This window comes from Candidatus Aquiluna sp. IMCC13023, from assembly GCF_000257665.1.
Classification (GTDB): Bacteria; Actinomycetota; Actinomycetes; order Actinomycetales; family Microbacteriaceae; genus Aquiluna.
In genome coordinates this window covers 115344-230686 of the sequence record NZ_AJKR01000003.1, presented here as the reverse complement: position 1 = coordinate 230686, position 115343 = coordinate 115344, and the positions used below count along the sequence as shown (strand labels likewise).

112 protein-coding genes and 4 tRNA genes (2 of these 116 cut by a window edge) are annotated in these 115343 nt (G+C 51.7%); 91 read left to right on the top strand and 25 right to left on the bottom strand.

Annotated features, from left to right (window positions below; translation table 11 throughout):
- The 5 genes in view from lipA to IMCC13023_RS04870 are tightly spaced (at most 43 nt apart) and all read right to left on the bottom strand, a layout consistent with a single transcriptional unit that may run on beyond the window.
- Positions 1-535 carry the 5' portion of a lipoyl synthase gene (gene lipA, locus IMCC13023_RS04890; protein ID WP_007541883.1) on the bottom strand. The gene continues 458 nt to the left of window position 1, outside the view, so only the first 535 of its 993 coding nucleotides appear in the window; its start codon is at positions 533-535; its stop codon lies beyond the left edge, outside the window.
- Positions 522-1172 (bottom strand): lipoyl(octanoyl) transferase LipB, encoded by a 651-nt coding sequence (gene lipB, locus IMCC13023_RS04885; protein WP_249859719.1) that lies wholly within the window; start codon positions 1170-1172, stop codon positions 522-524. Before lipB ends, lipA begins: the two co-directional genes overlap by 14 nt.
- 11 nt (positions 1173-1183) lie before the next feature.
- A complete protein-coding gene (locus IMCC13023_RS04880; protein WP_007541879.1) occupies positions 1184-2620 on the bottom strand; it encodes a 2-oxo acid dehydrogenase subunit E2 in 1437 nt (478 codons plus the stop codon).
- A gap of 28 nt (positions 2621-2648) precedes the next feature.
- The gene (lpdA, locus tag IMCC13023_RS04875; RefSeq protein WP_007541877.1) at positions 2649-4022 is read right to left on the bottom strand and encodes a dihydrolipoyl dehydrogenase; all 1374 of its coding nucleotides are present in this window, start codon (positions 4020-4022) and stop codon (positions 2649-2651) included.
- Positions 4023-4065: 43 nt separating this feature from the next.
- Positions 4066-5469: a leucyl aminopeptidase gene (locus tag IMCC13023_RS04870; RefSeq protein WP_007541874.1), complete on the bottom strand. Its 1404-nt coding sequence runs from the start codon at positions 5467-5469 to the stop codon at positions 4066-4068.
- 32 nt (positions 5470-5501) lie between these two features.
- Between IMCC13023_RS04870 and IMCC13023_RS04865 the strand changes: the two genes are divergently transcribed.
- The 4 genes from IMCC13023_RS04865 to IMCC13023_RS04850 all read left to right on the top strand — a co-directional run bounded on the left by IMCC13023_RS04865 (position 5502) and on the right by IMCC13023_RS04850 (position 9546).
- Complete coding sequence (locus IMCC13023_RS04865) at positions 5502-6407, top strand: proteasome assembly chaperone family protein (protein ID WP_007541872.1); 906 nt, start codon at positions 5502-5504, stop codon at positions 6405-6407.
- 134 nt (positions 6408-6541) lie between these two features.
- Positions 6542-7780: an RNA polymerase sigma factor gene (locus IMCC13023_RS04860; protein WP_007541870.1), complete on the top strand. Its 1239-nt coding sequence runs from the start codon at positions 6542-6544 to the stop codon at positions 7778-7780.
- Positions 7781-8983, top strand: coding sequence for a MurT ligase domain-containing protein (locus IMCC13023_RS04855; protein ID WP_040325212.1), 1203 nt, complete (start codon positions 7781-7783; stop codon positions 8981-8983).
- Positions 8980-9546, top strand: coding sequence for a hypothetical protein (locus IMCC13023_RS04850; protein ID WP_007541866.1), 567 nt, complete (start codon positions 8980-8982; stop codon positions 9544-9546). Before IMCC13023_RS04855 ends, IMCC13023_RS04850 begins: the two co-directional genes overlap by 4 nt.
- Before the next feature lie 63 nt (positions 9547-9609).
- Here the strand turns inward: IMCC13023_RS04850 and IMCC13023_RS04845 are convergent, their stop codons facing one another.
- Positions 9610-9807 (bottom strand): DUF7455 domain-containing protein, encoded by a 198-nt coding sequence (locus IMCC13023_RS04845; protein ID WP_007541864.1) that lies wholly within the window; start codon positions 9805-9807, stop codon positions 9610-9612.
- Between the two features lie 109 nt (positions 9808-9916).
- Between IMCC13023_RS04845 and IMCC13023_RS04840 the strand changes: the two genes are divergently transcribed.
- Positions 9917-11971 (top strand): DNA gyrase/topoisomerase IV subunit B, encoded by a 2055-nt coding sequence (locus IMCC13023_RS04840; protein WP_007541862.1) that lies wholly within the window; start codon positions 9917-9919, stop codon positions 11969-11971.
- Here IMCC13023_RS04840 and IMCC13023_RS04835 read toward each other — a convergent pair.
- The gene (locus tag IMCC13023_RS04835) at positions 11968-14322 is read right to left on the bottom strand and encodes a DNA gyrase/topoisomerase IV subunit A (protein WP_007541860.1); all 2355 of its coding nucleotides are present in this window, start codon (positions 14320-14322) and stop codon (positions 11968-11970) included. The genes IMCC13023_RS04840 and IMCC13023_RS04835 overlap by 4 nt on opposite strands.
- 33 nt (positions 14323-14355) lie before the next feature.
- Here IMCC13023_RS04835 and IMCC13023_RS04830 point away from each other — a divergent pair, with 33 nt between their 5' ends.
- The gene (locus IMCC13023_RS04830; protein ID WP_157775973.1) at positions 14356-15474 is read left to right on the top strand and encodes an alkaline phosphatase family protein; all 1119 of its coding nucleotides are present in this window, start codon (positions 14356-14358) and stop codon (positions 15472-15474) included.
- Here the strand turns inward: IMCC13023_RS04830 and sepH are convergent.
- Positions 15454-16209: a septation protein SepH gene (gene sepH / locus IMCC13023_RS04825; protein WP_007541855.1), complete on the bottom strand. Its 756-nt coding sequence runs from the start codon at positions 16207-16209 to the stop codon at positions 15454-15456. The genes IMCC13023_RS04830 and sepH overlap by 21 nt on opposite strands.
- Before the next feature lie 161 nt (positions 16210-16370).
- Between sepH and IMCC13023_RS04820 the strand changes: the two genes are divergently transcribed.
- On the top strand, positions 16371-16652 hold the full coding sequence (locus tag IMCC13023_RS04820) for a DUF4193 family protein (RefSeq protein WP_007541851.1): 282 nt from the start codon (positions 16371-16373) through the stop codon (positions 16650-16652).
- Here IMCC13023_RS04820 and IMCC13023_RS04815 read toward each other — a convergent pair.
- Positions 16620-17024 (bottom strand): DUF3093 domain-containing protein, encoded by a 405-nt coding sequence (locus IMCC13023_RS04815; RefSeq protein ID WP_007541849.1) that lies wholly within the window; start codon positions 17022-17024, stop codon positions 16620-16622. The genes IMCC13023_RS04820 and IMCC13023_RS04815 overlap by 33 nt on opposite strands.
- Positions 17025-17085: 61 nt before the next feature.
- Here IMCC13023_RS04815 and dut point away from each other — a divergent pair, with 61 nt between their 5' ends.
- Genes dut through dxs form a run of 5 tightly spaced genes read left to right on the top strand, consistent with a single transcriptional unit; the run spans position 17086 to position 23413 of the window.
- Positions 17086-17517, top strand: coding sequence for a dUTP diphosphatase (gene dut, locus IMCC13023_RS04810; RefSeq protein ID WP_007541847.1), 432 nt, complete (start codon positions 17086-17088; stop codon positions 17515-17517).
- Positions 17517-18080 carry a DUF3710 domain-containing protein gene (locus IMCC13023_RS04805; RefSeq protein ID WP_007541844.1) on the top strand — a complete coding sequence of 188 codons (564 nt, stop codon included), beginning with the start codon at positions 17517-17519 and terminating at the stop codon, positions 18078-18080. Before dut ends, IMCC13023_RS04805 begins: the two co-directional genes overlap by 1 nt.
- Positions 18073-18747: a DUF3159 domain-containing protein gene (locus tag IMCC13023_RS04800; protein ID WP_007541841.1), complete on the top strand. Its 675-nt coding sequence runs from the start codon at positions 18073-18075 to the stop codon at positions 18745-18747. Before IMCC13023_RS04805 ends, IMCC13023_RS04800 begins: the two co-directional genes overlap by 8 nt.
- 19 nt (positions 18748-18766) lie before the next feature.
- Positions 18767-21436, top strand: a complete 2670-nt coding sequence (gene acnA / locus IMCC13023_RS04795) for an aconitate hydratase AcnA (RefSeq protein ID WP_007541838.1) — start codon at positions 18767-18769, stop codon at positions 21434-21436.
- Between the two features lie 33 nt (positions 21437-21469).
- Positions 21470-23413: a 1-deoxy-D-xylulose-5-phosphate synthase gene (dxs, locus tag IMCC13023_RS04790; protein ID WP_007541836.1), complete on the top strand. Its 1944-nt coding sequence runs from the start codon at positions 21470-21472 to the stop codon at positions 23411-23413.
- Here the strand turns inward: dxs and IMCC13023_RS04785 are convergent.
- From IMCC13023_RS04785 to IMCC13023_RS04765, 5 genes are read right to left on the bottom strand one after another with little or no spacing between them, the layout of a single operon-like run.
- Positions 23355-24560 (bottom strand): HRDC domain-containing protein, encoded by a 1206-nt coding sequence (locus IMCC13023_RS04785; protein ID WP_050816751.1) that lies wholly within the window; start codon positions 24558-24560, stop codon positions 23355-23357. The genes dxs and IMCC13023_RS04785 overlap by 59 nt on opposite strands.
- Complete coding sequence (locus IMCC13023_RS04780; RefSeq protein ID WP_007541834.1) at positions 24557-25117, bottom strand: DUF3000 family protein; 561 nt, start codon at positions 25115-25117, stop codon at positions 24557-24559. Before IMCC13023_RS04780 ends, IMCC13023_RS04785 begins: the two co-directional genes overlap by 4 nt.
- Positions 25118-25152: 35 nt before the next feature.
- A complete protein-coding gene (locus IMCC13023_RS04775; protein ID WP_007541831.1) occupies positions 25153-25695 on the bottom strand; it encodes a dihydrofolate reductase family protein in 543 nt (180 codons plus the stop codon).
- Complete coding sequence (locus IMCC13023_RS04770) at positions 25688-26116, bottom strand: SufE family protein (protein ID WP_007541829.1); 429 nt, start codon at positions 26114-26116, stop codon at positions 25688-25690. Before IMCC13023_RS04770 ends, IMCC13023_RS04775 begins: the two co-directional genes overlap by 8 nt.
- Entirely contained in the window at positions 26113-26988 is an 876-nt protein-coding gene (locus IMCC13023_RS04765) for a sulfurtransferase (protein ID WP_007541827.1), read from the bottom strand. The genes IMCC13023_RS04770 and IMCC13023_RS04765 overlap by 4 nt, the downstream gene beginning before the upstream one ends.
- 48 nt (positions 26989-27036) lie before the next feature.
- Between IMCC13023_RS04765 and zapE the strand changes: the two genes are divergently transcribed.
- Positions 27037-28038: a cell division protein ZapE gene (gene zapE, locus IMCC13023_RS04760; RefSeq protein WP_007541826.1), complete on the top strand. Its 1002-nt coding sequence runs from the start codon at positions 27037-27039 to the stop codon at positions 28036-28038.
- Here the strand turns inward: zapE and nhaA are convergent.
- Positions 28022-29173, bottom strand: a complete 1152-nt coding sequence (nhaA, locus tag IMCC13023_RS04755) for a Na+/H+ antiporter NhaA (protein WP_007541824.1) — start codon at positions 29171-29173, stop codon at positions 28022-28024. The genes zapE and nhaA overlap by 17 nt on opposite strands.
- A 189-nt stretch (positions 29174-29362) precedes the next feature.
- On the opposite strand from nhaA, the gene IMCC13023_RS04750 reads away from it, so the two are divergent.
- The 8 genes from IMCC13023_RS04750 (at position 29363) to IMCC13023_RS07320 (ending at position 33381) form a co-directional block, all read left to right on the top strand.
- On the top strand, positions 29363-30583 hold the full coding sequence (locus IMCC13023_RS04750) for an ammonium transporter (RefSeq protein WP_007541822.1): 1221 nt from the start codon (positions 29363-29365) through the stop codon (positions 30581-30583).
- A gap of 108 nt (positions 30584-30691) precedes the next feature.
- A tRNA-Gly gene (locus IMCC13023_RS04745) sits at positions 30692-30763 on the top strand.
- Positions 30764-30788: 25 nt separating this feature from the next.
- A tRNA-Cys gene (locus tag IMCC13023_RS04740) sits at positions 30789-30862 on the top strand.
- A gap of 11 nt (positions 30863-30873) precedes the next feature.
- Positions 30874-30948, top strand: a tRNA-Val gene (locus IMCC13023_RS04735).
- Between the two features lie 351 nt (positions 30949-31299).
- Complete coding sequence (locus IMCC13023_RS04730; RefSeq protein ID WP_007541818.1) at positions 31300-31563, top strand: PGPGW domain-containing protein; 264 nt, start codon at positions 31300-31302, stop codon at positions 31561-31563.
- Positions 31564-31635: 72 nt separating this feature from the next.
- Positions 31636-32571, top strand: a complete 936-nt coding sequence (locus IMCC13023_RS04725) for a VOC family protein (RefSeq protein ID WP_007541816.1) — start codon at positions 31636-31638, stop codon at positions 32569-32571.
- 4 nt (positions 32572-32575) lie between these two features.
- Positions 32576-33190 (top strand): alpha/beta hydrolase, encoded by a 615-nt coding sequence (locus IMCC13023_RS04720; RefSeq protein ID WP_040325206.1) that lies wholly within the window; start codon positions 32576-32578, stop codon positions 33188-33190.
- A gap of 53 nt (positions 33191-33243) precedes the next feature.
- A complete protein-coding gene (locus IMCC13023_RS07320; protein ID WP_007541812.1) occupies positions 33244-33381 on the top strand; it encodes a hypothetical protein in 138 nt (45 codons plus the stop codon).
- A gap of 67 nt (positions 33382-33448) precedes the next feature.
- Here IMCC13023_RS07320 and IMCC13023_RS04715 read toward each other — a convergent pair whose 3' ends face one another.
- The 3 genes from IMCC13023_RS04715 to IMCC13023_RS04705 are packed head-to-tail and all read right to left on the bottom strand — an operon-like array spanning position 33449 to position 35814.
- Positions 33449-33736, bottom strand: coding sequence for a putative quinol monooxygenase (locus IMCC13023_RS04715; RefSeq protein WP_050816750.1), 288 nt, complete (start codon positions 33734-33736; stop codon positions 33449-33451).
- A gap of 26 nt (positions 33737-33762) precedes the next feature.
- Positions 33763-35229, bottom strand: a complete 1467-nt coding sequence (mqo, locus tag IMCC13023_RS04710; RefSeq protein WP_007541808.1) for a malate dehydrogenase (quinone) — start codon at positions 35227-35229, stop codon at positions 33763-33765.
- Between the two features lie 18 nt (positions 35230-35247).
- Positions 35248-35814 carry a VIT1/CCC1 transporter family protein gene (locus tag IMCC13023_RS04705; protein WP_007541806.1) on the bottom strand — a complete coding sequence of 189 codons (567 nt, stop codon included), beginning with the start codon at positions 35812-35814 and terminating at the stop codon, positions 35248-35250.
- A gap of 57 nt (positions 35815-35871) precedes the next feature.
- Here IMCC13023_RS04705 and thrS point away from each other — a divergent pair, with 57 nt between their 5' ends.
- Genes thrS through IMCC13023_RS04645 form a run of 12 tightly spaced genes read left to right on the top strand, consistent with a single transcriptional unit; the run spans position 35872 to position 47925 of the window.
- Positions 35872-37857, top strand: a complete 1986-nt coding sequence (gene thrS / locus IMCC13023_RS04700; protein ID WP_007541804.1) for a threonine--tRNA ligase — start codon at positions 35872-35874, stop codon at positions 37855-37857.
- The gene (locus tag IMCC13023_RS04695; protein WP_040325202.1) at positions 37857-38390 is read left to right on the top strand and encodes an HIT family protein; all 534 of its coding nucleotides are present in this window, start codon (positions 37857-37859) and stop codon (positions 38388-38390) included. Before thrS ends, IMCC13023_RS04695 begins: the two co-directional genes overlap by 1 nt.
- A 9-nt stretch (positions 38391-38399) precedes the next feature.
- Entirely contained in the window at positions 38400-39293 is an 894-nt protein-coding gene (gene pdxS, locus IMCC13023_RS04690; protein ID WP_040325200.1) for a pyridoxal 5'-phosphate synthase lyase subunit PdxS, read from the top strand.
- Positions 39294-39866: a pyridoxal 5'-phosphate synthase glutaminase subunit PdxT gene (gene pdxT / locus IMCC13023_RS04685; protein ID WP_007541797.1), complete on the top strand. Its 573-nt coding sequence runs from the start codon at positions 39294-39296 to the stop codon at positions 39864-39866.
- A gap of 15 nt (positions 39867-39881) precedes the next feature.
- The gene (locus IMCC13023_RS04680) at positions 39882-40637 is read left to right on the top strand and encodes a YebC/PmpR family DNA-binding transcriptional regulator (protein ID WP_007541795.1); all 756 of its coding nucleotides are present in this window, start codon (positions 39882-39884) and stop codon (positions 40635-40637) included.
- Positions 40637-41164 (top strand): crossover junction endodeoxyribonuclease RuvC, encoded by a 528-nt coding sequence (gene ruvC / locus IMCC13023_RS04675; RefSeq protein WP_081478851.1) that lies wholly within the window; start codon positions 40637-40639, stop codon positions 41162-41164. The genes IMCC13023_RS04680 and ruvC overlap by 1 nt, the downstream gene beginning before the upstream one ends.
- 4 nt (positions 41165-41168) lie before the next feature.
- Positions 41169-41735: a Holliday junction branch migration protein RuvA gene (gene ruvA / locus IMCC13023_RS04670; RefSeq protein ID WP_007541792.1), complete on the top strand. Its 567-nt coding sequence runs from the start codon at positions 41169-41171 to the stop codon at positions 41733-41735.
- On the top strand, positions 41732-42703 hold the full coding sequence (ruvB, locus tag IMCC13023_RS04665; protein WP_007541789.1) for a Holliday junction branch migration DNA helicase RuvB: 972 nt from the start codon (positions 41732-41734) through the stop codon (positions 42701-42703). Before ruvA ends, ruvB begins: the two co-directional genes overlap by 4 nt.
- A 56-nt stretch (positions 42704-42759) precedes the next feature.
- Positions 42760-43014 carry a preprotein translocase subunit YajC gene (gene yajC / locus IMCC13023_RS04660; protein WP_040325198.1) on the top strand — a complete coding sequence of 85 codons (255 nt, stop codon included), beginning with the start codon at positions 42760-42762 and terminating at the stop codon, positions 43012-43014.
- A gap of 2 nt (positions 43015-43016) precedes the next feature.
- A complete protein-coding gene (gene secD, locus IMCC13023_RS04655) occupies positions 43017-44702 on the top strand; it encodes a protein translocase subunit SecD (protein WP_007541785.1) in 1686 nt (561 codons plus the stop codon).
- A complete protein-coding gene (secF, locus tag IMCC13023_RS04650; RefSeq protein WP_007541783.1) occupies positions 44695-45669 on the top strand; it encodes a protein translocase subunit SecF in 975 nt (324 codons plus the stop codon). Before secD ends, secF begins: the two co-directional genes overlap by 8 nt.
- A gap of 30 nt (positions 45670-45699) precedes the next feature.
- Positions 45700-47925 carry a RelA/SpoT family protein gene (locus tag IMCC13023_RS04645; protein WP_040325196.1) on the top strand — a complete coding sequence of 742 codons (2226 nt, stop codon included), beginning with the start codon at positions 45700-45702 and terminating at the stop codon, positions 47923-47925.
- Positions 47926-47927: 2 nt separating this feature from the next.
- Here the strand turns inward: IMCC13023_RS04645 and IMCC13023_RS04640 are convergent, their stop codons facing one another.
- Together IMCC13023_RS04640 and IMCC13023_RS04635 are read right to left on the bottom strand one after the other, a co-directional pair.
- Positions 47928-49142 (bottom strand): DUF349 domain-containing protein, encoded by a 1215-nt coding sequence (locus IMCC13023_RS04640; RefSeq protein WP_007541779.1) that lies wholly within the window; start codon positions 49140-49142, stop codon positions 47928-47930.
- Between the two features lie 23 nt (positions 49143-49165).
- Positions 49166-49930, bottom strand: coding sequence for a peptidylprolyl isomerase (locus tag IMCC13023_RS04635; RefSeq protein WP_007541778.1), 765 nt, complete (start codon positions 49928-49930; stop codon positions 49166-49168).
- A 52-nt stretch (positions 49931-49982) separates the two neighbouring features.
- On the opposite strand from IMCC13023_RS04635, the gene IMCC13023_RS04630 reads away from it, so the two are divergent.
- The 43 genes from IMCC13023_RS04630 (at position 49983) to pyk (ending at position 93632) form a co-directional block, all read left to right on the top strand.
- The gene (locus IMCC13023_RS04630; protein WP_007541775.1) at positions 49983-51218 is read left to right on the top strand and encodes a replication-associated recombination protein A; all 1236 of its coding nucleotides are present in this window, start codon (positions 49983-49985) and stop codon (positions 51216-51218) included.
- Between the two features lie 110 nt (positions 51219-51328).
- On the top strand, positions 51329-51958 hold the full coding sequence (gene rpsD / locus IMCC13023_RS04625; protein WP_040325194.1) for a 30S ribosomal protein S4: 630 nt from the start codon (positions 51329-51331) through the stop codon (positions 51956-51958).
- An 8-nt stretch (positions 51959-51966) separates the two neighbouring features.
- Positions 51967-52314, top strand: coding sequence for a DUF948 domain-containing protein (locus IMCC13023_RS04620; RefSeq protein ID WP_007541771.1), 348 nt, complete (start codon positions 51967-51969; stop codon positions 52312-52314).
- A gap of 2 nt (positions 52315-52316) precedes the next feature.
- On the top strand, positions 52317-52511 hold the full coding sequence (locus IMCC13023_RS04615; RefSeq protein ID WP_007541770.1) for a hypothetical protein: 195 nt from the start codon (positions 52317-52319) through the stop codon (positions 52509-52511).
- Between the two features lie 3 nt (positions 52512-52514).
- A complete protein-coding gene (alaS, locus tag IMCC13023_RS04610; protein ID WP_040325192.1) occupies positions 52515-55148 on the top strand; it encodes an alanine--tRNA ligase in 2634 nt (877 codons plus the stop codon).
- A complete protein-coding gene (gene ruvX / locus IMCC13023_RS04605; RefSeq protein ID WP_007541765.1) occupies positions 55148-55585 on the top strand; it encodes a Holliday junction resolvase RuvX in 438 nt (145 codons plus the stop codon). Before alaS ends, ruvX begins: the two co-directional genes overlap by 1 nt.
- Complete coding sequence (mltG, locus tag IMCC13023_RS04600) at positions 55578-56651, top strand: endolytic transglycosylase MltG (protein ID WP_007541763.1); 1074 nt, start codon at positions 55578-55580, stop codon at positions 56649-56651. Before ruvX ends, mltG begins: the two co-directional genes overlap by 8 nt.
- Positions 56644-57411, top strand: coding sequence for a hypothetical protein (locus IMCC13023_RS04595; protein WP_007541761.1), 768 nt, complete (start codon positions 56644-56646; stop codon positions 57409-57411). Before mltG ends, IMCC13023_RS04595 begins: the two co-directional genes overlap by 8 nt.
- A gap of 4 nt (positions 57412-57415) precedes the next feature.
- A complete protein-coding gene (gene aroC / locus IMCC13023_RS04590) occupies positions 57416-58612 on the top strand; it encodes a chorismate synthase (RefSeq protein ID WP_007541759.1) in 1197 nt (398 codons plus the stop codon).
- Between the two features lie 2 nt (positions 58613-58614).
- The gene (locus IMCC13023_RS04585; RefSeq protein ID WP_007541757.1) at positions 58615-59109 is read left to right on the top strand and encodes a shikimate kinase; all 495 of its coding nucleotides are present in this window, start codon (positions 58615-58617) and stop codon (positions 59107-59109) included.
- On the top strand, positions 59102-60136 hold the full coding sequence (gene aroB / locus IMCC13023_RS04580) for a 3-dehydroquinate synthase (protein ID WP_040325189.1): 1035 nt from the start codon (positions 59102-59104) through the stop codon (positions 60134-60136). The genes IMCC13023_RS04585 and aroB overlap by 8 nt, the downstream gene beginning before the upstream one ends.
- A gap of 10 nt (positions 60137-60146) precedes the next feature.
- Positions 60147-60584, top strand: coding sequence for a type II 3-dehydroquinate dehydratase (gene aroQ, locus IMCC13023_RS04575; protein WP_007541753.1), 438 nt, complete (start codon positions 60147-60149; stop codon positions 60582-60584).
- Positions 60585-60611: 27 nt separating this feature from the next.
- Positions 60612-61175, top strand: a complete 564-nt coding sequence (efp, locus tag IMCC13023_RS04570; RefSeq protein ID WP_007541751.1) for an elongation factor P — start codon at positions 60612-60614, stop codon at positions 61173-61175.
- Complete coding sequence (gene nusB, locus IMCC13023_RS04565; RefSeq protein WP_007541750.1) at positions 61176-61595, top strand: transcription antitermination factor NusB; 420 nt, start codon at positions 61176-61178, stop codon at positions 61593-61595. It abuts the gene before it with no gap.
- Between the two features lie 66 nt (positions 61596-61661).
- Positions 61662-62192, top strand: a complete 531-nt coding sequence (pyrR, locus tag IMCC13023_RS04560) for a bifunctional pyr operon transcriptional regulator/uracil phosphoribosyltransferase PyrR (protein WP_007541748.1) — start codon at positions 61662-61664, stop codon at positions 62190-62192.
- Entirely contained in the window at positions 62189-63124 is a 936-nt protein-coding gene (locus IMCC13023_RS04555; RefSeq protein ID WP_040325186.1) for an aspartate carbamoyltransferase catalytic subunit, read from the top strand. The genes pyrR and IMCC13023_RS04555 overlap by 4 nt, the downstream gene beginning before the upstream one ends.
- On the top strand, positions 63121-64389 hold the full coding sequence (locus IMCC13023_RS04550) for a dihydroorotase (RefSeq protein WP_007541743.1): 1269 nt from the start codon (positions 63121-63123) through the stop codon (positions 64387-64389). The genes IMCC13023_RS04555 and IMCC13023_RS04550 overlap by 4 nt, the downstream gene beginning before the upstream one ends.
- The gene (locus IMCC13023_RS07060; RefSeq protein ID WP_050816748.1) at positions 64389-64877 is read left to right on the top strand and encodes a PH-like domain-containing protein; all 489 of its coding nucleotides are present in this window, start codon (positions 64389-64391) and stop codon (positions 64875-64877) included. Before IMCC13023_RS04550 ends, IMCC13023_RS07060 begins: the two co-directional genes overlap by 1 nt.
- Complete coding sequence (gene carA / locus IMCC13023_RS04540) at positions 64870-65985, top strand: glutamine-hydrolyzing carbamoyl-phosphate synthase small subunit (RefSeq protein ID WP_040325185.1); 1116 nt, start codon at positions 64870-64872, stop codon at positions 65983-65985. The genes IMCC13023_RS07060 and carA overlap by 8 nt, the downstream gene beginning before the upstream one ends.
- Complete coding sequence (gene carB, locus IMCC13023_RS04535) at positions 65985-69278, top strand: carbamoyl-phosphate synthase large subunit (protein WP_007541737.1); 3294 nt, start codon at positions 65985-65987, stop codon at positions 69276-69278. The genes carA and carB overlap by 1 nt, the downstream gene beginning before the upstream one ends.
- Complete coding sequence (pyrF, locus tag IMCC13023_RS04530) at positions 69271-70077, top strand: orotidine-5'-phosphate decarboxylase (RefSeq protein WP_007541734.1); 807 nt, start codon at positions 69271-69273, stop codon at positions 70075-70077. Before carB ends, pyrF begins: the two co-directional genes overlap by 8 nt.
- Positions 70074-70628: a guanylate kinase gene (gene gmk, locus IMCC13023_RS04525; RefSeq protein WP_007541732.1), complete on the top strand. Its 555-nt coding sequence runs from the start codon at positions 70074-70076 to the stop codon at positions 70626-70628. The genes pyrF and gmk overlap by 4 nt, the downstream gene beginning before the upstream one ends.
- Before the next feature lie 2 nt (positions 70629-70630).
- Positions 70631-70897 (top strand): DNA-directed RNA polymerase subunit omega, encoded by a 267-nt coding sequence (rpoZ, locus tag IMCC13023_RS04520; protein WP_007541730.1) that lies wholly within the window; start codon positions 70631-70633, stop codon positions 70895-70897.
- Positions 70898-70904: 7 nt separating this feature from the next.
- Positions 70905-72050 (top strand): bifunctional phosphopantothenoylcysteine decarboxylase/phosphopantothenate--cysteine ligase CoaBC, encoded by a 1146-nt coding sequence (gene coaBC / locus IMCC13023_RS04515; protein ID WP_007541728.1) that lies wholly within the window; start codon positions 70905-70907, stop codon positions 72048-72050.
- Positions 72051-72063: 13 nt separating this feature from the next.
- Positions 72064-73245 carry a methionine adenosyltransferase gene (metK, locus tag IMCC13023_RS04510; RefSeq protein ID WP_007541725.1) on the top strand — a complete coding sequence of 394 codons (1182 nt, stop codon included), beginning with the start codon at positions 72064-72066 and terminating at the stop codon, positions 73243-73245.
- On the top strand, positions 73246-75084 hold the full coding sequence (locus tag IMCC13023_RS04505) for a primosomal protein N' family DNA-binding protein (RefSeq protein WP_007541722.1): 1839 nt from the start codon (positions 73246-73248) through the stop codon (positions 75082-75084). It begins immediately after the preceding gene.
- Between the two features lie 11 nt (positions 75085-75095).
- Complete coding sequence (fmt, locus tag IMCC13023_RS04500; RefSeq protein WP_007541720.1) at positions 75096-76004, top strand: methionyl-tRNA formyltransferase; 909 nt, start codon at positions 75096-75098, stop codon at positions 76002-76004.
- The gene (locus tag IMCC13023_RS04495) at positions 75997-77319 is read left to right on the top strand and encodes a transcription antitermination factor NusB (RefSeq protein WP_007541717.1); all 1323 of its coding nucleotides are present in this window, start codon (positions 75997-75999) and stop codon (positions 77317-77319) included. The genes fmt and IMCC13023_RS04495 overlap by 8 nt, the downstream gene beginning before the upstream one ends.
- Before the next feature lie 2 nt (positions 77320-77321).
- A complete protein-coding gene (gene rpe / locus IMCC13023_RS04490) occupies positions 77322-77984 on the top strand; it encodes a ribulose-phosphate 3-epimerase (protein ID WP_007541714.1) in 663 nt (220 codons plus the stop codon).
- A gap of 19 nt (positions 77985-78003) precedes the next feature.
- The gene (gene hisE / locus IMCC13023_RS04485; RefSeq protein ID WP_007541713.1) at positions 78004-78267 is read left to right on the top strand and encodes a phosphoribosyl-ATP diphosphatase; all 264 of its coding nucleotides are present in this window, start codon (positions 78004-78006) and stop codon (positions 78265-78267) included.
- The gene (gene hisG, locus IMCC13023_RS04480; protein WP_007541710.1) at positions 78267-79109 is read left to right on the top strand and encodes an ATP phosphoribosyltransferase; all 843 of its coding nucleotides are present in this window, start codon (positions 78267-78269) and stop codon (positions 79107-79109) included. The genes hisE and hisG overlap by 1 nt, the downstream gene beginning before the upstream one ends.
- Positions 79106-79864 (top strand): imidazole glycerol phosphate synthase subunit HisF, encoded by a 759-nt coding sequence (hisF, locus tag IMCC13023_RS04475; RefSeq protein WP_040325183.1) that lies wholly within the window; start codon positions 79106-79108, stop codon positions 79862-79864. The genes hisG and hisF overlap by 4 nt, the downstream gene beginning before the upstream one ends.
- Entirely contained in the window at positions 79861-80181 is a 321-nt protein-coding gene (hisI, locus tag IMCC13023_RS04470; protein ID WP_007541706.1) for a phosphoribosyl-AMP cyclohydrolase, read from the top strand. Before hisF ends, hisI begins: the two co-directional genes overlap by 4 nt.
- Entirely contained in the window at positions 80182-81663 is a 1482-nt protein-coding gene (locus IMCC13023_RS04465; RefSeq protein WP_007541704.1) for an anthranilate synthase component I, read from the top strand.
- On the top strand, positions 81660-82169 hold the full coding sequence (locus IMCC13023_RS04460; RefSeq protein WP_007541702.1) for a Trp biosynthesis-associated membrane protein: 510 nt from the start codon (positions 81660-81662) through the stop codon (positions 82167-82169). The genes IMCC13023_RS04465 and IMCC13023_RS04460 overlap by 4 nt, the downstream gene beginning before the upstream one ends.
- Positions 82170-82209: 40 nt before the next feature.
- The gene (locus tag IMCC13023_RS04455) at positions 82210-82434 is read left to right on the top strand and encodes a DUF6704 family protein (RefSeq protein ID WP_040325181.1); all 225 of its coding nucleotides are present in this window, start codon (positions 82210-82212) and stop codon (positions 82432-82434) included.
- A complete protein-coding gene (locus tag IMCC13023_RS04450) occupies positions 82434-83207 on the top strand; it encodes an indole-3-glycerol phosphate synthase TrpC (protein ID WP_040325179.1) in 774 nt (257 codons plus the stop codon). Before IMCC13023_RS04455 ends, IMCC13023_RS04450 begins: the two co-directional genes overlap by 1 nt.
- A gap of 13 nt (positions 83208-83220) precedes the next feature.
- Complete coding sequence (gene trpB / locus IMCC13023_RS04445) at positions 83221-84420, top strand: tryptophan synthase subunit beta (protein ID WP_007541696.1); 1200 nt, start codon at positions 83221-83223, stop codon at positions 84418-84420.
- Positions 84417-85196, top strand: coding sequence for a tryptophan synthase subunit alpha (gene trpA, locus IMCC13023_RS04440; protein WP_040325177.1), 780 nt, complete (start codon positions 84417-84419; stop codon positions 85194-85196). Before trpB ends, trpA begins: the two co-directional genes overlap by 4 nt.
- 4 nt (positions 85197-85200) lie before the next feature.
- Entirely contained in the window at positions 85201-86085 is an 885-nt protein-coding gene (gene lgt / locus IMCC13023_RS04435; protein ID WP_081478849.1) for a prolipoprotein diacylglyceryl transferase, read from the top strand.
- Between the two features lie 71 nt (positions 86086-86156).
- The gene (gene gltB, locus IMCC13023_RS04430; RefSeq protein ID WP_007541690.1) at positions 86157-90710 is read left to right on the top strand and encodes a glutamate synthase large subunit; all 4554 of its coding nucleotides are present in this window, start codon (positions 86157-86159) and stop codon (positions 90708-90710) included.
- Complete coding sequence (locus IMCC13023_RS04425) at positions 90703-92160, top strand: glutamate synthase subunit beta (RefSeq protein ID WP_007541688.1); 1458 nt, start codon at positions 90703-90705, stop codon at positions 92158-92160. The genes gltB and IMCC13023_RS04425 overlap by 8 nt, the downstream gene beginning before the upstream one ends.
- 29 nt (positions 92161-92189) lie before the next feature.
- Complete coding sequence (gene pyk / locus IMCC13023_RS04420; RefSeq protein WP_007541687.1) at positions 92190-93632, top strand: pyruvate kinase; 1443 nt, start codon at positions 92190-92192, stop codon at positions 93630-93632.
- Between the two features lie 55 nt (positions 93633-93687).
- Here the strand turns inward: pyk and IMCC13023_RS04415 are convergent.
- Positions 93688-93769, bottom strand: a tRNA-Leu gene (locus IMCC13023_RS04415).
- A gap of 55 nt (positions 93770-93824) precedes the next feature.
- On the opposite strand from IMCC13023_RS04415, the gene IMCC13023_RS04410 reads away from it, so the two are divergent.
- The gene (locus tag IMCC13023_RS04410) at positions 93825-94403 is read left to right on the top strand and encodes an ANTAR domain-containing response regulator (protein WP_040325363.1); all 579 of its coding nucleotides are present in this window, start codon (positions 93825-93827) and stop codon (positions 94401-94403) included.
- Position 94404: 1 nt separating this feature from the next.
- Here the strand turns inward: IMCC13023_RS04410 and IMCC13023_RS04405 are convergent, their stop codons facing one another.
- On the bottom strand, positions 94405-94791 hold the full coding sequence (locus IMCC13023_RS04405; RefSeq protein WP_100207073.1) for a PaaI family thioesterase: 387 nt from the start codon (positions 94789-94791) through the stop codon (positions 94405-94407).
- Positions 94792-94871: 80 nt separating this feature from the next.
- Between IMCC13023_RS04405 and polA the strand changes: the two genes are divergently transcribed.
- The 14 genes from polA (at position 94872) to IMCC13023_RS04335 (ending at position 112859) form a co-directional block, all read left to right on the top strand.
- Positions 94872-97568: a DNA polymerase I gene (gene polA / locus IMCC13023_RS04400; RefSeq protein ID WP_007541681.1), complete on the top strand. Its 2697-nt coding sequence runs from the start codon at positions 94872-94874 to the stop codon at positions 97566-97568.
- 127 nt (positions 97569-97695) lie between these two features.
- Complete coding sequence (gene rpsA / locus IMCC13023_RS04395; protein ID WP_007541680.1) at positions 97696-99153, top strand: 30S ribosomal protein S1; 1458 nt, start codon at positions 97696-97698, stop codon at positions 99151-99153.
- 66 nt (positions 99154-99219) lie between these two features.
- The gene (gene coaE, locus IMCC13023_RS04390) at positions 99220-99798 is read left to right on the top strand and encodes a dephospho-CoA kinase (RefSeq protein ID WP_007541679.1); all 579 of its coding nucleotides are present in this window, start codon (positions 99220-99222) and stop codon (positions 99796-99798) included.
- 6 nt (positions 99799-99804) lie between these two features.
- Positions 99805-101871 (top strand): excinuclease ABC subunit UvrB, encoded by a 2067-nt coding sequence (gene uvrB / locus IMCC13023_RS04385; protein WP_007541678.1) that lies wholly within the window; start codon positions 99805-99807, stop codon positions 101869-101871.
- Positions 101872-101880: 9 nt separating this feature from the next.
- Positions 101881-104727, top strand: a complete 2847-nt coding sequence (gene uvrA, locus IMCC13023_RS04380) for an excinuclease ABC subunit UvrA (protein WP_007541677.1) — start codon at positions 101881-101883, stop codon at positions 104725-104727.
- A 2-nt stretch (positions 104728-104729) separates the two neighbouring features.
- The gene (gene uvrC / locus IMCC13023_RS04375) at positions 104730-106574 is read left to right on the top strand and encodes an excinuclease ABC subunit UvrC (protein WP_007541675.1); all 1845 of its coding nucleotides are present in this window, start codon (positions 104730-104732) and stop codon (positions 106572-106574) included.
- Between the two features lie 64 nt (positions 106575-106638).
- Positions 106639-107511 carry an RNase adapter RapZ gene (gene rapZ / locus IMCC13023_RS04370; RefSeq protein ID WP_007541672.1) on the top strand — a complete coding sequence of 291 codons (873 nt, stop codon included), beginning with the start codon at positions 106639-106641 and terminating at the stop codon, positions 107509-107511.
- A 2-nt stretch (positions 107512-107513) separates the two neighbouring features.
- Complete coding sequence (gene whiA / locus IMCC13023_RS04365; protein ID WP_040325173.1) at positions 107514-108485, top strand: DNA-binding protein WhiA; 972 nt, start codon at positions 107514-107516, stop codon at positions 108483-108485.
- 48 nt (positions 108486-108533) lie between these two features.
- Positions 108534-109154 carry a superoxide dismutase gene (locus tag IMCC13023_RS04360; RefSeq protein ID WP_100207065.1) on the top strand — a complete coding sequence of 207 codons (621 nt, stop codon included), beginning with the start codon at positions 108534-108536 and terminating at the stop codon, positions 109152-109154.
- A 64-nt stretch (positions 109155-109218) separates the two neighbouring features.
- On the top strand, positions 109219-110220 hold the full coding sequence (gap, locus tag IMCC13023_RS04355; RefSeq protein WP_007541666.1) for a type I glyceraldehyde-3-phosphate dehydrogenase: 1002 nt from the start codon (positions 109219-109221) through the stop codon (positions 110218-110220).
- Positions 110220-111425 (top strand): phosphoglycerate kinase, encoded by a 1206-nt coding sequence (locus tag IMCC13023_RS04350; RefSeq protein ID WP_007541664.1) that lies wholly within the window; start codon positions 110220-110222, stop codon positions 111423-111425. Before gap ends, IMCC13023_RS04350 begins: the two co-directional genes overlap by 1 nt.
- Positions 111418-112200, top strand: a complete 783-nt coding sequence (tpiA, locus tag IMCC13023_RS04345; protein WP_007541662.1) for a triose-phosphate isomerase — start codon at positions 111418-111420, stop codon at positions 112198-112200. Before IMCC13023_RS04350 ends, tpiA begins: the two co-directional genes overlap by 8 nt.
- A 33-nt stretch (positions 112201-112233) precedes the next feature.
- On the top strand, positions 112234-112482 hold the full coding sequence (gene secG / locus IMCC13023_RS04340) for a preprotein translocase subunit SecG (protein ID WP_007541661.1): 249 nt from the start codon (positions 112234-112236) through the stop codon (positions 112480-112482).
- On the top strand, positions 112482-112859 hold the full coding sequence (locus IMCC13023_RS04335; RefSeq protein WP_007541659.1) for an RNA polymerase-binding protein RbpA: 378 nt from the start codon (positions 112482-112484) through the stop codon (positions 112857-112859). The genes secG and IMCC13023_RS04335 overlap by 1 nt, the downstream gene beginning before the upstream one ends.
- On the opposite strand, the gene pgl is transcribed toward IMCC13023_RS04335, so the two are convergent.
- The 3 genes in view from pgl to zwf are tightly spaced (each overlapping or abutting the next) and all read right to left on the bottom strand, a layout consistent with a single transcriptional unit that may run on beyond the window.
- Entirely contained in the window at positions 112843-113547 is a 705-nt protein-coding gene (gene pgl / locus IMCC13023_RS04330) for a 6-phosphogluconolactonase (RefSeq protein ID WP_007541657.1), read from the bottom strand. The genes IMCC13023_RS04335 and pgl overlap by 17 nt on opposite strands.
- Complete coding sequence (locus IMCC13023_RS04325; protein WP_007541655.1) at positions 113544-114464, bottom strand: glucose-6-phosphate dehydrogenase assembly protein OpcA; 921 nt, start codon at positions 114462-114464, stop codon at positions 113544-113546. Before IMCC13023_RS04325 ends, pgl begins: the two co-directional genes overlap by 4 nt.
- A protein-coding gene (gene zwf, locus IMCC13023_RS04320) for a glucose-6-phosphate dehydrogenase (protein ID WP_007541654.1) crosses the window boundary here: on the bottom strand, positions 114461-115343 show its 3' portion. Its footprint extends 638 nt past the window's final position; the window shows 883 of its 1521 coding nt (coding positions 639-1521); its start codon lies off the right edge, out of view; its stop codon occupies positions 114461-114463. Before zwf ends, IMCC13023_RS04325 begins: the two co-directional genes overlap by 4 nt.

Genomic DNA, 115343 nt, shown 5'->3' with positions numbered 1-115343 from the left:
GAGCGAAGACCTGTGGGTTGGTATCGAATACTTTTTGCAGTAGCTCTGGCCTACCTGAGAAGTCCGGTATGAGTATTTCAACGCCCGTTCCAGGTGACTGCTTCTTAATCTGACGTATTGTTTCGGCGTAAAGCCAGGCACCTTCGTCGGGAAGGTCATCACGAGCAACCCCGGTAACGGTCGCGTAGCGGAGATTCATTTGCTTCACTGAAGAGCCGACTCTACGTGGCTCATCCGCATCGAAAGCCGCTGGCTTTCCGGTGTCTATTTGGCAGAAGTCACACCTTCTGGTGCACTGGCTTCCGCCAATGAGGAACGTTGCTTCTCGGTCTTCCCAGCATTCAAAAATGTTTGGGCAGCCGGCTTCCTGGCACACAGTGTGGAGCTCTTTTTCCTTAACAAGACTTTGCAGTTTTTGATACTCGGGCCCCATTTTGGCCGTGGTTCTGATCCACTCTGGTTTTCGCTCGATGGGCACCTCGCTGTTTCGAACTTCAAGTCGGAGCAGTTTTCGCTCTGGTTTAGCTTCTGACATTCGGTATTTCTCCCATCTGCTGCTCTACAAGCGTAGCTGCTTGAGCTGGAGAGATATCAATTCCAGCAAGTTTGGACAAAGTTGTGGCCTTCGCATCGTCAATACCGCATGCAATTATGTGTTCGAAGGGCTCAAGCGAGTTGTTGCAGTTGAGTGCGAAGCCGTGCATTGTTACTTTCTCGCTAACCCGAATCCCGATTGACGCAAGTTTTTGAAAACCGTCTTCGGTGTTTACCCAAACACCGGTTCGACCCTCGACGCGTTCGCCAATTACACCAAACTCGGCTGCGACTCCTATTAGAACCTCCTCCAACCATCGGACGTATCCGACGACATCAATTGGTTGAGGCAGGTGCATTATCGGGTAGCCAATTAGTTGCCCTGGCCCGTGCCAAGTTATTTTCCCACCACGGTTAGTTTCGATAAATTCGGAGCCATCATTCGGCAGCTCGTGTTCTTCGGTTCGCTTGCCAGCCGTGTAGACGGCCTTGTGCTCAAGAAGAAGCACTGTGTTTGGCCTTAGGTTAGCGGCCACATCGGCGTGAGTTTTTAGCTGTATCTCCATGCCTGCGCGGTAATCAACAAAGTTGGGGTCTAAACCAACTCTTTCAAATTGAGGCATTACTAAGGAGCTCACCCATCTTTATGCTACAGGCCGAGATTGGCTTCAAATTTGCCAGCCTCAAGCCGTATCTTTACCTGCATTAGGAAGCGGGAGGCGTCTGCGCCGTCAATAATCCTGTGGTCATAGCTAAGGGCTAAGTAGACCATTGAACGGATGCCAATAGCATCATTGCCATCGGCGTCCTTGACTACCGCTGCGCGCTTCGTGACGATGCCGGTTCCCAGAATTGCTGACTGAGGTAAGAAGACAACTGGTGTGTCAAATAGTGCTCCACGGCTACCGGTGTTTGTGAGGGTGAAGGTTCCTCCGGAAAGTTCATCTGGAGTGAGCTTGTTGCTTCTGGTGCGCTCAGCCATGTCGGCAATTGCCTGAGCCATTGTGGAGATTGACATGTGTGCCGCGTCCTTTAGAACCGGAGTCAGCAACCCTCTTTCAGTGTCAACAGCAAACGAGATGTTATCTGAGCCGTGATAAACAATGTTTGTGTCCTCCACGGTGGCGTTGATGATTGGATTAGCCGCTAGAGCCTCTGCAGCTGCGAGCGTAAAGAATGGCATAAACGAGAGCTTTGTTCCTGCCTTTTGAGTGAACTCAGCTTGTACACGCTGTCTCATTTCGGCGATCTTGGTAACGTCAACTTCAACGACCGATGTCAGCTGAGCGCTCTGTTGCATGGAAGCAACCGCTCGCTCAGAAAGTACTTTTCTGAGTCTTGACATTGGAACTGTGGTTCCACGAAGCGGGGATGCTTCGGCTGGCGCGTGAGCAGCAGCTGGAGCGGTCTTCGAGGTTGCTGCGGTTAGATCTTCTTTTCTAATGCGACCGCCAACCCCGGATCCGCGAATGGTTCCTAGGTCGATCCCCATTTCCGCTGCTAGCTTTCGGACGATGGGCGTGACATAGTTCGGGTCGCTTGAAGTTTCCTCGTTTGCAGCCACTGGAGCTGTTGCGACCGGCGCTGCAGGAGCTGCAGGAGCTGCAGGCGCAACAGGCGCTGGAGCGACAGGTGCCGCCTGTTCGGTGGCTACGGGTGCGGTTACCGGAGGAGTTGCTACTGGAGCAACTGGAGCTACAGGAGCCGCAGGTGCTGCGGCTACAGGGGCAGGGGGAGTAACAGGAGCGGCAGCTACTGGTGGAGTTGCTACTGGAGCAACAGGAGCGGCTTCAACCGGCGCGGCCGCGGCCTCAGGAGCAGCGGGGGCAGTTTCGGCAGGGGCAGCCGAGGCAGCCTCACCGACGATCGCGAGGACGGCGCCTACCGCAACGGTCTCGTCTTCTTGGACCATGATTTGAGTGAGGGTGCCAGCGAATGGTGATGGGATCTCGGTGTCTACTTTGTCAGTAGAAACCTCAACAAGCGGTTCATCAACGGCCACTGAGTCGCCGATGTTCTTCAGCCATCGTGTGACTGTGCCTTCGGTGACGGATTCTCCCAATGCCGGAAGGATTACTTCGCTCATCTTGGATACCTATCTCTACTGTTCTTAGTTATGCGTGGGCGTGAAGAGGTTTGCCGGCTAGAGCGAGGTGTGCCTCGCCGATAGCTTCGTTCATTGTTGGGTGAGCGTGGATAAGCGGTGCAACATCTTCTGGGTAAGCCTCCCAGTTGATAATTAGCTGTGCCTCGCCAATCTGCTCGCCTGCTCTTGAGCCGATCATGTGGAAGCCGATAACTGGACCGTCTACCTCGCGAATCAGTTTTATGACGCCTGCAGTCCCAAGGATGTTGCTCTTGCCGTTACCGGCCAGGTTGTATTCGTAAATCGAAATCTTATCCGCACCGAACTTCTCTTTTGCTTGCGCCTCGGTTAGTCCCACGGATGCAATTTCAGGTTCGCAGTAGGTCACACGGGGAATTCCCATTTCGTCGACTACCAATGGCTTTAGGCCAGCAATTTCCTCGGCCACGAAAATTCCCTGCATGAAACCTCGGTGAGCAAGCTGCAGTCCAGGTGTCATGTCACCGACTGCATAAACTCCCGGCAGGTTTGTCTGGAGTCGTTCGTTGGTCAGAACAAATCCACGATCCATGGTTACGCCCTGCTCTTCGAATCCGAAGCCTGTGGCATTTGGTCCGCGACCGACGGCCACCAGAAGAAGGTCAGCGGCTACGCTGTCTCCGTTTTCCAGAGTGACTACAACGCCGTTGTCATCCTGGGTCACTTGGCTGAACTTGTTTCCAAGTTTTAGCTCCATACCGCGCTTCTTATAAGCACGCTCTAGACCCTTGCTCATAGCGGGGTCTTCGTTGGGCACTAGTCGGTCAAAGCCTTCAATGATTGTCACTTCAGCTCCGAACGACCTCCAAATGGAAGCGAATTCGACACCAATCACGCCACCGCCGAGGATTGCAACCTTGTTCGGAACCCAATCCATTTGCAGGGCCTGGTCGCTTGTGATTACTCGACCCGTGATTTCGACGCCTAGGGTCTTAATCAGTGAACCTGTGGCAAGAAGAACATTGGTTCCGGTGTAAACCTCGGTACCAACGGTGATCGATTTAGGTCCGGTTAGGTGACCTTCTCCTTGTACTGAGGTTATGTTCTTTGAACCCACTAGCCCGGTCAAGCCCTTGTAGAGCTTGTCAACGATGGAATCCCGGTACTTATTTACCTGAACCATGTCGATGCTCTGGAAAGTGGCATTCACTCCGTAGTGTGCGGCCTCTTTAGTGGTGTCGGCTACTTCGGCTGAGTGCAACAGTGCTTTGGTTGGAATGCAACCGCGGTGAAGGCAGGTACCACCGAGTTTGTCTCGTTCGATGAGAGCTACTGATAGCCCAAGTTGAGCTGCACGAAGGGCGGCCGCATAGCCACCGCTTCCGCTACCAAGGATTACAAGGTCAAAATTATTCTCTGCCATAAAAAACTCCAAAAAACGCGGCTTGTGAAGACAAGTCTAGTACTTAGCGCAAGCTCAAGTTCTTGGCCATTTGCACGAGTGTGCGAATGGCAACCCCCGAGGCACCCTTGGGGGTAGATGCAAACGGACCACCGTCATTATTTGCTGGGCCGGCAATGTCCAAGTGCGCCCAAGATGCCTCTGGTTTTACAAACTCACTTAGGAACCAGCCGGCGATAAGCATCCCACCGGCCCGGTTTCCAATCTTCACGTTTGTCAGATCTGCAATGTCGGAATCTAGTAGGGGCCTCAGTTCAGCAGGCAATGGCATCTCCCACATCAGCTCGTCCGCTTCGACAGCCGCCGCTTGAATAAGATTTACCGCTTCACCGTGGCCCATTACACCCGCATATCTGTTCCCGAGGGCAATCGTTGCAGCTCCAGTCAAAGTGGCGACATCAACGATATGGTCAACGTTCATTTCGGTCAGAATTGATAGGCCATCCGCCATTACCAGCCTGCCCTCAGCGTCGGTGTTCAACACTTCTACAGTTTTGCCATTTCTCATGGTCAGCACATCGCCGGGCCTGGTTGCTTGGCCGGATGGCATGTTTTCAGCAACGCAGAGTATGGCCGTTACGTCCAGGGCCAACTTTTGCTCTGCAATTGCAAGTACGGCGGCCATCACTGTTGCAGCACCTGCCATGTCGTATTTCATCCCGACCATTGATTCCGGTGGCTTCAATGAAAGTCCGCCGGTATCAAAGGTGATTCCCTTACCAACCAATCCAAGGTGCTGCCCACCGCCGCGATACTTCATTTTTATAAGTCTGGGCGGCCGCTCCGAACCTTTTCCGACTCCCAAGATTCCACCGCAATTTTCCTTGGCCAGCCTTGCTTCATCCCAGACCTCTATCTCAATCGGAAGTCCGGTGCTTGCGGTAATGCAAATCTCCGCGAGTTTCTCGGGCCATAGGTCGTTGGCCGGTGTGTTGATTATCTGCCGTGCTTGAACAATTTTGCTAGCAAGGTTCAGGGATTGAGACAGGTCCAATCCAAGGTGCTGTTCGTTTACTACAAGCTCGATTGCTAGTAACTCAGACGTGGATTTTTTGTATTCTGAAGGAGTGTCCATACCTAGAAGGCAACCCTCGGCGGCCAGCAGGACCTCTTCCGTTGTTGCCTTTGTCAAATCAATGCTCAGGTAAGAAACCCCTTTTGAGGCTCTTACGGCAGCGGCAGCGAAGCTTCGGTAATTAACCGCATCTCCACAACCGATTACCGACAAGACAACATCGTCTCCGGGCAGTCGAGCAGAGTGGTCTAATTTCGCGGACCCTCCGTATCGAAGCACTGCATCCGGGAGCCCGGAGACTGCCCAGTCGGATTCGGAATTTCCGCTTGTTTTGGGGACCGCTAGGTGTGTGAATTTACTGGTTCTGATGGCACTCAATGTGATGTTTTGCATATTCTTAAGTCTAGGTCGGTTACGCTTAAAGGGTGAACCAGCTATACGAACAATTCAGTCATGCCGAGATTCCATCTGGACTGCCGATGGTCGCCCTGATTTCTGGATTTAGCGATTCAGGGAGCACCATTTCTCAGCTGTCTGATCACTTTTTCTCGGAGCTAAATCACGAATTGGTTCTGAGTTTTGACAACGATGAATTTTTGGATTATCGATCAAGGCGTCCAGCGCTATTTTTCGAGAAGGATCACATCGAGTCCTATGAGCCACCGTCGCTATCCGTGCACCTTGTGTTCGACGAAGCGCAACAGCCGTTTTTGCTTTTAGATGGCTACGAGCCGGATTTGAAGTGGGAGGCATTTGCCGCGAGCCTCCTTGAAATCATTCAGCGCTTTCAGGTCTCAAATTTCACTTGGGTTCATTCCATCCCCTTCCCGATTCCTCACACAAGACCGGTTGGCGTGACAGTGTCGGGAAATCGCAAGGAGATGATTGAAAGGTTTTCGGAGTGGAAACCCCAGACTCAGGTTCCAGGAAACGTGACACACCTACTGGAATTTCGTTTGAGTGCCCAGGGCGTGAACACTGCCGGGTTTGTGCTTTTGGTACCTCACTATTTGGCTGACAACGAGGTGCCAAATGCCGCGATAACCGGCCTCGAGCTAATCAGCGCGGCAACTGGGCTCGTGTTCCCATCGGATCAGCTGCGCCATGATGCCGGAAAGTTTGAAACCAAGGTCAAGAGCCAAATAGAGGACAACCCGGAATTGAGTAAATTGGTGCAGACCCTTGAAGCCGGTTACGCCAGCGGTGGCTCTGGCCCTTCAAAGGCGCCCATCAGCAAACCCTCAGGGGAGCCTCGAAGTGTCGACGAGCTGACCGAAGAGCTAGAAAATTATCTTTCGACGATGAGAAAAAATACTGATTCTCAGGAATAAAATCCTTGAAAATTTCCTTTTATTGGGCAAGACAGCAACAATTAGTGGCATACTAGCTGTTCGAAACCCTTTCAGGTCGCCAGACTTGACAAGGGTTTAAAGTCTGCCCAAGAGCGAGGTCTATCATCGCAACAGTGTCAAAGGCGAAAGCCAAAGAAGCCCCAACAGAGAAAGCCGTCAAGGCTGATACTAAGAAGGCGAGCGTCAAGCCGGTAAAGTCCGCGCCAAAGAAGGATTCCGCTGCACCCGTAAAGGCCGCTGCGAAGAAAACAACGACAAAGCCAAAGGTCAAAAAAGAGGCCTCGGTAGAGGACATCGTTTCGGAGGCAACCTCAGCGGTTGATCTGAGCCTGGATACCGACTTGGATCCGGTAACTGCAGCCATCGAGCTACCTAAGGGTGCCCTAGTCATCAACGATGACGAGGACGACATTCCGGTCCAAAATTTAGCAATCACTGGAGCAACTGCTGATCCCGTCAAGGACTACCTGAAGCAGATCGGCAAGGTTGCCCTTCTAAACGCTGAGTTGGAAGTTGAGCTTGCAAAGCGTATTGAGGCCGGTTTGTTTGCCGAAGACAAACTTGCTACCGAATCTAAGCTCGCACCGGCGGACCGCAGGGACTTGAACTGGGTTGTGAAGGACGGAAAGCGTTCAAAATCGCACCTTCTGGAAGCGAACCTTCGTTTGGTGGTCTCACTGGCCAAGCGTTACACCGGACGCGGCATGCAGTTCCTAGATTTGATTCAAGAGGGAAACCTCGGCTTGATTCGTGCGGTCGAGAAATTCGACTACACAAAGGGCTTTAAGTTCTCGACCTACGCCACTTGGTGGATCAGGCAGGCTATTACTCGCGCGATGGCAGACCAGGCGCGAACTATTCGCATCCCTGTTCACATGGTCGAGGTAATCAACAAGCTGGCCAGAGTTCAGCGTCAGCTACTTCAGGACCTTGGAAGAGAGCCAACTCCCGACGAGCTGGCAGCCGAATTGGACATGACCCCTGAAAAGGTCGTCGAGGTCCAAAAGTACGGAAGAGAGCCAATCTCACTTTCTACTCCTTTGGGAGAAGATGGCGACAGCGAATTCGGTGACCTGATCGAGGACACCGAGGCAGTTGTCCCAGCCGACGCCGTTGGCTTCACAATGCTTCAGCAAGAATTAGAGCGAGTATTAGATAGCCTTCACCCTCGTGAGGCTGGAGTGATTCGCTCCCGATTCGGCCTGGGTGATGGAGTTCAGATGACTCTTGACCAGATTGGCGAAAAATTTGGCGTGACTAGAGAGCGCATTAGGCAAATCGAGTCAAAGACCATGTCGAAGCTTCGACACCCTTCTAGATCACAACTTCTTCGCGACTACCTGGACGGCTAAATGCGTGCCATCCTGGCGGTTTCGATCGGGAAGCTATTACGGTTTCTCGTTCGTCTAGTCAGGCCAGGCGGAGGCTCCGCACTTCCGGGAGTAGTGGCAAATAAATTAGATCCAAAGCTGCTTTCCAATGCCCTTGCAGCTCTAGATCATGGGCTAGTGGTCGTCTCCGGTTCGGCAGGAAAGTCGTCGACAACCAGCTACCTAGTTACCCTGCTAGAAGCCCACGGGCTTCGCGTCTTTACAAATAGCAGCACGGCAAACATCCGGCAGGGCCTTGTTGCGGCCGTATTAAAACAGGGTAACTGGCGAGGCCGGCTGGACTCTGACATCGCGGTGTTGGAGTTCGACGAGGGTCACGGGGCCGTTCTTGCCGGGGAGCTTGAGGTGCGATTGGCGGTTCTCACTAATGTTTATTCGGATCAGCTAGATCGGTTCAATGACCCGGATGACGTAATTGCAATGCTGAAACAAATAGGGTCAGCCGCCAAGGTGGTTGTTCTAAACATTGACGACAAGAACTTAGCTCAACTGGAATTCACTGCACCCGTTATCGGGTTCGGGCTTTCTGCTGAGATGGCAAAGACTCGAAGGGCCAATTACGCTTTGAATTTTGGTCCCCACCCGGCTATCGATGCATTTACTCAGGCCGGCAAGGACAGCATTATGGTTCACTCCGAGGGTGAGACCAAGTACGTCACAACAAGCTTGCCAGAGCATCAAGCGCTGAATTTGTCAGCCGCTGTCGCTGCGGTGCATCAATTGATCAAGCCGTCCGAGAGCATTATTAGTGCGGTGCTCAAAGAACTGAAACCAGTTTTTGCGCGAAACGAAAAGGTCGAAGTCTCTGGCGTGGATGTGGTTATACGGTTGGTCCAGAATCCGACAAGCTTTCAGTTGAACTTAGATGAGCTAGTTCTGGACCAAACCCCACTTATGTTTATGGCCGGTCGTGACATTCACGATCCGAGTTGGCTCTGGACAGTTGATTTTTCGAAGATAAAGAAAGTAGATATTGTTGGCGGATTTAACGCCAATGAGCTTGCTCTGCGCTTGGCTTTTGACGGCGTAGAAGTTGGAGTTGTGATTGAGGATGCTGCCGCTGCCGCGGATAGTTTTCTTGCGCTACCAGGCACTGGTCACACTCTGCTGTTTAGTGCAGATGCAATGCGTCGCGTCAGAAGACACTGGGGGCTAGCCAAGTGACTCATTATTTTAGTTTCCACAGCGAATATTTTGATAACAACGGGGATCAAGGAAACCTGTCTGTTCTCAAGTATTTTCTGGCCGAGCAAGCTGTCTCATTTGACGAGGCGGGTGAGTTGTCATCCGCCGATTTCGTTCTGATTGGGGACGCTAGTCGCGCGGCGATTCGCGAGTATGGCAAGGAGCTTTTGGACTTGGCACCTGCCTTACAGGCCAGGCACGATGCTGGGCTGCCAACGCTACTTGTTGGGTCAAGCTATGAGTTTTTGGCTTCTCAAGTTACTTGGCTAGATACACCAAGACTCGGGTCCGTGGTGAGTGAGTTTAGGTCGGTTGTTACCGATGAGGCCGGGCCTGTTGTCGGTTATCGAAATAGTTCAATAGCAGACATAGACTTCGTCCGGAATGGTGACTTCATCGCGACCACGTTATTCGGGCCCCTTTTGGCAAAGAATCCAAACCTATTGGACCAGATGCTTGTTGCTTGCGGAGGATCTCCGGCCGACTGGCAGCCACAAATGAGAAATTGGGTCGAAGCTATTCGAGGATCGAATTCTTCTTAGTTGACGAGAATGTCAAAAAGTTCTGTGCTTGGATGAAGAAAGTCGTTCTGTAACAGCGCGGTTCTAGGCCTGGTTTAGGTCAGAACTTTGGTCGTGCCACTCCAGGGTTATTGGCTCAAGCTTTGCCTTATTGGCATTTCCGTGGTGTGCGCAAAACAGTAACTCTCCGCCTGCTAGTTGAACCCTCATGTATGCCTGAGCTCCGCAAACGTCACATCGGTCACTAACCAATAGCTTTGTAGTTTCTGTTGTGTTTTCCATAGCTACATTTAACCACGCTTGGGCCAAAGGCATGTGACATTTGGAGCCAGTTTCTCTTACGGCGAAGTGGCATAGTGCCAGTCTGCTCAACCGGGGTTATTGTTTCGGGGTGGATGATTACTCAGCTAGACACCTTTCGGTCCTTGAGGGGCTCGAGGCAGTTAGAAAAAGACCGGGCATGTATATCGGATCGACCGACGGTCGCGGTCTTATGCATTGCCTTTGGGAAATAATTGATAACTCGGTCGACGAGGCTCTCGCGGGGCACGGTAAACGCATAGGCGTAGTAATTCACACCGACGGCTCTATCACGGTTCAAGACGACGGCCGAGGAGTGCCGGTCGACATAGAACCTAGAACTGGTCTGTCTGGCGTTGAAGTTGTCTTCACAAAGCTGCATGCCGGTGGCAAATTTGGTGGCGGATCCTACGGAGCTTCCGGTGGCTTGCACGGAGTCGGTGCATCCGTAGTGAATGCGTTGAGTTCTCGTCTGGATGTTGAGGTGGATCGAGCCGGTCAAACTTGGGCTATGTCCTTCCACAGGGGCGAGCCGGGAGTTTTTGCGAGTGAGGGCCCAGCCGCGGACTTCACACCTTTTGTTGATAAAAGTGAGCTTAGGGTCGTTGGCAAAGTTACTAAGTCAAAAACAGGCACACGGGTTCGATATTGGCCAGACTCACAAATTTTTGAGCCTGGTGCAGATTTTCAGATGCAGGACTTGGAAAGCCGGCTACGACAGACTGCTTTCTTAGTTCCCGGGTTGGTCCTGAGTGTGCACGATGAGCTCTCCGATGTCAGTCAAGAGTTTGTCTTTGAGGGAGGTATTACTGAGTACGTCGAGTACCTGGCGGCCGACGGGCCAGTGTTGGCAACCCGACGAATCAATGAGACGACAAGCTTCCGGGAGACGGTTCCAGTATTAGACGAGGCGTCAGGCTCAATGAAGAGCAAAGAGGTCGAGCGACAATGTGTTGTGGATGTCGCCCTGAGGTGGGGCAGTGGTTTTGATACGAGGGTCAAGTCTTTTGTAAACATAATCTCAACCCCTAAGGGCGGCTCCCACTTGACTGGTTTCGAGCAGGCCCTTCTCAAGTCCTTCAGGACTGCGATTGAGGCTAATGCTCGGCGATTGAAGGCGACATCTCTAAAGATTGAGCGCGATGATGTTATGGCGGGACTCACGGCAGTGGTCTCAGTAAGTTTTCCGGAGCCGCAGTTCGAGGGCCAGACCAAAGAGACACTCGGCACTCCTGCAATAAAAGCGATAGTTGCTAACTCGGTTGCTAAATGGGCAGATGAGCTTCTTGCGGGCAAGATCCGTGGCACAAAAGCCGAGGTTGATGCTCTTCTGGATAAAGTTGTTAGCGAGGCCAAGACCCGCATTAGTGCCAGGAGCCTGAAGGACACGCAGCGCAGGAAAAACGCGCTTGAGTCATCATCGCTACCAAGCAAGCTTGTCGATTGCCGCGGCAGTGCCACCGTTGGTTCTGAGTTGTTCATTGTCGAGGGTGACAGCGCACTGGGGACGGCTAAACTCGCTCGCGATTCGGCGTTTCAGGCACTACTTCCTATTCGGGGCAAAATCCTAAACGTGCAGAAGGCGTCCTTATCGGACATGCTTTCCAATGCCGAATGTGCTGCGATCATTCAGGTTCTTGGTGCAGGTTCTGGTCGAACTTTTGATCTGGAGCAGGTTCGCTACGAGAAGATCATTCTCATGAGCGATGCGGACGTTGATGGTGCTCATATCAGGACCCTGCTGCTCACGCTATTTTTCCGCTACATGAGACCACTTGTTGAGGCTGGAAGGGTATACGCGGCCGTCCCCCCACTTCACCGTGTAGAGACTGCGGGTCGAAACAAAGAGGTCATTTACACATACTCACAGCAGGAGCTCAATGACCTTCTAAGAAGCCTTGAGAAGGCCGGTAAGTCATATAAACAGCCTATTCAGCGCTATAAGGGCCTCGGCGAGATGGATGCAGATCAGCTGGCTGAGACCACGATGCAACCCTCGAACCGGATGCTGCGACGCATCACGGCTGTTGACGCGGCCGCTGGAGAGCGAACCTTCGAGTTGTTGATGGGCAACGAAGTGGCTCCGAGGCGTGACTTTATTGTTGACTCAGCCGATGATTTTGACAGAGAAAAAATAGACGCTTAGAAGGCTGCCGCCAGATATTCATCAATGGCTAGTCCGCTGCCGTCTCTGCGCTGGTCAATCTCGACCGCTGCGAGTTCGGAGCCATCAAGGTTTAGAAGTACGGGGCTCGCAGAGGACAATCCTGCGAAATATAGCTGGTCCTGATTTTTCAAAAAGCGGTGGCATTTAACGCCTTGGGTTCCCCTACCTTTCCGAGGGTAATTGGCAACAGGGGTTATTTTTATAGCGCCTGGATCAGTTGAGCCAAGGGCCAAAGATGAGTTAGCGGCTGTTACCAAGTGAGTATCAGAATCGACCACGCCAAAACTGATGACTCTGGAATTACTGGCTGTAATTCCTGACATGCCGCCAGCGCTCAGCCCTTGAGGCCTCACCGATGCTGCGGGGAAGATAAGGACATTCGCGTTGCTTGTAACGAAGCAGAGCTCTGAGCCATCCTGGGCAATGGTGAATGCGACAATCTTGTCACCATCTTTTAGCCCCATCACTTCAACCTCTTCCTTGTCTGGGAAAGGCCCGGTCAATCTCTTCACAACGCCGTTACTGGTTCCGATTGCGTAGGTTGCATCGCTAAGCCATTCCGCTATACCGACAACTGATTCGCCAGATAGCCCAAGAAACTTGTCAGCACTGGAAGCAGTTGTGGAGACGCCAGCCGACATTGCTGGCAGGTCAGAAACGTGAACTCTTAGTATTCGACCCTTAGATGTAACTAGGCCGACGTCTTTCCTAAGAGAAGTGTTTATAAAACTGCCTGATCCCGATTGTGACTGTGATGAAGGCTCGCTGCGGAAAAGATTGCCCAATACATCCAGAGTTACCGTTGCGGGGGAGTCCTCAAGTTGAGCTACCTGTACTGGCTTTCGAGAGACTGTAACGCCCTCTGAATCTATTAATTGAGTTCGCCTCGCGTCCCCAAATTCTTCGGCGACTTCGTCAAGTTCTTTGGACACCAATCGCTTTACAAGCTCGTCACTTCCTAGCAATTGCTGAAGGTTTGCGATTTCTTTTCGCAAGGTGTCGGCCTCTGTCTCCAGCTCGATGAGGCTAAATCTAGTGAGCCTTCGAAGCCGTAGTTCCAGAATGTAATCGGATTGCAGCTCCGAGAGATCAAACACCGTTCTAAGTCGATCGCGAGCAGCGTCGGCCGTGTCTGAGGTTCTGATGACCTCAATTATTTCGTCAATGTTTAGTACTGCAATCGCCAGACCGTCAAGTAGGTGGAGCCTTCCCATTCTGCGATCTAATCGGTTTTTACTTCGTCGAGTGGTAACGCTAATGCGGTGTTTGAGGTAAACCTCCAGAAGAGCCTTTAGTGGCATTTGCTGCGGTCGGCCTTCGACTAGCGCGACATTGTTTATGCCGAAGCTTTCCTCGATTGGCGTCAAGCGGTAAAGCGCATCTATGACAGATGCAGGGTCGAATCCGGTTTTCAGTTCAATGATTAGACGCAGTCCGTTTTCGCGATCGGTTAGGTCGACAACGTTGTGGATTCCCTCGAGCTTCTTCGAGGTCACCGCGTCCCTTATTTTTTCGATGACCCTTTCGGGGCCGACAAGGTATGGAAGCTCAGTGACGACCAAGCCTGTGCGTCGCGGACCCACCATTTCAACCGAGATCTTTGCTCGGGTGCGAAATGTACCTCGACCAGTTTGGTAGGCCTCCCTAAGGCCTTCTCCGACTAGGGCCACGGCCCCAGCTGGCAAATCTGGTCCAGGTAGTACCTCCATAATCTGATCCAGAGAAGCATCAGGATTCTTGATCAGCAGGTGCAGGGCTGCAACGACCTCTCGCAAATTATGAGGTGGCATGTTGGTTGCCATTCCGACTGCGATACCGCTGGCGCCGTTGACAAGAAGATTGGGGAAGGCAGCTGGTAAAACCGAAGGTTCGGTTAACTGAGCATCGTAGTTTGGCGTGAAGTCGACTACGTCTTCATCGAGGCTCTGATTTAGGGCCTCTGCAGCCTTGGCAAGTCGGGCCTCGGTGTACCTAGCTGCAGCTGGGCCGTCATCGAGGCTTCCAAAGTTTCCGTGCCCGTCTATAAGCGGAAGGCGCAGTGAGAAAACCTGCGACATTCTCACGAGAGCGTCATAGATTGCCTGGTCACCGTGCGGGTGTAGCTTTCCCATGACTTCACCGGTGACTCTGGCCGACTTCACGTGACCGCGGTCGGACTTCAGGCCCATCTCGCCCATTTGGTAAATTATTCGTCGCTGAACAGGCTTTAGGCCATCTCTGGCATCTGGAAGAGCTCTTGAATAAATAACAGAGTAGGAGTACTCCAGGAAACTCTCTTGCATTTCTGCAGAGACATCAATGTCTACAATTCGTTCTGATGTATCGGTCATGAGTCCTAGCTGTGCGAAACTTGAGGGGTGCCTTTGACTTTACCCGCTGTCCCCAAAGCTTTAGGGAACATTCGCAACGTGTTCACATCTGGGCTTCTTTCGTTGCAGGGGCTTGGCAACCCCTTGGGTTTGAGTCAGAAGCAAAAGGTCATTGTCATACTCATCGACGGCCTTGGAGCCGAACAGATAATACAGCGAAGTGGCCATGCACCATGGCTCAACAGCCAGCTAGACAAGAAGAGCATTTCGGTTTGCGGTTTCCCTGCCACCACGAGTGCAAACATCGCGTCCTTCGCAACCGGTGATTCCCCGGGGCAGCACGGCCTAGTCGGGCACCGAGTTTGGGATAGAAGACAAGATGAGCAAATAAACCTTTTGGTCGGATGGAACGAGCGTACGGATCCGCAAGTTTGGCAACCGCGCGAAACTGTTTCTGAGCGAGCATTGTCGCTTGGATTGCAGTGCAATGTTGTCGCCGCATCCGAGTATCGTGACTCCGGCTACACCGAGGCCACTATGCGAGGTGCAAACTTCATTGCCGCTAACACGTGGCAAGAGAAGTTCGAGGCGGCAAAAGCGATCGCTAATTCAAAGCAACAGTCTCTTACTTACTTGTACATTCCCGAACTTGATAAATATGGGCATCAGAGTGGGTGGTCAAATTCCGGTTGGGCCGCCATGCTGGAAGAGCTCGACGCAATGCTCAGGTCCTTCTGCGATCAAATCCCGAAGGACACCGCCGTTGTGATCACAGCTGACCACGGAATGATAGAGACTTCCAAGCCGAGGCAGCTAATACTCGATGATTGCTACGAAAAAAGTGGTTCGGTCCAATTTGTGGGGGGGGACACGAGGGTAAATTATGTCTATCTTGATGATTCGGGCGCTATCGACCAAGTTGTTGCTGACCTAGAGCCATTTAGTTACGCGTTCGACGCAGTGAAAACCGAGGAAGCCATTGCGGCTAATTGGTTTGGTGAAGTTCTCCAGCCGGCGAAAGATCGATTACCTGAGCTGATGCTTCTTGCAAAATCAGACTTCACTTTGTATCACTCGAAGTACTTTAAGGCCAGGAGTTTTGACATGATTGCACATCACGGATCGCTGTCACCAGCTGAAATAAGAGTGCCGTTAATCCAAATCGGGTTCTGAGTTTGTTGTCCCTAGAACAATTTCATCCCAGCTTGGTAGCGAGGCTCTTCCCTTGGCGGTTGCCGGCTTCAAATCGGCCTGCTTCCTTCTGGTCCTGAGCTCTTCGACAAGGCTGTGAACAGAAGCGTTACGCCCGGAATCGGCAGGCTCTTCAGTAGTTTCTTGAGCAGGGGCCTCATTTATATTTAGGTTCTCGGATAAGACTGTCTCATGAATAACCGGTGAAGTCACATCTCTGCGCGATTGGTGTCTTGAAGCGTTTTGGGCCTCTGGATTCGTAGGCTCAATGCTTCTGGAACGAGGGTCAAACTTCCAGGTCATCAGAGACTGACCGCTTGCGTGAACGTTCCAAACTCCCTCGGTTTTTGCAAGACTGAAGCTTGCTGAAGAATCGATGCGCGTAACTAAGTCCTGAAAGCGCATCATGCTCACGCCGTCACTAACCTCGGTGTTTAGGGCCGCCTCTAATACATATCGAAGCTCGTCCAGTATTGGGGCTGCGAATGGTCTAATGGCGTCAACGTCCTGGCCTACCTGAGCGGCAACCTCGTCGAGGGTGAGTCCTGCACGAATTAGATCTTGCACTAATTTTGGGCTGAAGTCGGCTCCGGATACTCGCGGATTGTTTTTGAGGGCGTCCCTCATCGAATCATCGATCGGGACCTGGAAGCGTTCTCCTTGGTCCGACTCGAGAATGATCGCGTCACCGTCTCTGGCAACAAATCTTAGGTTCATGAATGCCTCCTAGCTAAGAAGTGTTGCACTTTGGGTCGGTTGTTGGCTTATTTGCCTCGGTGAGTTTGGTAAAAGGATTAGGTCTTGCGGCGAGCCTAGTTTGCATATTATTGATTCCTAGGGCATAGTTCACGCCGAGACGCTCAGAGAGGCTGGACAGCATGGCAACTGATTACGACGCAACTCGAAAGACGGACGACGACACCGAGTCCCTTGATGCACTCAAGGAAAGAGGCCCTTCCACGGGTTCTGGAGGCGAAGACGATGTCGACAACGTCGACGGGTTCACGATGCCAGATGTGGTCAACGAGGAGCTTGAAGTTGTTGTGTTGCCGCTTCAAGAAAACGAATTTACTTGCACTACCTGTTTTCTAGTTAAGCCGCACCAGCAGAGAGCTTCAAAGCCTCGATCAGCTGCCATTTGCATTGATTGCGCTGGCTAGAGCCGCTGGATTTCTGGTACTTATTAGCAGGTAGGCCGTGGGGTCGTTCGGGTCCTTGACGGAAACTTTTACCATGTATTTGAGGTCCCCTCTAATTATAAATTGTGCAGCAGGGCTAAGACCCGGTCCTCGTTCTTTCTTCATCTGATCTCCTTCCAAACCAAAGGCCTCACCTAGTGCGCTTAGCGGAACATTTATCCGGCCAACGCGAATATTTTCCGAGATCTTGATTGTTGGAGCGGAAAAAATTGAGAGAAAAATAAGTCCAACCGGAACCAGTCCGGCCATAAATACCGCAACGGTTTGAGATATCGGCAACAATGACAGCAAAACAAGTGGAGCGGACAGGCTAAGGGCTATAAAAAAGCCCACTGAAGGATACAAGCGTTCGAAATAAGAATTAGTGGGCACAGGAATACATTACGCTCTAGGCATGGATTTGGAAGTGCTAATAATTGCTCAGGACGGCTTTGAGCCGATCTACGCAAAGCCGGGGGATGCCGGCTGTGATCTTCGTTCGACGAATGAACTCGTGATTCCCGCAGGAGAGCGGATGCTTGTTCACACCGGATTAAAGCTTGCGATGCCTGATGGTTACGTGGGGCTTGTCCACCCCAGGAGCGGACTGGCAGCCAAGCACGGAATCACGGTTTTGAATTCTCCAGGAACGGTAGATGCTGGTTACCGGGGTGAAATTATGGTGACACTGCTAAACACCTCCGCGGAGGATTTTCACATTGAAGTTGGCGATCGCATAGCCCAGTTGCTGTTTCAGAAAGTCGAACGAGCCCGCTTCATTGCGGTCAATGAATTGCCTGAATCAAGTCGTGGTGAAAGCGGCTTCGGCTCGAGCGGGAGGTCATAGTGCCAAAATCGACCCCTGAGGACAGAGATACCGCTGGTCCGTTCGACGTTTCCGAAATCGGTGTGCTAACTCCGTATCTCGATTTTGGTTCAATTCGGTTAGCTCCTCGACAGGACATGCAAATTCGAGCCGACATCGACGATACAAGCAAAAAAGTAGTAGCCCTAACCGTTGAAATTGATGGGCACAGGTTGCAACTGCAGGCTTTTGCATCGACTAAGTCCGACGGGTTGTGGGAAGCGACAATGTCTGCGCTGATTCAAGGTATTTCTTCGCAAGGGGGATCGGTTGAACCTGTTGAGGGAATCATGGGGCAGGAGCTTCGGGGCAGCGTACCTGCAAAGAGTGGGGATCAAGTTATCTCAAGACCTACAAGGTTCATCGGTGTAGATGGCCCGAGATGGTTTCTTCGAGGTGTCATCTCAGCTTCCACAATCAGCGAAGATGTTTATGCGCGCTTAGTTTCGATTTTTCGATCGGCTGCGGTAAGTCGTGGAGATGTTGCGATGCCTCCGGGTGAGCTGTTGCCGTTGAGATTGCCAGTCAGTGACAAAGATGAGTGATCCCGATTCCGTTGCCAAGCGTCTCGGGATAGAAAAGGGCGAAAACGGCTTTGATCTAAATCGTCAGTCATTGCTCGCTGGAATCGGAGGGCCGCTCGGGATTGCCGAAGCGATACTCCCAGCAACGCTGTTTTCTATTGTTTTTGCCATAACCGGTGAGGCGATAGCCGCCGTTGGAGTAGCCGCCGTGAGTTCGGCACTGTTTATAGCCATTCGCCTTGGACAGCGAAAGTCTTTAGTGCAGGCAATCGTGGGTGCTGCAGCTATAGCATTCGCGGCGTTTTTAGCACTTCGTAATGGGGGGCAGGCGGCCGACTACTTTGTGCCGGGTTTTTTTACTAACGGGGCATATGCCTTAGCTTTTTTGGTTTCGGTTTTGATTCGAAGACCCGTCATGGGCTACTTAGCCCAGTTGCTCTTCGGCCTCGCAGACTGGCGGAGCAACAAGGCGGTTTTTTCAAGGCTTAGAACCGTGACATTAGTTTGGGTGGGGTTTTTCTTAGCCCGGCTGGCAGTTCAGTTACCGTTGTATTTCTCTGGACAGGTTGAACTTCTGGCCGCTTCTCGGGTCGTCATGGGCGCTCCGGCGTACGCTGGCCTGTTGGCTCTGACCTGGATTCTGCTGAGGCGCATTGCCAACCCAATTGACGGTAGATTAGAGGGGTAATCCTCTAGGAGTTGTTCTAATGTCACATTTTTCAAGCGCCAGCAATCTAACCGTCGGCAACAAGACTTATAAGTACTTCAGCATGGCCGACCTAGAAGTCCAAAAACTTCCTTACAGCCTCAAGATTCTCCTAGAGAACATGCTCCGCACCAAAGATGGTGCGAATGTAACCCAGGCGCACGTCGACGCCCTAGTGTCATGGGATCCCAATAAGGAACCTGACACCGAAATTCAATTCAGCCCCGCAAGAGTGATTATGCAGGACTTCACTGGAGTTCCCTGCATTGTTGATCTAGCAACCATGCGTGAGGCAGTGCAGGAGCTTGGCGGAGATCCTCAAAGCATCAACCCATTGACTCCAGCCGAGATGGTAATCGATCACAGCGTTGTGGCGGATGTGTCCGGATCTCCAGATGCCGCTGAGCGTAATGTCGAATTTGAATACCAGCGAAACAGTGAGCGGTACCAGTTTTTGCGTTGGGGCCAGACTGCGTTCGATAACTTTAAAGTCGTGCCGCCAGGAACAGGCATCGTTCATCAGGTGAACATCGAGTTCCTAGCTAGAACCGTGATGACCCGCGAGGTTGATGGCGAAGTTATTGCGTATCCCGATAGCTGCGTTGGAACAGATTCACACACGACCATGGTCAACGGACTTGGGGTCCTCGGTTGGGGTGTTGGCGGAATCGAAGCCGAGGCTGCGATGTTGGGTCAACCAGTATCCATGCTTATTCCAAAGGTCGTCGGTTTCAAGCTGACCGGGCAGATTCCTGTTGGTGCAACGGCTACCGACGTGGTGCTCACCATTACAGAGCAGCTCCGTAACCACGGTGTCGTGGGCAAGTTTGTTGAATTCTACGGCGAGGGTGTTGCCAGTGTTCCTTTGGCGAACCGAGCGACTATCGGGAACATGTCTCCTGAATTTGGCTCTACAGTAGCCATTTTTCCAATTGATGATGTAACCCTTGATTATCTGCGCATCACTGGCCGTGATTCAGACGAAATAGCCCTAGTCGAGGCTTACGCCAAAGCGCAGGGCATGTGGCACGACCCAAGTAAAGAGCCTGATTTTAGCGAATACCTAGAGCTAGATCTTTCAACGGTTGTGCCGTCGATCGCCGGGCCTAAGCGTCCACAGGACCGCGTTGAGCTCTCCACGAGCAAGGCTTCTTTTGAACGAGATCTGAAGAGTTACGCACCTTCATTCAGTGCGCCAGTGCCTGTGAAGGGCAAGGACTATCAGCTCGACCACGGCGCAGTTACAATCGCGTCGATCACTTCTTGCACGAACACCTCAAACCCTTCGGTGATGATAGCTGCCGGACTGCTTGCAAAGAAGGCCGTTGAAAAGGGCCTAACGGCTAAGCCTTGGGTAAAGACCTCTTTGGCGCCGGGTTCCAAGGTCGTTACCGAGTACTACAAAAAGGCGGGTCTAACAGAGTCTTTGGATCAGCTGGGTTTTCAGCTAGTCGGTTATGGCTGCACGACGTGCATCGGGAACTCCGGCCCGCTGGCTGACGAAATCTCAGCAGCGGTTAATGAGGGCGACCTTGCTGTAACAGCAGTCCTTAGCGGAAACCGTAACTTTGAGGGACGCATAAATCCCGACGTCAAGATGAACTACTTGGCGTCCCCTCCATTGGTGATCGCTTACTCTCTGGCTGGAACCATGGATTTTGATTTCGATACTGAATCACTTGGTTTGGATCAGGACGGGCACGATGTGTTCCTGAAGGACATTTGGCCAACACCGGGCGAGGTTCAAGAGACGATTGATAGCTCAATCAACTCAGACATGTTCACCACTCAATACGCCTCCGTATTCGATGGCGACAGCAGATGGCAATCACTACCAACGCCTGAGGGCGCATTATTTGACTGGGTCAGTGATTCTACTTATGTAAGAAAGCCGCCCTACTTTGAAGGCATGAGCCTTACCCCTTCGCCAGTGACCGATGTTCATTCTGCAAGGGCCCTGGTGTTGCTTGGTGATTCTGTTACTACCGACCACATCTCGCCTGCCGGCTCGATAAAGGCTGACTCTCCGGCAGGTATCTACCTGATGGAAAAGGGCGTCGGGAGGGTTGATTTCAATTCCTACGGATCTCGTCGTGGTAACCACGAAGTGATGATTCGCGGAACTTTTGCGAACATCAGGCTTCGCAATCAGCTTCTTGACAACGTTGAGGGAAGTTACACGCGAGATTTCACCAACGATGAAGGCTCGCAGAGCTTCATATTTGATGCGGCTGAAAACTACCGCGCAGCCGGTACACCACTGGTTGCAATTGCCGGCAAAGAGTATGGCTCCGGATCCTCCAGGGACTGGGCGGCTAAGGGAACAAGCCTCTTGGGCATCAAGGTGGTTATCGCAGAGAGCTTTGAGCGCATTCACCGAAGCAACCTAATCGGCATGGGCGTTCTGCCGCTGCAGTTCCCTTCAGGACAGCACGCAGTAAGTCTTGGGCTTGATGGCACTGAAGAGTTTGACTTCACGGGCATTGAAGAGCTGAACAACGGCAAGACACCCAAGACAGTTCACGTGGTGGCGAGACCGACAGCGCACTCCGCTGAAGGTAAGTCAGTTATCGAATTTGACGCGGTCGTTCGCATCGATACTCCAGGTGAAGCTGACTACTTCCGTAATGGCGGTATTTTGCAGTACGTCCTTCGCTCTTTGGTGGCCTAGGAATACTTCAAGTCGACAGATGTTGGGAATCTAATGAGTCTTTTAGCTGAAATCAAATCTCCTAGTGATCTCGAAGCGTTGTCCGCAGCACAGTTGGTGGAGTTGTGCCAGGAAGTAAGAGAACACCTAGTTGATTCAGTTTCTAAAACTGGTGGTCACTTGGGTCCCAACTTGGGCGTCGTTGAAATTACGGTTGCACTGCACAGGGTTTTTGACTCTCCCAAAGATTCGATAGTTTTCGACACCGGACATCAAAGCTACGTCCACAAACTACTCACCGGCCGTCAGGACCTATCGACTCTTCGTCAAAAGGATGGCATCGCAGGCTACCCGCAGCGTTCTGAGAGCGAACATGACATCGTAGAGTCATCGCATGCATCATCCTCTTTGAGCTGGGCAGATGGCATCTCAAGGGCCTATAAGGCAACCAACCAGCTCGACAGGCACGTCGTCGCGGTAATTGGCGATGGTGCTTTGACAGGTGGCATGTCCTGGGAGGCATTGAATAACATCACCGATGACAATGACCGCAACCTGGTGATTGTAGTAAATGACAACGGCCGTTCTTATGCCCCAACCATGGGTGGTTTGGCTCATCGTCTCGAGTCAATAAGAGCCAATACTCTTTACCACGCCAGTTACTCACTATCCAGGAAGATTTTCTACCGAGTAGGCCCTCTAGGCAGAGCCGTATTTGATTCAACCCGTGCCGGACTGCACTCTTTGTTTGGCCCCGGTAACTTCGGTGGGATATTTCCTAACTTGGACATAAAGTACTTCGGCCCAGTAGATGGTCATGATCTGGCAGCACTTGAAAAGGCGCTGGCAAGAGCTAAGGCACACCAAGGACCGGCGGTTGTCCACGCAATTACTCAAAAGGGCAAGGGCTACGATCCTGCTATCAGGGATGAGGCTGACCAATTCCATGCGGTTGGCAAGATAAATCCTGAGACCGGAATGCCGATGCCGAGCAATGGTTCGACACCGTGGACCGAAGTATTCGCGGATGAGATTCTGAACATTGCAAAGGCTGATTCAAGAGTTGTAGGGATCACCGGAGCCATGATGATTCCTGTTGGCTTGGATAAATTTGCTAGCGAATTTCCGGACCGAGTTTTTGACGTTGGTATAGCGGAACAGCACGGCGTGGCTGCAGCTGCGGGCATGGCCTTCGGCGGACTCCATCCAGTCGTTGCGATCTATTCGACTTTTATAAACCGTGCCTTTGATCAAGTCCTGATGGATGTCGCGCTTCACAAGGCCGGAGTGACCTTCGTGCTTGATAGGTCCGGCATAACAGGCCCTGACGGCGCCAGCCACCATGGTGTCTGGGACATTCCGCTTTTGCAAATGGTCCCCGGAATCCACATTTCGGCGCCGAGGGATAAAGAACGGCTTCAAGAAGGCCTCAGAGAGGCAATCGCAATCGATGATTCCCCGAGCGTTATCCGTTTTCCAAAGGGTGCGGTGCCAAATTCAATTGAGGCCATCATGCGCACTACCAACGGTGTTGATGTCCTGAAGCAGGCGGCAAGCAAAGATGTGTTGCTCGTTGGAGTCGGTAGTTTTGCGTCGGTTGCAATAGACGTTGCTGATCTTTTGGCAAGTCAGGGGATTGGTGCCACGGTCGTGGACCCAAGGTGGATCTTGCCAATAAACAAGGACCTTGTTGAGATGTCCAAGGATCACCGATTGGTCGTGACAATTGAGGATGGACTAAAGACCGGGGGATTCGGTTCAAGAGTTCGTCAGGAGCTAAGGGCTAATGAAGTTGATACTGCGCTTAGCGAGGTTGGTGTTCCGGCCGAGTTCTTAGAGCACGCCGAGCGGGCAGAAATACTTGAGCGACTAGGTCTCACCGCTAAATCAATCGCTAGAGACATTGTTGCGCAGGTTCTTGGGTCAAAAGTTCCGCACGCTAAGGCGTTTGAGGATGAGAGTTCTCAGCCTCAGCTAACGCAAGACCCTCTTCAATAAGCTCAGTGACGATTTGAACCTGCCAAGGTCTTGCGCCGAGCTTTTCCAGCTGCGCAGCTATTTCTTTTTCAGGCTCAAAGCAAACTCTTCGCAAAAACTCCGGCGTCAAAAGATTCTCTACGGGAACAACTAATTCCGTTGCTTTAGCCATTACTAGCTCTCGTACGAGTTTCAGTCGAACGTGTGCCTCGGGGAATCTTTTCTCCCAGCTCTTGTGATTTGGGATAGCTCCGGTGTGCTCAGGGGCTGGCAAAATCTCTAGGTTCTTTGATCCTTCGATTGCCTCCCACCAAACCGTCAACATCGACCTAGAGGCTCGGCCTTGAAACAATTTGTTCTGGGACAGCTCGTGCTTGGACCTAGGCACCTTATCGATTGCGGCCATTATCGAACGGTCTGGAATCAAACGTCCGGGAGCAATGTCTGATTCACTGGCGATCTCGTCTCGGGCTAGCCACAACGCAGCTGCGGCCTTGAGCTTCACTTGGTCTTTGACCCGGCTTAGACCCGGGAGGTTCCGCCATGGTTCCTGGGCGACTGGCTTGGGCTTGAAATTCTGCAAGGCTGCAAATTCTTCATTTGCCCATTGGCTTTTGGACTGAGATTCCAGGCTTTTTTCAATTTCTGCCCAAAGATCGTGCAGCACGTCCACGTCAAGCGCCGCGTAATTGAGCAGCGAAGGATGCAAAGGTCGTATTGACCAGTCTGATGCCGAGTGCTCTTTGGCAAGCTCAAGGTCAAGTAATTCCGTGACCATAGAGCCGAGACCAACCTTCTCGTAGCCTGCTAGCCGAGCGGCCAGTTCAGTGTCGATAATCGTTTCGCTTGTGAAGCCAAGTTCTGTCAGGCAAGGGATGTCTTGGGTGGCAGCATGTAGCAACCAGGTCCGGATGTTTATCTGTGCAGCCACGAGTTCGCTCCAGCCGGGGGAGCTCTCATCCAGTGCCACCGGGTCAACCAGGTAGATAGAACCTGCAGCAAGGCCAATCTGGACTAGGTAAGCACGCTGGGAGTAGCGGAAACCGCTTGCTCTTTCAGTGTCAACGGCAAGGGTGTCCGTGTTTTGTTTTAGAGCTTCCAGCATTTCTTCGAGCGATTCTTGTTCGACGACTTGGACTACTGGTCGTCTGGGGGTGTTTAAATTCAACTAATTCTCATAACTTTGCTGTCTTTCGGTGGCAGGCCGGAAATCAGGGCCAAAAGCTCTATCCAGCCTGATAAGTGTGACGCCAAATCAAACGATGTCGGAGCCCAGCTGGCTCGAATTTCAAGCTCAGCGTGCTGAGGCTGCGCGATAAGAGCTCCGTGCCCCGTGGAGATAACTGTAGTCGTGGTTCCAGCCTCGTGGGCAAAGCCGGCCTTTTCAGCCGCCAGGGAGTCCTTCAGCCACTCCCAGGGTAGGGCCGCGGTGTAGTCATCCTTTGCCATTTCAAGCTCAATGGGTGACTTGGCGTAGCCAATAATTCGAAACTCCGAGTTCCAACCCTCTGGGACCTCGGGATTACGGCAAAAAACCAGCCGTGAAACACCGTGGTCGGAGGCTGTCTGGTGGACTATCTCGGCCGAAATCGCGATTGCTTCTGGGGCAATCCCAGTTGGTGAAGGTATTTGAGTAAGTTCGATCTCATCCCGGACCGACAAGCTCGAAAGCTCACGAAGCATCGAGGCAAAAGGTTCTGAGATGTTGGCTAGGTCAAGTTCCACAACAACAAGTTACAGAGGTATTCACGGGGCTCCCTCTAGACTCGCCCACTAACCTCAGTTACGTATAGATTCTTGAATCTAAAGGCTCCCACTTGGAGCAAGTTCCACTTCGAAATAAAAGCGGTAGCTCCTGATTCATATTCACTGCTGATGAAAGCGCGAACATCAGTTCTTGATCGCAGAGTTTCTGTCAGCGCGGTTGGGCCAAACTCAATGTGAATCGGAGTTGGACTCGATGTCATTAGTTCCTGAATTGCTTCGTCCGGTGTGAGAATTATTTCGTTTCCGATTAGCCGCACTTGTTCAACCCGGAGTTGTTCGGGGAGTGTTTCGATGGCCAATCTTGTAAGAATGGCCAATGCTGAAGAGGATGGCAGTCGATAGTTCTCGGAACGAGCGGTCAGCCCGGTCGTTAGAACGGTTCCGGCTCTTTTTCTGAAAAGCATCAGAAGCTCGAGGTCTGATTCACCTCCAAGTGACTTGGAGGTGCCGTCAGGCCCAATGTGAGATCCCGCATCATCGACAACCATGGATGCCGTAATTAGTGGGTCGCCAATTAGGCTTAGAACCTCAGGCATCCTTGGCGACGAGCTCTGCAGTTTTACGCTTGATTCTGGCTAACATGCCACGCATACCGCGAACTCGAAGCGGAGTGATTATGTGGTCTAGTCCAAGTTCAGTCGGAAAGTCATCCGAGAGCTGGAGGATTTCGTCTGCTGAATGTGAGCTCAATGCGGTGAACAAAATGCTCGCAAAGCCCCTTGTGGTTGGGGATTCTCTCGGTGCCGAAAAATGAAGCACAATCTTGGCCGCTGTTCCATCGACGGCAATAAACACTGGAGACTGGCACTCTTCAACCCGTTCAAGCAGCTCCGGATGATTGCCGTAACGCTCATCCAATTCCGGAAGGGCTTCGCTGAATTCTAGGAGTAGCTGCAGACGGTCACTGCCCTCCAGGAACTGGAAGTCAGCGACAATATCTTCGGCGGCACGAGTCAAGCTGCAAGCCCAGGTTCAGAGCCGGTCGCGATCGGGGCGCCCACGAGGTTACCCCACTCAGTCCAGCTACCGTCGTAGTTACGGACGTTTTTCACACCGAGCAAATACTTCAGCACAAACCAGCTGTGTGAGGATCGTTCACCAATTCGGCAGTACGCGATAAAGTCCGAATTCCTGTCGTAGCCGGTGTTTTCGAAGTAAAGCTTCTCAAGCTCAGCAATCGGTCGGAAGGTTTCGTCTTCCTGGATTGACTTAGACCAAGGGATAGATGCCGCTGTCGGGATGTGACCGCCACGTGTAGCACCCTCATTTGGGAAATCTGGCATGTGTAGACGCTCGCCCGAGTATTCCTCAGGAGATCGAACGTCAACCATTGGCTGACCTATGTGCTGAAGAACTTCGTCTCTAAATGCTCGAATTTCTGAATCGTGTCTTTCGACTACTGGGTAATCCTTGCTAGAAGCCGTTGGCTTCTCCTTTGATATTTCTCCCCCATCAGCGATCCACTTGTTTCTACCGCCATCGAGCAGCAGCACGTTTTCGTGACCGAAGAGCTTGAATACCCAAAAGGCATAGGTGGCCCACCAGTTAGAACGATCACCGTAAAGAACGACTGTGTCCTGCCTACCGATGCCTTTGAGGTTCATCAGGTTGGCGAACTCTTCGCTTTCAAGGTAGTCGCGTCTTAGCGGGTGGTTGAGTTCGGTGTGCCAGTCAAGCTTTACGGCTCCCGGAATGTGGCCGGTCTCATACAAAAGGATGTCCTCGTCGGATTCAACAACGATCACGTTGTCCATGTTGTTCTTGAGCCACTCTGTTGTTACCAGAACATCTGGGTTCGCATACTGGGCTATTTTGCTCAACTGGTTCATAGTTCTCCTTTTGATTATCTACACTTATTCTGACGAAGGGCGCTTACATTGACCGAACAAGATTTGGAAAAACCAAATTCCTTGCTGACGCGGCATCCTGAGGTTTCTAAGGCAGAACTTATTAGACAGCTTAAGCCACCCCCCGAGTTCGATCACGCTCGGTTCGAAAGTTATCGCCCCGATAAGAACTACGAGAGTCAGTCAACTGCCTTGCAATTGTGCCAAGAATTTGTCCACGGACCCAAAAAGAAGCTCTTTTCAAAAGCCGAGAAGTTTCCTGGAATATACCTAGATGGCGGCTTTGGAGTCGGCAAAACGCACCTTCTCGCATCCATCTGGCATGCCTACGCTGGAGTGAAGGCGTACGGCAGCTTTCTTGAATACACGAGCCTGGTTGGGTACCTCGGGTTTGCGCAGACCGTGCTGGAGCTAAAAAAGTACGGCCTCATTTGCATCGACGAGTTTGAGCTTGATGACCCGGGGGACACAATGATCATGTCCAGGCTCCTCAAGGAGTTAGAGGCTAGTGGCACCAGGTTTGCAGCTACCAGCAACACTCCTCCTAACGCTCTTGGCGACGGAAGATTTGCAGCGAGTGATTTTCAGCGAGAGATCAAGGGTCTTGGAGACAGGTTCCGGATTGTGTCTGTAGACGGGGAGGATTATCGTCATCGCGACATAGACGCTGCGTCCGAAACGCTTGACGAAACTACTCTTGGAGCTTGGCTCAAGGAGCACAAAAATAATTTCAGAGACGACTTCAGCGAGCTTCTCGGGCACCTTGGAACATTGCATCCAACCAAATACCGAGCGCTAGTGTCCAACGTCGGTGCTCTTGGAATCACCGATGTGTCAAAACTCGATGACCAAGTGCACGCGCTAAGACTCGTTGCCTTTATAGACAGAATGTACGAGTTTCAGGTTCCGCTAAGGACCTCGGGCAGCACACCAATTACGGCGGTGTTCTCCAAAACTATGTTGTCTGGCGGCTATCGGAAAAAGTATTTGAGAACAATCTCTCGCATGGGAGCTCTTACGAGTCTTTCTTAGCCTTTGCGTTTTCTTCTCGGTGCTTGCGCATGTGGTAGCGACCTCTGACTTGGGACAACCAGCCACCAAAGGCCATCGCTACCACTGAACCGAGGATTACAGCCAGCGTCGCTTCCGCCACTATGTACTGAGTGTCTTTGAAGGCCAAGTTGGTCATTAGAAGCGAAACGGTAAAGCCGATTCCAGCCAGGCCGCTTATTGCCAGGAAGTCAAGGGGCTCTAAGTCCAAACGATCCGGCTTGGCAGCGATCTTGTTTGCCAAAATAGCCAGCGCCGTTATTCCGAGCACCTTGCCCACTGGCAACGCTATTGCGATACCGACAAAGACACTGGAGAACGCACCGTCAAACACGGGCAGCGCGATTGCCACTGCAAAGAATGCATAAATAGGAAGTGACACAGTGTTAGTCCAGGGCTGAATTTTTGCAACCAGGGAGTGTGTTTTCTTGCTGGGGATTATCAGGCCAAGAACAACACCGGCAACAGTCGCGTGAACTCCGGACTGGTACACGGTGTACCAAAGCAGGATAAATGTAAATACTCTTACGTAGTTGATCGGCAGCTTTCCGAACTTCTCCATCAACATGTGCAGTGCTGCAATTACTACTGCTGCAACGAGCCATAACACCTCGACATCGGAGGTGAAGAACACCGCGATAATCAGGATCGCCACAAGGTCATCGAAAATGGCTAGAGCCAATAAAAAGACCCGGGCCGACTTAGGAAGTCCTCGGCCGAAAATTGCAAGCACTCCAAGAGCAAATGCGATGTCGGTAGCGGTCGGAATTGGCCAACCATTCACGTAATCGGTTCCCCAGTTGAAGGCAACGTAAATCAGGGCAGGCACAACGACGCCGCCGATGCCGGCCAGCACTGGAACAAGAGCGCTGGCAGGTTTAGAAAGCACACCACTTGAAAGTTCATATTTCAGTTCTAGCCCCGCAACCAAGAAGAAGGTGGCCAAAAGTAGATCGCTGACCCAGTGCTCGACACTAAGGCTTAGACCAATTGATTCGAATCCTACGTAGGCGTGCTTGAAGTCAAGGAAGGCCGGGCCGAAGGGGCTATTGGCTATTACTATGCCGATAATTGCCGCTCCCATTAGTAGCAGGGCGGCAGAACGATCGCTTTTCATGGCTCTCCATTTCGATTTGCTGTCTTCAGAATACCCTGTGGTGTTTAGCTATTTTTCTTTACCCGGCAAACTGCGAGATGTAACCAGACCGAAACATTAGAAGTGACTGTTGGAAACCTTTTAGCGGAAAGCTATCAAACGTGCTCGGAGAATTCGATCGCTTGAAACCTATTTGGAGAGGTATAACAAATGTTAGATACAGGAGAACTTAGCTGGGCGGTAACCGCAACAGCACTGGTACTACTTATGACCCCGGGTCTCGCTTTTTTCTACGGAGGATTGGTTAAGGCCAAGTCCGTAGTCAGCATGATGATGATGAGCTTTGGTTCAATTGCCCTAGTGGGTGTCCTATGGGTCCTCTACGGCTACAGCATGTCAGCGGTCGAAAACCCAACGGACTTCGCTGGAAGCCCATTCACAACCTTTGGTCTTGATGGCCTAGATAACGATGGCCTAATTGGCGCAGGCTTCGGCGCAACCTTCGCAATCATCACCATTGCCCTAATCTCTGGTGCGATTGCGGATCGAGCAAAATTCGGCTCATGGTTGATTTTTGCGGGCCTCTTCGCAACCTTTGGATACTTCCCAGTTGCAGCTTGGGTTTGGGGTGGCGGATGGGTCATGGAGCTAGGTACCTGGCTCGACATGCCTGGAGTTATTGATTACGCAGGTGGTACAGCAGTACACATCAACGCTGGAGCTGCCGCTCTAGCACTTGCGATTGTTCTTGGTAAGCGCTTTGGCTTTGCCAAGGGAATCATGCAGCCACACAACGTGCCTCTTGTACTTCTTGGTGCAGGACTTCTATGGTTCGGCTGGTTCGGATTCAACGTTGGAGCAGAGTTCCTGAACGGCATGCAAAACGTTGGTCTAATCACCGTGAACACCCTTGGTGCAACCGCCGCAGCTATTCTTGGTTGGCTTGTTATTGAAAAGGTCAAAGAGGGCAAGGCAACGTCAATTGGTGCAGCGTCGGGTGCAGTGTCTGGTCTAGTTGCCATCACTCCAGCTTGTGCAAACGTGACTCCGGTCTTCGCACTACTACTTGGTGTTCTTGCTGGTGTTCTTTCTGCTCTAGCTGTGGATCTCAAGTACAAGTTCGGTTACGACGACTCACTTGACGTAGTCGGCATCCACTTGGTGTCCGGGTTGGTTGGAACTCTGTACCTAGGATTCTTCGCAATCGACACCGGCTTGTTCACAGGTGGCGACATCGGACAGCTAGTCGTGCAGGCAATTGCAGCCTTTGGTGTTCTTGCCTACAGCTTCGTGCTTGCCCTTGTTATCGGCTTCGCTATTGAGAAGACCGTTGGCTTCAGGGTCAAGAGCGAGGATGAAATCGCAGGCGTTGACTCCGTTGTCCACGGCGAGGCTGCCTACAGCTTCGGCCAGGATGCAGAGGTCAAGTAGCTCCAAAAGATTCAAGAAAACACAAAGGCGGGAGATCTTTCTCCCGCTTTTGTGTTTTCACAGCAATCGTTTTTGTGGCATAGTTATCTAGTTCTTGAAAAAGAGCGTGCGGATGTGGCGCAGTGGTAGCGCACAACCTTGCCAAGGTTGGGGTCGCGAGTTCGAATCTCGTCATCCGCTCTCAGAGGCTTTTAGCCCCTGTATTGGTGGAGTGGCCGAGAGGCGAGGCAGCGGCCTGCAAAGCCGCGTACACGGGTTCGAATCCCGTCTTCACCTCCAGCTTCAAAGCTGGGCGATTGGCGCAGTGGTAGCGCGCTTCCCTGACACGGAAGAGGTCGCTGGTTCGAACCCAGTATCGCCCACCAAGTTAGCCCATAGCAGTAGGGGCTTGGTTGCTATCTAAAAGATCAACTAATTCTTCCGATGGCGGCCCAGAGTTGAGTAGCGAGCAAAACGGTCAGACCGCCGGTAACCAAAATTCGAAAAAACCACCCTTGCCAATTGGACTCAAGTTTTTTGAATCGAGAGAGATATTCGCGTAAACGCTCATTGTTCATAAAATTTCTCCTTTTTGAGTTGCCACTGAGTAAGTCGAGTGACCAGGAACTCGACTCATCTGCCTTTCGTTGAGAGGGTTTTTTTCAAGGCTAGTGAAAAAGCAGTTATTTTTCTCTGTGACCTGAAATACTTACGCTGTGAAGACAGTTGAGCACTAAATGGAAAAGCTGAAAAAGCTACTAGCAAATCTGCCTCACCCGATTCGTTGGGCCTTGATCATGTTGATTGGTTTCGCGCTCTTGATTCTCGGTTTAGTAATGCTGGTCACGCCTGGACCCGGACTGCTGTTTATCTTCTTCGGGCTCTCAATTTTGGCACTAGAAATCAAGTGGGCAAGGGAGCTTAACCAGCAGGGTGTGCAGGGGCTGGAAAGAATAGTTGCCCGTATAAAAAGAATCTTTAGGCGCAAACCCAAGAACTAGAAGGCGCCTTTCTTGGGCTAAGGGAATGTTTTGGTAGTCAGGGCTCTTACCCCCTGTTGACTGGAGATTAAAATGAGCGTAACCCCGCACGGCATTCATCACGTAACGGCTATTGCCGGAGACCCACAGCGAAACGTCGATTTTTATACAAAAGTCTTTGGGCTTCGGCTCGTGAAACAAACAGTAAATTTCGATGCACCTCACATCTGGCATCTCTACTACGGGGACGAGCACGGCTCTCCAGCTTCGATTTTGACGTTCTTTCCATGGCCCGGCGTAACTCCAGGTCGTGAGGGCTCGGGTCTAACCACGGCAACATCATTCTCAGTTCCAGCCACATCGCTTGGCTTTTGGAGCAAGCACTTGGCCGGGCTCAACATCGATTGGTCATGGGGCAAGGATTCGTCCGGCCACGATCTAATCGAGGTCCGGGATTACGACGGTATGCGACTGCAGCTTGTTGGAACCGTAGGTGACATTAGAAGCGGTTGGGATGGAGTTTCAAATATTCCAGCCGACCATGCTGTCCGCGGTCTCCATTCCGTTGAGCTATCACAGATCCAGATCGATCCTACCGCAGGCATGCTTCAAAATCTTCTGGGCATGAGCCTGTCGTCAGAGTCTTCTGGGAAGGCAAACTTCCAGATGGCCGAAGGGGCCTCCGGGACCAAGGTTGAAGTTCTTGGAGGTGTGGGAGACCGCGGTCTCCAGGCAGGCGGCACAGTTCACCACGTGGCGTTTAGGGCACCTGATCTAACGACCATGGAGCTTTGGCAGCAGGAGCTCATGAACCGCGGGGTTGCCGTCACTGAAATCAAGGATAGGCAGTACTTCAAGAGCATTTACTTTAGAGAGCCCGGGGGAGTGCTGTTCGAGATTGCAACCGATGACCCCGGCTTTGAGACCGATGAGCCGCTTCTGGAACTTGGTAAGAAGCTAAAGCTTCCACCGTGGCTAGAGCCGTCAAGAGATCAAATCCAGCAGTCCCTGACCGAGATTAGCGTCTAGCAAGATGGCAAATAACGATCTAGCAAGACCACACGTATTTCAGATGGGAAGTTGCTCTCGGACGTTGCTATTGCTTCACGGCACAGGCGCTGACGAACATGATCTTCTTGGACTAGCTAGAGCCCTAGATCCTGAGGCTTCGGTCTTGTCACCTAGGGGCATGCATTTAGAGTCAGGAATGAATCGCTTCTTTGAGCGCTACCCGGATGGCAGCTTCAACGAAGCTTCCATAGACCAGGGAGTCGCAGAGCTGTCCGAGTTTATTGAGGCCGCGATTGTTGAGTATGAGCTTGATCGCTCCAACATCTTTGGTGCCGGTTTTAGTAACGGCGCAAACACCGCTGCGGCTCTAATGATCAAGCATCCAGCACTGCTATCCGGAGCAGCCCTATTTGGCTCTACCAAGCCCTATCGTGCGGTTGATGACATAAACTTAAAGGGAAGGCAAATTTGGCTGGCAAATGGAGATCAGGACCCTTACGCCCCGGTTCAAGTAAGCGAAGCTTGGGTTCAAGAACTTCAAAGTTTTGGTGCTGACATCAAGTGGTTACGCCATCCTGGCGGACACCAAATTTCCCAATCGCACGTGACTGAGATCGCGAGTGCGCTTTATCTCTGAGGTGCGGACGAAAAGAAACTAAACTCTAAGAACACGAAAAAAAGGATGATCTGATGGAAAGCCACGACTTGGTTCTAGTGCTCAACGAAGTAACTGTCCTGATGTCGCTTTCGGCGGTGGGCATCGTTTCACTGCTAGGGATGTTCGCGCACCTTTCGTTTTCCTCCATCTTTGGAAAAGACCTCAAGTAGTCGAACACTCTAGATAACGCAGTCGAAAGGCCGGAAGCCATAAGCCTTCCTAGTTTTTGGATCTCGGCTAATTTGCGGCGTACATTTCCTGGACCACTACTGGCTCTGAGAGCTTGCCGTCTATAAATTCTAGGATTCTTCCAACGGTCGGAGCGTTGTTGTGGATTTCCCAGAGTTCTCTGGATTCCCAAGCCTCGATGAACATCAGCTTTCCTGACACTTCTTCGTAGAGATCATAGAGGAGGCAACCAAGCTCAAGCCGGACATCTTTCGCTACGTCGAGCAGCAGCTCTTTGACTTCAATCAAGTTTTGAGGATTCGGCGTAAAGGTGGCTACAACAGTGCATGTTTTCATGTTTGAAGGCTACAGGAGCTATTCGATTAGGCGGTTAGTTTCAGGGACTTTGCTGTCTGCTTCATCGTTTTTTTGGCAAGCTCCGCGTTCTTATTTAGGTCTCTGCCAAAGCTTGGTATTAGCTCCTGGATGGCTTTTGCCCAGGTTGGGAAGTCGTCCGGCGCCATTCGCTCCAGAACGTCTAGCATGACGCTCACGCTGACCGAAGCTCCGGGGCTAGCACCTAGAAGACCCGCAATGGTCCCATCCTTGCTGGAGATAACTTCAGTTCCGAACTGAAGTGTTCCGCCACGACCATTTGGCTTGATGACCTGGGCTCGCTGACCGGCTTCGTAGTAGGACCAGTTTTTTGGAGACGCGTTTGGCACGAACACTCTCAAGGCTTCAAACTTACTTTTCTTTGACTTCGTTACTTCTGTCAGCAAGTACTTCATAAGGTCTAAGTTTCTTAGCGCAACCGAAAGGTAAGAAGTGATGTTTTTGATCCTTATTGACAGTGGAAGATCAAGCACTGAACCGTTTTTCAAAAACTTTGGGTTGACTCCGGCAAATGGCCCGAACAGCAAACTGGTTTTGCCGTCGACAACTCTTGTGTCTAGGTGTGGCACCGACATTGGGGGAGCCCCAACCTCAGCCTGCGAGTAGACCTTGGCTTGATGGCTGGCAACAATTTCAGGGTCGTTGGTCCGCAAGAAATGCCCGCTTACCGGGAAGGTTCCGTAACCATCTATCTCTGGAATTCCAGATTTCTGGAGAATTTTTAGAGCATATCCACCCGCACCTACGAACACCTTATTTGCGTGGACGATACGCCCTGGGGAGCCCCCGAACCAGAGCTGCCACTTTTTATCTTCAAATTGAAGGACAGATTTGACTTCGGTGTTCGTTTCCAGTCGCATGCCATTTTTGACAAGCCAGTTGATCATCTGCTTGGTCATAGATCCATAGTCGACATCTGTGCCCTGATTGGTAAATGTCGCAGCAACTTTTTCGTCGCCCCTGCCATCCATCATCAATGGAATCCACTCCGCGAGCTCTTTGACATCCTCGGAGAACTTCATGCCCGTAAATAGCGGCTGGGCATCAAGGGACTTTTGTCTTCTTCTTAGGTAGTCAACATCCGAATCGCCACGAACAAAAGTTATGTGAGGGACTGAACGGATAAACGTCTTTGGGTCTTCAAGAGCACCCAAGGTCACCAGGCTTGACCAGAATTGCCTGGAGACCTGAAATTGCTCGTTGATGGCCACCGCCTTGGCGGGATCTGGCAAGGAGCCGTCTGTGGAATCCGGCATGTAGTTCAGCTCACACAGCGCAGCATGTCCGGTACCGGCGTTATTCCAAGGGTTCGAGCTTTCCTCTGCAACTTCACCCAACCGCTCATACATAACAATCGAAATGCTCGGGTCAAGCTTTTTTAGAAGCACGCCTAGCGTTGCGGACATTATTCCGCCGCCAATTAGGGCAAAGTCGTATTTTTCTATCTCACTCACACTAAGAGGGTAATCGCTCTAGAGGACTGTTACGCCCAAAAGTGCTCCAATTGCGTAGGAAATTCCCATTGTCAGAGTACTAATCACGATGTTTCGTGCAATTGATTTCAGAACCGGTGTGCTGCCGGCCCATGCCGCCCACCATCCGGTAAGTCCTAGCGCTACAACAACGCTCACAAAGGTAGCTTGAATGCTAATTGCTTGCCAAGGACCGGTGATCGCTAGCAAGGGCAGCGCGGCGCCAGATACAAAGGCCAGAAGCGAGGACCAGGCAGCAGACCAAGGTCTTGCGTTTATGCTTCCCTTTTTTCTGCCGTGTGCGATTTCGGTGTCACGCTGAGCACTCACGCTAATGAACTCGCCTCCACCCATGGAGATTGCGCCTGCGACCACTGCCGCGATACCAGCGAGGAGAATTACCTCATAGCTTGCTCCCGCGGCGGCTACCCCCACAACGATCCCAGCGACCGAGACAATGCCATCATTTGCGCCAAGAACTGCTGCCCTCAGCCAATTTAGCTTTCGCTCAAGATCACGATCTTTATTTGCATTCATAGTCCAATTTTGCTGAGTTGTTTGAGCCATTACTAGCAAGGCATGCCTAACTCGGTCGATAGACTTTGAAGGATAGAAGGAGCACAAGTGAACATATTGTTAGCAGGGAAGACTCACCAGGTAAGTGAGGGAGCCACCGGTTTTGATCTTTTCGAACTGCGTGAGGTCATTGCAATGCACGTCAACGGTGAAGCCAGGGACTTGTCTCACGTTGTAAACGCAGAAGATCAGGTCGAGGGAATACTTATCGACTCTCCGGCGGGGCTTGAAATACTTCGTCACTCAACAGCTCACGTCATGGCCCAGGCCGTGCAGGAGATGTTCCCGCACGCCAAGCTCGGCATCGGCCCTTACATCACCGATGGTTTCTATTTCGATTTTGATGTTTTAGAGCCGTTTGTTCCAGAAGATCTAAAGCGCATAGAAAAGCGCATGAAGGAACTAGTCGGTAAATCTCAGCGTTTTACGCGCGTTGAAGTTTCGGATGAAGAAGCCAAGGGACTCATGGCCAATGAGCCTTACAAGCTAGAGCTCATCGGACTCAAGTCTGAGGATGTCCAAGAGGGATCGGTTGAAGTGTCTTCCGGAGGGCTCTCGGTTTATGAAAACACCAACCCGGACGGTATCTTCGCATGGCGCGATCTATGCAGGGGCCCTCACCTGCCAAATACCAGACAAATTGGCAAGAGTTTCTCATTGACTAGAAGCGCAGCTGCTTACTGGCGAGGCAATGAAAACAATAAACAACTTCAGCGCATCTATGGAACGGCGTGGCCGACCAAGGAGGCTCTTGAGGAGCACCTAGACAGAATTGAGCAAGCAGCCAAGCGCGACCACAGAAAGCTTGGCGCAGAGCTTGATCTATTCAGCTTTCCCGAGGAGATCGGATCGGGTCTTGCGGTGTTTCACCCAAAGGGTGGAATCATACGAAAAGTCATGGAGGACTACTCACGCGCTAAGCACGAAGAGGCCGGGTATGAGTTCGTCTACACGCCTCACATAACTAAGTCGAATCTTTTTGAGCAAAGCGGACATTTGAATTGGTATTCCGACGGGATGTTCCCACCAATGAAGCTGGATGCTGAAGTTGGCGAAGACGGAGAAGTTCGCAAGCAGGGCGTTGATTATTACCTGAAGCCCATGAACTGCCCATTTCATATTCTGATTTTTAAGTCTCGCTCTAGAAGCTATCGAGAACTACCGCTTCGCATGTTTGAGTTCGGGTCTGTTTATCGCTACGAGAAATCTGGCGTTTTGCATGGCCTAACAAGGGTTCGCGGTATGACTCAGGACGATGCTCACTTATTTGTCACTCAGGAACAGTTGCAGGAAGAGTTGACAAGCGTTTTGAAGTTTGTGCTTGATCTTCTTCGCGATTACGGATTGAACGATTTCTACCTTGAGCTATCCACCAGAGAAGAGGGCAATCCGAAGTTTGTCGGTGAGGATGCCATTTGGGAATCCGCCACAAAGACACTCGAGCAGGTGGCAATGGACTCCGGTTTAGAGTTGGTGGCGGATCCTGGCGGCGCGGCATTTTACGGTCCAAAAATATCTGTCCAGGCAAGAGATGCAATTGGTCGCACCTGGCAAATGAGCACAATTCAGCTTGACTTCAATCTCCCAGATCGCTTCAAGTTGGAATACGTAGGGTCGGATGGTGGAAGGCATCAGCCGATCATGATTCACCGCGCTTTATTTGGATCGATCGAACGATTCTTTGGAGTGCTAACTGAGCACTACGCCGGCCACTTCCCACCTTGGCTCGCTCCGGTCCAAGCTGTGTGCATTCCTGTTGCCGACGAATTTGCAGATTATCTAGATAGCTTTGCCGGTTCTTTGAAGAAAGAGGGAGTCCGCATAAATGTGGACCACTCAGACAGCCGGATGCAAAAGAAGATCCGAGACCACACTCTTGATCGGGTTCCATTCATAATTCTTGCGGGTGCAAGAGACGTTGAAGCCGGAACTCTGGCTTTTAGATTCCGGGACGGGAATCAGCGCAACGATATTCCACTTGAAGAAGCCAAACAAATCATTCGAGATGCGATCAGTAACAAGGAACAGGTCTAATGAGCGAATACCTAGACAATATGACTGGGATGCAGGACGGCTTCGAGAGGCTCTGGACTCCTCATCGGTTGGTCTACATAGAGGACCTACAGAAGCCTCCAACCGACGACTGCGTCTTTTGCGATGCACCTAATAAATCAGACGAAGACGGGCTAATTGTTAAGCGCGGAGTCACAGCGTATGTGCTTTTGAATCTGTTCCCCTACAACGCAGGGCACTTGCTTGTCTGCCCATACAGGCATGTCGCAACCTATGACAAGGCAACGCTTGCGGAGACCGCTGAGATTGCGCTCTTGACTCAACAGGCGATGGCAACGATAGAGGCAACCTCAAGGGCGCATGGCTTCAACATTGGTATGAATCAAGGTCAAGTTGCGGGCGCTGGTATCGCAGAGCATCTTCACCAACATATAGTTCCCCGTTGGAGGAATGATTCCAACTTTTTTCCGATTATTGCTCAGACCAAAGCGATTCCAAAACTTCTGGGTGAAGTTAGGGAAACAATTGCTACCAACTGGATAGACGGAGTTTAGGATTAGAGCATGACAAACAACACGACAGAATCAACGCCCTTAGTTAAGTCCGGATTAGCTGAAATGCTAAAGGGTGGCGTCATCATGGACGTTGTAAACGCGGAGCAGGCAATCATCGCTCAAGATGCCGGAGCCGTAGCCGTAATGGCTCTAGAGCGCGTTCCAGCAGACATCAGAGCTCAGGGTGGCGTAGCCAGGATGAGCGATCCAGACTTGCTTGATGGCATCAGGGCAGCCGTGTCAATTCCTGTGATGGCCAAGGTTCGCATCGGTCACTTCGTTGAGGCGCAGATTCTTCAGTCTCTCAAGGTTGACTACATCGATGAGTCAGAGGTTTTGAGCCCAGCCGATTACATTAATCACATTGATAAGTGGAAATTCGACATTCCTTTTGTTTGTGGAGCTACCAACTTGGGCGAGGCGCTTCGCCGCATCACCGAGGGTGCAGCGATGATCAGGTCAAAGGGCGAAGCCGGAACCGGAGACGTTTCGGAAGCCACCAAGCACATCAGGACTATCTTTGGCGAAATCCGAGCTCTTTCATCCAGAAGCGATGACGAGCTATTCGTTGCCGCCAAAGAGCTTCAAGCCCCATACGCTCTTGTGAAGCAGGTAGCTAGAGAAGGCAAGTTGCCAGTAGTGCTATTTGTCGCCGGAGGAGTTGCTACTCCTGCGGACGCGGCCATGATGATGCAGATGGGTGCCGACGGAGTATTTGTTGGGTCCGGAGTGTTCAAGTCTGGTAACCCGGTTGCTCGCGCAGCAGCGATCGTCAAAGCGACTACTTTTTACAACGATGCAGATGTGGTAGCAAACGCTTCCCGTGGTCTAGGTGAGGCGATGGTGGGCATTAATGTCAACGACCTGCCAGCACCACACAGGCTTTCGGAGCGTGGCTGGTAATTGCGAATAGGCGTTCTCGCTCTTCAGGGCGATAGCCGAGAGCACCTTCTACTCCTAAAACAATTAGGGGTAGAGGGTCTTGCCGTCAAGACAGAGGGCGATTTAGCAGCCGTCGATGCGTTGATAATCCCCGGGGGGGAGTCGACAACCATTTCGAAGCTTCTGGTGAACTTTGATCTTATGCCGCAGGTTAGAACATTTGCCAAATCGAAGCCGGTGCTTGGCACTTGCGCCGGGCTGATACTTATTTCGGATGAAGTAATCGGAGCGCTTCCAGATCAGGAGCTAATCACTGGGCTTCCAGTCAAGACGGAGCGCAATGCATATGGCGGTCAACTGAATTCATTTGAGGGCTCCGTTGTGTTTGCCGATGGTACCTCTGAAAACGTAGCTTTCATCCGAGCTCCGAAAATACTCGAGGCTGGAAACTGTGAAGTGTTGGCAACCCATAACCAAGAACCAGTGGCGGTGAAGTTTCGAAACCTCATGGGCGCAAGCTTCCACCCGGAGCTGACCGGAGCGACACATTTACATAAGTTATTCATTTCGCTCGTTGAAGAGCACCAAAGCTAGTAATTTAGAGGAACTATGTCAGGTCACTCCAAATGGGCAACAACCAAGCACAAAAAAGCAGCTAACGACTCCAAGAGAGCCAAGCTGTTTGCGAAACTTATCAAAAACATTGAGGTGGCGGCGCGCCTAGGCGGCTCCGACCTTGAAGGAAACCCAACCCTGTACGAGGCTATCTACAAAGCCAAAAAGCTTTCTTTGCCCGGAGATAACATCGATCGTGCGGTCAAGCGTGGCGCGGGCGAATTAGGCGATGGCGTTGAGTACCACAACATTATTTACGAAGGATATGGGCCTGCTGGGGTGGCGGTAATGATCGAATGCCTCACGGATAACAGGAATCGCGCTGCAGCAGAGGTAAGGCTTGCTGTTGGTAAGAATTCTGGAAACATGGCGGATCCCGGCTCGGTGAGTTATCAGTTTGCTCGCAAGGGAGTCATATCGGTTCCTGGCACCTTCAGCGAAGACGCGATTCTTGAAGCAACAATCGAGCACGGCGTTGAGGACCTTCAGCTAATTGGTGAAAACTTCGTGTTGACCTGTGACCCAAGCAAGATGACAGAAACCAGGACTGCTCTCCAGCAGTCAACGATTGATTACGAATCGGCGGACGTGGAATTTGTTTCATCTTTGAAGGTCGACGTTGATGCCGCCAACGCCAAGAAGGTAATTGACCTTATCGAAGCGCTGGAAGAACTTGATGATGTCCAGGAAGTCTATACAAACATGGAGATTTCAGAAGCGGTTATGGCCGAGCTAGAAGCCATTAGCTAGTGGAACTAATTCTCGGAGTTGACCCTGGGCTCACGCGATGTGGGTTCGGCCTAATCTCCGGCCTCACGGCAGTTGACTATGGTCACTTTACTTCGTCACCGACTCAGGATCCGCGGGATAGAGTCGGTTCTATAGCGGACTCTCTGGACAGAATTATTGAAACCCACAAGCCAGCTCTTATAGCGATCGAGCGTGTGTTTGCGCAGGCGAACCTTAGAAGCGTGATGGGGGTGGCTCAAATATCAGGCGCGCTGATGGCTCTGGCCTTCAGGCACGACATACCACTTGAATTTTTCACTCCGAGTGAGGTCAAGCTTGCCGTTGCGGGGAACGGCAGAGCCGACAAAGCACAGGTGTCAGAAATGGTTAGGCGAACGCTGAACTTAGAAGAAACTCCGAAACCAGCCGACGTCGCAGACGCCTTGGCTGTTGCGATTTGCGCATCGAAGAGAGCTAAGGGCCTAGGCACTAATGCCCAGCAAAAGTGGGTCGCAGCAGCTAAGAGTGCCAACCGCAGATTAGGTTAGTTACGTGATATCAAGCCTGCAGGGAACCATTAGCCACTTGGGCCAAGATCGTCTTACGCTGGTTGTATCAGGTGTTGGTTTTTCGATTCAGGTCACTAGTCGTCACGCAGCAAAACTCTCGGTCGGCCAAGAGCTCTTGATACAAACAAAACTTGTGGTTAGAGAAGACGATCTTTCCTTGTTTGGTTTTCAGACCAGCCAAGAGGCTGAACTATTTGACTTGCTCTGCGGTGTGAATGGAATTGGTCCCAGGCTTGCAATGACAACACTTTCTGGGCTGACCGGTGACCTCTTAGTCAATGCAATCAATTCCCAGGACGAGAGTGCGTTTCGCTCGATTCCAGGAATCGGACCGAAGACGGCGAAACTGGTATTGATCACCTTGAGCGGCAAGGTGGGGTTGTCCTCAAGCGTCAGGGTCAATGAAAACGTTCTGCAGGCGATGCTTCAACTGGGTGGCGATGAAATTGCGTCCAGGAAGCTTCTTTCAAGCCTTGATCAGTCACTTTCTGAGTCTGCGCTGCTAAAGCTGGCATTAGCCGAACTTGGTCGTTCGAAGTTGACCTCATGATTGAGTCCGCACCTGAGGAGAGGGCTCTCGAAGCAGCACTGAGACCAAAAGTTCTTGGAGACTTCGTAGGCCAAGAAAAAGTTGTTAAGCAGATTTCGCTAGTGATAAAGGCGGCCAAGCTGGGTGGAAGGACCGCGGATCACATCTTGCTAGCAGGGCCTCCTGGCCTTGGTAAAACCACCCTCGCAATGATTGTTGCCCATGAGGCGGAGCGGACCCTCAAGCTGACTAGCGGCCCAGCAATTCAATCTTCGGGTGACCTGGCATCGATACTCTCTGCCCTTGAGGCCGGTGACGTTTTGTTTATCGATGAAATCCACCGCATGTCAAGAAGTGCCGAGGAGATGCTGTATCTGGCGATGGAAGATTTTCGAGTTGACGTGATGGTTGGCAAAGGTCCAGGCGCAGCTTCTATTTCTCTTGATATCGAGCCGTTCACACTTATTGGTGCGACTACTAGAAGCGGAATGCTGCCTACTCCTCTCAGGGACCGTTTTGGTTTCACGGCTTTCCTCGAGTACTACGAAGCCGATGAGATTGCACGAGTGCTAGAAGCATCTTCGCTGAAACTCGGCATCGACCTGCAAGCCGAGGCGCTTGATTTATTGAGCACTCGATCGCGAGGTACGCCTCGAATCGCAAATCGCCTGCTTAGGCGAGTGCGTGATTTTGCAAGCGTCAATGAGCACAGCGTTATTGATTACGGAATAGCGTTAGACGCGATGACATTATTCGAGGTGGATAAATTGGGCCTGGATCGAGTAGACAGAACTCTCCTGACAATGCTGGCAACTAAATTTAGCGCCAAGCCGGTAGGGCTTTCGACCCTCGCCGTCGCCCTCGGCGAAGAGCCCGAGACCATTGAAGCCGTGATAGAACCTTTCTTGATTAGAGCCGGATTATTGCAGCGAACACCGCGCGGCAGAGAGATAACAAGTCACGGTTTAGTTCATTTAGGGATTCAGTAGAGCAAGTTTTTCATCTAAGCCCTATAATTTCGGGGTACCAATCGGTTAGGAAAACCTTGGATTTAATACTATTAGCGGTTCTTGCCGCCATGATTCTGTTGCTGGTAAACCAGAACAGGAAGCGAAAGCGCGACGCGGCGAATCTAGTTGAGACTCTTCAGGTTGGGTCAAACGTTATTCTCCACGCGGGTATCAAGGGAAAAGTCATTGCCATTGGCGAAGACGACCTAGAGATAGAGACCACGCCGGGTACGAAGCTCAAGGTGCTTAAGCAAGCAGTAAGAGCAATCCAGACTTCTGAGGAGAACTAGCTTTGGCTGAGAACACCACTACAACATCCGCTAGACGGAAGCTCTCATGGCTGACCGGTATTGCAGTCTTCTTCATTGGGCTAATGGTTTGGGGTGTAGCTACGGTTCAGCCCGGCGCATCATATGCACCTGAGTTGGGACTTGACCTTCAGGGCGGAACCCAGATTATTCTGACCCCCACCATTGCCGAAGGTGACCAAGCAAGTTCTGAGCAGCTAACTCAGGCCGTGACCATCATTCGACAGAGAATCGATGGATCCGGAGTTGGAGAAGCGCAGGTTTCGATTCAGGGTAATCAAAACATTGTTGTTGCAATTCCAGGGACTCCAGACGCAACTACTCTTCAACTTATAAAGGCAAGCGCATTGCTTGAGTTTCGGCCGGTAATTGTTCAGGGCATCTCTGCACCTGCTGCTGAGGGCGCACTTCCAGTAGACCTTGAAACTTTCAGCGATGTGACGGCTACCACGCCAGTGAACGCCAGCGATGCTGCCTGGATAACCGAGCGTCTTCAGGCTCAATTTGAAAACTTGGACTGTTCATTACCGTTTAGAGGACCAGGACAAGTGGATGATCCGACTGTAGGTCTTGTGACTTGCGACGAACTGTCACTCTATAAGTACATCCTTGGTCCGGTAGAAGTGCAGGGAGCTAACATCTCAGACGCCACTGCTGGAACAGTGACCACTCAAACAGGTGCAAGCACCAACACGTGGGCAGTCAACTTAGAATTCGATGGGACTGGCTCCGATGCGTTCGGTTTGGTTACCTCAAGACTCTTTGGACTTCAAAGTCCGGGGAATCAATTTGCCATCACTCTTGACGGCCTGGTGATTACAGCTCCATCGACGAACGCAGTTATCACGAATGGTCAGGCTCAAATAACAGGATCATTCACTCAAGAATCCGCAACGGTTTTGGCTGATCAGTTGAAGTACGGTGCGCTACCGATTGGGTTTGAAGTTCAGTCTCAGGAGAACATCTCTGCGACTCTTGGATCAGAATCTCTTCGTTCCGGACTGCTAGCCGGACTAATCGGTCTAATCTTCGTGATTATCTACATGGCCTTCCAGTACCGCGGTCTAGCTACCGTAGTTCTTGGGTCGCTAATTGTGGCCGCGCTCTTGGTGTATCTAGCAATTGCGTTCCTATCATGGCGACAGGGCTACAGGCTCTCACTTGCTGGAGTAGCCGGTTTGATCGTAGCTATTGGAATTACCGCTGACTCGTTCATTGTCTACTTCGAAAGAATTAGGGACGAGCTGCGAGACGGTAGAAATCTAGAAAGCGCAGTCGAGGCTGGTTGGAAGCGAGCAATACGCACAATCTTGATCTCAGACGCCGTTAGCTTTACAGCAGCGGTAGTCCTCTACTTGCTAACAAGCTCTTCGGTTCGCGGCTTCGCGTTCACCTTGGGTCTAACAACCTTGATTGACCTCTTGGTAGTGACCATGTTCACCCATCCACTAGTTCAGCTGCTGGCCAGAAACAAGTTCTTCGCCTCGGGTCACCGTTTCTCTGGATTTGATCTTTCAGCCAGAGAGGTTTCCTATAAAGGACGAGGCGAATTCAAGGTGTCCAAGTCACTAGCCGGCGGCAAGGCCGAAAAGTCTTCAAAGGAAGCACAAAAACGACAGACAATTGCCGAGCGAAAAGCTTTGGCGGGTCAGGGAGATCACGATGAGTAGGGCAAGAGATTTCGGAAACCAGCTTTACTCAGGTGAGCGCAGCTTTAATTTTGTAGCGCGCAGAAAGACCTGGTACATCATCGGTGCCGTGGCAGTCATCTTGGCATTGTTGCTGCCCGTAGCACGCGGTGGATTCAACTTTGGTATTGAGTTCCGCGGTGGTTCTGAATTCAGGCTCACAAACTCGCAAGAACTTCCACACCAGCTTGCGGTGGACGTAATTTCAGACATCGCACCGGGTTCACAGGTGAACGTGACTGACGTAGGACTCGCCGATATTCGGATTCAGACTGAGCAACTCGAAGACGTGCAGTCAGAGCGGGTTCGCTTGGCTCTCGCCGACGCCTACGGGCTAGACGATGCTGCTGTGGCGTCTAGCTTCATTGGACCAAACTGGGGGGCTGACGTAACCAATCAAGCCCTAATGGGACTCATTGTCTTTTTGATTCTTGTTTCCCTGTTGATTGCTGTCTACTTCAGAAGCTGGAAGATGTCGGTAGCGGCAGTTTTGGCCCTCGCCCACGACCTTATTCTTACCGCTGGTATCTATGCCGGTGTTGGATTTGAGGTCACACCGGCCGCGGTAATTGGATTCCTTACTATTTTGGCGTACTCGCTTTATGACACGGTTGTCGTGTTCGACAAGGTTCGAGAGAACACCCTTGAAGTTGAATACTCGGAGACTCGAACTTTTGGCGAGATGGTGAATCTTGCGGTGAACCAAACATTGATTCGTTCGATCAACACATCGGTTGTGGCTGTGCTACCGGTGGCTTCGATCTTGTTCGTAGGTTCATTGCTGCTTGGCGCCGGAACCCTGAGGGACATCGCCTTGGCGTTGTTTGTGGGAACTATCGTAGGAACTTACTCATCTATCTTCTTGGCAGCACCGATTTATGCGCACCTACGCGAATCTGAGCCGACTTTGAAGAAAGCCGCTGACAAAGTAGTAGCCAGCCGCGCGTAGAATTGAGTCCATTCGATAGAGGATGGAAACATGACGGATGCGAAGAGCAGTTCACTTCGCTCTCGTCTGCCTAAAATATTTACAAAATCCTCCACTTCGTATGGCACCGACTTGGCTTCACTGATTCGTGTAGTCAGAACAAACCACCCCAAAGCCGACCTGGCCGTAATTGACAAGGCCTTTCAGTACGCCGAGAAGTATCACACCGGTCAGCTGAGAAAAAGTGGGGAGCAGTACATAACCCACCCACTAGCAGTTGGCAGAATACTTGCCGACCTTGGCTCCGGGCCTGCAACAATTGCGGCCGCCCTACTGCACGACACAGTAGAGGACACTGAGTACTCGATAGAGGCCCTCGAGAAGGACTTTGGTCCCGAAGTCGCGCTACTGGTCGACGGGGTCACGAAACTAGACAAGGTCAAGTTCGGTGACAGCGCGCAGTCAGAAACCATGCGCAAGATGGTGGTTGCCATGAGCAAGGACGTTAGAGTCCTCGTCATCAAGCTTGCGGACAGACTTCACAATGCGAGAACCTGGGGATTTGTGAGCCCCGAGTCCGCGAGAAAAAAGGCGCAGGAAACACTGGAAATCTACGCGCCACTAGCGCACCGCTTGGGTATTTCAACGATGAAAGTTGAGCTTGAAGATATTAGTTTCAGCGTGCTCTATCCGAAGGTTTACGAAGAGATCGTCTCGCTGGTTGGTCAAAGAAACCCTTTGAGATCCGACTACACGCAAAACGTAATAGACGAGATTTCCTCCGAGCTTCGAAACGGCAAGGTCAAGTCAAAGATTGACGGACGACCTAAGCAGTACTACTCGATCTACCAAAAGATGGTTCTTCGAGGAAGAGAGTTTGACGACATCTACGACCTTGTGGGTGTGCGAGTGATAGTTGCAAGCGTAAAAGACTGCTATGCGGCTCTGGGTGCCATACACGCCCGCTGGTCGCCGCTACCGGGCAGATTCAAAGACTACGTAGCGATGCCGAAGTTTAATCTTTATCAGTCGCTGCATACGACAGTTGTCGGCCCAGACGGCAGAGCAGTTGAGATACAGATAAAAACCCTTGAGATGCATCAGCGAGCTGAGTTCGGCGTGGCGGCCCACTGGAAGTACAAGGCGCAATCTGGAAAGAGCGAGAAGGAAGTCGATTTCGCCTGGATGAAGCAACTTTCAGACTGGCAAGAGGAGACCGCAGACCCGGGGGAATTCCTGGATAATCTTCGATTCGAAATTGGCGCCAAGGAGCTTTATGTCTTCACGCCTAAGGGCAAAGTTGTGGGACTAGCCGCCGGATCGACACCGGTGGACTTCGCTTACGCGGTCCACACGGAAGTCGGTCATAAGACAATTGGCGCAAAGGTTAACAGCCGTCTGGTGCCTCTGGAAAGCAAACTACAAGCTGGTGATTCGGTAGAAGTCCTAACTTCGCGATCAGAATCCGCCGGGCCTAGCAAGGACTGGTTGAACTTTGTGGCTTCCCCTGGAGCGCGCGCAAAGATAAAGCACTGGTTTGCCCAAGAGCGCAAGGAAATCGCTACCGAGGACGGTAAAGAAGCTCTGGCTCGCGGGCTTCGACGAAAAGGTCTCCCTGTTCAATCGCTTATGTCATCGGATTCACTGACAAAGCTTGCCGAAGAGCATGGTTTGGTGGGGATTCAAGCGCTGTTCAATGCGATAGGCCAGGGCCAGCTAACCGTCGGTACGGTCATCGACAGGCTAAAGCAGCTTGAGGGACTGACTCCAGAAGCTATCACCGAGGAGTTACCGATACAGGTACCTAAGTCTCTTCGTCAACGGAGAAATGAATCTCAAGGGGTTTTAGTCAAGGGCGATCCAGATGTCATGTCAAAGATGGCTAGATGCTGCACCCCGGTTCCTGGTGACGAGATAACTGGTTTCATTACCCGTGGGGAGGGAGTTTCGGTACACCGAACGGACTGTAAAAATGTGCAATCTCTTGCAAAAGAGAGGATCGTTGAAGTTTCCTGGGCTGATGAAGCCAGGGGAGTGTTCATGGTTCAGATTCAGATTGAGGCTTTAGATCGATCTGGTCTGCTTAGCGATGTAACCCGAGTGCTAACCGAAAGCCACGTGAACATCCTGAACGCATCGGTCTCAACCGGCAAGGACAGGGTCGCTATTAGCAAGTTCGTCTTTGAGATGGCTGACCCATCACATCTGGATCACGTTCTAAACCAAGTCCGGAGAGTCGAAGCTGTCTACGACGTGTATCGAGTGAAAAGCAGCTAGGTCTAGTCGACCGCTTGAGATGCAGCTAACAACCAGGCCTTGCGAGCGGTTATTTGCTCTTCAATTTCTTTTTTCTTCTCGGGCTTAGCCAGCTCGAGGCTCTTTTCAAGACCCGCAATCGCTTCCTCAAGTTGCGAGACTAGAGAATTCGAGCGTGCTTTTGCAGCTGGATCAGATCGTCGCCATGCGTCGGCAGCAGCATCTGCAATCTTCTTCTCTGCTTTTCTAATTGGGTCTTCAATTTTTCTCACCTGGTCGCGAGGGATGTGTCCAATCTTTTCCCATCGCGCCTGGATGTTGGCCAGGGACTTCTTTGCTGACTCAATGTCATCGAAATTCAGCGCCTCAATCTCAAGGTTGAGGGCAACCTTCTGCTCAAGATTCGCCTTTTGGCTAGTTTCAATCTCGGCGTCCTCGGCCTTCTTGGCAGCGAAAATGGCGTCGCCAGCGGCGCGGAACTCTTTCCAGAGCGCCTCTTCTGCCTTACCGGCCTTGCCAGCCAGTTTCCATTGATTCTGAAGCTTCTTGTATTGATCAGTTGCGCCAGCACCCTTTGCGAGGAGGGCCTTAGCGCTTTCTACAAGCGAGGTTTTCTCGGCCTTGGCTTCCTTGAACGAACCATCCAAGTTAGCGAAAAACGCACGGCGGCCCTGCTCGAACTTCGCGCGGGCTTGGGAAAAGCGCTTCCAAATCGGGTCGGTCTTGGCCTTGGGAACCTTAGGGCCTTCCTTCTGAAGTTTTTGCCAACGCTCAAACAACTCAGTCATCTCAACGGCCGACTTTTTCCAGTTGATCCCGCCGAGATTGGCCACCATCGCTTCTGCCCTGGCAGCTATCTCTTCCTTGGCTGCCATTGCAAGCTCATTTGCTGCAGCGCGTTCTTCGTTGGCCTTGGCACTGGTTGCATCAATTAGTCCGGTAACCGCCTCAACCCGATCACGCAAGTTCTGAACGTTTCCGACTGCCTTTGGTTCAACTAGCTCGGCCTTTAGGTGTTCGCGCGTGGTTTTTAGGCTTTTGGCATCCGTGATACCAGCTGCTAGTCGCTGCTCCAGCGTTCGAACCTGGGCGGCTAGATCATCAAATTTTCGTGTGAAATAGCTCAGCGCATCTGCTGCTGGAACGTTTGGATATTGACCGACGATGCGCTCTTGCCCACCGTCTATCAAGTAGACGTTATTAGCCTCGTCTACGCGACCGAATTCACTGCTTGTCAAGGGTTGCTCCTACTGGTTTTGTCTTACTCTACCGAAACAGAACTTATCAATACTTCATCTAGCGGAGATGCGTCTGAAGAACCGTCAATTGTGCCGGCCTCTGCGATCGCCTCTACGGCATCCAACCCTCCTGTAATCGAACCGAAGATGGTGTATCCACCGACTGCGTCAGACGGGATAGTCGAATCTTGGTAAACAATGAAGAACTGAGAGCCCATGGAGCTATCGTCTCCACCTCGACGAGCCATTGCTAGGACGCCCTCGGTGTAAAGGTCCGCCTCGGGAGCGTTTTCAATCGGACCCCAGTTGTAACCGGGCCCGCCGGTGCCATCGCCGCTTGGGTCGCCGCACTGAAGAACGTAAATACCTGAAGTAACAAGTCGGTGGCAGCTGACGTCTTCGTAAAAGCCATTTTTGGTAAGGGAAACAAAGTTGGCTACTGCCTGAGGAGCTAGGTCTCCGGCAAGGTCAAACGTGAGCTCCTCGCCATTCAGGTTTAGAGAACCGTTCCACACTCTGCCCTCGGCAAGAGCTAAATCGGGAACACCTGTTGGATCCACATCTGTGGCATCAGCAGGCGTTTCAACCTGATCGGAAGTCTCGGCAAGATCAGCCTCCTGGCCCCCTGGACCAAATGAGAAATATGCGAGTTGCCCTGCGAAGGCCAGCGCAACCGCTCCGGCCGCCACCGCCAAGAACACGCGGTTGTCCTTTTTAGACCTCACGGCTCTACTGCTAATGAGGTCTTGCTTTGCCTGGTAATTTTCTAACTTGCTGTTTGATTTCATAACTCACCCTTTTATCGCCTTGGTAATTCTAGGTGTTGCTTAGAGTTAGCGTGTGGTTGAAATTCCCCTTGCTGCCAGACTGAGACCAAATTCACTTACCGAAGTGATAGGTCAGTCGAGGGCACTCATTGAAAACGGGCCGCTGGCCAGGCTCATATCCGGCGATCAAACAGGTTCCTGGCCCTCCGTAATTCTTTGGGGACCACCCGGAAGCGGAAAGACCACGATTGCTCGACTTATTGGCAACAATGAAAAAGCACACTTCCTAGAGCTCAGCGCGGTTAGCGCCTCGGTCGCGCAGGTCAGAGAGCTAATAGCCAAAGCCAAAGAGCTCAAAAATCTATACGATCGACCAACCGTGCTGTTCCTTGATGAAGTTCACCGATTCTCAAAGTCTCAGCAGGATTCATTATTGAATGCAGTGGAGTCCGGAATCATTACGCTGGTGGCTGCTACTACTGAAAACCCCTCCTTTAGCGTTATCACACCATTGATTTCAAGATCTGTGGTGGTGAAGCTTGAACCATTGAATGATGCTGATGTGCTATCGATCATGAACCGCGCTCTGGAGTCAGACAGTGGTTTGCCCAATGCAACCTTCGAAACAGATGCGCTGAAATATCTGGCAAAGATTTCCTCGGGTGATGCCAGAAGGGCTCTCACTCTTATGGAGGCAGCGGCCAATGGTTCAAGCAATTCAGTCAGCCTAGAATCCGCCAAGTTGGCGGCGCAGTCGACAATTGTCTACGACCAAGCAGGGGATCAGCACTACGACACGATTAGCGCATTTATCAAATCTGTTCGTGGCTCAGATGCCGACAGTGCACTGCACTACTTGGCAAGAATGATTGCAGGCGGCGAGGATCCGAGATTTATCGCGCGCAGGCTAATGATTCTTGCGAGCGAAGATGTTGGCTTGGCAGACCCACACGCACTCGTGCTGGCAGAGGCGACTGCTGGGACGGTAGAACGTATTGGAATGCCTGAGGGCAGAATTCCCTTGGCGCAACTAACCATCTATTTGGCACTTGCTCCAAAGTCAAACCGTGCCTACCAGGCTATAAACATGGCCATGGCAGCCGTCGAGGCAGCTAACACCAAGCCAGTTCCTGCAGCACTGAGGTCAACCGGCGCCGTGGGCTACAAGTACCCACATGATGACCCCAGGGGAGTCCTTCCGCAAACATATCGAGACGGCGATGAGCTCTTTTATCACCCTTCCGAGCATGGATTTGAGGCTGAATTAGCCAAGCGAGTCGAAATGATTAGAAAAATCCTTGCCAGATAGTGACACTTAACCATTCGCTCTGGTAGGATTTTCGGGTTATCTGGATTCAGCGGCTGTAATCCGGACACTACGAAATATCCAATCTAAAGTTTGATTTGAAAGGTACCTTTTTGTCGAAGGCAACAAGATCCCGCAGTAAGACCCGTCTATCGCGTGCCCTGGGCATCGCGCTGACGCCAAAAGCTGCAAAGTATATGGAAAAGCGACCTTATGGTCCAGGTCAGCACGGTCGCACCAAGCGCAAGACTGATTCTGATTACTCAGTTCGTCTCCGCGAGAAGCAGCGCTTACGTGCTCAGTACGGAATTCGCGAGGCTCAGCTTCGCAACACATTCAAGGAAGCCAAGCGCACTGCTGGCCTAACCGGTGAGAACCTGGTTGAGCTATTAGAGATGCGTCTTGATGCCCTAGTTCTTCGTTCGGGCATGGCCCGCACGATTGCTCAGTCACGCCAGATGGTTGTTCACCGCCACATCCTTGTGGATGGCGAGCGAGTTGACCGCCCATCCTTCCGCGTCAAGCCAGGACAGATGATTCACGTCCATGACAAGTCAGAGCGAACCGAGCCTTTCCAGGTTGCGGCAGCCGGAGGTAACTCCGATGTACTTGCAAAGACACCTGAGTATCTAGCAGTGGATCTTGACAAGCTTCAGGTGACGCTATTGCGTCGTCCGAAGCGCGAAGAGGTTCCTGTGACCTGTGAAGTACAGCTTGTAGTTGAGTTCTACGCAGCTAGGTAGTTAGGAACATGACAGGCGGCGAAATAGCAGTGGTCATTCTGGCCGCTAGCTCCGCACTGTTTGTTGTTCTTCTGGGATTTCCTCTGGTAAAACTGGGGAAACTTTTGGACCAGACCGCAGCCACTGTCACAACTTTCAATGCTGAATTCGAGCCCATCCTTGCGGAAGCAAAAACGACTCTTGCCGAGGCAAATAAGCAGCTCAAGCGCGTTGATAACATAACCAAAGACGTGGAGCAAGTCACAACTAACATCAGCTCACTAGTTGCGGTTTTCACCGCTTCGGTCGGTGGACCGTTGACAAAGATGTTCGGCGTCGTTCAGGGCGTAGCTAAAGTGTTCGGCAAACGGAGGTAGTCATGTCAAAACTAGGTTGGTTCATCGCAGGCATTGGTATGGGCGCTCTTGCGCTGCAGCAACTTCGGGATAACCCAAAGGCTCAGGGCGCCGTGGACGAAATACGCATAGCGGCAAAAGACTTCTCGGATTCAATCGCAGCGGGTTACCAAGAGCGCGAAGCTGAACTGAAAAAATCAGCTAAAACTAAGAAGTAGCAAATGAAGACTGCCGAAATTAGGCGTCGGTGGCTGTCCTACTTTGAGAGTAAAGGACACACGATTGTCCCTAGCGCTCCGCTCATAAGCCAAGACCCAACACTCATGTTCGTCGTAGCCGGAATGGTGCCTTTCATTCCCTATATGACGGGGGTTATGCCATCTCCCTACAAGCGGGCAACCTCGGTTCAAAAGTGCGTGAGAACGCTTGACATTGACGAGGTGGGCAAGACAACTCGCCACGGAACTTTTTTCCAGATGAACGGAAACTTTAGTTTTGGTGACTACTTCAAAAAAGATGCAATTACTTATGCCTGGGAATTACTGACTTCCTCTGTTGAGATCGGCGGGTACGGATTTCTTCCTGAAAAACTTTGGGTAACGGTCTACGAGGACGACGAAGAGTCGATTCAGCTGTGGTTGGAAAACACCAATGTCCCCATAGAGCGTATTCAAAAGCGCGGAATGGCGGATAACTATTGGTCAACTGGCCAAAGGGGACCGGCGGGGCCTTGTTCCGAGATTTACTTTGATCGAGGACCCGATTACGGGGTCGAGGGTGGCCCTGCTGCCGACGAAGATCGCTACATAGAAATCTGGAATCTCGTTTTCATGCAGTACGAACGCGCCGACGGCGGAACCAAGGATCACTTCGAGATCATTGGTGACCTACCGGAGAAAAACATTGACACCGGCATGGGGCTGGAGCGGGTCGCATTTCTGCTCCAGGAAGTCGAAAACATTTATGAAATTGACCAGATACGGCCACTAATAGATCTAGCAAGTCAATTGAGCGGCAAGAAATACGGAGACCTGGAAGTTGACGATGTCCGAATGCGGGTAATCGCCGACCACATTCGCTCCTCACTAATGCTGATGTCCGATGGAGTGACCGCATCTAACGAAGGACGTGGTTATGTTCTCCGTAGGCTTTTGCGCAGGTCCATAAGGGCTCTTAGGCTTCTGGGTGTAACCGAGAGTAGTTTTGAGAGGCTATTTACGGTTAGCAAGGATGCCATGGTTGAGGCATATCCCGAGCTAGAGGAAAACTTCCCTCGGATTCTTAGAAGCGCGCTTTCAGAGGAAACAGGATTTGCAAGAACCCTCGAGACTGGAACTTTGGTACTTGAGCAGGCAATTGCCGCGGCGAATGGAATTCTCTCCGGTGCCACTGCGTTTGAATTGCACGACACCTATGGGTTCCCAATCGATCTAACGGTCGAAATAGCAGCAGAGTCAGGCCTTGAAGTAAATCGAGAAGGCTTCGTTGAGCTGATGGATGAGCAGAAACAAAGAGCCAAGCAGGATGCCAAAGATAAGAAGATGGGTGGGGGATCCCTACAGGTTTACAGCGAGGTTCGCGCTAAGGGAGAAACGCTATTTACCGGCTATGACTCCCTACAAAGCGCGGCAACTGTCATTGGTCTTGTGAGAGACGGCGTCTCCGTGAACACCTTGAGCCAAGGGCAAATTGGGGAAGTGTTTCTAAACTCGACATCGCTTTACGGAGAATCGGGCGGCCAGGCAGCTGACGCCGGAATCATAACCGGAGAAGGGTTCACGCTAGACGTTTTGGATGTCCAAAAGCCGGTCAAGGGGCTATTCGCGCACAAGGTAAAGGTTTCTTTCGGTGAGGTTGCAATCAATTCTGCCGCGACCACCATTGTCGATGCAGATTGGCGACTCGGGGCTTGTCAGTCTCACAGTGCGACGCACGTTGTCCACGCGGCCATTAGGCAAGTGCTTGGACCCCAGGCTTTACAGTCGGGTTCGTTTAATAGACCCGGTTACATGAGATTGGACTTCGCATGGGGCGAGAGCCTGAGCGAGGCCACGAAGAGCGAAATAGAAGAGGTCTCAAACCTCGCAATCAGATCAGATTTGTCGGTCACAGCAGACTTTATGACCGTGGCAGAGGCCAAAGAGTTCGGCGCAATAGCCCTATTTGGAGAAACATATGACGAGCAAGTCAGAGTTGTTCAAGTTGGTGGCCCATGGTCAAGAGAACTCTGTGGTGGTACCCACGTTTCAAGAACCGCCCAAATTGGCTTGGTGAGCCTGGTATCAGAGGCATCTGTTGGCTCTGGCTCAAGACGCATAGAAGCACTGGTTGGCATGGAAGCGCTCACTTCTTTGCAGGCCGAACGCGATCTCGTGAGAAGGATTGCACTTCAACTGAAGGCTCCTGCCGGCGAGGTTGAGGCTCGCGTCACCGAGTCTCTGGCGGAACTAAAGGCTTCCAGCAAGATAGTTTGTGACATGGAAATGGCGAAGCTTCAAACTCAAATACCCACTCTTGCGAAGGCTGCGACATCGGTAAACGGAATTGACCTTCTGGCTCTTGAGGTTGACACCTCAGATTCTGATCAGCTTCGCGCCTTGGCCATGGGCCTAAAGGCTCACCTGGGAGCTGCGTCCATCGTGATTTTGGGCAGCAAGGCAAGCGGGTCAGGGGTTGTAATAGTTGTGGCAGGCGCTGCTGCGGTTGCCAAGGGCTACAAGGCCGGTGAGCTGGTTTCAGTTGCTTCGAAGGTACTAGGCGGTGGTGGCGGTGGAAAGCCAGAGCTTGCCCAGGGCGGCGGCACGAACATTGACAAGCTTTCCGAGGCAATCGCGGCGGCAGCTGCAATAGTGTGATGAAAAAACTTGCCGTTGATGTGGGCCTAGCTCGAATCGGAGTCGCCATCTCGGTTGACTCGCTCGCAATTCCACATTCCGTTATTAGTCAGAGCGACACAGCAATCGCAGAACTCGTCGCTATTTACCGCGAGAAAAACGCTGAATGTATCTATGTAGGGCTTCCGCTATCTCTTCGGGGCGGCCATACTGCCAGCACAAAAATGGCGATTGAATTCGCCGAACTTATTGCCGCACAAGGCCTTCCAGTGAGGCTTATTGACGAAAGGCTCACCTCAAAAACAGCCCAGCAATCCCTCAGACAAGCCGGCAAGAATGCAAAACAGCAAAAGGCAATAATAGATGCTTCGGCGGCTTGTCTTATATTGGAGTTTGCGCTTGCTTCAGAGAAGCCCGGTGAGTTAGCCGGAAGAGGATTGGATAATTTGGATGACTGATGGCTTGGAGCCGATGCCACCTAAGAGAAGCTCAAAGCGTTCTTGGCTTGCAGCGATTATTTCGATTGCCATTGTTGGCGCGTTAGTCGGTGGCGGGCTATTTGTTGCTAGCTCCAGTGTTCAGGACTTTCTCTCACGTTTCCAGGTAGAGGATTACGAAGGTCAAGCAGGCCCAAACACGGTGTTAATAATTTCTCCGGGGGACACAGGCGAAGTGGTAGCTAGAAAAATGGTTGAAGCCGACATCATCAAGAGCTTCGATGCGATCTATCGAGACATGCTGAACGTTGATTTGGTCATTTTCCCGGGTAGCTATGAGTTTCCGACCAAGCTTTCCGGCTCGGCTGCATTGAAACTTTTGATGTCAGGATCCAATCGAATGCTGGTTTCAACAACCATCCCAGAGGGTCTCAGCGTCGCGCAAATACTTCCAAGGCTGTCAGAGGATTTGGGCATTTCGATTTCAGATCTAGAAGAGGGAATTGCGCAACAGCTCTCCAGGATTCCGGCCGATGCACCCAGCATCGAGGGCTTTTTATTTCCAGCAACCTACAGCTTCGACCCAAACCCAGAGGCCAACGAAGTCATCAAAGCAATGGTTGATCGCATGGAACAGGAGTTATTCAAGTATGAAATTCCACTTGCCGACTCGCTACCTACACTGACTTTGGCCTCAATGGTTGCAAGCGAAGGCAGGTTCGAGGAGGACTTGTTCAAGATCTCCCGCGTCTTCCTGAATCGACTAGATGTTGGCATGGCGCTTCAGTCTGACCAAACCGTGAAGTATCGATACGAGGGCAGCCTTGAGTCTTTCCAGGAAGGGCTGAAGGACACCGAATCTCTTTTTAATACATTTAGTCACCCCGGATTGCCAATTGGACCAATAACAAATCCCGGAGGTTTAGCCATTGAGGCTGCGCTTCGCCCGGCGGACGGCGCCTGGCTGTACTTCGTAGCGATAAACCTTGACACCGGTGAAACCGTTTTCTCTGAAACATTGCGTGAGCATGAGATTGCCGCCGAAATCTATAGGCAATGGCTTCGGGACAGCCCAGATTATGACTAAGCACTACGCGGTCCTTGGGTCTCCGATTTCTCACTCGAAGTCTCCTCTGATCCACACCACCATCTTCAATCACCTAAATACCGATGCTGACTACCACTCTCATGAGGTAGTCGACTTAGCAAGCTTTTTGAATAGCAAGCATGGGCTTGCTGGCCTAAGCCTGACAATGCCCCTTAAAGATCAAGCCTTCGCGGTTGCCAATGAGCTTGATTTTTGGGCGCAGCGCTCCGAGTCAGTCAATACTTTGAAAAAAACAGAATCTGGATGGGCGGGCTACAACACAGACGTTTTTGGTCTTCGGCAAGCGGCAAATCTACTGACTTTCCAATCTGTTGCCGTTCTTGGAACTGGGGCAACGGCAAGGTCTGCTCTGGCGGCATTCCAAGATTCAAATTTGATGCTTTGGGGTCGTAATCAGGATTCAGCGAAGGATCTCTCAAAGAGATTCGATGCATCCAATCAGGACCTAATGGCCGCTCTTTCAGCAGATCTGGTTGTTAGCACTATTCCTGGTTCCGCGCTTTCTGGCCTCACCTCCAAAGACTCTAGACACCCAGGAACTCTAATCAGTGCCGATTACGGAACAGATGCTTACCAAGCCGGTACGTCGTTTGAAAATGCCACATCCGGTCTAGAAATGCTTATGTGGCAAGCGGTCGGCCAGCAAAGAATATTTACTGGTCTGGGCCTAAATGCTCCTTTGCCAGATGAAGAGATTTTGATAGAAGCCATCAGGCGAGCACTAGACATGACAAAATAGTTAGATGCTTAGATGGATAACAGCCGGTGAATCACATGGCCCGGAATTAATTGGCGTCATTGAAGGTCTCCCAGCCGGAGTTCCAATTTTGGACGAGGATCTTCAACAGGCTCTAGCCAGGAGAAGGCTCGGCTACGGCCGCGGAGCAAGAATGAAATTTGAGCAAGATCTCATTTCACTGTCCAGCGGAATCAGATTCGGCCAGTCTCAGGGTGGACCAATAGCAATACGAATTGCGAACACCGAGTGGCCAAAGTGGGAAACGGTGATGAGTGCCGCTCCAGTGGATGCTGATCTTCTAAGTGGAGGACGCGCAGCACCGTTGACTCGTCCGCGCCCTGGTCATGCCGATTTCACTGGAATGCAGAAGTATGGCTTCGATGAGGCCAGACCAGTTCTTGAAAGAGCGAGCGCTCGTGAGACTGCAACTCGCGTCGCACTTGGAGCCATAGCTCAGAAATTCTTATCCGAACTTGGCATTGAGCTAGTCACTCACACCGTTGCAATCGGCGCTGCGATTTCTAAATCCGAAAACCTTCCGTCGCCAAACGATCTGGCTTATCTAGATGCCGATCCCGTTAGGTGCTTCGACAAGGCCGACTCAGACGCGATGGTCGCTGAAATCGACGACTGCCACTCAACTGGTGACACCGTTGGCGGAGTTTGCGAAACCCTTGTTTACGGTTGCCCTCCGGGACTCGGAAGTTATGTCCACTCGGATCGCAGACTAGATTCCCAGCTAGCCGGAGCTGTCATGGGCATTCAGGCCATGAAATCCGTAGAAATTGGCGATGGTATTGAGACCACGAGACGCCGCGGCAGCGTCGCTCACGATGAAATTGTGAACAGTGACCAGGGTGTTCAGCGTCTAACGGATCGAGCCGGAGGCATCGAAGGCGGCATGACTAATGGGGAGATTGTTCGAATCAGAGCCGGCATGAAACCGATCAGCACTGTTCCACGCGCACTACAGACAATCGACACCGGCACGGGTGAATCAACCACCGCTCATCACCAACGCAGCGATGTTTGTGCTGTTCCGGCATCCGGAGTGGTCGTGGAGGCCATGGTCGCTTTGGTTATTGCCAATGCCGTTTTGGAGAAGTTCGGTGGCGATTCCGTCAAAGAGGTTCTTCGCAACATGAACTCCTACCTCGAAAGCATCCCTGCGGCGTTGCAATCGAGGATTGTCAGAAAATAGTGATGGGCTCGATCGTCTTGGTGGGCCCGATGGGCGCCGGTAAGACGACGCTCGGCAAAAGACTCGCAAAAGTTCTAGACCTACCGTTTGTAGACACTGACAAGATGGTGACTGCAGATCACGGGTCAATTAAGGACCTGTTCGCGGCAAAGGGAGAGGCCTATTTCCGAGATCTTGAGTCTGCCGCTCTTGTCAAAGCCCTTGATGGCCGCAACGTTGTTGCCACTGGAGGCGGAATAGTGTTGTCTGAAGTTAATAGAGCGCTCCTTACCCAAAATGCGACGATATTCTTGGACACCAACATGGAATTTGTTCTTCGATCGCTAAACGTCTCCAAGCGTCCACTGCTAAAAGACAACCCTGAAAGCTGGGGGCAGATTTATCAGGACCGACTTGAGTTCTACAAGGAAGTTTCAATCGCTACCGTAAACACCGCAAACAACTCCGTTGGTGCCATCATGAAAAACTTAGAGTCAGAGGTCAGTAAATATGTCTAATATCTTGATCGGACGAGCCTTGCTCAATGAGATCCCCACCACGCTCAGCGGAGTTAAAAAAGTGCTGATTGTCTACCCGCAGCCCTTGGCCACGACTGCCGAAGCGTTGTCTGAAAACCTCAAAGATTCCGGGTTCGAGGTGCTACTAGCAGAGGTCCCCGCAGCCGAGGACGCCAAACGAGTAGAGGTGGCAGCTTTTTGCTGGCAGATCATGGGGAAATCCGATTTCAACCGCAACGACGCCGTCATTGGCCTTGGAGGCGGCTCCACAACTGATCTTGCTGGTTTTGTTGCAGCTACTTGGTTAAGGGGAGTGCGATCAGTACTAATACCCACCACTTTGCTAGGCATGGTTGATGCGGCAATAGGCGGAAAGACTGGAATAAACACAACTGAGGGTAAGAATTTAGTGGGAGCTTTCCACTCACCTCAGAGCGTTGTCATAGATCTTGACACCCTGCACTCCTTGGCAAGAAACGAGCTCTTGGCCGGAATGGCGGAGGTTGTGAAATACGGCTTTATTGCAGACCCATGGATTCTCGACACTTTGGAGAATGACCCAGCTGCCACTGATCCGGCGTCGAGTGTCTTCGAAGAGCTGATTAGACGCTCGGTGGCAATAAAGGAAGACGTGACATCTCGAGATTTCAATGAGACAGGAGAGCGCGAGTTTCTCAACTATGGGCACACTTTAGGTCACGCAATCGAGCATGCCGAAAGATATAAGTGGCGACACGGCGCAGCAATTTCGATTGGCATGGTCTTCGCCGCAGAGCTATCAATGCTTTCGGGCAAGCTATCCGAGGCCGATGTCATTAGGCACCGCAGTGTCTTTGAGGCGCTTGGCCTTCCAACTTCTTATCGTGCAGACCGCTGGCCACAGCTTTTAGACACCATGCAAAAGGACAAGAAGGCGAGGGCTGGCTCTCTGAGGTTCGTAGTCTTAGACAAAATTGGCAAGCCGACCATGCTAAATGCCCCCACGCCCGAACTTGTCTTCACAGCTTTTCAAGCAATAGTTGAATAGGGTTTAGGACATGTCGGTAATTTACGTACTAAATGGACCAAATTTGAATTTGCTTGGTGCCCGGGAACCTGAAGTGTATGGAACCTTTACGCTCAGTGATCTTGGAGACTCATTGCAGGCCTGGGCAGAAGCCAAGAATCAGACGATCAAGGTGCTGCAAACCAATAGCGAGGATGAGCTCATTGGCTGGATCCACGCGGCTATCGAGGAAAAATCAGCGGTTGTTATAAACCCTGCAGCCTTTACCCACTACAGCTACGCGCTTCGGGATGCTTGTGCCGCTCTAACCGGATCGGGGCTCTCTCTTGTAGAGGTGCACATCACCAATCCACACACACGTGAGGCGTTCAGGCACAACAGTGTCATCTCTGGTGTCGCCACCGGTGTTATCGCCGGCTTTGGTGTGGATAGTTACCTACTGGCTTTGGAACAACTAACCCGCCGCTAGAATCTTCAAGGCGCTAAGGAGAAAACAATGGCCAGCTCAAACGACTTAAAAAACGGCATGGTTCTAATGATCGATGGCCAGCTATGGGCTGTTATCGAGTTCCAGCACGTGAAACCCGGCAAGGGCCCTGCATTTGTTCGGACGAAGCTAAGAAGCGTTATCTCTGGCAAAGTCGTGGATAAGACCTTCAACGCTGGAGCGAAGATTGAAACAGCGAACGTCGACAGACGCGACATGCAGTATCTCTACAACGATGGTTCCGGATATGTGTTCATGGACGCCACTGATTACGATCAGCTCTCGGTACCCGCAGAGGTTGTCGGAGACGTAGCGAATTTCATGCTAGAAAACCAGAACGCCACGGTCGCTCTTCATGAGGGATCCGCACTCTACGTCGAGCTACCGCCCTCGGTGGTCCTAGAGATCACTTACACGGAGCCTGGCCTACAGGGTGACCGCTCGACAGGCGGCTCCAAGCCTGCGACTTTGGAAACTGGATACCAAATTCAGGTTCCGCTATTTATTGAGAACAACACCAGAGTTAAAGTCGACACCAGAACCGGTGAATACCTAGGACGCGTGAACGACTAGTTGAGTTCTCGAAGCAAGTCTCGCAAGCGAGCACTTGATGCACTTTATGCCTCCGGAATTAGAAACACTGACCCCATGGAGCTATTACAGGACACGGCGGCAGGCGTAGCCGACAGGCAGAACCAGGCCGCAATTTTTGACTATGCCGAGGCAATTGTCGTTGGTGTGTCTGGAAATCTGGCTCAAATAGACAACGACCTAAGACAGATCTCGGACGGTTGGTCACTAGAAAGAATGCCGAACATCGATCGGTCAATCTTGCGCCTCGGTGCATGGGAAATTCTTTTTAACGAGGATGTTCCAAACGAAGTGGCCATCGCCGAGGCCGTAACGCTAGCCGGCGAATACTCGACCGACGATTCGCCGAAATTTGTAAATGGAGTCTTGGCACGACTGGCAAAGGGCACGCAGGCCCTTTGAGGCTGTTATGATTTAGAGAAAGTTGCCCTTTAAAATCGTCCTGCGAGGCGAAGAAGGAGTAGGAAATTGTCCAACCGCGCTGTCCTAGACGGACCAGACATTCTCAGGGCGCTCAGGCGCATATCTCACGAAATCCTAGAGGCCAATGAGGGCCCAGAAAATCTCGTCATTTTAGGTATTCCAACTCGGGGAGTCGAGTTGGCTAGGCGCGTTGTTGAAATCCTTCAGGCCATCGAGCCTAACCAAATCATAGAGTTTGGCATTCTGGACATAACTATGTATCGTGACGACTCGGCGAAGGCCGAGCGAGAAATCCATGAAAGCAGCCTTCCGGTCTCAGGCATTGACGGCAAAGTTGTTGTATTAGTTGATGACGTTCTATTTTCAGGCAGAACTGTCAGGGCGGCACTGGATGCTTTGACCAGCTACGGCAGGCCTAAGCAGGTGAAGCTCGCGGTTCTTGTTGATCGGGGTCACAGGGAGCTGCCAATCCGGCCAGATTTTGTTGGAAAAAACCTCCCGACATCTGTTACGGAACGCGTTTCGGTCCAATTGATGGGCAGCGACGGTATCGATCAGGTTGTGATCTCGGGATGAAGCACTTAATTTCAATCAGGGATCTCACTAGGGACTCAGCCGTTGCTCTTCTTGATAGCGCGCAGCAGCTGAGTCAGGTTAACCAACGGACTATCAAGAGCTTGCCCGCACTGCGAGGCAAGACTGTAGTGAATTTGTTTTATGAAAATTCAACCAGGACCAGAATTAGCTTTGAAATTGCAGCAAAGCGACTGAGTGCCGATGTAATTAATTTTGATGCTCAATCCTCGAGCACCTCGAAGGGTGAGTCGCTTAAGGACACTGCGCAGACATTGGAGGCCTTAGGTGCTGCCGCCATAATCGTAAGACATCCAATGTCCGGTGCTGCACATTCTCTTGCCAATAGGGGCTGGGTTTCTGCGAGCATCATCAATGCTGGTGACGGAAGACACGAACACCCCACACAGGCATTACTAGATGCAATGACAATCAGGCAGCAAAAGAACTCGGGCGATGATCTTGCCGGCATCAAGGTTTTAGTCGTTGGAGACATTGAACACTCCCGGGTTGCAAGAAGTAACATGCTTTTGCTCTCACTCTTGGGAGCAACGGTCAGTGTTGCTGGTCCAGGGACACTTGTGCCAGAGGGCATCGAGGCTATGGGGGCCAAGGTTTACAAAACCTTTGATGAAGCACTTGATGAAAAGCCAGATGTTGTGATGATGCTGAGGGTGCAACTGGAGCGCATGCAAAAGGACGACACCTTTAGCACCCGGGAATACATCGCCAATTGGTCACTCGACCAGACACGATTGGGGCTACTTGGCAAAGAGACCGTGATCATGCATCCGGGCCCAATGAATCGTGGTCTCGAGATTTCCAACCAGGCCGCCAATGACCCTCGATCGGCTGTCCTTAGGCAAGTTGAAAATGGCTTGGCCGTTCGGATGGCGGTCCTGCATCGTGTGTTGTCGGGAGAGGATTCCAATTGATAATTTTAAAAAATCTGACCCTGTCCGATGGGTCGATTAACGATATAAGAATCGATGGCGGACAAATAGTTGAGATGGGTCGGATTTCAGACTCTGGAACGGACTGCACAGATTTGATTGGTCTGTCCGGCTTCGTGGATCCCCACACGCACCTAAGAGAGCCAGGCTTCGAGGCTAGCGAGACTGTTTTATCGGGTACTAGAGCTGCTAGCGCTGGGGGCTATTCAGCAATTTGCGCCATGGCAAACACGGATCCGGTTGCGGATGATTCGAATCTAGTTGAGCGTGTTTATGACTTAGGCGTTGAGGCTGGACTCTGCTTCGTGCAGCCCATCGGAGCTGTTACTAAGGGCCTCAAGGGACTGGAGCTATCAAGCATTGCAGACATGTCGACTTCGAGAGCGAAGGTGACCATGTTTAGTGACGACGGCATGTGCGTCCACGATGAAAACCTCATGAGACAAGCCCTTCTCGAAGTAAAGAAGTTTGGCGGCGTTGTCGCTCAGCACGCCCAGGATCCCAAAATGACTGTCGGGGCACAAATGAACCAAGGGGCAGTCGCTACCGAACTCGGCTTAACTGGTTGGCCGGCAATCGCGGAGGAGCAGATAATCGCGAGGGATGCTCAGTTGGCTCAAGAGACAGGTTCGAGGCTGCACATTTGCCACCTGACTACCGCAGGGGGAGTCGAGGTTGTCAGATGGGCAAAATCAAAGGGCATTCAAATAACCGCGGAGGTAACTCCACATCATCTATTGCTAACCGAGGAACTTGTTAGGACCTACGATCCGGTCTACAAAGTAAACCCTCCTCTCAGAACTGCCGATGACAACACGGCACTGCTGGCCGGGTTAGTAGACGGGACAATAGACATGCTGGGCACCGACCATGCGCCGCATTCAGGCGAAAAGAAGGACTGCGAATGGGAGAACGCAGCATTTGGAATGCTCGGCCTAGAGTCGGCCGCGAGCATCCTGCACCAAGTTCTTATTCAATCTGGAGCAGGCGACTGGAAGCTTTTTGAGGAAATAATCAGTAAGCGGCCAGCAAAATTGGCCAGCCTGGATAATCACGGCTTCATCAAAGTAGGCGCCCAGGCGAACATAACGGTGTTCAATCCTCATGAAAGAATAGCGGTGACCGAAATGAACCAGTCCAAGTCAAACAACAGCCCATACTTGGGACTCGAATTCATTGGACGAGTGCAGCACACGATTTACCAAGGTCAATTTTCGATGATGAATCAATCAGTTAGGGAACATTAATGACGCGAGAACTTATCGGTGGACTTGCTCTTCTAATCGTCCCAACAATTGCCGTCCTCATTCTTTTTAGGATTCGATTCAGGCGACGATCCCAAGAGAAAATTCTCTATGATCTGCCGGCATTTTCTGCCGAAAACGACTTAGGTGAGGTGTTGTACGTGAGCACTGTGTTCTCATCTGATCTGCTTGCAAAGGTCTGGGCCCAGGGGCTCGGAAATAGAGGAAACGCAAGACTTTGGCTCGGCAAGAATGGCATTGGACTTGCCAGAAATGGTGAGAAGGATTTCAACATTCCCACCTCCGCGATCCAGTCACTGAGTGAAGCGAATGCGACCATAGACAGGGGAGTCGAGGCAAAGGGTCTAATTAGCATTTCCTGGAGCCACAACAATGTTGGTCTTGTTACAAACATTCGATTCCGTGACAAGCAACGACACAACGAGATAAAAAGGACTTTGATTGAGAAATTGGGAGTGAGTTTTGCATAAAGCACATCTAGTACTGGAAGACGGATCAATTTTCGAAGGCGAACGCTATGGGGTGGCCGGTGTCAGTGTCGGAGAGTTGGTCTTCGCAACTGGAATGACAGGGTACCAAGAGACTCTGACGGACCCTTCCTACGCCGGGCAGATTGTTATGCAGACATTTCCCCACATCGGGATCGTCGGAACCAATGAGACAGACGCGGAGTCCAGCAAAATTTGGGTCGCCGGTTACATCGTGCGAGAGCCATCCCGCATAGCCAGTAACTACCGCTCCGAAAAGACCCTGGATCAGAACCTGATCGAGAATAACATTGTCGGCATCTCAAACGTCGACACTCGGGCCATCACTCTTCATGTTCGCAGCCTTGGCGCGATGAGAGCCGGTATTTTCTCAAGTGACCAATCGATGTCGCCAGATGAAATGCTCGCACTGGTTCGTGCGGCACCCGAGATGAAGGGTCAGAGTCTCTCTGGTCAAGTTTCGACTTCGACGAGCTATACGATCCCGAGCCAGAGCAATCGCTTAGGCAAAATAGCCGTGCTTGATTTGGGCATCAAGAAGTCGACCCTGGAGCACCTAGCAATGCGTGGTCTAGAAATAGAAGTTTTTCCAGCCGACATTAGCGCGTCTGAAATCCTTGCTTCATCGCCGGATGGATTCTTTTTTTCCAATGGGCCCGGTGACCCGGAAGCAAGCGGCAATCAGGTCTCAATGTTGCGCGAACTTCTTGCTACAAAAAAGCCTTTTTTTGGAATATGTTTTGGAAATCAGTTACTTGGACGGGCACTGGGATTCGACACCTACAAGCTCAAGTTTGGTCACCGAGGCATCAATCAGCCGGTAATCAACAAGGAAACTGGACGAGTTGAAGTAACAGCACACAACCACGGCTTTGCGGTCAAACTGGACTCCGATAGCGCTGAATCGCCACTTGGTTTCGGGCAGGTGAAAGTTTCACATCGTGGCCTCAATGACCAGGTTGTAGAGGGCCTTGAGTGCGTTGACATTCCAGCGTTCTCCGTCCAGTATCACCCTGAGGCTGCAGCTGGACCTCACGACAGCCATTATTTGTTCGACAAGTTTCTAGACGCAATCAAGGAGTCCAAGTAATGCCAAAGCGACAAGACATCAAATCTGTCCTAGTAATTGGATCCGGCCCGATTGTGATCGGCCAGGCGTGCGAATTTGACTACTCGGGAACCCAAGCCTGCAGAGTTCTCCAGGAGGAGGGCATTCGGGTGATTTTGGTGAACTCGAATCCAGCAACCATCATGACTGATCCTGACTTCGCCGATGCAACATACATCGAGCCAATAACTCCAGAGGTTATTGAGGCAATTATCGAGAAAGAGCGTCCGGACGCCATCCTTCCAACACTCGGTGGCCAGACTGCCCTGAATGCAGCGATGGCTTTGTTTGAACGTGGTTCGCTTGAAAAGTACGGTGTTGAACTTATCGGCGCAAACGTAGCGGCGATCAAGGCCGGGGAAGATCGAGTCGAATTCAAGCAAGTAGTGCTAAACGCTGGCGCAGACGTAGCCATTTCCGCTGTCGCACACAATATGGATGAGGTACTGGCGATAGCAGGCGACATCGGTTATCCAATGGTTGTTCGGCCCTCCTTCACAATGGGTGGGTTGGGGTCAGGCTTTGCCTACGATGAAAAGGACTTAATCCGAATAGCCAGTGCCGGGCTGCAGGCCTCTCCTACCACTGAGGTTTTGATCGAAGAGTCGATAACTGGCTGGAAAGAATATGAGCTAGAGCTAATGCGCGATAAGAACGACAACAGCGTTGTGGTTTGTTCAATTGAAAACTTTGACCCGGTCGGAGTCCACACCGGTGACTCCATCACCGTTGCACCCGCGATGACATTGACCGACAGGGAGTACCAAAATCTTCGTGACATTGCGATTCGCATCATTCGAGACGTTGGAGTAGATACTGGCGGCTGCAACATCCAATTCGCCGTCGACCCCAAAGACGGGCGCGTAATTGTCATAGAAATGAACCCAAGAGTGAGTCGGTCCTCGGCACTTGCATCCAAGGCGACTGGATTCCCCATTGCGAAAATCGCGGCGAAACTCGCTATTGGATACACACTTGACGAGATTCCAAACGATATCACGATGGTCACACCCGCCTCCTTCGAGCCAAGCCTTGATTACATAGTTGTCAAAGTACCTCGTTTCGCATTTGAGAAATTCCCTGCTGCGGACCCGACACTAACCACAACCATGAAGAGTGTGGGCGAAGCGATGGCGATTGGGCGCACTTTCTCGCAAGCGCTGCAAAAAGCATTGCGGTCCTTAGAAAAGCGCGGCAGTTCATTTGTCTTTCCTGCCACAAACCAGGACCCCGCCGACTTATTGGTTGCAATGGTCACGCCAACAGAAAGTCGAATTGGACAAGTCCAGCAAGCGTTGTGGTTTGGTGCCAGTGCCGATGAGGTCTTTGAGGCGACAAAAATTGATCCCTGGTTTATTGACCAGATTGTCCTGATAAATGAAACAGCAAGATGGTTCCTAGAACTAGAGGCTATCGATGTGGACTCCCTCAAGAAAGCCAAACAACATGGCTTTTCTGACCTGCAATTGGCGAAGATGAGGAACATTTCGGAGCAGGATCTACGAAAACTAAGACACAGCTTCGGGCTGCGGCCAGTATTCAAGACCGTCGACACCTGCGCAGGAGAATTCCCAGCGCAAACCCCATACCACTACAGCTCTTACGAGCAGTTCACCGAGGTCGTGCCTTCAAACAAGAAAAAGGTAATTATTCTCGGAAGCGGACCAAACCGAATTGGCCAAGGTATTGAATTCGACTACAGCTGCGTTCACGCAACCTTCGCGCTTCGCGACATAGGTATCGAAACGGTAATGATTAACTGCAACCCCGAAACAGTTTCGACCGACTACGACACCGCAGACCGATTGTATTTTGAGCCCTTGACACTCGAAGACGTGCTTGAAGTAATTCACGCTGAGTCACAAACCGGAGAACTACTCGGGGTAATGGTTCAACTTGGCGGCCAAACCGCGTTGAGCCTCGCAAACGGACTCGCCGCTGAAGGAATACCAATCCTTGGCACCACACCGGAAAACATTGACCGAGCCGAAGAACGTGGGCAGTTCCAAAGCATTCTCGACGCGGCTGGGCTATTGGCGCCAGCCAATGGAATGGCGACAAATCTTGAGGATGCAACCGCCGTCGTTGAAAAGATTGGTTTTCCAGTATTGGTTAGACCAAGCTTTGTCCTTGGGGGCCGCGGCATGGAAATTGTTTACGATCAGAACTCACTCGACGGTTATTTTGATCGGATTGCTGAGCATGCGCTCGTTGATACAACGCACCCCCTATTAGTCGACAGATTTCTTGAAGACGCAATAGAGATAGACATCGATGCGATCTTCGATGGAGACGAATTGTTTATCGGTGGTGTGATGGAGCACATAGAGGAAGCGGGAATTCACTCGGGTGACTCAAGCTGCACGCTGCCTCCAATTACTCTGAGCAAAAACCAAATCGACCGAGTTGCTGCCGCCACGGAGCAGATAGCCAGGGGCCTGAATGTTATTGGCCTCTTGAACATCCAATTCGCGATGGCATCAGATGTGCTTTACGTTCTCGAGGCGAATCCGCGCGCGAGTCGAACGGTACCGTTTGTGTCCAAGGCCCTTGGAATAACACTTGCTAAGGCTGCGGCCAGGGTGATGGTGGGGGCAAAAATTTCTGAGTTAGTTGCAGAGGGGGGACTACCGAGCAGGGACGGGCGTCACCTGCCAGCCGGGACACCGATCTCCGTCAAGGAAGCAGTGTTGCCATTTAAGAGGTTCGCGACTCGTGATGGCAGATTCGTTGATTCACTCCTAGGCCCCGAAATGAGATCAACCGGTGAAGTCATGGGCATCGACAAGGACTTCCCAACCGCCTTTGCGAAGGCCCAAGCTGGATCAGGTTCGGCTTTACCAACAGAGGGGACCGTATTCATTTCAGTTGCCGACCGCGATAAGCCGCAGTCACTCCTTCCCGTAAGGCGTCTGGCACAGCTTGGTTTCCGGATACTAGCTACCCAAGGAACGCAAGCGATGCTAGAGCGTCACGGAATCAGGTCTGAGGTCGTCATAAAGCACTCTGAGGCTGGAGACGACGAAGAGTCAATTGTCGACATGATCACAGCCGGCAAGGTCGACGTAGTCGTAAATACGCCCTCCGGAGCAGATGCAAGAATTGATGGATACGAAATTCGAGCAGCGACGACTGCGGCCGATAAGCCTATATTTACAACTGTTGCTCAACTAAGCGCAGCAATCGGCTCTTTCGAGGTTGTGCGAGAGGGCAGGTTTAGTGTTAAGCCACTACAGGAATATGCACTCGAGCGAATAGAGCTGATCAGTGAATAATTTTGCAAACGCGCTTGAAAGCAAAATTGCCGAATTTGGCAGCCTTTGCGTAGGCATTGATCCAAGCGAGACGGAACTGAACAACTGGGGCCTTGAGGATACAGCTCACGGAGCAAAGGAGTACTCGCTCAGGTGCATAGACGCGGCCGATGGCCGCATCGGAATAATCAAGCCTCAGGTGGCTTTTTTTGAGCGGTTCGGATCGAGCGGCTTTATTGCCCTCGAGGAAGTACTTCAGGCCGCAAGAGATATTGACCTTCTGGTAATAGCGGACGCCAAAAGATCGGATATCGGCTCCACGATGCTTGGCTATTCACAAGCTTGGTTTGGAGATGATTCGCCACTTCGCGTTAACGCGCTCACAGTTAGCCCGTATTTGGGCCCTGATTCAACCGTTGAAATGCTAGACCACGCAAGGGATGTTGCCGGAGGAATTTTTCTTCTTGCGGCCACCTCCAACAAAGATGCGGGACACCTACAGCGGGCTGTTATTGACGGTCAGACCGTTGCCGCAAGAGTCGTCGCACAGGCACAGACTCAGGGTTTGGGGGATTGCGGAGTAGTAATCGGGGCCACTCAGGATCTTGATTTATTTGGCCTCGGCACTGTCGCCAAAACCGACGTCGGCGTGCCAATACTTGCACCCGGATTCGGAGCACAGGGAGCAAAGCTTTCCGAACTGAAGAAGCTATTCGGTGCAAGCGCTCATCGAGTAATACCTAATCTTTCTCGTGCGCTCACTGGTGCCGGACCAAATGCCATGGCGGGCCTAATAGACAAAGCAAGGCTAGAACTGTGAGCCTGATTGTTCTTGCCGGTCCTGCCGGTGTCGGAAAAGGGACGCTGGTTCGCTGGCTACTTGATAACGCAGAAGGCTATTCACTCTCAGTTTCAGCCACCACCAGATCACCCAGGCCCGGCGAAGAAGACGGAGTGCATTACCACTTTGTTGAGAGAGCCAGGTTCGAACAACTAATAGCCGATAGCCAACTGTTGGAATGGGCAACAGTACATGGGGATAACTACTACGGGACCCTGCTTGATGAACTAACGCGCGCTGATGCCGCGGGTCTCCATCTGCTTCTTGAAATCGACCTTCAGGGCGCCAGGCAAGTTATGGAAACAAGACCAACTGCCATCACTATATTTATTCACCCCCCGAGTTTCGAAGTTCTTGAATCGAGGCTTCGCGAAAGAGCGACCGAGACAGAATCACAAATACAAACTAGACTTATCAATGCAAGAGCTGAGATCGCATCAGCCGAAGAATTTGATTATGAACTAATCAATGATGACTTGGCCCAGACGGGTAAAGACATACTGAAAATCGTGAGTGAGTCAGAGGGATAAAAATGTTGAAAGAAAACCTAGAGAACCTGAGGGGTATTGTCTACCCACCAATAGATTCAGTATTGGCCAAAGCAGACTCAAACTACGAACTCGTAATCTTCGCATCAAAGCGTGCGCGTCAGATAAACGAGTACTACAGCGCGCTTCACGAGGGCAGCCTATTCAATTACGTTGGGCCGCTGGTTGACTCAAGCATTGATGACAAGCCACTGAGCATTGCCATGAAGGAAATCCACCTGGGCAAGCTCGAGAAGACTCCAAATAAGTAGGTAGTAATTGCGTATTCTGCTTGGCATCACCGGCGGAATCGCCGCGTATAAGGCAGCGAACCTTATTCGCGCGTTCAGTGAACAGGGCCACATCGTTCAGGCACTTCCGACCCAAAACGCATTGCGTTTTATCGGAAAAGCAACGCTTGAGGCACTCTCTGGAAGCTCAATAGACAACGACATGTACCAAGACGTCCATGAAGTCAGACACGTTGAGCTCGGTGCAAATGCGGATCTCATAGTGGTTGCGCCAGCGACAGCAAACTTCCTAGCAAAACTAGCTAACGGCATCGCAGATGACCTACTGATGAATGCGATTCTGGCCTCTACTTCAGAAATATATGTTTGCCCCGCAATGCACACTGAGATGTGGCAAAATCCTGCCACTCAGGCAAACGTTTCGACCCTTAGAGCCCGTGGCATAAATGTTATGGAGCCAGCATCCGGTCGCCTAACCGGCACTGACACTGGGCCTGGAAGACTCCCTGAAACCGAAGAAATTCTCAGTTTCGTGATGGGTAAAAAACCGCTTATCGGCTTGGCCGTAACCGTGACTGCCGGGGGAACTAGAGAGCCAATTGACCAAGTCCGCTATATCGGTAACTCATCTTCTGGACGAATGGGCATAGCAATAGCCACTGCCTACCGAGACGCTGGGGCCCTGGTTCGACTAGTCGCCTGCAACATTGAGCTTCCGATGCCTGCGGGCATAGAAGTAGTGCGGGCATCGAGTGTTGCCGATTTAGATCAGGCCATGAATAATCCCTGCGAGATCATGGTCATGGCAGCCGCCGTTTCAGATTTTCAAATTGACAAGCCATTCGAGGGCAAGTTACCGCGTGGTGAGGCAAGCACTATTACTCTTGTCCCCACCAAGGACCTGATTGCGGATTTCGCTGTCAAAAACCCGGACACATTCTGTTTGGCTTTTGCGCTTACCGAAGATGGCGCTGATGTCGAAGCCATTTCGCAAGGGAAACTATTATCAAAGAAAGTATCCGCGGTTGCAGGAAACAGCATCAGTTCATTGGGATCGGAAACAAGCGAAATCACGCTCGTCACGAAACTGGCGGTCCTAAGAGAGTCCGGCACCAAGATTGAGCTCGGCAGGTGGCTAGTGGGGGCTATTTCTAAGATCATGTCCAGGGCCTAAGTAGAATTACAGAATGACGCCACGCACATTTACTTCAGAGTCCGTTACCGAAGGACACCCAGACAAGATCTGTGATCAAATCTCTGACACTATTTTGGACGCACTACTCGAACAGGACCCGGACGCCAGGGTTGCCGTTGAGACACTGGTCACAACCGGCCTCGTTCAAGTAGCTGGCGAAGTCACAACCAGCGGCTATGTCGAAATACCTCATCTGGTCAGGCAAAAACTTCTGGACATTGGCTACAACTCATCTGCCATTGGATTTGACGGGGCGTCTTGCGGCGTCTCGGTATCAATTGGCGCTCAGTCGCCGGACATCGCACAGGGCGTGAACACATCCCTTGAATCCCGTTCCGGTAATAACTTCGACGAAATTGGCGCGGGGGACCAGGGAATGATGTTCGGGTATGCCTCGAACGAAACACCCAACTTCATGCCTGCCCCCATAAACATTGCCCACCGACTAACGGAGCGATTGTCACTCGTGCGCAGAGAGCTTGAAACTTCCATGCTTCGTCCAGACGGCAAGGCGCAGGTTTCGATTAGCTACGAGGGCAACAAGCCAGTCGCTGTGAAAACCGCAGTGCTATCGACCCAGCACCACCCAGATGTTCAGCAAGATGACCTAGCGAATCTTGTACTTGATCGAGTAATCCGCCCGGTTCTTTTAGACTCTGGCCTCGACACCAGCGACACAAACTTCATCATCAATCCAACCGGCAGATTTGTTATTGGTGGCCCGCAAGCAGACGCTGGCGTTACCGGTAGAAAAATAATCGTGGACACTTATGGCGGCAGCGCCAGGCATGGTGGTGGCGCCTTCAGCGGTAAGGACCCTTCAAAGGTTGATCGATCCGCCGCATATGCACTGAGGTGGGTTGCGAAGAATTTGGTAGCAGCGGGTCTCGCCGACCGTGCTGAAATCCAGGTAGCGTATGCGATTGGCGTTTCTAACCCCGTTGCTCTTCACGTTGAGACGTTTGGAACGGAAAAGGTTGAGGTAGAGGCAATAGAGAAGGCCATTCGTCAGGTGTTCGACCTAAGACCGGCCGCGATAATTTCAGAGTTGAATCTGAAGCGTCCCATCTATGCAAAGACAGCCAGCTATGGACACTTTGGCCGTGAACTTCCTGAATTTACATGGGAGAACCTAGACCGAGTCCAAGCTCTTAAAGACGCAGCAGGAAGCTAGATGTCGCGCTTTGCTTCAGTATTGGCAAAGTCCCCACTTATTCAGCTTGACCGGGCCTTCGATTACCTGATCCCAGAGGTCATGGAGACCCAGATTGCTATCGGGCAGGAAGTCATTTTTCCACTTGGAAGGTCGAAGAAGGCTCAGGTTGGCTACATATCGGCGCTGTCCGACACGAGCGAATTCGCTACAGCATCAATTACAAGTATTCAAGATGCTTCCGAGTTGCTCTCCACTCGACTCTTTGAGTTTCTCAGGGCTGTTGCCGATCGTCAATGCGTGGCACTAGGCGAACTTCTAGCCCTTGCCATTCCCGATTACATGTCTACAGTCCCAAGACTCCCAGCCATTGAACCAAGAGATCTAGAGGTAGATATTTTGGTTCCAAAGCTGGATTCTCCTCTTGGTTCACGTGCAGCTGTTCTGACTTCAGCAAGACAACTTGAGGTGGCTGGGACTCTCGTGCCGGACTGGAGCCTTTTGCTAATCGCTAACGCCCTTGGCGCCCATTCCAAGGGCAAGTCTTCGATTCTTGTTGTCCCAGAAAGGGCGGACATTGACATTATTTACGATCTTGCTCAACGGCTCGGAATTGATGACCAGTTCGTCTTTCTTAAGCCGAGTCAGAAAAAATCATCCCGCTATCAGCTCTTCCATCAGATCAAAGAATCTCAAATACTAATCGTCGTGGGTACCAGATCTGCGATTTTCGCGCCGGTTCCCAACTTGGGCCTAATCGCGGTTCACGATGATTCCGACGACAGCCTCAGAGACCAAGGATCTCCGTTTACGAACATAAGAGACCTAGCTCTGATTCGTGCGAAAGACGACGTGGAGCTTTTGTTCACCGCTCCATACCGATCCGTAGAACTTCAAAGACTAGTTTCAATCGGTTACCTATCGGATCATAAGGTTCTTGAGGCTCCGCTTCGAATCTCCTATTCCGAACCCGGGCTCAGGATGGATGAGTCAGGATTCAAAATCGTTCGTGAGAACTTGGATCGGGGGCCAGTGCTTGTCTTACTGCCCCGCAAGGGCGATTCGGCCTCGGTCTACTGCGCAGGTTGTGGCGACAAGCTAACTTGCTCATGTGGAGGTCATTTTTGGCAGCCTGATGCAACCAACACCCAGTGCAGACTCTGTAACAAACACTTCGTCTCATGTACTAGCTGTGGTTCGAGAAACCAAAAAAAGGGTCGGACCGGTAGCAACAGGACCGTGGCCGAGCTCGGTAAAACCTTTCCGAATACCGCCATTTCTGAGGCCACGGGTGAGAAGAAGCCCACCGGTCTAAAAAGCAAGAATCAAATAGTCGTCGCTACTCCGGGCTCGGCACCAAGAGTCCCTAAGGGATACTCTGCCGTCTTGATTCTTGACAGTGATGTCTGGCTTAGCAGGCAGACCCTGAACGCGCAGCAGATTGCCGTCAGAGATTGGATGGAAGCCCTAGAGCTTATGGCCCCGACCGGCCGAGCAGTCTTTGCTGGACTGCCCTCGGAACTTGGGAACGCTCTCTCGCTTGGTCAGTTGGTACCAATGGCAAAGGCAGCGCTTGTAGAGGCTCGAGAGCTTGGACTGCCTCCGGCGATGCGGATCTGCTCGCTGCAGGCGCTGCCTGAAACTCTTGAACTCGCGGTATCAGCGGCCAAATCAATGGGGGCGACGGCACTTTGGGTTGACGAAAGAGCGGGAAGCGCGCTTATAAAGTTTTCCTATAATCAAGGTCCCGCGATAGCTAAGGAGCTTCGGGTTGTGGCGATTGGGGCCACTGCAAGAACTCAGGGTGGCACTAAGAGAAGGGGCTTGCGGGTTGTGATGGATGACCCGCAGGCGCTGTAGGTTACCTAGTTATGAGACTCATTTTTGCCGGAACCCCTGAAGTGGCATCAGATGCTTTAGAGCGCATTGCCGACAAGCATGAAGTTACATTGGTCTTGACCCGTCCGGACGCCCCCATTGGTCGCAAGCGGATTATGACGCCGTCGCGGGTGGCTAGCATGGCTGAGAAGTTAGGCCTAAGAGTTCATAAAACAAGCAAAATTGACGAAGAGGCCCTCAAGTTGATCCGTGAAAGCGACGCCGAGAAAGCAGTCGTTGTCGCTTACGGGGCAATGATTCCCGAGGCGGCCCTGTCAATGATTCCATGGTGGAACTTACACTTCTCAGTTCTGCCCGAATGGCGAGGCGCAACTCCGCTTCAGCATTCAATGATTCATGACACCGGGATCGGAATAACTGTTTTCGAACTCAACTCAGGCCTGGACACCGGCCCGCTGATCACTCAGCAGCATCTTTCGTTCCTAGAAAACGAAACTGCTGGGGAAGCACTCAAAAGGTTTACCGAAGAAGGCAGCAAGCTTCTAATCCATGCACTGGAAGAAAACCCGGAGTCCACAATCCAAGAGGGCACGGCTTCGCTGGCACCAAAAATCTCCCGCCTAGATGCAAAAATCGACTTCGAAACCGACGCAGCCGACTTGATGAGATTTATTAGGGCAACCAACCCGGAACCAATGGCGTGGGCGAATCAAAATGGTGAGCCTGTTAGGATCCTTTTCGCATCGGCCACTACTTTCAATCCTGACTCACTCAAGTTGCGTGAGGTCGGCGAAATATACAAGAGCGACGACAGCGAAATCATCGTGCAATGCGGGAACAGAACCTCGCTTAAGCTCCAGCTTGTGCAACCGGCTGGTAAGCGTGAAGCAGCAGCTACGGACTGGTGGAACGGCCTGAAGGGAACTGCCAAATTTGACTAATGCCCGACAGATAGCCCTTGAGCTTCTCAACAGAGTAAAAGCATCGGAGAGCTACATTAACCTGTTGCTCCCCAAGGAGCTAGCCAAACATGAAATATCGGACGCCGATAGAGGGCTGGTGCAGGAGCTCAGCTACGGAGTGCTTAGATGGCAGCTCCAGTACGACGCCATCATCGATCATTTGACCCCCGGTAAGACATTGTCGCCGGGCCTGAGGGCGGCAATCCAACTTGGCCTTCATCAACTCTTCAGGATGCGAGTGCCAACCCATGCGGCTATAAACGAGACTGTTGATCTTGTTAAGCGCTTTGAAACGAGTGCGGCGGGACTTTCAAACGCAGTCCTTCGAAATGCCGAGCGGGCCGGACACGACAATCTTTTGACAATACTCACCGATGGCCAAGATGACCTTACGCGGCTGAGCATCGAATACTCACATCCGAAGTGGATTATTTCGGGCATGAAGTCAGCCCTTGAATTAGACGGCAGATCATCGGAACTAAATGAACTACTTTCAGCTAACAATCAGACACCAGTCGTAAACCTAATTGCGATTACAGCAACTGCAGTAGCCGAACTAGAGGCGCTCGGGCTCGAGCGCGGAACGGCGTCTCCAAATGGCTTCCTCTGCATCGGAAACCCACTTGAGTATCTTTCTATACCTGGAGTCAGAGTTCAGGACCAGGGCTCACAACTTGTTGCACTGGCGATGAGCAAAGTTGCGGATAAGACCGGAACTTGGCTGGACATGTGCTCCGGCCCCGGAGGAAAAGCTGCAGTTCTGGAGCATGCCGTATCAGGAACTGGAAATCTGATTTGCTACGAACCCCATGTGAAGAGAGCGAAACTCGTGACCTCTGCGCTTAGAGACCCGGAGAGCACTCCGGTGCTTGTCAAAAGAGGGCAAGACGCACCCGAAAGCTCCTTCGCGGCGATATTGCTAGATGCCCCGTGTGCTGGACTCGGGTCGCTTCGACGGAAGCCTGAATCCAGGTGGACCAAAACTCCCGAGCAGTTGCCATCCCTCACTAAATTGCAAGCCGAGCTAATTGACGCCGCGGTCTTAGCGCTCGAACCAGGTGGCATGCTTATGTATGCGACTTGTTCCCCACTGGTAATAGAAACAAATGCCCAAATAAGAGCCGCACTAGACCGCCACGCCAACATTTCGCTGGTGGACCTAGTGCCAGTGCTGCAAGAGTTGTCCCCGGGTCTAGAGTTGAACACCACTAGGAAAACCGTTCAGTTATGGCCGCATCGACATGGAACTGATGCCATGTTTATGGCACTTCTGAAAAAAGATGAGGGGAACTAAGAATGCACATAAATCCTTCAATACTCAGTGCCGACTTCGCGAACTTGGAGGCCGAGCTTATTTCTATTGCGTCGGCTGACATGGCTCACGTGGATGTCATGGACAATCACTTCGTCCCGAATCTGACCTTGGGCACCGCGATTGTCGAAAGGCTTGCTCAAGTATCTCCAATTCCTTTGGATGTTCACCTAATGATTGAAAACCCGGATAAGTGGGCGATCGGCTATGCCCAGGCAGGTGCGGCTTCAGTCACGTTCCATCTTGAGGCTGCAAGCGAGCCGATTAGCTTGGCGCGAAAACTCAGAGCAGCTGGTGTAAAAGCCGCAGTTGCCATCAAGCCTGCTACCAAGGTTTCAGAGATTGCAGAATTGATCCAAGAGGTAGACATGCTGTTAGTAATGACGGTCGAGCCCGGCTTCGGGGGGCAGCCAATTCTGGTTGAAACCTTGGAAAAGATTGCCCAGGCTAGAGACCTAATAAGACACTCTGGCGCAACCGTGGCACTGCAGGTCGACGGGGGAGTGACTGAGTCAAACATCGCTCAGCTGGCTGCCTTGGGGGCCGACTCATTCGTGGCAGGTTCTGCTATCTACAACGACCCAGATAGGGCCAATCAGATACTTCGGCTTCGAACGTTAGCGCTGGCAGCGTCGAATCCTCAGTGATTCGCTGTAATCTAGGGGTATGAAATCCTTCGACACCCTTTATGACGAGCTCGTGAGCTCGGCAAGCATGCCCGATAACCACTCTGGAACTAACGAGTTATTGGCAAAGGGTATTCATTCGATTGGCAAAAAACTCGTCGAGGAAGCAGCGGAATTGTGGATGGCTGCAGAACATGAGTCAGATGAGCAGGTTGCCCTGGAGGCATCCCAACTGCTTTATTACATTCAACTGATATTGATTTCTAGAAATGTTCCCTTGTCTGCAGTTGAGCAGGTGCTCTGATGCTGCGAGTAGCCATACCGAATAAGGGCATTCTTTCTGAATCAGCGGTAGCAATGCTAAAAGAGGCTGGATACCAGACAAGACGAGACACTCAAGAGCTTCACTTAGTCGATGAGGTAAACGACATAGAGTTTTTCTACTTGAGGCCAAGAGACATAGCGACCTATGTTGGGTCGGGATCCCTAGATGTTGGTCTAACCGGGCTTGATCTGTTGATGGATTCGGAGTCCGAGGCAGAGGAAATTGCTGATCTTGGCTTTGGTGGATCTACATTTAGATTTGCAGCGCCAATTGACTCTGGCTTCACTGATCCGAGCCAGCTAGAAGGCAAGAGGCTTGCAACCGCATACCCAACCCTGATCGCAAACTACTTGGCGAAACTCAACGTAAATTGTGAAATCATCAAACTCGACGGAGCGGTCGAGTCGGCCGTAAAGCTCGGCGTTGCAGATGCCGTAGCTGATGTTGTATCAACCGGTAACACGCTTCGAAAGGCTGGCCTCGCGATTTTTGGGCCAACGATTTTGACCTCTACGGCGAGGCTAATCAGTGCTCCTGGCAAATCGAGTGATGCGAACGGGCTTTTGATGCGCCTGAAGGGCGTATTAGTGGCCAGAGAGTATGTAATCATCGACTACGACTGCCCAAAGAAAGTGCTCGACGCGGCTACCAAGATAACGCCTGGGATAGAGTCGCCAACGATCTCCCCAATGGCCGACTTGGACTGGGTTGCAGTTCGTTCACTGGTTCCAGCAGTCCAAATGAATCAAATAATGGATGAGCTATACGCCGCAGGGGCTAGAGCAATTTTGGTGTCAGCCATCCACGCAGCGAGAATATAGTGCCTGCAGTCAGAGTGATACCTTGCCTAGATGTTGCAAGCGGTCGGGTGGTAAAGGGTGTCAACTTTCGGAACCTTGTAGACAGCGGCGACCCGGTGGACTTGGCCCGCAACTACTATCTTCAGGGCTCGGATGAACTTACATTTTTAGACGTTACGGCTGCTACCGAGAACCGCTCAACAACTAGGGACATGGTCACTAGGTGCGCGGAGGAGATATTTATTCCGCTCACTGTCGGCGGGGGCATCAGGAGCCTCGAGGATGTTTCGCTGCTACTCGAAGCGGGAGCCGATAAAGTATCGATCGGCTCGGCAGGTGTATCCAGACCTGAGCTATTGGCTGAGATTGCCCGAGAGCACGGTAACCAAATTTTGGTTATTTCGCTAGACATTAAGCGCGCCGATTCGGCCTCAGGATTCGTCGTTACCTCACACGGTGGCCGCCAGGAAACCGGTTTAGATGCGATGCAGTGGATAGAAAAAGTGCAGGAACTGGGAGCCGGCGAGCTTCTTATCAACAGCATCGATGCAGACGGCACCCGAGAGGGTTTTGATCTTGAACTGATCGAGAAGGTCAGAAAGATAGCTGCAGTTCCTATCATCGCCTCTGGGGGAGCCGGCAAAATATCGGATTTTGTCGAGGCGGCTCAGGCTGGTGCAGATGCGCTGCTCGCAGCTAGTGTTTTTCACAGCGGGGAAATCTCGATTGCACAAGTCAAGCAAGCGCTTGAACAGTCAGGAATAGAGGCTAGATGAGACAGTTAGCGTTGGATCAAGTCAAATTCTCAAGCGACCAATTGATTCCCGTTGTGATTCAAGACAGTCAAACCATGCAAGTTCTAATGCTTGCCTATGCAAACCTTGAGGCCCTGGAAAAGTCTGTCGCAACGGGACAGATGCACTTCTACTCTCGATCCCGAAACCAGCTTTGGCACAAGGGTGAAACTAGTGGCAATACTTTGGCAATTGATTCTTTGTCCCTAGATTGCGACGGTGACACTATTTTGGCCATGGTCAAGCCTGCAGGCCCGACCTGCCACATTGGAACCGTCAGCTGCTTCGAGGAGATCTAGTTGATCGACTACGAACAGCTTGAGAAACTCAGCAGCGACTACAACGTAATCCCAGTTGTTAAGAGGCTATTTAGCGGAAGTGAAACCCCAATTGGTGTTTACCAAAAGCTCGCGGGTGCTAGGCCGGACACTTTTTTGCTGGAATCAGCAGAACAGGGAGTTTGGGGTAGATATTCATTTATTGGGGTTTCGTCCCGAGGTCAGCTAACGGCCACAAACGACAAGGCAACTTGGATAGGGGATGCGAAGTGTCTTCCCGATGGTTCCTTACTCCCCGAAGACCCGATAGCCGCTTTAGAAATTCTTCAAACGGCCTGGAGATCGAGTCCAGTCGATTTTCCCTTGAGCTCAGGACTTGTTGGCTTCCTGAGTTGGGGGGCGGTGAACCTCACCGAGAAACTCCCAGAGGCCAGGCCAGCCGACTACTCGATACCGCTATACGGTTTTAATCAATTTTCAGACCTTGTGGTGATGGATCACCAGAAATCTGAACTGCTCTTAGTAAGCGTGGTCTTCGTCGATGGCACACCCCTTACGGAAAGCTACAGTCACGCCCTAGATGCAATTAGCAACATGCAGAAAATCGTTGAAATGCCAACGCCTGCGATGGTCTCTGAGCCAAATTGGCCGGAGCCGGATGCAGTATCAAACACTCCCAAGGGTGAGTTTCTCAAAAAAGTCGAGCTAGCCAAGGAACATGTCCGAAAAGGAGATGTATTTCAGGTTGTGATTTCTCAGCGATTTGACCATGAGATAACCGCTGATGCTCTGGACGTGTATCGGGCGCTTCGGGCATTGAATCCCAGCCCGTACATGTACCTAATCAGATGCGAGGATCAAGACGGGCCGTTCGCGATCGTCGGAAGCTCTCCAGAGGCACTCGTGAAAGTGATGGGCACAAACGTTGTCACTCACCCGATAGCCGGCTCTCGGCCCAGGGGTCAAGACACATCCACAGACAATCAGCTTGCCGAAGACCTACTGGGGGATGAAAAAGAGCGCAGCGAGCACCTGATGCTGGTTGACCTTGCCAGAAACGACCTGCTGAAAGTCTGCGATCCCACTTCAGTTCGAGTGAGTGAATTTATGCAAATTCACCGCTTTTCGCACATTATGCACTTGGTGTCAACCGTCGAGGGGTCGCTGATCCCTGGAACGAGTATCGTCAAAGCCATGCTGGCAACCTTCCCGGCTGGAACGCTCTCCGGAGCACCAAAGCCAAGAGCCCTGGAAATAATCCATGACCTGGAGCAAAGTTATCGAGGGTTATTCGGCGGAGTTGTCGGATACTTCGACTTTCAAGGCAACTCAGACCTTGCAATAGCGATACGCACGGCGGTTCTTAGAAATGGAACCGCAAGAGTGCAAGCCGGAGCTGGCATTGTTCTTGATTCAGTACCAGAAACCGAGTACGCCGAGACAATTGCAAAAGCTGCCGTTGTGTTACGTGCAGTCGCCGCTGCGAATGCGATGAAAAAATGATCAAACTTATTTCACTGGGAACCTTAGTTGCAGCCTTGTGGCTATCAACTTCACTTCTTTCCTGGGTCGATGTTAGGGACTTTCATTCCGACGAATCAACACTGATAGGAACCTTGATTGGGTCAGAACTCAATCCCTTGACAAGCCTCGTACCTCTGATAGTTATTCTTGTGTCGCTAATAGCTCGTTACCGCCTTCTCAGTCGATCAATGGCGGCGATTGCATCGGTGATTTCCGGAGCCGTAATTGGGGTGTTGTTGCTCACCAGCTGGTCAGATGCAAGTGCTGTGGTCGAGTTGATCTCCAGCGCCACAGGCCTAGCAACTGCAGCCGGTTTCGGCGTTGTGGTGAAATTCGGCTACTGGGTCTACATCGCAATGGCCGGAGTGACGGGGATAATTTTCGCGCTTGCGGTCTTTCAGCCAGGACGTTCAAAGAAACCGGAACAATCAATTGCATCGACCGAAACAAACTCCGACCCGCAAAACCTGTGGGATGAGCAGTAAAACTGCTTGCTAGAATTGAAAAACATCCAAGAAGGGCGCAATGTCTAATTCCAATACCGAGCCAGGACACGGAAACTCCGTGGCAGCCTGGGCGACCGTAATTATTGTTCTAACAGCCTTCGCAATTGGAACGCTATTTTTCTGGTTGGACATCCCCGCTCTAGTCTGGGCTTCAGCCGTCTTGGCCGTCCTTGGTCCGTTAGCTGGTCTCATTCTTAGGAAATCTGGCTTCGGAGTCGGCGGCAAGCACTCGAAGTCTCACTAGTGCTGGACGAATTATTCGCTACAGCAAGTGATGATGCCGATATTCGCAGTAAGAGTGTGAGTATCGAATCTCTAGAGGCCCTGGTGGAAAACATGGAGCCCGCAGTCTCAGCACTGAAAGCCCTTGAGCCTGCCCCCAAAATCAAAATTATTGCCGAAATAAAGAGATTTAGCCCTTCGGTAGGACACATGGCCGAGATCCCTGATGCCGGATTGTTAGCACTTACTTACGAGCAAAGTGGGGCACATGCAATCTCGGTTCTAACAGAGCGATCCGGATTCGGCGGCTCTCTAGATGATCTTCGACATGCCAGCGATGCCGTATCAATCCCAACACTTCGCAAGGACTTCATATCCTGTGAGTATCAGATATTGGAGGCTCGTGCTCACGGAGCATCGTTCGTTCTTTTGATTCTCAGCTGGCTCAAGGAGCCTGATTTCCTAAGGTTGTCTAAGTTCGCTGCGGACTTGGGCTTAGACGTGCTTGTTGAGACGCACACGGCAGAAGAAATTCACATCGCCAACGCCGCGGGGAGCCGTTTGGTTGGAATAAACACAAGGGACTTGCAAACATTCAAGACCGACCTGCGGCTCTTTGAGACCATGTCGCATCTTCTGTCTGACGAGACAATAAAGGTGGCGGAATCGTCAGTAAAAAAGCCTCAAGACGTAGCCAGATACTGGAACGCTGGTGCCAATGTCGTGCTAGTTGGACAAGCCCTAGTCACCGGGGATCCCAGCTTGCTAATTCCGGAATTTATTAACGCAACTTAGGATTATCAACACAATGAAACTCTCTGAACAAGTAGGACCTTACTACGGCGAATACGGCGGCAGATTCGTTCCGGAGCCACTAATTGCAGCTCTCGATCAACTCGAGGCCACCTACGAAGCGATGCGAATAGACCCTGGGTTTATAGCTGAGCTTGCTGAACTCCACAAGACTTATACCGGTCGCCCATCCATAATCACTGAGGCGAAGCGCTTCGCAGCGCACTTTGGCGACATTAGGGTCTTTCTAAAAAGAGAAGATTTGAACCACACCGGTAGCCACAAGATAAACAATGTTATGGGCCAAGCGCTCCTGGCAAAAAAGATGGGCAAAAAGCGCATAATTGCCGAAACTGGAGCTGGTCAGCACGGCGTAGCAAGTGCGACGGCGGCAGCATTCTTTGGGCTGGACTGCGTTGTGTACATGGGCGAAGTTGACACCGAAAGACAAGCCCTGAATGTCGCGAGAATGCAGCTGTTGGGCGCAGAAGTAATCCCAGTGACTTCAGGTTCAAGAACTCTCAAAGACGCGATCAACGAGGCGCTTAGAGATTGGGTTGCCAACGTTGATTCCACTCACTATCTGCTTGGCACAGTTGCGGGACCACACCCGTTCCCGACTATGGTTCGAGACTTCCATAGCGTGATCGGTTACGAGGCTCGTGAACAAATGCTTGAGCTAACAGGGAAACTTCCAGATGCAGTGGCAGCTTGTGTCGGTGGCGGCTCAAATGCGATTGGAATATTCCACGCCTTTTTGGATGACGAGGACGTTGCGCTCTGGGGGTTTGAGGCCGCGGGCGACGGTGTTGACACTCCGCGCCATGCCGCAACTCTATCGATGGGGACACCAGGAGTTTTGCACGGTGCCAAGAGCTACATGCTTCAGGATGCCGATGGTCAGACAATGGAATCACACTCAATTTCTGCTGGTCTTGACTACCCGGGAGTCGGTCCGGAGCACTCATGGCTCAAGGATCTAGGCCGGGCTAGTTATCACGGCGTTACCGACGCCGAGGCTATGAGCGCGATGAAATTGCTTTCTCAAACAGAGGGCATTATCCCCGCAATCGAAACGGCGCACGGGCTAGCAGGAATAGAACATCTGGCCAAGGTCTTACCGGCCGGGGCTCACATCCTTGTGAACTTGAGCGGACGCGGAGACAAGGACATGGAAACAGCTGCAAAGTACTTCGGCCTAATGGGAGATAAATGAGCTCAGTACATGACACTCTCCTGGCGAATAGAGAATCAGGTAAAGGTTCTTTGGTTGGTTACTACCCAGCCGGCTATCCAACTGTCAAGGACTCAGTTGATGCACTAGTAGCAATGGCCCAAAACGGCTGCGACGTACTTGAAATCGGAGTTCCCTACAGTGATCCAGTAATGGACGGTCTGGTTATTCAGGTCGCTACCGAGGAAGCACGAGCAGCAGGCTTCGTGCTAAGGGACCTTTTCGATGTCATTCGCCAGGTTCGTGCAAAAGTTTCCACACCGTTGTTGGTCATGAGCTACTGGAACCCTGTTCTCAGGTACGGCGTCGAAAAGTTTGCTGAAGACATGCTCGCTTCCGGGGCTCAGGGAATGATTACTCCGGATCTTGTTCCGGACGAGGCGGCGCATTGGCTGGAAGTCAGCCAATCTAAGGGTCTAGACAGAGTGTTTTTGGTTGCGCCTTCGAGCTCCAATGAAAGAGTGACTGCGAACGCCGATGCGTCTCAGGGCTTTGTTTATTCAGTCTCAACAATGGGCATAACTGGGGAGCGTGCCACTCTCGATTCTCTTGCAAGGCAGCTAGTGGGTCGAGTGAAAAGCCTTAGCGAGACACCGACCTGTGTGGGAGTAGGAATTTCCACCGCCGAGCAGGTTCGTGAAGTAAACAGTTATGCCGATGGTGCAATTGTTGGAACTGCCTTTGTGAAGGCCTATCGCGATGAGGGTCTGTCAGGCCTAGTTGCGAAAACCAAAGAACTGGCTGCGGGCCTAGGATAAAACGATGGAATTAATCGTAGGTATCCCGTCGCCCGAAATCAGCTTTATCGATTTGGGGCCATTTCGAATTCATTTCTACGCGCTGTTCATTCTTAGCGGCATAGTTATCGCGACCATCCTTACTGATGCCAGGCTAAAAGCCAGGGGGACCCCTGCGGGCTTGTTCTTAGATATCGCGCTGTGGGCTGTCCCATTTGGGATTCTTGGGGGCAGGTTCTTCCATGTTCTTACCCATCCAAACGACTACTTCTATCAAGGCGCCGATCTTCTTGACATATTTAAAATTTGGGAGGGCGGCCTTGCTATTTATGGAGCCCTGATTCTCGGAGCGGTTGGAGTGTTTATCGGTTCGAGGCAGGCTGGGATCAGATTCTTATCGGTTTTAGACGCCGTAGCTCCAGGAATGCTTCTCGCTCAAGGCATCGGGAGGCTTGGAAACTACTTCAATCAAGAACTATTTGGTCTACCGACAACTCTTCCCTGGGGGCTCGAGATTCCAAGTTCTAACCCTGCGTATCCGCTCGGCTTGCCAGATGGACTGACTTTTCACCCCACTTTTGCCTACGAAATGATTTGGAATCTGACAGGCGTCGTGGCGTTGATTTGGCTTGGCAGGAAGTTGCAACTTCAATGGGGCAAGGTTTTTGCACTTTACTTGATTGTTTATTCAACTGGACGAGTTTGGATAGAAGCTATCAGAATTGACCCAAGTGAGATTATCCTTGGACTAAGAATAAATATCTGGTCGGCGCTGACCGGTATTGCAATCGGAGTAGTTATCTACTTGGTTCAGACTCGCCGACACCCCGGCAAGGAACCCTCGGTGTGGCTCGACGGCAGAGAACCTGTCGATCAGCTAGCCGACACCAGCAAGGACGCTGCTAAATAATCCAATAGCTCATTAATAAGACATAAAGGTCGGGCCAACGAAGCTCCGAAAAGAATTCGATTGGAGTCACCATGGTTAACAACGGACCGTTCCACAAGTTTGCCACCACGCCCAAGAACCAGGGGCTATACGATGCTGCCCAAGAGCGTGACGCCTGTGGTTTGGCAATGGTGGCGACACTTCGGGGTTATGCCGGTCACGATGTTGTGGACATGGCGCTGTCTTCCCTTAGAAACCTAGAGCACCGTGGAGCAGTCGGCTCCGACGCCGGGACAGGCGACGGTGCCGGGATACTGACGCAAATGCCAGACGGCTTTTTCCGCGCGGTCGTCGATTTCGACTTACCAGCAAGCGGGACTTACGGGGTCGGTCTTGTTTTCATGGATGCCAAAACCGCTTCCAAGGACAAGGCCAGGTTTCAGGCAATATGTGACGAGGAGTCGCTGACGGTTTTGGGCTGGCGCACCCCGCCCACCGATAGCTCAGTTCTTGGAGATCTTGCAAAAAAGGCGATGCCCCTGATTGAACAGGTATTTGTTTCATCCAGTGACCTAATCGCAGGCATGGACCTAGAGCGCAGGCTATTCCGGGCCAGGAACAGAAGTGAGCGAGAAATTGGCCTTTACCTTTGTTCTCTTTCATCTAAAACAATCGTCTACAAGGGCATGGTTACCACCTTGCAGCTTGAGCCTTTTTATCCAGACCTCAGTGACGAGCGCTACGAGTCCCTGCTGGCACTTGTCCACAGTCGATTCTCGACCAACACTTTCCCGTCGTGGCCATTGGCCCACCCGTTCCGCTACATCGCCCACAACGGCGAAATAAACACCGTCAAGGGCAATGCCAACTGGATGGCGGCAAGAGAGTCACAGCTTTCCTCTGAGCTACTTGGTGACATCGACCAGCTAAAACCAATCGTCTCGAAGGGCGCATCTGATTCAGCAACTTATGATGAAGTTTTGGAGCTGTTGGTCCTATCGGGCCGTTCGCTTCCACACGCCATGATGATGATGATTCCGGGCGCCTGGGAAAAGCAACTGGATCTTGATCCACAGCTAAGAGATTTCTACGAATACCACTCGATGATTATGGAACCTTGGGATGGGCCGGCGGCAGTAGTGTTCACGGACGGTGACCTGGTCGGCGCAACTCTTGATCGAAATGGACTTCGACCCGGTCGATTTGTAGTCACAGAGGATGGTTTTATAATCCTTGCCTCTGAGATCGGCGTCGCTGATATTTCTCCAGACAAAATTGTTCGAAAAGGTAGATTGCAGCCAGGAAAGATGTTCCTGATTGACACTGTGGCCGGACAAATAGTTGAGGACGAGCAAATCAAGTCCGAGGTTGCGTCCCTAGAGCCGTGGGGCGAGTGGCTCGAAGCAAGCCGGATTAACTTGCGCGATCTTCCCGACCGCGAGCACGTTCGTTATTCGAGCAAGTCCGTTAAGCGTAGGCAACGTGCCTTTGGATACACCGAAGAAGACCTAAAGATATTCATTGCTCCCATGGCAAGAATTGGACAAGAACCAATCGGAGCAATGGGAACCGACACCCCTATCGCTGCCATTTCAGAGCGGCCAAAGCTTCTCTTTGACTATTTCACACAGCAATTCGCGCAGGTTACAAACCCACCGCTAGACGCAATTCGTGAAGAAGTCGTGACCTCGATGACAACAAGCATTGGTCCGGTAAGGAACCTTTTGGAAGCCAACGCCGAGCACGCGAAGCAAATGGTTTTGGATTACCCAATCATTGGCAACGATGAGTTGGCGAAGATTAAGCACATAGACCGAGCTAACAACATTGGTAAGGCAGTCACAATCTCCTGCTTGTATCGAGTCGACGACGGTCCCGAGGCACTCGAGGCTCGCCTTGAGGCAATCTGTGCAGAAGTTGACCAAGCCCTGTTAGCCGGAGCGACCTTCATCGTGCTGTCTGATCGAGATTCCAATCGGGAGCTAGCTCCTATTCCTTCGCTACTGTCTTGTTCCGCCGTGCACCACCACCTCATTCGAAACGGAACCAGAATGATGGCCGGGCTCGTTATTGAAGCTGGCGATGCTAGGGATGTTCACCACGTCGCAACCCTGATTGGATTTGGTGCATCTGCAATAAATCCGTACTTGGCACTCGAAACAGCAGAGGACCTCGTTTTCAATGGGACAATCACCGGCATAACGATGGAGCGAAGTAGCAAAAACATGATCAAGGCGCTTGGAAAAGGTGTCTTGAAGGTTATGTCGAAAATGGGTATCTCAACGGTCTCTTCTTACGGTGGCGCCCAGTGCTTCGAGGCAATTGGACTTTCCCAGGAGTTAGTGGACAAATACTTCACCGGCACGATTACGAAGCTTGGTGGGGTAGCCCTGCCGATTTTGCACTCTGAAATTGCTCAGCGTCACGCAGCCGCATACCCAATGGAAAGTGCCAATCAAGACAGCACTCCTCTGGACGTGGGTGGCGAAATGAAATGGCGTCGCGACGGCCCTCCTCACTTGTTTAATCCTGAGACCATTTTTAAGCTTCAGCACTCAACCTCTCAAAAGAACTACGAGATTTTCAAGTCCTACACCAATGCAGTCGATGACCAGGCTGAGCGCTTGATGACTATTCGAGGGCTATTTAGCCTCAACAAGGAGCTACGCACTCCAGTGCCAATCTCCGAGGTGGAGCCGGTGCATTCAATTGTGAAGCGATTCGCAACCGGGGCAATGAGCATGGGATCAATTAGTCCGGAAGCCCACGAAACTCTTGCAATTGCGATGAATCGACTTGGCGGAAAGAGTAACACCGGAGAAGGCGGAGAATCAGTAGAGCGACTACTAGATCGTGAAAGACGCAGTGCTGTGAAGCAGGTTGCGTCCGGACGATTTGGTGTGACCTCGATGTATTTGACTCATGCTGACGACATTCAAATCAAGATGGCTCAGGGAGCGAAACCTGGCGAGGGCGGGCAGCTACCTCCAAACAAGGTTTACCCATGGATTGCGGAACTTAGGCACTCGACACCGGGTGTAGGGCTTATTTCTCCGCCTCCTCATCACGACATTTACTCCATCGAGGATCTGAAGCAATTGATCTTTGACCTCAAGCGGGCAAACCGCGCCGCCAGAGTTCACGTCAAGTTGGTATCTCAGTTCGGTGTTGGAACCGTCGCGGCCGGTGTGGCAAAAGCCAAGGCAGATGTAGTACTGATTTCTGGCCACGATGGTGGCACAGGCGCCAGCCCTCTTAATTCTTTGAAGCACGCTGGAACCCCTTGGGAGCTGGGCCTTGCCGAGACTCAGCAGACTCTGCTGCTCAATGGCCTACGCGACCGTGTTGTAGTGCAGGTCGACGGCTCCATGAAGACCGGACGAGACGTGATCATTGCCGCTTTACTTGGTGCTGAAGAATTCGGATTCGCAACCGCTCCGCTTGTGGTGGAGGGATGTATCTTGATGCGTGTTTGCCACCTCGATACCTGTCCGGTAGGCGTGGCGACCCAGAACCCGGACCTCCGAAAGCGATTCCACGGTCAAGCTGATCACGTTGTCAACTTCTTTGAGTTTTTGGCGCAGGAAGTTCGCGAGTACCTAGCTGAACTTGGCTTCAGGACACTGCAACAGGCCATTGGTCAAGTAGAAGTGCTAGATGTGAATAGGGCGATTCGTCACTGGAAGGCAGATGGCTTAGACCTTTCGCCGATTTTTGCGGCTAAGGACATAGTTACTACTCAGACTCAATACTGCTCGAGCTCACAGGATCACGAGCTAGAGAAACACTTCGACTTCCCACTCATTGAGACAGCGAAGCTTGCGCTCAAAGACGGCAAGGCCGTTGAGATCAAGAGCCAGATAAACAACACCATGCAAGCAATCGGAACGATGCTTGGCAATGAGCTCACCAAGAAGTGGGGCGAACAAGGGTTAGAACCTGGAACCCTGAAACTCACCCTAACCGGCAGTGCCGGCCAGTCTTTGGGCGCGTTCATGCCTCGAGGTCTTCAAATTGATGTTGAAGGTGACTGCAATGATTATGTCGGCAAGGGCCTTTCTGGAGGAATCATAAGCGTCAGACCACCAGAGACCGCCGGCTTCCTCGCGTCTGAAAACGTGATCGCTGGAAACGTCATCGGCTACGGAGCCACTTCAGGCAAGATTTTCCTAAACGGAGTCGTGGGTGAACGATTCATGGTTCGAAATTCTGGAGCCGTCGCGGTTGCAGAGGGCGTGGGAGATCATGCTCTGGAATACATGACCGGTGGACGAGTAGTCATCCTCGGAAAAACGGGAATCAACCTGGGCGCCGGCATGTCCGGGGGTATCGCTTATGTTCACAGGCTGTCAGAGTCAAAGGTGAATCGCGAAGCCCTTCAGCTGGGCGAAATTACCTTGAGCGTTCTTGATCAGACAGGAGAGGACGAACTCCAGGCAATACTTGAGCAACACCTTGACCTGACTCGCTCTCCGCTAGCAAAGATTATCCTGGACGATTTTTCGACCTACGCGAAAGAGTTCGTGAAAGTTATGCCTAGGGACTACGCACGCATAGTTGAGATTCAACAGGATGCTCGGGCAACAGGCATAGACCTAGACGGTGAAGAAGTTTGGACACAAATCTTGGAGGTAACTAATGGCTGACCCAAGGGGATTTCTAAAAGTCACTGATCGTGAGACAGCGAAACGCAGGCCCGTTCCAGTTCGAATAAAGGACTGGAAAGAGGTTTATGAAGAGCGGAACTCTGGGGTAATCAAGGAGCAGGCCGGGCGCTGCATGGACTGTGGCATTCCCTTCTGCCACGCCGGGTGTCCGCTTGGAAACCTTATTCCGGAATGGAATGACCTAACCCACCTAGGCAAGAACAAAGAGGCGATAGATCGCCTGCACTCGACAAATAATTTTCCAGAGTTCACCGGCAGGCTCTGCCCAGCACCCTGCGAAAGCGCATGCGTGCTTGGCATCAACCAGCCCGCTGTAACAATCAAGGAGATCGAAGTTTCGATCATCGATGATGCTTTCGACTCAGGTTTTGTTACCCCGAGCGTTCCAGATCGACTAACCGGCAAGACAATAGCCGTCGTGGGCTCTGGTCCAGCAGGCTTAGCAGCTGCTCAACAGCTGACTAGAGCTGGCCACACAGTAGCTGTATTCGAAAGGGACGACCGCATCGGCGGTTTGCTCAGATACGGCATTCCGGATTTCAAAATGGAAAAGCGCCACATCGACAAGCGCCTCGCTCAGATGACAGCCGAGGGCACCAGGTTCCGCACTGGAGTAAACATCGGCGTTGACATTACCTGGGAAGAGCTAAAGCTCAGCTACGACGCCGTATTGGTGGCAACTGGGGCAATCACTCCAAGAGCTTTGGATGTGCCAGGCTCGGACCTAGCTGGAGTCCATTTCGCAATGGAATTCCTCACACAGGCAAACCGAGTTGTGGCTGGCGACACAGTAGAGGACCAGCTAAGTGCCGAGGGTAAGCACGTTGTAATTCTTGGCGGCGGAGACACTGGAGCAGACTGTCTAGGAACCGCTACCAGGCAAATGGCTGCTTCGGTCACGACAATCGCTATTGGTCAGAAGCCCGAAGAACAACGAACCGCGGATCAGCCCTGGCCAATGGATCCAAGAGTCTTTGAAATTTCAAGTGCCCACGAAGAATTCGGCGACCGCAAATACTTGCACTCAACGGTCGAACTTATTGGCGAAGACGGTCAGGTAACCGGCATTAAAGTTGCGGATACCGAATTTGTGAATGGACGACGAGTGCCGAAGCCTGGCACTGAAAGAGTAATGAAGGCCGATTTAGTTCTACTCGCACTCGGCTTCACCGGCCCAGAGTCAGACACAATAACCACCCAGCTAAAGGCTGAGATAGATGCTCAAAGTAATATTTCTCGCGACGGTAAATACCGCAGCAAGGATGCTTTGTTTGTGGCAGGGGATGCGGGCAGAGGCCAAAGCCTGATAGTTTGGGCAATAGCCGAGGGACGGGCAGCTGCCGCGGCGATTGATGAACACCTCGAAGGCGAGACTCAGCTGCCATTCCCCGTAAAGCCAACTGATAAGCCAATTTCGGTTTATAGCTAGGTCAAAAAGAAACTAGGACACTGAAGCCAATGAGACGCGCGAAAATTGTTGCAACATTCGGGCCTGCAATAGGCGATTTAGAAATGACCCGCAAGGTCATAGCCGCTGGAGTCGACGTGGCGAGGATGAACCTTAGCCATGGCTCATACGAAGTTCACGAGCAGGTCTACAAGAACATTCGTCAAGCCAGCGAAGAAGCCGAAAAGGCTGTGGGAATCCTTGTTGACCTTCAAGGACCAAAGATTCGACTTGGAAAGTTTGCAGAGGGCAGTGTTGATCTGATAGTTGGCGCAACCTTCAAGATCACTACCGATGATGTCCCGGGAGACGTGGACATTTGCTCCACCACCCACAAGGGCCTTCCAAACGATGTCTCAGTGGGGGACATGCTGCTAATTGACGATGGTCGACTATCACTTCGAGCCACCGCAGTGGACGCCACAACAGTAACAACAGAGGTCGTCATCGGCGGTCCAGTGTCAAACAACAAGGGCATAAACCTCCCCGGCGTTGCAGTCGATGTTCCGGCACTGAGCAAGAAAGATGAAGAAGACCTTCGATGGGCCCTAAAGCTTGGCGCGGACATGATTGCATTGAGCTTTGTAAGAAACGCCAAAGACATCCTCCGAGTCCACGAGATCATGCGCGAAGAAGGCAGATTTATACCCGTCATAGCCAAGATCGAAAAACCTCAGGCAGTTGCCAACCTTGAAGAAATCATTGACGCTTTTGACGGCGTCATGGTCGCTCGAGGCGACCTAGGAGTGGAGCTACCCCTAGAACAGGTCCCAATCGTCCAGAAGCGAGCCGTAGAGCTTGCAAGACGTTGGGCTAAGCCGGTTATCGTAGCGACTCAGATGCTAGAAAGCATGATCACTGCAAGCAGGCCAACCAGAGCCGAAACTTCAGATGTTGCGAACGCAGTCCTCGATGGTGCTGACGCTCTGATGCTTTCCGGCGAAACCTCCGTGGGCCAATTTCCAATTGAGACCATTGAGACCATGGCGAAAATAATTGAATCCACCGAAGAGAATGGACTTGAGCGAATTCCGGCTCTTGGAACCCAGCCACACACTCACTCTGGCGCCGTGGTTAAATCAGCTCTTCAAATCGCTGAACTATTGGGCTCCAAGTTTGTTTGCGTATTCACAGAATCAGGCGACACACTGCTTAGAGTTGCAAGGCTCAGATCACGAGTTCCGGTTCTTGCCTTCACTCCAAATGAAGAAATTCGACGCCGTCTTTCTCTGATCTGGGGAGCAACTACATTTTTAGCTGGAAAGGCAACACACACAGACCAAATGATCAAGCAGGTAGATGAAATTGTGCTTGCCAGCGGAAAATGTCGCGTTGGCGACGAGGTGGTAGTAGTCGCCGGCTCCCCACCGGGGATACCTGGCTCGACTAACTCGCTTCGCGTGCACCGCGTCGGCGATGCAGTCAACGAAACAGTGCCCGGGTACGCCGGCTAAACAGAAAATCTTTCCAACAAAAAAGAGCGGTGGGTATCCACCGCTCTTTTTTTTGTGCCGGAAGTGGGATTTGAACCCACACGCCCATAGGACAAAGCATTTTGAGTGCTTCGCGTCTGCCGTTCCGCCATTCCGGCTAGCTGTATCACTCTAGCGGATTTGATTATTCAAGTTGCCGCTAAAGTTGTAATCATGCAAGAAGCACTTCGCGTTATCGTCGCAGAGGACGAAGCCCTTATCCGGATGGATGTTGTCGCCACTTTACAAGAGGCAGGCTACGAAGTAGTTGGTGAGGCGGGAGACGGCGAAGAGGCGGTGAGGCTCGCTATTGAATTGATGCCAGACCTGATGATTATGGACATCAAGATGCCTAAGCTCGACGGCATATCAGCCGCTGAGAAGATTTCAGAGCACAAAATTCCCGTCGTCTTACTGACAGCCTTCTCGCAAGCAGACTTGGTGAAAAGGGCTGCGGATGCCGGGGCAATGGCTTATGTGACGAAGCCGTTCAAGCCATCCGACTTGCTGCCAGCAATACAAATTGCACTTTCTAGATCCGAGGAGCTCTTTGCCCTTGAAACAGAAATAGCTGATCTCAACGAAAGATTAGAAACCAGAAAGCTTATGGACCGGGCCAAGGGCCTTCTTCAGTCGAAAATGAAACTAAGTGAGCCAGAGGCTTTCCGCTGGATCCAGAAGGCATCAATGGATCGCAGGCTCTCAATGTCCCAAGTCGCCAAGGCGGTACTAGAGCAACTAGGGGACAAGTAACTCAGCTCTTGTTTGCTCTTAGGAAGTTTGTTATCCGAATTGTTGAGAGCAACTTACCGGCCTCGTCGGTAACTTTGATCTCGTGACTCGTCAGGGATCTTCCAAGCTTGACTGCCGTACAGGTTCCTGTCACGACACCTTCTGTGGCAGAGCTGTGGTGAGTGGCGTTTATCTCAATACCGACCGCATAACCCCAAGGGTGTGCGTGCACGTTGGCGGCAAAGCTGCCAAGGCTTTCACCAAGCACTACGTGGGCACCGCCGTGAAGCACGCCCAAGGGCTGAGTGTTGCCCGAAACCGGCATGGTGGCAACTGCTCGTTCAGCACTTAGCTCCTTGAGTTCTATTCCCATGCGGTCGGCAAGGTCACCCAAGCCCCGTCGCTGCATAATTTCAAGGGCATGAGCTGTTTTTGCGATATCGTCTTGGGTCACTGTGGTACCACCTTCTACAAAGTAGGCTAAACGCTATGAGCGCCAACGAAAAGCCTACTCTGCTCCTTATCGATGGGCACTCACTTGCATTCCGAGCTTTCTACGCGCTGAATGTAGATAACTTCAAAAATGCTGAGGGGCAGCACACAAACGCCGTTCACGGATTTATCTCGATGATGCTGAACATTCTGGAGGGCGAAAAGCCAACCCACATGTGCGTTGCATTCGACGTTTCTCGGCACAGCTTTAGAACCGAAGAGCTTCCCGAATACAAGGGCACCCGCGGAGAAACCCCGGTGGAGTTCCTTGGCCAAACCGAGCTGCTTGTAAAGGCGCTAACGGCGATGAACATCACGAGCGTTTCTCGTGAAAACTACGAAGCCGATGACTTACTTGCGTCGCTTGCAAACCTCGGCGAGCAAGCCGGGATGCGCGTGCTGGTTGTTTCTGGAGACCGCGACACTTTCCAGCTGATTCGTGAGGACACAACCGTTCTCTATCCAGTCAAGGGAGTCATGAACCTTGCTCGCATGGATGATGAGGCTGTTTTGGCTAAATATGGCATTCACGCAATTCAGTATCCGGAACTCGCGGCTCTTGTGGGGGAGAGCTCGGATAATCTAATCGGTGTGCCCGGAGTTGGTCCGAAAACGGCCGCTAAGTGGATACAGCAATTCGGATCCTTAGACGAAATTCTCAAGCGATCTGACGAGATTCCCGGCAAAGTAGGCGAGAACCTCAGAGAGAACCAGCACCTCGCGGTTAGAAACCGCAGGCTAAATCACCTCCTCACGGATCTCACCTTTGATTTTTCGATGGAGGACCTGGTCTTGGGTCCCGTAGATGAAGATGCCCTGAGGGAAATCTTTGCAGTATTGTCATTCCGGACACTGCTGACCCGGGTTCTAAAGCTTCGAGGCGGCAATGGTACTCAACACATAGCGCAGGCGGCGGCGCTTGAAGAAAAGTCCGCTCCAGACGGCCAGGAAGCCTCAGCGGCATTGCCTCTGGCCTCAAACAAGATCATCGATGATCTTCCTTCCAGCCCCATAGATTCCAGGGTTGCTTCGGTTGCGGAGATTCAAGAACTCGTCATTGCAGGAGAATCTTTCGTGCATTTTGAGATCAATGATGGTCGCCTTGTTGGGCTGGGAATTGCCACGATAGCAAAGAGGCTGAACTGGAATGGCGAAGATCAAGATTCAGCACTGGCGCTTCTAAAGCGTGGAGGTTTTGGCGGTTGGGACACCAAAGCCATGAGGAAGAAGCTTTACTCACTTGGGATTTGGCCCGATGTGATTACCGACGATGCTTTGTTGGTCAGCTACCTGGTCGATCCGATTAGCAAGGATCTGTATCCAGACTCAATCATGCGGCAGTACGCCGGCATAGACGCAGTTCGTCAAGACCCCAACGAGTTACTCAGCGAATCGGATCCTTCGCTTGATGCCTGGGTATACGCGGTTATCTGCGCAGTGCTAATTCCGCAGCTGGAGGAGACCGGTCAGCTTGGTATCTATCGAGATATCGAGTTGCCGGCCAGCGAGGTACTTTCAAAAATGGAAATAACCGGAATCGCAATGGATTCCTCGGCGCTTCAGACTCAGTTCGATGAATTGACTCTCGAGGTAGAGCAAATCGCAAAAGAGGCCTATGAGATTATTGGCCACGAAGTGAACCTAGCGAGCCCAAAGCAATTACAGGTGGTTCTATTTGAAGAACTAGGAATGCAGGGCACAAAGGCTCTAAAGACTGGCTACTCAACAAATGCCGAGGCCTTAAGTACTTTGTTTGAGCAGACCGAGCACCCGTTTTTAGAGCGACTGCTTGCGCACCGAGACAGCACCAAGTTGCGACAGATGACTGAGACCCTGCTGAAAGCCATTGAGAACGACGGGCGAATCCACACAAATTACTCGCAGGTTGGAACCTCTACGGGCCGCCTAAGTAGCGATAGTCCGAACCTTCAGAACATACCGATTAAGACTGAACGTGGTCAACGACTTCGCAGTGCCTTTATCGCAGGACCCGGTTATGAGACTTTACTCACGGCCGATTACTCGCAGATAGAAATGCGGATCATGGCTCACTTGTCTGAGGACGAAGGTCTTATCGAGGCCTTTCGAATCGGTGAAGATCTTCACAATTTTGTCGGAGCAAGGCTGTACGGAGTCGAACCTTCAGATGTCACGGGCCAAATGCGCTCAAAGGTCAAAGCCATGAGCTATGGACTTGTCTACGGGCTAAGCGAGTTTGGGCTTGGCAGGCAGCTCAGGATTACGGGGAAAGAAGCTAAGCAGCTGATGTCCGATTATTTCGACCGCTTTGGAGGTGTCAAGCGCTATTTGGACACGGTTGTCCAACGCGCAAAAGCACTTGGCCATACGACCACTGTCTACGGACGCCGCCGGCCATTTCCGGATCTCAACTCAAAGATTTTCCAAGTGAGGGAAAACGCGAGACGCGCAGCCCTCAACGCTCCGATTCAGGGAACAGCCGCCGACATCATGAAGCTTGCGATGATAGTTGTGAAACGAAAAATGGATGCTCAAGATCTAAAGTCGCAACTGTTACTTCAGGTCCATGACGAACTGGTATTTGCAGTTGCTTCCGGCGAACTTGAAACACTTAGAGAACTCGCTGTCAGCGCCATGCAAGAAGTAGTCACCCTGACGGTCCCACTCGAGGTGCATGTTGGCATTGGGGTCAACTGGGAGCTGGCGGGGCATTAGAAAACGCGGTAGTATTGCGCGGGTGCCTTCGGGCACTTTTCCCGTCCGTTCGTTGGGCCAAATAAACAGATAATGGAAGCATTATCTTTGGCGCGACCCGAGTAAACAAAGTGGAGTTACCACAAATATGGCATCCAAAGCAACCGCAAAACCAGTACAAATCGCAGTAAACGACATCGGTTCAGAGGCAGATTTCCTAGCCGCAGTCGAGGCAACACTTAAATTCTTTAACGATGGAGACCTGATCTCCGGCACCGTAGTCAAGATTGACCGCGATGAAGTTCTTCTGGACGTTGGTTACAAAACCGAGGGTGTTATTCCCTCCAGAGAACTATCAATCCGTCAAGACGCGGACCCAAATGACATTGTAAAAGTCGGCGACGCCATTGAGGCACTTGTTCTTCAGAAGGAAGACAAAGAAGGCCGTCTAATTCTTTCCAAGAAGCGCGCTCAGTACGAGCGAGCATGGGGCGATGTGGAGCGTATCAAGGAAGCTGATGGTGTTGTCACTGGAACCGTCATCGAAGTTGTGAAGGGTGGAGTCATTGTTGACATCGGTCTTCGAGGTTTCTTGCCTGCTTCGCTTATCGAACTGCGTCGTGTTCGCGATCTAGGTCCTTACCTTGGTACCGAGGTCGAGGCAAAGATTTTGGAACTAGACAAGAACCGCAACAACGTTGTGTTGTCAAGACGAGCTCTTCTCGAGCAGAGCCAAAGCGAGAACCGCAGCACCTTCCTGAACGACCTTGTAAAGGGTCAGGTTCGTACCGGAGTTGTTTCATCAATCGTAAACTTCGGCGCATTCATTGACCTTGGCGGAGTTGACGGATTAGTCCACGTTTCCGAACTTAGCTGGAAGCACATTGAGCACGCCAGCGAGGTAGTAGAAGTGGGCCAGGAAGTCACAGTTGAGGTTCTTGAGGTAGACCAGGAGCGCGAGCGCGTTTCCTTGTCGCTAAAGGCAACCCAGGAAGACCCATGGCAGCTGTTCGCAAGAACTCACGCCATCGGGCAGTACATCCCGGGCAAGGTGACCAAGATTGTTCCATTCGGTGCCTTTGTCCGAGTTGCAGACGGCATCGAAGGCCTAGTTCACATCTCAGAACTATCCTCTAAGCACGTTGAGCACGCCGATCAGGTAGTGACCGTGAACCAAGAAGTCTTCGTCAAGCTAATTGACATCGACCTTGAGCGTCGCAGAATCTCACTGTCGCTCAAGCAGGCACTTGAAGAAGTTGAGAACGCCGGCACGGACTTCAACCCAGTGCTTTACGGCATGAGCGCCGACTACGACGACAAGGGTCAGTACCGTTACCCAGAAGGTTTCGACCCAGCCACCAGCGAGTGGCGCGAAGGCTTCGAAGAAGCTCGTGGCAAGTGGGAGACAGAGTACACAGAGGCTAATGCTCGTTGGGAACTGCACAAGGTTCAGGCCAAGGCCGCTTTCGAGCACCTTGCTTCTATTCCAGATGCTGCACCTGCACAGGAGGCTTCAACTTCGAGCGGTGACTCTGCCGATCAGGGCACACTGGCAGACGACCAGTCGCTGGCCGCCTTGAGAGACAAGCTAACGGGAGACAAGTAGCACGTAGTCTTTTTAGATAAGCGGGAACACCAACGGTGTTCCCGCTTTTTCTTTATCCTTATAACAATGCTTATTGCTTTGACTGGTGGAATTGGCTCGGGAAAATCTACCGTAGCTAGTCGTTGGGTTGCACTCGGGGGAACAGAAATAGACGCCGACGTTTTGGCTAGACAAGTGGTTGAGCCTGGAACAGCTGGGCTGGCAGCAGTTGTAAAGACCTTTGGTACCGAGGTTCTCAATGAAGACAGTTCGCTCAATCGGGCTCAGCTGGCGAAAATTGCCTTTAGTTCTGAGGAAAATAGAACTGTGTTGCAAGGAATATTGCATCCGCTCATTCAGGCGCGAGCAAAAAAACTAATCTCCGAAATCGAAGGTTTAATTATTTACACAATTCCTTTGCTCGTGGAGACGAAATCTCCGCTGACGTTCGATCGGATCGTTACCGTAAGCGCGCCGGAGGCAGTTCGCATTGAAAGGCTAATCAACAACCGCGGTATGACTGAGGAAGATTCTCTTTCAAGGATTAGGGCCCAGGCAACGGATGCGCAACGCGAAGCTTTGGCAGACACGGTTATTGACTCAGACTGCACTCTTGTTGAACTTCAATCAAGGGCGGACAACGTGTTCGCCTCCTTCAATATTTAGGCAGAGATGCAGGACATATCCAAGCCATTCAAAGTCATCAGCGAATATTCGCCTGCCGGTGACCAGCCAACAGCAATTGCGGAGCTTGCAAGCCGCCTAACCGCCGGTGAAAAAGACGTGGTTCTGTTGGGAGCTACTGGAACTGGCAAGTCGGCGACTACAGCTTGGCTAATTGAAAAGCTCCAGCGCCCAACCCTGGTAATCGCTCACAATAAAACGCTTGCGGCACAACTGGCCAGTGAGCTCAAGGAAATGTTCCCTGAGAACGCAGTTGAATACTTTGTTAGCTATTACGACTACTACCAGCCCGAAGCGTATGTACCACAAACAGACACCTTCATTGAGAAGGACTCATCGATAAACGAAGAAGTTGAGCGCCTGCGTTACTCGGCAACTATGTCTTTGCTTTCCAGAAGAGACGTAATTGTGGTCGCAACAGTGTCTTGCATCTACGGCCTGGGTGCACCAAAGGAGTACTTGGCGCAATCGTTACCTTTGCAGGTAGGCCAACGCATTGATAGGGACGAACTAATCAGAGGGCTCGTAGCCATTCAGTACCAGCGCAACGACATCGAGTTCACTCGGGGAAATTTCCGAGTCAAGGGTGACACCGTCGAAGTCATAGCGGTCTACGACGAAGAGGCAACTCGAATCGAGTTTTTTGGTGATGAAATTGAAAAAATTTACCGAATACACCCCCTTACCGGTGAAGTTCTCATGGAACGCCAAAGCGTCGCCATCTACCCGGCTTCCTATTATGTGGCGCCGGTCGAGCGAATGGGTAAGGCAATTGAGGACATTGAAAACGAACTTGAAGTTCGTTATAAGGAGCTGGACTCTCAAGGAAAACTCCTAGAGGCACAGCGAATCAAGATGCGAACCACTTTTGATCTAGAAATGATTCGCGAACTCGGCTTTTGTTCTGGAATCGAGAACTACTCAAGACACATCGATCAGCGAATGCCAGGCGATGCACCGTCCTGCTTACTGGACTACTTCCCAGAGGACTTCCTAACGGTTATCGATGAGTCGCACGCCACGGTCTCGCAGATTGGGGCGATGTATTTAGGTGACTCATCCAGAAAGCGAACACTTGTTGAGCATGGTTTTAGGCTGCCATCAGCCCTTGATAATCGCCCACTCAAATTCGAAGAGTTCCTTGAGCGGACAGGACAAACTGTTTATCTATCTGCGACCCCGGCAAAATACGAGCTTGCACTCTCTGACGGTGTAGTAGAGCAGATCATCAGACCAACGGGCCTCGTCGATCCGCAAATTATTGTCAAGCCTGCCAAGGGCCAGATCGACGACCTACTAGATGAAATCAGGACTAGAACAGAGCGCAACGAAAGAGTGCTGGTCACAACGCTCACCAAGCGGCTGGCCGAGGAGGTCACGGAGTACTACACCGAGATGGGGGTTCGCGTCCGGTACCTCCACTCCGATGTTGACACTCTTCGTCGCGTGGAATTGCTTCGAGAGCTTCGTCAAGGAGTATTTGATGTCCTGGTGGGCATCAACCTTCTTCGAGAAGGTCTCGACTTGCCAGAGGTTTCGTTAGTTGCAATTTTGGACGCAGACAAAGAGGGTTTTCTTCGTTCAACCACATCGCTGATCCAGACAATTGGACGTGCAGCTAGAAACGTAAATGGAGAAGTCCACATGTATGCCGATGTGATGACAGCCTCAATGACTAGAGCCATCGACGAGACGAATCGTCGTCGGGAAAAACAAGTCGCGTACAACAAAAAAATGGGGGTCGACCCACAACCGTTGCGCAAGAAAATCGCAGACATCACTGATTCTCTGCAGCGCGAAGAGGTGGACACCGAGCAACTAATTAGGCAGATGAAAGAAATCTCAAACAAGAAAACTGCCAGGCAAAAAACTAAGGGCCGACCCGCCATCGGGGCAGACGGTCAGAAGCAGATACTCGGGACAATCATTGAGCTAGATGTTCAGATGAAATCCGCGGCCAGTGAGCTCAAGTTTGAGTTGGCAGCGCGAATTCGCGATGAAATTTCGGAGTTGAAAAAGGAGCTACGAGCTTTTGAAGCTGCGGGTCACGCCTAAACTTCTACAATGACGATTCAGCAACCCAAAGGTCAAAAACTCTCTATAAAGGGCGCAAGAGTTCACAACCTGAAAAACCTTGATCTAGAGCTTCCCAGGGATTCAATGATCGTCTTTACCGGCCTAAGTGGCTCCGGTAAATCTTCGCTAGCGTTTGACACAATTTTCGCGGAGGGACAGCGTCGTTACGTTGAGTCACTCAGCGCCTATGCGAGGCAGTTTCTTGGGCAGGTCGACAGGCCCGATGTTGATTTCATTGAGGGCCTAAGCCCCGCTGTCTCAATTGACCAGAAGTCAACAAACCGAAACCCCCGCTCAACTGTTGGAACCATAACGGAGATCCACGATTACCTGAGGCTACTTTGGGCCCGGATCGGCGTTCCTCACTGCCCTGTTTGCCAAGAGGTCATATCAAAGCAAACTCCACAGGCAATCGTTGATCAGCTGATAGCGATGAATGAGGGCACCCGGTTTCAGCTGCTATCGCCGATTGTGGTTCAAAAAAAGGGCGAGTTTCAAGACTTGTTTGCATCCCTGCAAGCTCAAGGGTACGCCCGAGCAGTCGTAGACGGCGAGCAGGTAATACTTGCCGAGGCCAAACCGCTGAAGAAGAGCTTCAAGCATGACATTTCAGTTGTCGTGGACAGACTCGTCGTTAAACCAGACGCCCAGTCGAGGATTACCGACTCTGTTGAAACTGCGCTAAAGCTATCGTCGGGTCGGATAGTAGTTGACTTCATCGACGCTAAGGTCCAACGCGTGTTCTCAGAGCACCTGAGCTGCCCAAACGAACATGACCTCGTTCTCACGGAGATTGAGCCCAGAACCTTTTCCTTCAATGCTCCATTCGGAGCATGTCCGGCCTGCACGGGGCTTGGCACCAAAATGGCGGTGGATGCCGAATTAGTTATAGGAGATCCAGCGGCAAGCATCAAAGACGGAGTAATTCTGCCTTGGTCCACTCAAGGTAAGGGGCTCTACTCTTACTTCGTTAGGTTGCTGCAAGGCTTAGCTGACGACTTGGATTTCGACCTAAAAACTCCTTGGAAAAAACTACCCGCCGCGACCCAGCAGGCGATCCTAAACGGCAACGATTTTGAAGTTGAAGTCAAGTGGCGCTCGCGCTACGGACGAGAAATGCGCTACACCTCCGGATTTGAGGGTGTGCTGCCCTACATCGAGCGTAAATACCTAGAATCCGATAGCGATTGGGCCAGAAGCAAGTGGGCTGATTATCTTCGGGAAGTGCCATGCACGAGCTGCGACGGAGCCAGATTGCGCCCCGAAGTTTTGGCCGTAAAGGTGCATGGTAAATCAATTCATGACGTTGCTCAGATTTCGCTTGGCGACTCCCACGAATTTTTTGACTCGCTAAAGCTAACCGAGCGAGAAGCAATCATTGCGGCTCAAGTGCTCAGGGAAATCAGAGCGAGACTGGACTTTCTGTTGGCAGTCGGGCTCGACTATTTGTCCTTGGAGCGTGCCGCCGGTTCGCTGTCCGGGGGAGAGGCACAGCGCATCAGGCTTGCAACCCAGATTGGAGCCGGGCTTACTGGGGTTCTCTATGTTTTGGACGAGCCATCGATTGGCCTTCATCAACGTGACAATCTGCGCCTTATTGAGACTCTGGAAAAACTTAGAGACTTGGGAAACACGTTGATTGTTGTCGAGCACGACGAGGACACGATCAAGGCGGCGGACTGGTTAGTCGATATCGGTCCCGGTGCCGGAGTAAACGGCGGCGAAGTAGTTCACTCAGGTAGCTACCAAAATCTTCTCAAAAATACCAACTCAATGACCGGCGATTACTTGTCCGGCAGAAGATCAATTGCTACGCCGAAAAAGAGGCGAAAGCCCAAAACCGAGGGCAAGCTGAAGGTAGTGGGCGCTCGAGAAAATAACCTGCAGAATGTGACCGTGAATTTCCCACTTGGCGTGATGACTGCTGTCACCGGTGTCAGCGGCTCTGGTAAGTCGTCACTGGTAAACGATGTTCTCTACGAGGTCCTTGCCCAGCGATTGAACCGAGCAAAGTCAGTTGCCGGAAAGCACACGCGAATCGAAGGCGTGGAGCTTTTGGACAAGGTCGTCCACGTTGACCAAGCCCCCATTGGGCGCACCCCAAGGTCAAACCCCGCAACTTACACCGGCGTATTTGACAACATAAGGAAGCTGTTTGCCGACACCCAGGAGGCCAAGGTCAGAGGCTATCTTCAGGGCCGGTTCTCTTTCAACGTGAAGGGTGGTCGTTGCGATAACTGCTCCGGAGACGGCACAATCAAAATTGAGATGAACTTCCTACCCGATGTATATGTGACCTGTGAGGATTGCAAGGGGGCTCGTTACAACAGAGAGACCCTACAAGTTCTCTATAAGGGAAACTCGATCGGTGATGTTCTGAACATGCCAATCAGTGATGCAGCCGAATTCTTTGCACCAATCAATTCGATAGCTAGATACCTAACGACACTTGTTGATGTTGGCCTAGGTTATGTGCGCCTTGGACAAAGCGCTACCACTTTGTCCGGGGGCGAAGCGCAGCGGGTAAAGCTGGCGACTGAACTTCAAAAGCGTTCGACCGGTCGAACTATCTATGTCCTTGATGAGCCGACTACCGGATTGCACTTTGAGGACGTGAGCAAACTCCTGATGGTTCTAAATAACCTGGTCGATAAGGGCAACACTGCAATCGTCATCGAGCACAACCTAGATGTAATCAGATCTGCGGACTGGATCATCGACATGGGGCCAGAAGGTGGTTCCGGTGGTGGCATGGTTGTGGCGGAGGGAACTCCGGAACAGGTGGCGAAAAACCCGGCCAGCCACACCGGTAGGTTTCTGGCCGAGATCTTGTAATCATGGCGAATGAGCTGAGCTTTAGGCCCAAAACATCAGAAATCCCGAAAATGCCCGGGGTTTACAGGTTCTTGGACGCCGATGAACGGGTCTTGTACGTTGGTAAAGCCAAAAACCTAAGATCAAGACTCTCGAACTACTTTGGCCCCTTGGACAGCCTTCACGAGAGAACCAGGCGCATGGTGTTGAGCGCCAGCGATGTCAAATGGACAATAGTCGCCACTGAATATGAAGCGCTGCAACTTGAATTCACTTGGATCAAGGAGTTTCAACCGCCGTTCAACGTTCGCTTTCGCGACGACAAGTCTTATCCATATCTTGCGATTTCAATGGGGGAGACGGTTCCACGAGCTTTCATAACCCGGAATCGAGACCTAAAGGGGGTCAAGTATTTCGGGCCCTACACACAAGGCTGGGCAATCAGGGACACTCTAGATTCTCTGCTAAAGGTCTACCCCGTTCGCAGTTGCTCCGCTGGGATTTTTCAAAGAGCCAAGCGTTCTGGAAGGCCTTGCCTGCTGGCTGAACTTGGCAAGTGCTCTGCTCCTTGCGTGGATCGCATCTCGCAGCCTGATCACAAGGCATTAGCAAAAGAGCTGGGTGACTTCATAGGGTCAGGAAACGACTCACATGTGTCAAATCTGACTCTAAAAATGCAAAATGCAAGTCAGCAGGAGAATTTCGAATTAGCCGCCAGGTATAGAGACGACATCGGAGCTCTACAACGAGTGCTAGAAAAATCGACGGTAGTTCTTGATGATCACGTCGATGCCGACCTCATTGGTCTCAGTCGCGATGAGCTATCAGCCGCCGTGTCAATCTTTATGGTTAGAGGAGGGCGCATCCGCGGAAATCGATCGCTGGTGGTGGACCTCGAGCTAGATAGAACCAACGCAGAACTACTGGAGTACTTGCTACAAGAACTCTATTCAGCTGGGGCGAAAGCCGAGCCCCCTGAGGTGCCCAAACAAATCATGGTGACTGAGCTTCCTACCGACAAGGATGCCCTGGAACTGTGGCTCTCCGAAATACGAGGCAAGGGCTGCAGCATCTCAGCTCCTAAGCGAGGCGACAAGTCAGCACTGCTTGCTACCGCGAGTCAAAATGCAGCTCATGCGCTTCAGAACTACAAGCTAAAGCGTGTATCCGATTTCAGCGCAAGGGCCGAGGCACTCGCGGGACTGCAGAAGGCTCTTGCGATGGAGAATGCTCCACTAAGAATCGAGTGCTACGACATTTCCCATTTGTCCGGCACCAACACCGTGGGCTCAATGGTGGTCTTTGAGGATGGCCTCTCCCGTAAAGATCAGTATCGAAAATTTAACTTAGAAACTGCCGACGATACTGAGTCTATATATCAGGTCCTTATGCGCAGGCTCAAATACCTCAAGACCGAAGAGCCCAACGAAAGATTCAGTTACAGGCCCGGCCTTCTAATTATTGACGGTGGGCTACCCCAGCTACATGCTGCTGAGCGAGCACTTAATGATTCTGGAATTCAAGGCCTGACCGTCGCATCGCTGGCGAAACGGCTTGAGGAAGTATTCGTATCTGGGCTCGATTACCCTCTTATCCTCCCAAGGACATCGGAGGAGCTATTTTTGCTTCAGCGAATTCGCGACGAGGCGCACCGCTTCGCGATAACAGCGCAACGCGCCGCTAGAAGTAAGTCTATTTCCACGGCGTTGGTTGACATTCCCGGCTTGGGGGAGCAGAAGGCCAGATTGCTACTTCGAAAGTTCGGATCTATAAAGCGGCTGAAGCTCGCAAGCGAGGCTGAAATTACTCAGCTTCCCGGATTTAGCCAGAGATTGGCGAATATTGTTATAGAACACCTGGCAGATTAATAAAAAACGTCTTTTCGCGACACGCCGAAGCGGTAACCTTGTTCTCGACGCTATGGAGGGATGGATGGACGATTCAAATAAACCAGAACTGCTTGTTGTAACAGGCATGTCCGGTGCTGGACGTTCAACTACCGCTAACGCTCTTGAAGATCAGGGCTGGCATGTGATTGACAATCTTCCTCCCCAGTTGCTTTCTCCCATCAGCGATTTGTTCTCCAAAAGTAGCGAGTCGCTAAGCAAGGTCGCGGTTGTAATGGACGTTCGTGGCGGTCAGTTCTTTCAAGATCTAGAGCAGAACATTCAGAAGTTAAGGTCTCACGATATCAGCGTTAGAGTCCTGTTCTTAGAAGCGAATGATGCAGCGCTAGTCAAAAGATTCGAATCAGTTAGAAGGCCTCACCCGCTTCAAGGTGAGGGTACGGTTTTAGATGGAATCGCGGCCGAGAGAACTCAGCTCTTGAGTCTGCGCGAAACTGCCGACATCGTTTTTGACACCTCAGAGTCAAATGTCCACGAGCTCACAAACCGAGTAGCCGAAGCATTCGGGGGTCAGTCAAAGGGATTCAAGGTAAACCTGATGAGCTTTGGTTTCAAATATGGTCTTCCCGCGGACGCGGACATGGTCGCGGATGCAAGGTTTATCGCAAACCCGCACTGGCAGGAGTCCCTCAGGGCCAAAACTGGAAATGACAGCGAAGTGGCTGACTATGTCCTTAGCCAACCGGGTGTCAAAGACTTTGAAGAAAGCTACCTGGCAACCTTGAAAATCGTTCTAGCTGGTTACCGGAAAGAGAATAAGAGATTCGCAACAATTGCGATCGGCTGCACGGGCGGTAAGCACAGGTCGGTTGCACTAACTAACGAAATAGCAGCGCGCCTCGCAGAGGACGCAGAAATACGAGTCGCCGTTTCTCATCGCGACTTAGGTAGGGAGTGATGATGGGACTTACGCAACAAATAAAAGAAGAGCTTGCAAGAGTGCCGGTTCGAACAGGGTTGGAGCGTGCAGCGGAGCTGGCGACGGTTCTTCGTTTTTGTGGCGGACTGCAACTTATTTCTGGACGAATAGCAATCGAAGTGGAGCTTGACTCTGCAGCTTTAGCTCGAAGGCTTGCACGAGCGATCGCAGAGCTATATGGCATTCAATCTGAACTAACCGTTGTCCAAGCAGGAGGCCTTAGAAAAACTAGTGGCTATCAAATTAGAGTGCTGAAAGATGGTGAGCTTTTAGCCAGGCAGACCGGTCTTATCGACAACCGCGGCAGGCCGGTTCGTGGTCTTCCAGCCACCCTGATTAGCTCGACGCTAGATGAGGCAAAAGCAGTCTGGCGAGGGGCCTTCATGGCTCACGGAATATTAACTGACCCAGGTCGATCAACGTCACTCGAGGTGACCGCCCCAGGCAACGAGTCTGCAATGGCTCTGGTCGGCGTCGCCAGAAGATTGGGTGTAAGTGCAAAAGCAAGAGAAGTCAGAAATGTCTATCGCGTCGTTGTTAGAGATGGTGAGGGGATTTCTGAACTACTCAGGCAGATGGGATGCACGGAGCAAGTGGAGAAATGGGATGAGCTTCGAAGTAGACGCGAAATCAGGGGCGTTGCAAACCGCCTTGCAAATTTTGACGATGCGAACCTTAGGAGAAGTGCTCAGGCAGCAATTGCCGCCGGAGCAAGGGTTCAGCGGGCGTTAGAGATTCTGGGCGATCAGGCTCCCGCGCATCTTCAATACGCAGGTGAGCTTCGATTGCAGCATAAAGATGCCTCTCTGGATGAATTGGGGCATCTGGCAGTCCCCCCCATGACTAAAGATGCTGTCGCCGGGAGAATTCGCAGATTGCTGGCGACCGCGGATAAGCGGGCCCAGGAGCTGGGCATTCCCGATACCGAATCGGTGATTGCAGATCTGATTTAAGAATAAAGCTACGATTAAAGCTACGAATCCAACAAGAGAAAGTGATAAATCATGACCTACACACTTCCGGATCTCAACTATGACTACTCGGCTCTCGAGCCTCATATCTCAGCCAGAATCATGGAGCTACACCACTCCAAGCACCACCAGGCCTACGTCACAGGTGCGAACGCGGCTTTGGATGCAATGGCAGAGGCACGAGCAAACGACAACTTTGCAACCCTTCCAAAGCTACAAAAGGATCTTGCCTTCAACCTAGGTGGCCACGTGAACCACAGCATCTTCTGGAAGAATCTGTCCGCCGAAGGTGGAGAAGCATCCGGCGAGCTACTGGCAGCCATATCTGAGTACTTCGGTTCATACGAGGCATTCACCAAGCACTTCACCGCAGCCGCCATGGGAATTCAGGGTTCGGGCTGGGCATACCTTGCTTGGGACAGCATGAGCAACCGCCTTATTATTGGCCAGCTCTATGACCAGCAGGGCAACCTTCCGATGGGTAGCATCCCGCTTCTAATGCTTGACATGTGGGAGCACGCATTCTATTTGGACTATGTCAACGTGAAGGCTGACTACGTCAAGGCATTCTGGAACATCGTCAACTGGAACGATGTGGCAACTCGCTTCGCATCCGTTAAAGCGAACAGTTCCTCGCTGCTGCTAGGCTGACAAAGTCCGCCCAAAGGTGCTCGGGCTAATTTATTTATTCACTGACAAGTTTTGGAGTAGCCCCGTGACTCGTATTGGTATTAATGGTTTTGGACGAATTGGCCGCAACTATCTGCGCGCAGCACTTGCGCAAAATTCGGATCTTGAGATAGTCGCAGTAAACGATCTGTCGGATCCTAAATCGCTTGCACACCTTCTGAAGTACGACTCAGTAGGAGGAAGACTCGACGCGGCAGTCTCTGTTGATGGGGACAGCATCGTTGTAAACGGCAAGTCAATCAAAGTTCTGGCCGAGCGCGATCCAGCGAAAATTGACTGGGCAGAACTGGGTGTAGAGGTTGTTATCGAGTCCACGGGCTTTTTCACGAATGCCGATGACGCTCGTAAGCACATTCAGGCTGGTGCCAAAAAGGTAATAATCTCGGCTCCCGCAACCGGGGAAGATGCAACCTTCGTGATCGGCGTAAACGAACACCTTTACGAGCCGGACAACCATCACGTGATATCCAACGCATCTTGCACCACAAACTGCCTTGCACCACTAGTCAAGGTATTCATGGACAACTTTGGAATCAAAAATGGTCTGATGACCACTATTCATGCTTATACCGCTGATCAAAACCTTCAGGATGGACCGCACCAGGACCTTAGACGCGCCCGAGCAGCGGCTATCAACATTGTTCCTTCTTCTACCGGAGCAGCGAAGGCCATCGGAATCGTCATACCTGAGCTAAAGGGCAAGCTGGATGGTTTCGCGTTGCGTGTTCCAATCCCGACCGGTTCGATTACTGATTTGACCCTAGTTTCTGAGAAAACGGTAACGGTCGAAGAGATCAACGCCGCCTACAAAAAGGCAGCCGAGGGTGAGCTTAAGGGAATCCTGATGTATACCGAGGATCCAATCGTCTCCAGCGACATCGTCGGTGACCCTCACAGCTCAATTTATGACAGCGGTTTGGTGCGAGTTGTCGACAACACCGTGAAGCTATCAAGCTGGTACGACAACGAGTGGGGTTACTCAAACCGTCTGGTTGAGCTAACTGCACTTGTTGCGTCCAAACTCTAATGCTGAGAACTCTCGACGACGCCGGAGATCTTCGATCGAAGGCCGTGATAGTCCGCTGTGACCTCAATGTGCCACTGTCTAATTTACAAATTACTGATGACGGCAGAATTAGAGCGTCCCTGGCAACCATAAAGCGGCTCGCTGCCTCCGGTGCGAGAGTCATAGTGGCATCACACCTAGGTCGCCCAAAGGCTCAGGAGGCTGAACTCTCGCTTGCTCCAGTTGCGAAGCGTCTCCAAGAGCTATTGGGTCAAGACATAAGGTTCTCTCCGGAAAGCACTGGAGACCAGGCTAAAGCGCTGACCTCGTCCCTGAGGGACGGTGAGATAGCACTGCTTGAGAACCTCCGTTTCAATGCTGCAGAGACCTCCAGCGACCCACAGCAGCGCGCTGCGTTTGCAAGAGAGCTCGCCGCGATGGCTGACATCATGGTTTCTGACGGTTTTGGTGTTGTTCACCGGAAGCAAGCCAGCGTCTATGAGCTCGCAGAACTTATACCTAGCTATGCAGGATTACTAATTGAGGCAGAGCTAAAAGTACTGAACCAGCTAACAACAACGCCATCCCGCCCCTACACGGTTGTCCTCGGCGGTTCTAAAGTCTCGGACAAGCTTGCTGTTATCGGTCACCTCCTGCCAAAGGTAGACAGACTGGCTATCGGCGGAGGTATGGTCTTCACCGTGCTGAAGGCGATGGGACATAAAGTCGGCAAAAGTTTGCTAGAAGAAGACCAAGTGGAAACCACCAGGGACCTCCTAAAGCAGGCTGCAGACTTAGGCGTCCAAATTATCCTGCCGACCGATATAGAAATTGCAGCCAGTTTTTCAGCTGATGCCGTTCATAAAACCGTGCAGGCCGATGCCGTCGAAGATTCCGAACTTGGCGCAGACGTCTTGGGGCTAGACATTGGTCCAGACAGCGCCAAAATCTTCGCCGAAGCCGTTTCAAGCTCCAAAACAGTGTTCTGGAACGGTCCAATGGGAGTATTCGAGTTCCCAAACTTCGCCCATGGCACGAGAGTTGTGGCGGAAGCACTTACCAATGTGAACGGACTGTCGGTGGTTGGCGGCGGCGACTCCGCCGCTGCGGTCAGGGCACTTGGATTTGATGAGGCCAGCTTTGGTCACATTTCAACCGGTGGTGGTGCAAGCCTTGAGTACCTTGAAGGAAAGTCACTGCCAGGACTGGAGGTCCTAAATGACTAACCGAACACCGCTGATTGCCGGCAACTGGAAAATGAACCTTGATCACCTGCAGGCAATTGCCTTGGTGCAAAAGCTCTCATGGACCCTAAATGACGCCGATCATGACTTTGGTGAGGTAGAAGTCGCCGTTTTCCCGCCATTCACCGACCTGAGGAGTGCTCAAACGCTTATTGATGCCGAGAAATTCGAGATAAAGCTTGGTGCTCAAGACATATCCCGGCATGAGTCGGGCGCCTACACCGGCGAGATCTCAGGGCAAATGCTTTCCAAGCTAAACGTCGAATACGTGCTAGTGGGGCACTCCGAGCGTCGCACTTACCATGCAGAAGACGACTCAGTAGTCCAGCAAAAAGTTGCTGCTGCCTGGGCAAATGACCTTGTACCCATTATTTGCGTGGGGGAGACCCTCGAAGAACTTGAGACCCAGGGCCAGTCCGCCGTCCCGATAATTCAGACCATTAATGCACTCAGCGGTCACAAGGCACTTGGTGAATTTGTTATCGCCTACGAACCAGTTTGGGCAATAGGAACCGGGAAAGTTGCAACCGCTCAAGAGGCCAGTGATGTCGCTACAGCAATCAGACAAGCGCTTCAGGCTAACTTTGGAGACGATGCGGCAAACTCGAGAATCCTCTACGGAGGCTCGGTCAAGGCAAATAATGTCGCAGGTTTCTTGCAATCTGAGCAGGTTGATGGTGTGCTAGTAGGCGGTGCGTCCCTGGATGCAGAAGAGTTTTCTGGAATATCGCGCTTCAAAAAGCACATAGTCCTATAATTTACAAGGTTTGAAAAGAGAATGAGGAAATAGATGGCCGCCCTACAAACAGCGCTTTTGGTATTGCTTGCAATAACCAGCGTGCTTCTAATCTTGATGATTTTGCTCCACAAAGGTCGTGGTGGTGGAGTCGCAGAGATGTTCGGAGGCGGAGTAACAAGCTCGATGAACTCATCCGGCGTCGCTGAGCGTAACCTCAACCGAATCACAGTTGTACTTGGCTTAGTCTGGGTAACGGTCATCATCATATTGGGTCTCTTCACAAGATTTGGATGGGCATAATGTCGAGCTCACCTTCAATTCGCGGAGCACGCGTCGGAGCTGGCCCAATGGGCGAGCAGGATCGCGGACATCAAGTAGAAAAGATCGCGCTTAGCTTTTTCTGTTCGAATGGCCACGAGATCAACCCGCTCTTCGCAGCCAGCGTCAACGAAGAAGACTTACCCCAAGAGATTGATTGCCCTCACTGCGGCTTACCGGCGGGAATGGACAAAGAAAACCCTCCTCTAGTTGCCAAAATTGAGCCATACAAGACTCATCTTGCCTACGTAAAAGAGCGACGAACAGATGACGAGGCCGAGCAGATTTTGGCCGAAGCCTTGGATTCAATTCGAAACCGCAGACAGCGTGCAGCCGACGCTGCTAAAGCGCGTCGCTAAGCTCTTTATCTAAGTACCAGCTGGTCGACTGCAATCCTTTGACCTTAGCTAAGGGCAGCTCACAATCTGCTTCATTCAAAGCGGAACTAACTACCGCCGCTTTTTGAGCGCCCGAGGCTAGAAACCAAACCTGATTAGCTCGATTGAGAGCGGCATAGCTGAGACTTAGTCGCTCGGATGGCGGCTTGGGTGAGGCCTGTTCTGCCGTGATCCATTCCCCATTGCCCTGGTGTCCCGGAAACAAAGATGCCACGTGCCCATCTGGTCCAAGCCCCAAGATCACAAGATCAAAAACCTCCGAGGTTTCCTCGGCACTCCCGTAGGAAATCGTCATGGCCTTATTCATAAGAGACTGGCCGGTCGATAAATCAGAGTTAGCCGCGGGGTAGCGAAGCAGAGATTTATTTGCTAACTCCGGGAAGAGAGAAATCCCTTGATGTTCGTTTCGGTCCTCGTGATCCAAAGCCACAAAGCGCTCATCACCAAACATAAATCTCAACTTTGTAAGGTCAAGGTTTAGATTGGCGAGTTCTCCAATCAAGGCGATGCCGAGACTACCGCCCGTCAACACAATATTTGCTACTGGCTTCGATTCTAAAACTTCAGACACCAAGGCCAAAAAGTCGGCGGCGACCCGACTTACAAGCTCTTCAGACGTCTGGGTAACCACGATGCTTGGCTCACTCACCTCGAAAGCTCATTTCGTAGTACAGCTCCATAAACTTCATCTTCGCCCAAAAACCGCATATCTTCCATCAGGCAATCCTGATCAGAGCGCCTGGGTAGCAAGGCCGAACTGTCTGGCGAACCGGTTTGGCCGATACTCGCAACATCTCCAGTTCGAATGATTGCCAGCTCACCTTGATCAAATGAAATCTCAACTCCCGCTATGCCCTCGATAGCAATGCCTGAAAGCTCGTGAATTATCTTCGTATCAACACCAAGCTGCATCGACAGCCAGCCAGCCAGTAATCTTACGCTCGGGGAATTTTTGGAACCTAGCACTCGGATTTCAGTTACTGTTCGGTTCTTTTCGTTATCGAATAATGCCGCAATTTGAGAGCGCCACAACGTGATTCTCGTCCAGGACATGTCGCTATCGCCTGGCGAATAATTCTTGGCAAGCTCCTTTAGAAACCCCGACTCATCTTTTTGAGCTGCGGCGTCCGTGATTCTTCTGGTTGCGATTTCGCCAATCGGGTTCTTCGAGGGATTGGCTTTGCAGTCCGAAGGCCACCATGCAACCACCGGCGCATCAGGAAGTAGTAGCCCCGTCACCATGGACTCGGTATTGGAATTTGCGTCTCCAAAAGCCCTGATAACGACGACTTCAGATGCACCAGCGTCGCCGCCAATTCTTATTTCAGCGTCCAACCTAGAGGCCTTGTCTCCCTGCTCTAAGTTGCTAACCAACACAATTATCCTGCTCGGGTGTAATCGAGATGCGCCGTTTGCTGCCTCAATTGCGCGCTCTAGGTGCTCGGAGTTTGTTTCGATTATGAGCGTAAGCACGCGACCCAGCGCTACTACTCCACCATCTTCGCGGAGTTCCTGAAGCGTTTTTTCAATCTTTGATGTAGTCGTACTTTCCAAGTTGACGATCATGGCCTTCTCCAAACTCGGCCATCTTCGGCAAGCATGTCGTGAGCCGATTCAGGCCCCCAGGATCCGGGAGCGTATGAATCAGGACTGCCGTTAGCTTTCCAGTGCGCAACAATGGGGTCCAGAATCTTCCAAGACAGTTCAACTTCTCGTTGTCTAGGGAAAAGGGGCGGTTCGCCCAACAGGACATCGAGAATCAGGCGTTCGTAGGCCTCCGGGGAGTCCTCGGTAAAGGCGTGACCGTAACCAAAATCCATTGTCACGTCTCGAACCTGCATGCTGGGACCTGGAACTTTAGAGCCGAAGCGAATAGTGACACCCTCGTTCGGCTGAACCCTAATCACCAGGGCGTTTTCTCCCAAAAGTGCAGTCTGGCTTTCACCGAATAATTGCTGAGGCGCTCTTTTGAAAACCACCGCAATTTCCGTTACTCGCCGCCCGAGGCGCTTGCCCGCTCGAAGATAAAAAGGCACGGACTGCCAGCGTCGGTTGTCGATGTTCAGCCTCATGGCGGCAAAGGTCTCGGAGTTGTTCTCGGAATCCATGCCGTCCTCGTCTAGATACGCCTTTACGAACTCTCCGCCCTGCCAGCCACCCGAATATTGACCCCTGGCGGTGTGCTTGGATAGATCCTGCGGCAGTGCAATGGAGGCAAGGACCTTTTCCTTTTCCGCCCTCAAGTCCTCCGCGTCGAAGCTCAAAGGTTGCTCCATGGCGGTCAGAGCGAGAAGCTGAAGAAGATGGTTCTGGATCACGTCCCTCGCCGCGCCAACCTCAGCGTAAGAACCGGCACGGCTACCGATGCCGATGTCCTCAGCCATTGAAATCTGAACATGGTCAATGTAGTTACTGTTCCAAATTGGCTCAAACAACTGGTTTGCG

What these genes read in the sequence shown, in the direction of transcription:
- IMCC13023_RS04880 (WP_007541879.1), bottom strand. Translation starts at nt 2,620, where the DNA reads ATGAGCGAAGTAATCCTTCCGGCATTGGGAGAATCCGTCACCGAAGGC.
- lpdA (WP_007541877.1), bottom strand. Translation starts at nt 4,022, where the DNA reads ATGGCAGAGAATAATTTTGACCTTGTAATCCTTGGTAGCGGAAGCGGT.
- IMCC13023_RS04870 (WP_007541874.1), bottom strand. Translation starts at nt 5,469, where the DNA reads ATGCAAAACATCACATTGAGTGCCATCAGAACCAGTAAATTCACACAC.
- IMCC13023_RS04855 (WP_040325212.1), top strand. Translation starts at nt 7,781, where the DNA reads ATGCGTGCCATCCTGGCGGTTTCGATCGGGAAGCTATTACGGTTTCTC.
- IMCC13023_RS04845 (WP_007541864.1), bottom strand. Translation starts at nt 9,807, where the DNA reads ATGGAAAACACAACAGAAACTACAAAGCTATTGGTTAGTGACCGATGT.
- IMCC13023_RS04835 (WP_007541860.1), bottom strand. Translation starts at nt 14,322, where the DNA reads ATGACCGATACATCAGAACGAATTGTAGACATTGATGTCTCTGCAGAA.
- sepH (WP_007541855.1), bottom strand. Translation starts at nt 16,209, where the DNA reads ATGAACCTAAGATTTGTTGCCAGAGACGGTGACGCGATCATTCTCGAG.
- IMCC13023_RS04820 (WP_007541851.1), top strand. Translation starts at nt 16,371, where the DNA reads ATGGCAACTGATTACGACGCAACTCGAAAGACGGACGACGACACCGAG.
- dut (WP_007541847.1), top strand. Translation starts at nt 17,086, where the DNA reads ATGGATTTGGAAGTGCTAATAATTGCTCAGGACGGCTTTGAGCCGATC.
- IMCC13023_RS04800 (WP_007541841.1), top strand. Translation starts at nt 18,073, where the DNA reads ATGAGTGATCCCGATTCCGTTGCCAAGCGTCTCGGGATAGAAAAGGGC.
- acnA (WP_007541838.1), top strand. Translation starts at nt 18,767, where the DNA reads ATGTCACATTTTTCAAGCGCCAGCAATCTAACCGTCGGCAACAAGACT.
- dxs (WP_007541836.1), top strand. Translation starts at nt 21,470, where the DNA reads ATGAGTCTTTTAGCTGAAATCAAATCTCCTAGTGATCTCGAAGCGTTG.
- IMCC13023_RS04775 (WP_007541831.1), bottom strand. Translation starts at nt 25,695, where the DNA reads ATGCCTGAGGTTCTAAGCCTAATTGGCGACCCACTAATTACGGCATCC.
- IMCC13023_RS04765 (WP_007541827.1), bottom strand. Translation starts at nt 26,988, where the DNA reads ATGAACCAGTTGAGCAAAATAGCCCAGTATGCGAACCCAGATGTTCTG.
- nhaA (WP_007541824.1), bottom strand. Translation starts at nt 29,173, where the DNA reads ATGAAAAGCGATCGTTCTGCCGCCCTGCTACTAATGGGAGCGGCAATT.
- IMCC13023_RS04750 (WP_007541822.1), top strand. Translation starts at nt 29,363, where the DNA reads ATGTTAGATACAGGAGAACTTAGCTGGGCGGTAACCGCAACAGCACTG.
- IMCC13023_RS04730 (WP_007541818.1), top strand. Translation starts at nt 31,300, where the DNA reads ATGGAAAAGCTGAAAAAGCTACTAGCAAATCTGCCTCACCCGATTCGT.
- IMCC13023_RS04725 (WP_007541816.1), top strand. Translation starts at nt 31,636, where the DNA reads ATGAGCGTAACCCCGCACGGCATTCATCACGTAACGGCTATTGCCGGA.
- IMCC13023_RS04720 (WP_040325206.1), top strand. Translation starts at nt 32,576, where the DNA reads ATGGCAAATAACGATCTAGCAAGACCACACGTATTTCAGATGGGAAGT.
- IMCC13023_RS07320 (WP_007541812.1), top strand. Translation starts at nt 33,244, where the DNA reads ATGGAAAGCCACGACTTGGTTCTAGTGCTCAACGAAGTAACTGTCCTG.
- IMCC13023_RS04715 (WP_050816750.1), bottom strand. Translation starts at nt 33,736, where the DNA reads ATGAAAACATGCACTGTTGTAGCCACCTTTACGCCGAATCCTCAAAAC.
- IMCC13023_RS04705 (WP_007541806.1), bottom strand. Translation starts at nt 35,814, where the DNA reads ATGGCTCAAACAACTCAGCAAAATTGGACTATGAATGCAAATAAAGAT.
- IMCC13023_RS04695 (WP_040325202.1), top strand. Translation starts at nt 37,857, where the DNA reads ATGAGCGAATACCTAGACAATATGACTGGGATGCAGGACGGCTTCGAG.
- pdxS (WP_040325200.1), top strand. Translation starts at nt 38,400, where the DNA reads ATGACAAACAACACGACAGAATCAACGCCCTTAGTTAAGTCCGGATTA.
- IMCC13023_RS04680 (WP_007541795.1), top strand. Translation starts at nt 39,882, where the DNA reads ATGTCAGGTCACTCCAAATGGGCAACAACCAAGCACAAAAAAGCAGCT.
- ruvB (WP_007541789.1), top strand. Translation starts at nt 41,732, where the DNA reads ATGATTGAGTCCGCACCTGAGGAGAGGGCTCTCGAAGCAGCACTGAGA.
- secF (WP_007541783.1), top strand. Translation starts at nt 44,695, where the DNA reads ATGAGTAGGGCAAGAGATTTCGGAAACCAGCTTTACTCAGGTGAGCGC.
- IMCC13023_RS04645 (WP_040325196.1), top strand. Translation starts at nt 45,700, where the DNA reads ATGACGGATGCGAAGAGCAGTTCACTTCGCTCTCGTCTGCCTAAAATA.
- IMCC13023_RS04635 (WP_007541778.1), bottom strand. Translation starts at nt 49,930, where the DNA reads ATGAAATCAAACAGCAAGTTAGAAAATTACCAGGCAAAGCAAGACCTC.
- IMCC13023_RS04620 (WP_007541771.1), top strand. Translation starts at nt 51,967, where the DNA reads ATGACAGGCGGCGAAATAGCAGTGGTCATTCTGGCCGCTAGCTCCGCA.
- IMCC13023_RS04615 (WP_007541770.1), top strand. Translation starts at nt 52,317, where the DNA reads ATGTCAAAACTAGGTTGGTTCATCGCAGGCATTGGTATGGGCGCTCTT.
- alaS (WP_040325192.1), top strand. Translation starts at nt 52,515, where the DNA reads ATGAAGACTGCCGAAATTAGGCGTCGGTGGCTGTCCTACTTTGAGAGT.
- ruvX (WP_007541765.1), top strand. Translation starts at nt 55,148, where the DNA reads ATGAAAAAACTTGCCGTTGATGTGGGCCTAGCTCGAATCGGAGTCGCC.
- mltG (WP_007541763.1), top strand. Translation starts at nt 55,578, where the DNA reads ATGACTGATGGCTTGGAGCCGATGCCACCTAAGAGAAGCTCAAAGCGT.
- IMCC13023_RS04595 (WP_007541761.1), top strand. Translation starts at nt 56,644, where the DNA reads ATGACTAAGCACTACGCGGTCCTTGGGTCTCCGATTTCTCACTCGAAG.
- aroC (WP_007541759.1), top strand. Translation starts at nt 57,416, where the DNA reads ATGCTTAGATGGATAACAGCCGGTGAATCACATGGCCCGGAATTAATT.
- IMCC13023_RS04585 (WP_007541757.1), top strand. Translation starts at nt 58,615, where the DNA reads ATGGGCTCGATCGTCTTGGTGGGCCCGATGGGCGCCGGTAAGACGACG.
- aroB (WP_040325189.1), top strand. Translation starts at nt 59,102, where the DNA reads ATGTCTAATATCTTGATCGGACGAGCCTTGCTCAATGAGATCCCCACC.
- aroQ (WP_007541753.1), top strand. Translation starts at nt 60,147, where the DNA reads ATGTCGGTAATTTACGTACTAAATGGACCAAATTTGAATTTGCTTGGT.
- efp (WP_007541751.1), top strand. Translation starts at nt 60,612, where the DNA reads ATGGCCAGCTCAAACGACTTAAAAAACGGCATGGTTCTAATGATCGAT.
- IMCC13023_RS04555 (WP_040325186.1), top strand. Translation starts at nt 62,189, where the DNA reads ATGAAGCACTTAATTTCAATCAGGGATCTCACTAGGGACTCAGCCGTT.
- IMCC13023_RS07060 (WP_050816748.1), top strand. Translation starts at nt 64,389, where the DNA reads ATGACGCGAGAACTTATCGGTGGACTTGCTCTTCTAATCGTCCCAACA.
- carB (WP_007541737.1), top strand. Translation starts at nt 65,985, where the DNA reads ATGCCAAAGCGACAAGACATCAAATCTGTCCTAGTAATTGGATCCGGC.
- rpoZ (WP_007541730.1), top strand. Translation starts at nt 70,631, where the DNA reads ATGTTGAAAGAAAACCTAGAGAACCTGAGGGGTATTGTCTACCCACCA.
- metK (WP_007541725.1), top strand. Translation starts at nt 72,064, where the DNA reads ATGACGCCACGCACATTTACTTCAGAGTCCGTTACCGAAGGACACCCA.
- IMCC13023_RS04505 (WP_007541722.1), top strand. Translation starts at nt 73,246, where the DNA reads ATGTCGCGCTTTGCTTCAGTATTGGCAAAGTCCCCACTTATTCAGCTT.
- fmt (WP_007541720.1), top strand. Translation starts at nt 75,096, where the DNA reads ATGAGACTCATTTTTGCCGGAACCCCTGAAGTGGCATCAGATGCTTTA.
- rpe (WP_007541714.1), top strand. Translation starts at nt 77,322, where the DNA reads ATGCACATAAATCCTTCAATACTCAGTGCCGACTTCGCGAACTTGGAG.
- hisE (WP_007541713.1), top strand. Translation starts at nt 78,004, where the DNA reads ATGAAATCCTTCGACACCCTTTATGACGAGCTCGTGAGCTCGGCAAGC.
- hisG (WP_007541710.1), top strand. Translation starts at nt 78,267, where the DNA reads ATGCTGCGAGTAGCCATACCGAATAAGGGCATTCTTTCTGAATCAGCG.
- hisI (WP_007541706.1), top strand. Translation starts at nt 79,861, where the DNA reads ATGAGACAGTTAGCGTTGGATCAAGTCAAATTCTCAAGCGACCAATTG.
- IMCC13023_RS04460 (WP_007541702.1), top strand. Translation starts at nt 81,660, where the DNA reads ATGATCAAACTTATTTCACTGGGAACCTTAGTTGCAGCCTTGTGGCTA.
- IMCC13023_RS04455 (WP_040325181.1), top strand. Translation starts at nt 82,210, where the DNA reads ATGTCTAATTCCAATACCGAGCCAGGACACGGAAACTCCGTGGCAGCC.
- trpB (WP_007541696.1), top strand. Translation starts at nt 83,221, where the DNA reads ATGAAACTCTCTGAACAAGTAGGACCTTACTACGGCGAATACGGCGGC.
- trpA (WP_040325177.1), top strand. Translation starts at nt 84,417, where the DNA reads ATGAGCTCAGTACATGACACTCTCCTGGCGAATAGAGAATCAGGTAAA.
- lgt (WP_081478849.1), top strand. Translation starts at nt 85,201, where the DNA reads ATGGAATTAATCGTAGGTATCCCGTCGCCCGAAATCAGCTTTATCGAT.
- gltB (WP_007541690.1), top strand. Translation starts at nt 86,157, where the DNA reads ATGGTTAACAACGGACCGTTCCACAAGTTTGCCACCACGCCCAAGAAC.
- IMCC13023_RS04425 (WP_007541688.1), top strand. Translation starts at nt 90,703, where the DNA reads ATGGCTGACCCAAGGGGATTTCTAAAAGTCACTGATCGTGAGACAGCG.
- pyk (WP_007541687.1), top strand. Translation starts at nt 92,190, where the DNA reads ATGAGACGCGCGAAAATTGTTGCAACATTCGGGCCTGCAATAGGCGAT.
- IMCC13023_RS04410 (WP_040325363.1), top strand. Translation starts at nt 93,825, where the DNA reads ATGCAAGAAGCACTTCGCGTTATCGTCGCAGAGGACGAAGCCCTTATC.
- IMCC13023_RS04405 (WP_100207073.1), bottom strand. Translation starts at nt 94,791, where the DNA reads ATGCAGCGACGGGGCTTGGGTGACCTTGCCGACCGCATGGGAATAGAA.
- polA (WP_007541681.1), top strand. Translation starts at nt 94,872, where the DNA reads ATGAGCGCCAACGAAAAGCCTACTCTGCTCCTTATCGATGGGCACTCA.
- rpsA (WP_007541680.1), top strand. Translation starts at nt 97,696, where the DNA reads ATGGCATCCAAAGCAACCGCAAAACCAGTACAAATCGCAGTAAACGAC.
- coaE (WP_007541679.1), top strand. Translation starts at nt 99,220, where the DNA reads ATGCTTATTGCTTTGACTGGTGGAATTGGCTCGGGAAAATCTACCGTA.
- uvrB (WP_007541678.1), top strand. Translation starts at nt 99,805, where the DNA reads ATGCAGGACATATCCAAGCCATTCAAAGTCATCAGCGAATATTCGCCT.
- uvrA (WP_007541677.1), top strand. Translation starts at nt 101,881, where the DNA reads ATGACGATTCAGCAACCCAAAGGTCAAAAACTCTCTATAAAGGGCGCA.
- uvrC (WP_007541675.1), top strand. Translation starts at nt 104,730, where the DNA reads ATGGCGAATGAGCTGAGCTTTAGGCCCAAAACATCAGAAATCCCGAAA.
- rapZ (WP_007541672.1), top strand. Translation starts at nt 106,639, where the DNA reads ATGGACGATTCAAATAAACCAGAACTGCTTGTTGTAACAGGCATGTCC.
- whiA (WP_040325173.1), top strand. Translation starts at nt 107,514, where the DNA reads ATGGGACTTACGCAACAAATAAAAGAAGAGCTTGCAAGAGTGCCGGTT.
- IMCC13023_RS04350 (WP_007541664.1), top strand. Translation starts at nt 110,220, where the DNA reads ATGCTGAGAACTCTCGACGACGCCGGAGATCTTCGATCGAAGGCCGTG.
- tpiA (WP_007541662.1), top strand. Translation starts at nt 111,418, where the DNA reads ATGACTAACCGAACACCGCTGATTGCCGGCAACTGGAAAATGAACCTT.
- secG (WP_007541661.1), top strand. Translation starts at nt 112,234, where the DNA reads ATGGCCGCCCTACAAACAGCGCTTTTGGTATTGCTTGCAATAACCAGC.
- IMCC13023_RS04335 (WP_007541659.1), top strand. Translation starts at nt 112,482, where the DNA reads ATGTCGAGCTCACCTTCAATTCGCGGAGCACGCGTCGGAGCTGGCCCA.
- IMCC13023_RS04325 (WP_007541655.1), bottom strand. Translation starts at nt 114,464, where the DNA reads ATGATCGTCAACTTGGAAAGTACGACTACATCAAAGATTGAAAAAACG.